The organism is Azospirillum sp. Sh1, assembly GCF_008365135.1.
In the GTDB taxonomy this organism is placed as follows: Bacteria; Pseudomonadota; Alphaproteobacteria; order Azospirillales; family Azospirillaceae; genus Azospirillum; species Azospirillum oryzae.
In genome coordinates this window covers 1-111,083 of record NZ_VTTK01000012.1, presented here as the reverse complement: position 1 = coordinate 111,083, position 111,083 = coordinate 1, and the positions used below count along the sequence as shown (strand labels likewise).

111 protein-coding genes and 2 tRNA genes (1 of these 113 running past the window's edge) are annotated in these 111,083 nt (G+C 68.2%); 57 read left to right on the top strand and 56 right to left on the bottom strand.

Features of this window, described 5'->3' with window-relative positions; genetic code table 11:
* Positions 1-192: the end of a TerC family protein gene (locus tag FZ029_RS14600; RefSeq protein ID WP_149197797.1), read on the top strand. It extends 528 nt beyond the left edge of the window; only the last 192 of its 720 coding nucleotides appear in the window; its start codon lies off the left edge, out of view; its stop codon occupies positions 190-192.
* A 38-nt stretch (positions 193-230) separates the two neighbouring features.
* Here FZ029_RS14600 and FZ029_RS14595 read toward each other — a convergent pair whose 3' ends face one another.
* Positions 231-641: a CBS domain-containing protein gene (locus FZ029_RS14595; protein WP_246457667.1), complete on the bottom strand. Its 411-nt coding sequence runs from the start codon at positions 639-641 to the stop codon at positions 231-233.
* A 121-nt stretch (positions 642-762) separates the two neighbouring features.
* The gene (locus FZ029_RS14590; RefSeq protein WP_149269870.1) at positions 763-1,989 is read right to left on the bottom strand and encodes a YbfB/YjiJ family MFS transporter; all 1,227 of its coding nucleotides are present in this window, start codon (positions 1,987-1,989) and stop codon (positions 763-765) included.
* Positions 1,990-2,182: 193 nt separating this feature from the next.
* Here FZ029_RS14590 and FZ029_RS14585 point away from each other — a divergent pair, with 193 nt between their 5' ends.
* The 5 genes from FZ029_RS14585 (at position 2,183) to FZ029_RS14565 (ending at position 6,735) form a co-directional block, all read left to right on the top strand.
* Positions 2,183-3,127 carry a LysR family transcriptional regulator gene (locus FZ029_RS14585; protein WP_149269869.1) on the top strand — a complete coding sequence of 315 codons (945 nt, stop codon included), beginning with the start codon at positions 2,183-2,185 and terminating at the stop codon, positions 3,125-3,127.
* An 85-nt stretch (positions 3,128-3,212) separates the two neighbouring features.
* Positions 3,213-3,545, top strand: coding sequence for a ferredoxin FdxA (gene fdxA, locus FZ029_RS14580; RefSeq protein WP_085090756.1), 333 nt, complete (start codon positions 3,213-3,215; stop codon positions 3,543-3,545).
* 351 nt (positions 3,546-3,896) lie between these two features.
* Positions 3,897-4,397 (top strand): CarD family transcriptional regulator, encoded by a 501-nt coding sequence (locus FZ029_RS14575; protein WP_014248912.1) that lies wholly within the window; start codon positions 3,897-3,899, stop codon positions 4,395-4,397.
* A gap of 189 nt (positions 4,398-4,586) precedes the next feature.
* On the top strand, positions 4,587-5,555 hold the full coding sequence (locus FZ029_RS14570; RefSeq protein WP_149269868.1) for a hypothetical protein: 969 nt from the start codon (positions 4,587-4,589) through the stop codon (positions 5,553-5,555).
* 283 nt (positions 5,556-5,838) lie between these two features.
* A complete protein-coding gene (locus tag FZ029_RS14565) occupies positions 5,839-6,735 on the top strand; it encodes an RNA polymerase factor sigma-32 (protein ID WP_149269867.1) in 897 nt (298 codons plus the stop codon).
* A gap of 154 nt (positions 6,736-6,889) precedes the next feature.
* Here the strand turns inward: FZ029_RS14565 and purH are convergent, their stop codons facing one another.
* The 4 genes from purH to FZ029_RS14545 all read right to left on the bottom strand — a co-directional run bounded on the left by purH (position 6,890) and on the right by FZ029_RS14545 (position 12,107).
* Entirely contained in the window at positions 6,890-8,494 is a 1,605-nt protein-coding gene (purH, locus tag FZ029_RS14560) for a bifunctional phosphoribosylaminoimidazolecarboxamide formyltransferase/IMP cyclohydrolase (RefSeq protein WP_149269866.1), read from the bottom strand.
* Between the two features lie 274 nt (positions 8,495-8,768).
* Positions 8,769-10,421 carry a heparinase II/III family protein gene (locus tag FZ029_RS14555; RefSeq protein WP_149269865.1) on the bottom strand — a complete coding sequence of 551 codons (1,653 nt, stop codon included), beginning with the start codon at positions 10,419-10,421 and terminating at the stop codon, positions 8,769-8,771.
* Positions 10,422-10,586: 165 nt separating this feature from the next.
* Positions 10,587-11,882, bottom strand: coding sequence for a transcription antitermination factor NusB (locus tag FZ029_RS14550; protein ID WP_149197791.1), 1,296 nt, complete (start codon positions 11,880-11,882; stop codon positions 10,587-10,589).
* A 150-nt stretch (positions 11,883-12,032) separates the two neighbouring features.
* Positions 12,033-12,107 (bottom strand) — tRNA-Gly (locus FZ029_RS14545).
* Between the two features lie 188 nt (positions 12,108-12,295).
* Between FZ029_RS14545 and FZ029_RS14540 the strand changes: the two genes are divergently transcribed.
* The 4 genes from FZ029_RS14540 to FZ029_RS14525 all read left to right on the top strand — a co-directional run bounded on the left by FZ029_RS14540 (position 12,296) and on the right by FZ029_RS14525 (position 16,717).
* Positions 12,296-13,087, top strand: a complete 792-nt coding sequence (locus FZ029_RS14540; protein ID WP_149269864.1) for an enoyl-CoA hydratase-related protein — start codon at positions 12,296-12,298, stop codon at positions 13,085-13,087.
* Positions 13,088-13,208: 121 nt separating this feature from the next.
* Positions 13,209-14,675 carry a DHA2 family efflux MFS transporter permease subunit gene (locus FZ029_RS14535; RefSeq protein WP_149269863.1) on the top strand — a complete coding sequence of 489 codons (1,467 nt, stop codon included), beginning with the start codon at positions 13,209-13,211 and terminating at the stop codon, positions 14,673-14,675.
* Between the two features lie 256 nt (positions 14,676-14,931).
* The gene (locus FZ029_RS14530) at positions 14,932-15,822 is read left to right on the top strand and encodes a LysR family transcriptional regulator (RefSeq protein ID WP_149198585.1); all 891 of its coding nucleotides are present in this window, start codon (positions 14,932-14,934) and stop codon (positions 15,820-15,822) included.
* Between the two features lie 682 nt (positions 15,823-16,504).
* A complete protein-coding gene (locus FZ029_RS14525) occupies positions 16,505-16,717 on the top strand; it encodes a hypothetical protein (RefSeq protein WP_149269862.1) in 213 nt (70 codons plus the stop codon).
* Positions 16,718-16,848: 131 nt separating this feature from the next.
* Here FZ029_RS14525 and FZ029_RS14520 read toward each other — a convergent pair whose 3' ends face one another.
* Positions 16,849-17,028, bottom strand: coding sequence for a hypothetical protein (locus FZ029_RS14520; RefSeq protein ID WP_149269861.1), 180 nt, complete (start codon positions 17,026-17,028; stop codon positions 16,849-16,851).
* Positions 17,029-17,350: 322 nt separating this feature from the next.
* On the bottom strand, positions 17,351-18,118 hold the full coding sequence (locus tag FZ029_RS14515) for a sulfotransferase (RefSeq protein WP_149269860.1): 768 nt from the start codon (positions 18,116-18,118) through the stop codon (positions 17,351-17,353).
* A gap of 533 nt (positions 18,119-18,651) precedes the next feature.
* Between FZ029_RS14515 and FZ029_RS33015 the strand changes: the two genes are divergently transcribed.
* Both FZ029_RS33015 and FZ029_RS33010 read left to right on the top strand, forming a co-directional pair.
* A complete protein-coding gene (locus FZ029_RS33015; RefSeq protein WP_188051943.1) occupies positions 18,652-20,601 on the top strand; it encodes a hypothetical protein in 1,950 nt (649 codons plus the stop codon).
* Positions 20,598-22,649, top strand: a complete 2,052-nt coding sequence (locus FZ029_RS33010; protein WP_188051942.1) for a hypothetical protein — start codon at positions 20,598-20,600, stop codon at positions 22,647-22,649. The genes FZ029_RS33015 and FZ029_RS33010 overlap by 4 nt, the downstream gene beginning before the upstream one ends.
* A gap of 10 nt (positions 22,650-22,659) precedes the next feature.
* Here the strand turns inward: FZ029_RS33010 and FZ029_RS14500 are convergent, their stop codons facing one another.
* The 3 genes from FZ029_RS14500 to FZ029_RS14490 form a co-directional block, all read right to left on the bottom strand.
* A complete protein-coding gene (locus FZ029_RS14500) occupies positions 22,660-24,399 on the bottom strand; it encodes a hypothetical protein (protein WP_211104155.1) in 1,740 nt (579 codons plus the stop codon).
* A gap of 57 nt (positions 24,400-24,456) precedes the next feature.
* Positions 24,457-25,068, bottom strand: a complete 612-nt coding sequence (locus FZ029_RS14495) for a Hint domain-containing protein (RefSeq protein WP_149269858.1) — start codon at positions 25,066-25,068, stop codon at positions 24,457-24,459.
* 136 nt (positions 25,069-25,204) lie between these two features.
* Positions 25,205-25,402 carry a hypothetical protein gene (locus tag FZ029_RS14490; protein WP_149269857.1) on the bottom strand — a complete coding sequence of 66 codons (198 nt, stop codon included), beginning with the start codon at positions 25,400-25,402 and terminating at the stop codon, positions 25,205-25,207.
* Positions 25,403-25,542: 140 nt separating this feature from the next.
* Here FZ029_RS14490 and FZ029_RS14485 point away from each other — a divergent pair, with 140 nt between their 5' ends.
* The 4 genes from FZ029_RS14485 to FZ029_RS14470 all read left to right on the top strand — a co-directional run bounded on the left by FZ029_RS14485 (position 25,543) and on the right by FZ029_RS14470 (position 28,872).
* Positions 25,543-25,812, top strand: a complete 270-nt coding sequence (locus FZ029_RS14485; protein ID WP_149197782.1) for a ribbon-helix-helix domain-containing protein — start codon at positions 25,543-25,545, stop codon at positions 25,810-25,812.
* 175 nt (positions 25,813-25,987) lie between these two features.
* The gene (locus FZ029_RS14480) at positions 25,988-26,644 is read left to right on the top strand and encodes a hemolysin III family protein (protein ID WP_149269856.1); all 657 of its coding nucleotides are present in this window, start codon (positions 25,988-25,990) and stop codon (positions 26,642-26,644) included.
* A gap of 151 nt (positions 26,645-26,795) precedes the next feature.
* Complete coding sequence (locus tag FZ029_RS14475) at positions 26,796-28,271, top strand: lysozyme inhibitor LprI family protein (protein ID WP_247892308.1); 1,476 nt, start codon at positions 26,796-26,798, stop codon at positions 28,269-28,271.
* Positions 28,272-28,413: 142 nt separating this feature from the next.
* Positions 28,414-28,872 (top strand): MarR family transcriptional regulator, encoded by a 459-nt coding sequence (locus FZ029_RS14470; RefSeq protein WP_109075192.1) that lies wholly within the window; start codon positions 28,414-28,416, stop codon positions 28,870-28,872.
* A gap of 163 nt (positions 28,873-29,035) precedes the next feature.
* Here FZ029_RS14470 and FZ029_RS14465 read toward each other — a convergent pair whose 3' ends face one another.
* Positions 29,036-30,025 carry a D-glycerate dehydrogenase gene (locus FZ029_RS14465; RefSeq protein ID WP_149197779.1) on the bottom strand — a complete coding sequence of 330 codons (990 nt, stop codon included), beginning with the start codon at positions 30,023-30,025 and terminating at the stop codon, positions 29,036-29,038.
* A gap of 272 nt (positions 30,026-30,297) precedes the next feature.
* Between FZ029_RS14465 and FZ029_RS14460 the strand changes: the two genes are divergently transcribed.
* The 4 genes from FZ029_RS14460 (at position 30,298) to FZ029_RS14445 (ending at position 34,860) form a co-directional block, all read left to right on the top strand.
* The gene (locus FZ029_RS14460) at positions 30,298-30,843 is read left to right on the top strand and encodes an SH3 domain-containing protein (RefSeq protein WP_188051941.1); all 546 of its coding nucleotides are present in this window, start codon (positions 30,298-30,300) and stop codon (positions 30,841-30,843) included.
* A 135-nt stretch (positions 30,844-30,978) separates the two neighbouring features.
* Positions 30,979-32,343 carry a protease gene (locus FZ029_RS14455; RefSeq protein ID WP_149269854.1) on the top strand — a complete coding sequence of 455 codons (1,365 nt, stop codon included), beginning with the start codon at positions 30,979-30,981 and terminating at the stop codon, positions 32,341-32,343.
* Between the two features lie 35 nt (positions 32,344-32,378).
* Positions 32,379-33,563: an MFS transporter gene (locus tag FZ029_RS14450; RefSeq protein WP_149269853.1), complete on the top strand. Its 1,185-nt coding sequence runs from the start codon at positions 32,379-32,381 to the stop codon at positions 33,561-33,563.
* Between the two features lie 61 nt (positions 33,564-33,624).
* Positions 33,625-34,860, top strand: a complete 1,236-nt coding sequence (locus FZ029_RS14445) for an argininosuccinate synthase (RefSeq protein WP_109075188.1) — start codon at positions 33,625-33,627, stop codon at positions 34,858-34,860.
* A 65-nt stretch (positions 34,861-34,925) separates the two neighbouring features.
* Here the strand turns inward: FZ029_RS14445 and FZ029_RS14440 are convergent, their stop codons facing one another.
* Positions 34,926-36,965 (bottom strand): elongation factor G, encoded by a 2,040-nt coding sequence (locus FZ029_RS14440; RefSeq protein WP_149269852.1) that lies wholly within the window; start codon positions 36,963-36,965, stop codon positions 34,926-34,928.
* Positions 36,966-37,584: 619 nt separating this feature from the next.
* Here FZ029_RS14440 and FZ029_RS14435 point away from each other — a divergent pair.
* From FZ029_RS14435 to FZ029_RS14425, 3 genes are all read left to right on the top strand, one after another.
* The gene (locus FZ029_RS14435; protein ID WP_149269851.1) at positions 37,585-38,067 is read left to right on the top strand and encodes a cache domain-containing protein; all 483 of its coding nucleotides are present in this window, start codon (positions 37,585-37,587) and stop codon (positions 38,065-38,067) included.
* A 65-nt stretch (positions 38,068-38,132) separates the two neighbouring features.
* The gene (locus FZ029_RS14430; protein WP_149269917.1) at positions 38,133-39,845 is read left to right on the top strand and encodes a HAMP domain-containing methyl-accepting chemotaxis protein; all 1,713 of its coding nucleotides are present in this window, start codon (positions 38,133-38,135) and stop codon (positions 39,843-39,845) included.
* A gap of 219 nt (positions 39,846-40,064) precedes the next feature.
* Positions 40,065-40,532 carry a Dps family protein gene (locus tag FZ029_RS14425; protein ID WP_149269850.1) on the top strand — a complete coding sequence of 156 codons (468 nt, stop codon included), beginning with the start codon at positions 40,065-40,067 and terminating at the stop codon, positions 40,530-40,532.
* 111 nt (positions 40,533-40,643) lie between these two features.
* Here FZ029_RS14425 and FZ029_RS14420 read toward each other — a convergent pair whose 3' ends face one another.
* From FZ029_RS14420 to FZ029_RS33005, 3 genes are all read right to left on the bottom strand, one after another.
* Positions 40,644-42,311 (bottom strand): sensor histidine kinase, encoded by a 1,668-nt coding sequence (locus FZ029_RS14420; RefSeq protein ID WP_149269849.1) that lies wholly within the window; start codon positions 42,309-42,311, stop codon positions 40,644-40,646.
* A 327-nt stretch (positions 42,312-42,638) separates the two neighbouring features.
* Complete coding sequence (locus tag FZ029_RS14415; RefSeq protein ID WP_149197773.1) at positions 42,639-42,857, bottom strand: hypothetical protein; 219 nt, start codon at positions 42,855-42,857, stop codon at positions 42,639-42,641.
* Between the two features lie 137 nt (positions 42,858-42,994).
* Positions 42,995-43,165, bottom strand: a complete 171-nt coding sequence (locus FZ029_RS33005) for a hypothetical protein (RefSeq protein WP_188051940.1) — start codon at positions 43,163-43,165, stop codon at positions 42,995-42,997.
* A gap of 560 nt (positions 43,166-43,725) precedes the next feature.
* Here FZ029_RS33005 and FZ029_RS14410 point away from each other — a divergent pair.
* On the top strand, positions 43,726-43,977 hold the full coding sequence (locus tag FZ029_RS14410) for a hypothetical protein (protein ID WP_149197771.1): 252 nt from the start codon (positions 43,726-43,728) through the stop codon (positions 43,975-43,977).
* Between the two features lie 58 nt (positions 43,978-44,035).
* Here FZ029_RS14410 and FZ029_RS14405 read toward each other — a convergent pair whose 3' ends face one another.
* Both FZ029_RS14405 and FZ029_RS14400 read right to left on the bottom strand, forming a co-directional pair.
* On the bottom strand, positions 44,036-44,806 hold the full coding sequence (locus FZ029_RS14405) for a hypothetical protein (RefSeq protein WP_149269848.1): 771 nt from the start codon (positions 44,804-44,806) through the stop codon (positions 44,036-44,038).
* 39 nt (positions 44,807-44,845) lie between these two features.
* Positions 44,846-45,988 (bottom strand): Do family serine endopeptidase, encoded by a 1,143-nt coding sequence (locus tag FZ029_RS14400; protein WP_149269847.1) that lies wholly within the window; start codon positions 45,986-45,988, stop codon positions 44,846-44,848.
* Positions 45,989-46,233: 245 nt separating this feature from the next.
* On the opposite strand from FZ029_RS14400, the gene FZ029_RS33000 reads away from it, so the two are divergent.
* The 6 genes from FZ029_RS33000 to FZ029_RS14370 all read left to right on the top strand — a co-directional run bounded on the left by FZ029_RS33000 (position 46,234) and on the right by FZ029_RS14370 (position 51,716).
* Positions 46,234-47,196: a hypothetical protein gene (locus FZ029_RS33000; protein WP_188051939.1), complete on the top strand. Its 963-nt coding sequence runs from the start codon at positions 46,234-46,236 to the stop codon at positions 47,194-47,196.
* A gap of 6 nt (positions 47,197-47,202) precedes the next feature.
* On the top strand, positions 47,203-48,477 hold the full coding sequence (locus FZ029_RS14390; RefSeq protein WP_149269846.1) for a pentapeptide repeat-containing protein: 1,275 nt from the start codon (positions 47,203-47,205) through the stop codon (positions 48,475-48,477).
* Positions 48,478-48,744: 267 nt separating this feature from the next.
* Positions 48,745-49,026 (top strand): integration host factor subunit beta, encoded by a 282-nt coding sequence (gene ihfB / locus FZ029_RS14385; RefSeq protein WP_085090428.1) that lies wholly within the window; start codon positions 48,745-48,747, stop codon positions 49,024-49,026.
* Between the two features lie 61 nt (positions 49,027-49,087).
* The gene (locus FZ029_RS14380) at positions 49,088-49,489 is read left to right on the top strand and encodes a lipopolysaccharide assembly protein LapA domain-containing protein (protein ID WP_149269845.1); all 402 of its coding nucleotides are present in this window, start codon (positions 49,088-49,090) and stop codon (positions 49,487-49,489) included.
* Positions 49,490-49,572: 83 nt separating this feature from the next.
* Positions 49,573-50,532, top strand: coding sequence for an ornithine cyclodeaminase family protein (locus FZ029_RS14375; RefSeq protein WP_149269844.1), 960 nt, complete (start codon positions 49,573-49,575; stop codon positions 50,530-50,532).
* A gap of 239 nt (positions 50,533-50,771) precedes the next feature.
* Entirely contained in the window at positions 50,772-51,716 is a 945-nt protein-coding gene (locus FZ029_RS14370; protein ID WP_246457640.1) for a DMT family transporter, read from the top strand.
* On the opposite strand, the gene FZ029_RS14365 is transcribed toward FZ029_RS14370, so the two are convergent.
* Positions 51,713-52,153: a YkvA family protein gene (locus tag FZ029_RS14365; RefSeq protein ID WP_149269843.1), complete on the bottom strand. Its 441-nt coding sequence runs from the start codon at positions 52,151-52,153 to the stop codon at positions 51,713-51,715. The genes FZ029_RS14370 and FZ029_RS14365 overlap by 4 nt on opposite strands.
* A 194-nt stretch (positions 52,154-52,347) precedes the next feature.
* Here FZ029_RS14365 and FZ029_RS14360 point away from each other — a divergent pair, with 194 nt between their 5' ends.
* The gene (locus FZ029_RS14360; protein WP_085090432.1) at positions 52,348-53,109 is read left to right on the top strand and encodes an SDR family NAD(P)-dependent oxidoreductase; all 762 of its coding nucleotides are present in this window, start codon (positions 52,348-52,350) and stop codon (positions 53,107-53,109) included.
* Between the two features lie 53 nt (positions 53,110-53,162).
* On the opposite strand, the gene FZ029_RS14355 is transcribed toward FZ029_RS14360, so the two are convergent.
* Entirely contained in the window at positions 53,163-53,360 is a 198-nt protein-coding gene (locus FZ029_RS14355; protein ID WP_149197762.1) for a hypothetical protein, read from the bottom strand.
* A gap of 322 nt (positions 53,361-53,682) precedes the next feature.
* On the opposite strand from FZ029_RS14355, the gene FZ029_RS14350 reads away from it, so the two are divergent.
* A complete protein-coding gene (locus FZ029_RS14350; protein ID WP_149269842.1) occupies positions 53,683-54,231 on the top strand; it encodes an NAD(P)H-dependent oxidoreductase in 549 nt (182 codons plus the stop codon).
* 71 nt (positions 54,232-54,302) lie between these two features.
* Here FZ029_RS14350 and FZ029_RS14345 read toward each other — a convergent pair whose 3' ends face one another.
* Positions 54,303-55,505 (bottom strand): aspartate transaminase, encoded by a 1,203-nt coding sequence (locus tag FZ029_RS14345; protein ID WP_109155111.1) that lies wholly within the window; start codon positions 55,503-55,505, stop codon positions 54,303-54,305.
* A 382-nt stretch (positions 55,506-55,887) separates the two neighbouring features.
* Here FZ029_RS14345 and FZ029_RS14340 point away from each other — a divergent pair, with 382 nt between their 5' ends.
* Positions 55,888-56,325, top strand: coding sequence for a cytochrome c (locus tag FZ029_RS14340; RefSeq protein ID WP_149269841.1), 438 nt, complete (start codon positions 55,888-55,890; stop codon positions 56,323-56,325).
* Between the two features lie 59 nt (positions 56,326-56,384).
* On the opposite strand, the gene FZ029_RS14335 is transcribed toward FZ029_RS14340, so the two are convergent.
* Positions 56,385-57,083, bottom strand: coding sequence for a cytochrome b/b6 domain-containing protein (locus FZ029_RS14335; RefSeq protein ID WP_149269840.1), 699 nt, complete (start codon positions 57,081-57,083; stop codon positions 56,385-56,387).
* A 240-nt stretch (positions 57,084-57,323) separates the two neighbouring features.
* Here FZ029_RS14335 and FZ029_RS14330 point away from each other — a divergent pair, with 240 nt between their 5' ends.
* Together FZ029_RS14330 and FZ029_RS14325 are read left to right on the top strand one after the other, a co-directional pair.
* Positions 57,324-57,560, top strand: a complete 237-nt coding sequence (locus tag FZ029_RS14330; protein WP_014248961.1) for a DUF4170 domain-containing protein — start codon at positions 57,324-57,326, stop codon at positions 57,558-57,560.
* 76 nt (positions 57,561-57,636) lie between these two features.
* Positions 57,637-58,203 (top strand): metallophosphoesterase family protein, encoded by a 567-nt coding sequence (locus FZ029_RS14325; RefSeq protein WP_149269839.1) that lies wholly within the window; start codon positions 57,637-57,639, stop codon positions 58,201-58,203.
* Here FZ029_RS14325 and FZ029_RS14320 read toward each other — a convergent pair.
* The 6 genes from FZ029_RS14320 to FZ029_RS14295 all read right to left on the bottom strand — a co-directional run bounded on the left by FZ029_RS14320 (position 58,189) and on the right by FZ029_RS14295 (position 64,305).
* Positions 58,189-60,594, bottom strand: coding sequence for an EAL domain-containing protein (locus FZ029_RS14320; RefSeq protein ID WP_149269838.1), 2,406 nt, complete (start codon positions 60,592-60,594; stop codon positions 58,189-58,191). The two genes, FZ029_RS14325 and FZ029_RS14320, sit on opposite strands and share 15 nt — an antisense overlap.
* Before the next feature lie 232 nt (positions 60,595-60,826).
* Entirely contained in the window at positions 60,827-61,633 is an 807-nt protein-coding gene (locus FZ029_RS14315; protein WP_247892307.1) for a hypothetical protein, read from the bottom strand.
* Between the two features lie 45 nt (positions 61,634-61,678).
* Entirely contained in the window at positions 61,679-61,963 is a 285-nt protein-coding gene (locus FZ029_RS14310) for a hypothetical protein (protein ID WP_247892306.1), read from the bottom strand.
* Entirely contained in the window at positions 61,956-63,515 is a 1,560-nt protein-coding gene (locus FZ029_RS14305; protein ID WP_149269836.1) for a portal protein, read from the bottom strand. Before FZ029_RS14305 ends, FZ029_RS14310 begins: the two co-directional genes overlap by 8 nt.
* Positions 63,494-63,892, bottom strand: coding sequence for a hypothetical protein (locus FZ029_RS14300; protein WP_149269835.1), 399 nt, complete (start codon positions 63,890-63,892; stop codon positions 63,494-63,496). Before FZ029_RS14300 ends, FZ029_RS14305 begins: the two co-directional genes overlap by 22 nt.
* Entirely contained in the window at positions 63,889-64,305 is a 417-nt protein-coding gene (locus tag FZ029_RS14295) for a hypothetical protein (protein ID WP_149269834.1), read from the bottom strand. The genes FZ029_RS14300 and FZ029_RS14295 overlap by 4 nt, the downstream gene beginning before the upstream one ends.
* A 161-nt stretch (positions 64,306-64,466) precedes the next feature.
* On the opposite strand from FZ029_RS14295, the gene FZ029_RS14290 reads away from it, so the two are divergent.
* Both FZ029_RS14290 and FZ029_RS14285 read left to right on the top strand, forming a co-directional pair.
* Positions 64,467-65,099 (top strand): helix-turn-helix transcriptional regulator, encoded by a 633-nt coding sequence (locus tag FZ029_RS14290; RefSeq protein ID WP_042701266.1) that lies wholly within the window; start codon positions 64,467-64,469, stop codon positions 65,097-65,099.
* A gap of 216 nt (positions 65,100-65,315) precedes the next feature.
* Positions 65,316-65,621: a hypothetical protein gene (locus FZ029_RS14285; RefSeq protein ID WP_149269833.1), complete on the top strand. Its 306-nt coding sequence runs from the start codon at positions 65,316-65,318 to the stop codon at positions 65,619-65,621.
* On the opposite strand, the gene FZ029_RS14280 is transcribed toward FZ029_RS14285, so the two are convergent.
* Entirely contained in the window at positions 65,597-66,445 is an 849-nt protein-coding gene (locus FZ029_RS14280; RefSeq protein WP_149269832.1) for a branched-chain amino acid aminotransferase, read from the bottom strand. The genes FZ029_RS14285 and FZ029_RS14280 overlap by 25 nt on opposite strands.
* Positions 66,446-66,676: 231 nt before the next feature.
* On the opposite strand from FZ029_RS14280, the gene FZ029_RS14275 reads away from it, so the two are divergent.
* The gene (locus FZ029_RS14275; RefSeq protein WP_149269831.1) at positions 66,677-66,874 is read left to right on the top strand and encodes a hypothetical protein; all 198 of its coding nucleotides are present in this window, start codon (positions 66,677-66,679) and stop codon (positions 66,872-66,874) included.
* A 90-nt stretch (positions 66,875-66,964) separates the two neighbouring features.
* Here FZ029_RS14275 and FZ029_RS14270 read toward each other — a convergent pair whose 3' ends face one another.
* The 8 genes from FZ029_RS14270 to FZ029_RS14235 form a co-directional block, all read right to left on the bottom strand.
* Complete coding sequence (locus FZ029_RS14270; protein ID WP_085090448.1) at positions 66,965-67,741, bottom strand: succinate dehydrogenase iron-sulfur subunit; 777 nt, start codon at positions 67,739-67,741, stop codon at positions 66,965-66,967.
* Positions 67,742-67,767: 26 nt separating this feature from the next.
* Positions 67,768-69,552, bottom strand: a complete 1,785-nt coding sequence (gene sdhA, locus FZ029_RS14265; protein ID WP_149197750.1) for a succinate dehydrogenase flavoprotein subunit — start codon at positions 69,550-69,552, stop codon at positions 67,768-67,770.
* Positions 69,553-69,557: 5 nt separating this feature from the next.
* On the bottom strand, positions 69,558-69,953 hold the full coding sequence (sdhD, locus tag FZ029_RS14260) for a succinate dehydrogenase, hydrophobic membrane anchor protein (RefSeq protein WP_149197749.1): 396 nt from the start codon (positions 69,951-69,953) through the stop codon (positions 69,558-69,560).
* Positions 69,954-69,964: 11 nt separating this feature from the next.
* Positions 69,965-70,354, bottom strand: a complete 390-nt coding sequence (gene sdhC, locus FZ029_RS14255) for a succinate dehydrogenase, cytochrome b556 subunit (RefSeq protein WP_098738833.1) — start codon at positions 70,352-70,354, stop codon at positions 69,965-69,967.
* A 277-nt stretch (positions 70,355-70,631) separates the two neighbouring features.
* Positions 70,632-70,895: a hypothetical protein gene (locus FZ029_RS14250; protein ID WP_014248979.1), complete on the bottom strand. Its 264-nt coding sequence runs from the start codon at positions 70,893-70,895 to the stop codon at positions 70,632-70,634.
* Positions 70,896-70,982: 87 nt separating this feature from the next.
* The gene (locus tag FZ029_RS14245) at positions 70,983-71,870 is read right to left on the bottom strand and encodes a methyltransferase domain-containing protein (protein ID WP_247892313.1); all 888 of its coding nucleotides are present in this window, start codon (positions 71,868-71,870) and stop codon (positions 70,983-70,985) included.
* A gap of 37 nt (positions 71,871-71,907) precedes the next feature.
* Positions 71,908-73,077: a 23S rRNA (adenine(2503)-C(2))-methyltransferase RlmN gene (gene rlmN / locus FZ029_RS14240; RefSeq protein WP_149269829.1), complete on the bottom strand. Its 1,170-nt coding sequence runs from the start codon at positions 73,075-73,077 to the stop codon at positions 71,908-71,910.
* A 78-nt stretch (positions 73,078-73,155) separates the two neighbouring features.
* Positions 73,156-73,710: an invasion associated locus B family protein gene (locus FZ029_RS14235; protein WP_149269828.1), complete on the bottom strand. Its 555-nt coding sequence runs from the start codon at positions 73,708-73,710 to the stop codon at positions 73,156-73,158.
* Between the two features lie 262 nt (positions 73,711-73,972).
* On the opposite strand from FZ029_RS14235, the gene FZ029_RS14230 reads away from it, so the two are divergent.
* From FZ029_RS14230 to FZ029_RS14215, 4 genes are all read left to right on the top strand, one after another.
* Entirely contained in the window at positions 73,973-74,347 is a 375-nt protein-coding gene (locus tag FZ029_RS14230; protein WP_085090454.1) for a response regulator, read from the top strand.
* Positions 74,348-74,486: 139 nt separating this feature from the next.
* Positions 74,487-74,759, top strand: coding sequence for a DUF1272 domain-containing protein (locus tag FZ029_RS14225; RefSeq protein WP_149269827.1), 273 nt, complete (start codon positions 74,487-74,489; stop codon positions 74,757-74,759).
* A 187-nt stretch (positions 74,760-74,946) separates the two neighbouring features.
* Positions 74,947-76,128, top strand: a complete 1,182-nt coding sequence (locus FZ029_RS14220; protein WP_149269826.1) for a M20 aminoacylase family protein — start codon at positions 74,947-74,949, stop codon at positions 76,126-76,128.
* 7 nt (positions 76,129-76,135) lie between these two features.
* Positions 76,136-76,603 carry a protease complex subunit PrcB family protein gene (locus FZ029_RS14215; RefSeq protein WP_109152094.1) on the top strand — a complete coding sequence of 156 codons (468 nt, stop codon included), beginning with the start codon at positions 76,136-76,138 and terminating at the stop codon, positions 76,601-76,603.
* 45 nt (positions 76,604-76,648) lie between these two features.
* Here the strand turns inward: FZ029_RS14215 and FZ029_RS14210 are convergent, their stop codons facing one another.
* The gene (locus tag FZ029_RS14210) at positions 76,649-78,394 is read right to left on the bottom strand and encodes a GGDEF domain-containing phosphodiesterase (RefSeq protein ID WP_149269825.1); all 1,746 of its coding nucleotides are present in this window, start codon (positions 78,392-78,394) and stop codon (positions 76,649-76,651) included.
* Positions 78,395-78,902: 508 nt separating this feature from the next.
* On the opposite strand from FZ029_RS14210, the gene FZ029_RS14205 reads away from it, so the two are divergent.
* The 3 genes from FZ029_RS14205 to FZ029_RS14195 all read left to right on the top strand — a co-directional run bounded on the left by FZ029_RS14205 (position 78,903) and on the right by FZ029_RS14195 (position 82,049).
* A complete protein-coding gene (locus tag FZ029_RS14205; RefSeq protein ID WP_149269824.1) occupies positions 78,903-79,742 on the top strand; it encodes a universal stress protein in 840 nt (279 codons plus the stop codon).
* A gap of 449 nt (positions 79,743-80,191) precedes the next feature.
* Positions 80,192-81,112, top strand: coding sequence for a replication protein RepA (locus FZ029_RS14200; RefSeq protein ID WP_085090460.1), 921 nt, complete (start codon positions 80,192-80,194; stop codon positions 81,110-81,112).
* Positions 81,113-81,278: 166 nt separating this feature from the next.
* Positions 81,279-82,049 carry a sulfite exporter TauE/SafE family protein gene (locus FZ029_RS14195; protein ID WP_149269823.1) on the top strand — a complete coding sequence of 257 codons (771 nt, stop codon included), beginning with the start codon at positions 81,279-81,281 and terminating at the stop codon, positions 82,047-82,049.
* A gap of 36 nt (positions 82,050-82,085) precedes the next feature.
* On the opposite strand, the gene FZ029_RS14190 is transcribed toward FZ029_RS14195, so the two are convergent.
* Entirely contained in the window at positions 82,086-82,985 is a 900-nt protein-coding gene (locus FZ029_RS14190) for a methyltransferase domain-containing protein (protein ID WP_149269822.1), read from the bottom strand.
* Positions 82,986-83,092: 107 nt separating this feature from the next.
* On the opposite strand from FZ029_RS14190, the gene FZ029_RS14185 reads away from it, so the two are divergent.
* The 4 genes from FZ029_RS14185 (at position 83,093) to FZ029_RS14170 (ending at position 85,355) form a co-directional block, all read left to right on the top strand.
* Positions 83,093-83,359, top strand: a complete 267-nt coding sequence (locus tag FZ029_RS14185; protein ID WP_149197738.1) for a flagellar biosynthetic protein FliQ — start codon at positions 83,093-83,095, stop codon at positions 83,357-83,359.
* A gap of 14 nt (positions 83,360-83,373) precedes the next feature.
* Entirely contained in the window at positions 83,374-84,129 is a 756-nt protein-coding gene (locus FZ029_RS14180) for a ComF family protein (RefSeq protein WP_149197737.1), read from the top strand.
* A 117-nt stretch (positions 84,130-84,246) separates the two neighbouring features.
* Positions 84,247-84,510 (top strand): glutaredoxin 3, encoded by a 264-nt coding sequence (grxC, locus tag FZ029_RS14175; protein WP_149197736.1) that lies wholly within the window; start codon positions 84,247-84,249, stop codon positions 84,508-84,510.
* Complete coding sequence (locus tag FZ029_RS14170) at positions 84,507-85,355, top strand: carbon-nitrogen hydrolase family protein (protein WP_149269821.1); 849 nt, start codon at positions 84,507-84,509, stop codon at positions 85,353-85,355. Before grxC ends, FZ029_RS14170 begins: the two co-directional genes overlap by 4 nt.
* Before the next feature lie 19 nt (positions 85,356-85,374).
* Here FZ029_RS14170 and FZ029_RS14165 read toward each other — a convergent pair whose 3' ends face one another.
* The 5 genes from FZ029_RS14165 to FZ029_RS14145 all read right to left on the bottom strand — a co-directional run bounded on the left by FZ029_RS14165 (position 85,375) and on the right by FZ029_RS14145 (position 90,992).
* A complete protein-coding gene (locus tag FZ029_RS14165) occupies positions 85,375-85,854 on the bottom strand; it encodes a DNA polymerase III (RefSeq protein ID WP_149269820.1) in 480 nt (159 codons plus the stop codon).
* A gap of 10 nt (positions 85,855-85,864) precedes the next feature.
* Positions 85,865-87,748 (bottom strand): DUF294 nucleotidyltransferase-like domain-containing protein, encoded by a 1,884-nt coding sequence (locus FZ029_RS14160; protein WP_149269819.1) that lies wholly within the window; start codon positions 87,746-87,748, stop codon positions 85,865-85,867.
* Between the two features lie 283 nt (positions 87,749-88,031).
* The gene (locus tag FZ029_RS14155) at positions 88,032-89,747 is read right to left on the bottom strand and encodes a cation acetate symporter (protein WP_149197732.1); all 1,716 of its coding nucleotides are present in this window, start codon (positions 89,745-89,747) and stop codon (positions 88,032-88,034) included.
* A complete protein-coding gene (locus FZ029_RS14150; RefSeq protein ID WP_149269818.1) occupies positions 89,747-90,049 on the bottom strand; it encodes a DUF485 domain-containing protein in 303 nt (100 codons plus the stop codon). The genes FZ029_RS14155 and FZ029_RS14150 overlap by 1 nt, the downstream gene beginning before the upstream one ends.
* Positions 90,050-90,404: 355 nt before the next feature.
* Positions 90,405-90,992 (bottom strand): DUF1178 family protein, encoded by a 588-nt coding sequence (locus tag FZ029_RS14145; protein WP_149269817.1) that lies wholly within the window; start codon positions 90,990-90,992, stop codon positions 90,405-90,407.
* Positions 90,993-91,193: 201 nt separating this feature from the next.
* Here FZ029_RS14145 and FZ029_RS14140 point away from each other — a divergent pair, with 201 nt between their 5' ends.
* Positions 91,194-91,754, top strand: a complete 561-nt coding sequence (locus tag FZ029_RS14140; protein ID WP_149269816.1) for a class I SAM-dependent methyltransferase — start codon at positions 91,194-91,196, stop codon at positions 91,752-91,754.
* Positions 91,755-91,777: 23 nt separating this feature from the next.
* Here FZ029_RS14140 and FZ029_RS14135 read toward each other — a convergent pair whose 3' ends face one another.
* Positions 91,778-92,362 (bottom strand): RNA methyltransferase, encoded by a 585-nt coding sequence (locus tag FZ029_RS14135; protein WP_149269815.1) that lies wholly within the window; start codon positions 92,360-92,362, stop codon positions 91,778-91,780.
* 79 nt (positions 92,363-92,441) lie between these two features.
* Here FZ029_RS14135 and FZ029_RS14130 point away from each other — a divergent pair, with 79 nt between their 5' ends.
* The 3 genes from FZ029_RS14130 (at position 92,442) to FZ029_RS14120 (ending at position 95,870) form a co-directional block, all read left to right on the top strand.
* On the top strand, positions 92,442-93,575 hold the full coding sequence (locus FZ029_RS14130; RefSeq protein ID WP_149269814.1) for an asparaginase: 1,134 nt from the start codon (positions 92,442-92,444) through the stop codon (positions 93,573-93,575).
* A 61-nt stretch (positions 93,576-93,636) separates the two neighbouring features.
* Entirely contained in the window at positions 93,637-94,554 is a 918-nt protein-coding gene (locus tag FZ029_RS14125; RefSeq protein ID WP_149269813.1) for an AraC family transcriptional regulator, read from the top strand.
* A gap of 89 nt (positions 94,555-94,643) precedes the next feature.
* Complete coding sequence (locus tag FZ029_RS14120; RefSeq protein ID WP_149269812.1) at positions 94,644-95,870, top strand: class I SAM-dependent methyltransferase; 1,227 nt, start codon at positions 94,644-94,646, stop codon at positions 95,868-95,870.
* A 245-nt stretch (positions 95,871-96,115) separates the two neighbouring features.
* On the opposite strand, the gene FZ029_RS14115 is transcribed toward FZ029_RS14120, so the two are convergent.
* The 3 genes from FZ029_RS14115 to FZ029_RS33945 all read right to left on the bottom strand — a co-directional run bounded on the left by FZ029_RS14115 (position 96,116) and on the right by FZ029_RS33945 (position 100,660).
* On the bottom strand, positions 96,116-97,498 hold the full coding sequence (locus tag FZ029_RS14115; RefSeq protein ID WP_149269811.1) for an aspartate aminotransferase family protein: 1,383 nt from the start codon (positions 97,496-97,498) through the stop codon (positions 96,116-96,118).
* A gap of 164 nt (positions 97,499-97,662) precedes the next feature.
* The gene (gene clpB, locus FZ029_RS14110; protein WP_149269810.1) at positions 97,663-100,266 is read right to left on the bottom strand and encodes an ATP-dependent chaperone ClpB; all 2,604 of its coding nucleotides are present in this window, start codon (positions 100,264-100,266) and stop codon (positions 97,663-97,665) included.
* Positions 100,267-100,537: 271 nt separating this feature from the next.
* Complete coding sequence (locus FZ029_RS33945; RefSeq protein WP_281497141.1) at positions 100,538-100,660, bottom strand: hypothetical protein; 123 nt, start codon at positions 100,658-100,660, stop codon at positions 100,538-100,540.
* Here FZ029_RS33945 and FZ029_RS14105 point away from each other — a divergent pair.
* Positions 100,659-101,135, top strand: a complete 477-nt coding sequence (locus tag FZ029_RS14105) for an NUDIX domain-containing protein (RefSeq protein ID WP_247892305.1) — start codon at positions 100,659-100,661, stop codon at positions 101,133-101,135. The two genes, FZ029_RS33945 and FZ029_RS14105, sit on opposite strands and share 2 nt — an antisense overlap.
* Positions 101,136-101,262: 127 nt before the next feature.
* Complete coding sequence (locus FZ029_RS14100; RefSeq protein WP_149269808.1) at positions 101,263-102,027, top strand: MOSC domain-containing protein; 765 nt, start codon at positions 101,263-101,265, stop codon at positions 102,025-102,027.
* Between the two features lie 24 nt (positions 102,028-102,051).
* Here the strand turns inward: FZ029_RS14100 and FZ029_RS14095 are convergent, their stop codons facing one another.
* Positions 102,052-102,486, bottom strand: a complete 435-nt coding sequence (locus FZ029_RS14095) for a DUF4167 domain-containing protein (protein ID WP_149269807.1) — start codon at positions 102,484-102,486, stop codon at positions 102,052-102,054.
* Positions 102,487-102,769: 283 nt separating this feature from the next.
* On the bottom strand, positions 102,770-103,618 hold the full coding sequence (gene prmC / locus FZ029_RS14090) for a peptide chain release factor N(5)-glutamine methyltransferase (protein WP_149269806.1): 849 nt from the start codon (positions 103,616-103,618) through the stop codon (positions 102,770-102,772).
* A gap of 113 nt (positions 103,619-103,731) precedes the next feature.
* Between prmC and FZ029_RS14085 the strand changes: the two genes are divergently transcribed.
* Positions 103,732-104,130, top strand: a complete 399-nt coding sequence (locus FZ029_RS14085; protein ID WP_149269805.1) for a DUF559 domain-containing protein — start codon at positions 103,732-103,734, stop codon at positions 104,128-104,130.
* Between the two features lie 4 nt (positions 104,131-104,134).
* Here FZ029_RS14085 and prfA read toward each other — a convergent pair whose 3' ends face one another.
* The 4 genes from prfA to FZ029_RS14065 all read right to left on the bottom strand — a co-directional run bounded on the left by prfA (position 104,135) and on the right by FZ029_RS14065 (position 109,135).
* Complete coding sequence (gene prfA, locus FZ029_RS14080; RefSeq protein ID WP_149269804.1) at positions 104,135-105,220, bottom strand: peptide chain release factor 1; 1,086 nt, start codon at positions 105,218-105,220, stop codon at positions 104,135-104,137.
* Complete coding sequence (gene hemA, locus FZ029_RS14075; RefSeq protein ID WP_149269803.1) at positions 105,195-106,526, bottom strand: glutamyl-tRNA reductase; 1,332 nt, start codon at positions 106,524-106,526, stop codon at positions 105,195-105,197. Before hemA ends, prfA begins: the two co-directional genes overlap by 26 nt.
* 37 nt (positions 106,527-106,563) lie before the next feature.
* On the bottom strand, positions 106,564-107,733 hold the full coding sequence (gene ispG / locus FZ029_RS14070) for a flavodoxin-dependent (E)-4-hydroxy-3-methylbut-2-enyl-diphosphate synthase (protein WP_149269802.1): 1,170 nt from the start codon (positions 107,731-107,733) through the stop codon (positions 106,564-106,566).
* Between the two features lie 208 nt (positions 107,734-107,941).
* Positions 107,942-109,135, bottom strand: coding sequence for a helix-turn-helix domain-containing protein (locus FZ029_RS14065; protein ID WP_149269801.1), 1,194 nt, complete (start codon positions 109,133-109,135; stop codon positions 107,942-107,944).
* Positions 109,136-109,421: 286 nt separating this feature from the next.
* Here FZ029_RS14065 and FZ029_RS14060 point away from each other — a divergent pair, with 286 nt between their 5' ends.
* Positions 109,422-109,910: a hypothetical protein gene (locus FZ029_RS14060; RefSeq protein WP_149269800.1), complete on the top strand. Its 489-nt coding sequence runs from the start codon at positions 109,422-109,424 to the stop codon at positions 109,908-109,910.
* A 41-nt stretch (positions 109,911-109,951) separates the two neighbouring features.
* Here FZ029_RS14060 and FZ029_RS14055 read toward each other — a convergent pair whose 3' ends face one another.
* Positions 109,952-110,863, bottom strand: a complete 912-nt coding sequence (locus FZ029_RS14055) for an NAD(P)/FAD-dependent oxidoreductase (RefSeq protein ID WP_149269799.1) — start codon at positions 110,861-110,863, stop codon at positions 109,952-109,954.
* Between the two features lie 143 nt (positions 110,864-111,006).
* A tRNA-Met gene (locus FZ029_RS14050) sits at positions 111,007-111,083 on the bottom strand.

Below are 111,083 nucleotides of genomic sequence, written 5' to 3'. Positions count from 1 at the left end.
GACTTCGTCAACCGTCACACCACGGTGAAGATGCTGGCGCTGTCCTTCCTGCTGCTGGTCGGCGTGGCGCTGGTGGCGGACGGCCTCGGCTTCCACATTCCCAAGGGCTACCTGTACTTCGCCATCGCCTTCTCCGCCCTGGTGGAGGCGCTGAACCTGATGGCCCGGCGCAAGCAGAGCCCAGGACACTGACGGCAAAGAGGGGCGCCCTTCGCGGCGCCCCTTTTCCCTCACGCCTCGGCGCGTTCGGCCATCAGATGTTCGTAGGCGACCTTGAACAGGTCGCGGATCGACACGATGCCGACCGCGCGCTTGCCCTGGGTGATGGGCAGGTGGCGGTAATGCTTGTCGTGCATCAGCTTCAGCGCGTCGACCGCATCGGCGTCGGGCGGCAGGCTGTCGGGGTTGCGGGTCATCACCGCGCCGACCTCCACCGCCGACGGATCGAGATCCTTGGACAGCACCTTGTTGTTCAGGTCGCGCTCGGTGACGATGCCGATCAGGGCGCCGTGATCGACCACCAGAACCGCGCCGATGTTCTTTTCGGCCATCATCTTCGACACGGTGGCAACGGAGGTATCCTCCGGCACCAGGATCAGCTCCTGCGACTTCACGACGTCCGGAACCAGCTTGCGTTTCATGACTTCCCCGAGGATCTGGTTGTTGTGGACCAGACTGTAGCCAAAGCTGACGATCGGGGAGAACAACGGCATCGCAGCAGAAGCGGCGCCGATTGTCGCAGGCAGACCTTACGAATACTTACTAAGCTTTTGGGGCCGAAGCATTGGGCGTCGCCATCGCCGATCCCGCCGATGCCCGCCGCCCGGCGATCACCATGCCCAGCACCAGCAGCAGCGTGCCCAGCACCACCGCGGCGGCGGCGCCCAGCAGCGCGGCGTTGAAGCTGCCGGTGCGCGTCACCACCAGCCCGGCCGGCAGCGGCCCGATGATCTGCCCCAGCCCATAGGCGGCGGTCAGCGCCCCGACCACCCGTGCCGACGCTCCACCCGACAGCTGGCGCCCCAGCGCGAAGGCCTGCGACACGATCCCGACGAAGGTGCCGCCGAACAGCAGGGCCGAGACCACCGACGCGGTGGGCGATCCGGTCATCGGCAGCAGGATGGCCACCGTCTGCGTCAGATGCGCCAGGATCAGCGACCACCAGCTGTTGGTGCGCCGGGCGACCGCCGCCCAGAACACCCCGGCGCCCATCGCCCCGATGCCGACGACCATCCAGGCGGCCTCGCCCACCGCGGCGGTGCCGGGATCGGTCTTCAGGATCGACACCAGGAAGGTGGCCGACACGATGTAGCCGCCGCCCTCCAGGAAATAGGCGAGCGTCAGCAGCAGCAGCGGCGCCGACAGCCCGCCCGCCCGCGCCGGGACTGCCCCCTCCGCCTTGACGGCCGCCACGTGGCTCTGCGGCGCCGGATCGCGCACCCAGAGGCCGGGCATCAGCCCCAGCAGGGCGCAGATCGCCCCCAGCGCCAGCCAGTCCCCGTCCCAGCCCAGCCGCCCGCCGAACAGCGCGACGAACAGCCCGGACGCGGCGATGCCCACCCCGATCCCGGTGTAGAGCCAGCCGGCCAGCCGCTCCCCGCCGCCGCGGGACAGCGTGTCAAGCACCATGGCGATGCCCAGGATGAAGATGCCGGCGCTCGACACCCCCGACAGGAAGCGCAGGACCAGCCAGACCGGCATCGCCTGCCCGGCGTCCCCCAGATCGAGCCCCATCGCCGCGGTGGTGGCGACGCTGACCAGCAGCGACAGCCGGAACACGGCGGTCCGCGTGGCGCCGTGCGGCACCAGACCGGCACCCAGCGCCCCGACGAAATAGCCCAGATAGTTCAGCGAGGCGAGCAGACCCGCCCCGTCGGCCCTCAGCCCGGTGGCCTCCTGCATCGCCGGCAGGATCGGGGTGAAGGCGAAGCGCGCGACACCCATTGCGATGGCGAGCCCGATCAGGCCGCCAACCAACACCCGAACCATGATCCACGCCCTCTCGGTGTTCGGCCGGCTCGTTGAAACAGAAACCGTTCGGAAAAACGAACCGTTCGGCCGGCCGATTGATTTGTGGGTCATCATGGCCGCGGCACTGCCCTCATTTCCAATGAATTGTTCTGATGATAAGCTCCACTTTCAGTGATGGGTGCCATGCATTGGCGGTTGGGGAGATGTTGCCATGGATCTGGCCGGTTTGCGGGTGGTGAAGGCGGTGGCCGACACCGGCAGCGTCAGCCGGGCGGCGGAGGCGCTGAACTGCGTGCAGTCCAACGTCACCGCGCGGATCAAGCGGCTGGAGGAGGATTTGGGCGTCGACCTGTTCCTGCGCCTCAGCCGCGGGATGGAGCCGACGCCGGCCGGCCGGGTGCTCAGCGGCTATGCCGACCGGGTGCTGCGGCTGGTCGCCCAGGCCCGCGACGCGGTGGCGGAGGCGGCCGGGCGCGGCGGACGGTTGGCGGTGGGCAGCATGGAATCGACCGCCGCGGTGCGGTTGCCGCCGATCCTGGCCCGTTTCCACCGCGACCATCCCGACGTGGAGCTGACCATCACCCCCGGCCCGACCGAGACCCTGCTGGGCGATGTGCTGGCCGGACGGCTCGACGGCGCCTTCGTCGGCGGCGAGGTGGCGCATCCCGACCTGACCGCCCGGCGCATCTTCGACGAGGAGCTGGTGCTGGCCGAACCGACCGCCGGGCTGACCACCGACAGCGCGCGCCGCACCCTGATCGCCTTCGGCCGGGCCTGCGCCTATCGCGGCCGGGCGGAGATGGCGATGCGGGAGGCCGGGCGCGTGCCCTTCCGCGTCATGGAGTTCGGGGCGCTGGACGCCATCCTGGGCTGCGTCGGCGCCGGCATGGGGGTGACGGTCATCCCACGCTCGGTCGTGGAGCGCGATCCCTGGCGCGAGCTGCTGGTCGCCCGGCCGCTGCCGCAAGCGCTGGGCCGCATGCCCACGCAGTTCGTGCGCCGCACCGACGCCATCGAGACCGCCAGCCTGCGCGCCTTCCTGGACGCCTTCTCCGGGGACACCGCTTCCGTTGCCCATTCGAAAGAGGTCGCCACGGGTGCGACAGGGTCGCCCACATCACGCGCAGGGTTGAACGGCTCATCTGCGGCATGCTAGGCAGGCGCGGGTTGGCCATCCGGCCCGGTGCCATGCGCGTGCCCAGTCCGCCGGCACCGCCGGCCGGAACAGCGGAGAAGAGATCATGCCCTACGTCGTCACCGACGGCTGCATCAAGTGCAAGTACACCGACTGCGTCGAAGTCTGCCCCGTGGATTGCTTCTACGAGGGTGAGAACATGCTGGTCATCCACCCTGACGAGTGCATCGACTGCGGCGTGTGCGAGCCGGAATGCCCGGCCGAAGCGATCGTCCCCGATACCGACGACCGCGCGACCAAGTGGCTGGAGATGAACCGCGACTATTCCGGACAGTGGCCGAACATCACCCGCAAGAAGGACGCGCCGCCCGACGCCGACGAGTTCAAGGGCGTCGACGGCAAGTTCGAGAAGTACTTCTCTCCGAAGGCGGGCGGCTGAGGCCGGACCAGCGGATGCGGCCCGGCTATTCCGAGTCGGGCTGCATCACCGATTGAGCCCGCCGATGTTGCTATGCAAAATCGACGGGGCGGCCATGGCCGGGCGATGGACGATTTCCGCCCGGTAGATTGCGCGTTCCCTTTGTAACTCGGGCGTAACATCGCTATAATGCGCGACCGGAGCCGGCCTCCGCGCCATTGCCGGTTTTCCCTACGTTCCAGGACCTGTGGCTTTTGTGATCGTCGTGGATGGGTCCCATCCCCACGGCGCCATAACTGTCCGGGGTCCTTTTTCGTCCCTTCCACCGGGGCGGCAAAATGGCGTGATCGCGAGAAGTGAGAGCCAATCCACATGTCGAACAAGCTTGACTTCGAAGCCGGTGACTTCGTCGTTTATCCGGCTCATGGCGTCGGTCGGGTCGAAGGGATCGAGACCCACAGCATTGCCGGACTCGAGGTTCAACTCTACGCGATCACGTTCGAGAAAGAGCGCATGACGCTCAAGGTTCCGGTCACCAAGGCCCGCAACGCCGGCCTGCGCCGCCTGTCTTCCAAGGACCGCATCAAGGTCGCGCTGGAGACCCTGCAGGGCCGGTCGCGCGTCCGCCGCACGATGTGGAGCCGCCGCGCCCAGGAGTATGAGGCCAAGATCAACTCCGGCGATCCGGTGTCGATCGCCGAGGTGGTGCGCGACCTGTACCGCGGTGCCGACCAGTCCGACCAGTCCTACAGCGAGCGCCAGATCTATCAGGCCGCCCTGGAGCGTCTGGCCCGCGAACTGGCCGCCGTCGAGAAGATCGACGAAACCAAGGCGACGGAGCGTCTGGAATCGGTGCTGTCCAAGGCTGCCTGAGTCCAGGGCCTGGGTTCCAGGCTCCTCCTATACGTCCGTGACACGAACGGGCGCGCGGCTGCTACGTCACGCCGCGCGCCCGTCTCGTTTTTCGCCTTTGTTTCCGTGGCATGACACGCCTAAACTCCCGCCGCCTTCCGGCAGACGCCGCCGGAACGACTTCGCGAACGACGTCGAAGGGAATCCAGTTTGGGTCTGCCGCCGCGCCTTGCCCTTCCCAACCGTCAGGCCAACCGACATGCCGCGAGCATCGTCGGCGCCGTCGAGGACGGCAGCCGCTTTGCCTCGCTCGGCCGGCCGCGCCGCGTCTGGGCCATCGGCGCCATCCATGCGCAACCCGACCGGCTGGATTTGATCCATCACGCCATCGGCCAGCGATTCCGCCCCGGCGACCGGCTGGTCTATCTCGGCAACATGATCGGCTTCGGCGACCGCGTGGTGGAGACCATCGACCGGCTGCTGGCCTTCCGCATCGCCCTGCTGGCGATGCCGGGCATGATCGCGTCGGACATCGTCTATCTGCGCGGCCAGCAGGAGGAGATGTGGCAGAAGTTGCTGCAACTCCATTTCGCTCCCGATCCCCGCACCGTGCTGGACTGGATGCTGCGCCAGGGCGTGGCGCCGACGCTGGCCGCCTATGGCGGCAACCTGGATGCCGGGATGGCGGGGGCGCGCGGCGGTGCGGTGATGCTGGGCCGCTGGACGCGCGAGTTGCGGCAGGCGGTGGCCGCGCGGCCGGGGCATGAACAGCTGTTCAACGCCCTGCGCCGTGCCGCCTACACCGGCGGGCCTGCGAATGAGGGGGCCGCGAATGACGGGGCACCCGATGGGACCTCGGACGGTGCCGACTGGACCGGCAACAGCCGGGGCGGCGGAAGCCTGCTGCTGGTCAGTTCCGGCATCGATCCCCGGCGCCCGCTGACCGGCCAGGGCGACGCCTTCTGGTGGGGCAGCGCCGGCTTCGCCCGGCTGGAGCAGCCCTATGGCGGCTTCAATCGCTTGGTGCGCGGCTATGATCCCGGCTGGACGCCGGAAAGCCCCGGCGTGGATGTCGGGCCGGTGACGGTGACGCTCGACGGCGGCTGCGGCCGCGGCGGCCACCTCGTTTGCGCCTGTTTCGATTCTTTCGGCGAAATGCTGGACCTTTTCCAAGCGTGACCCATCCTTAGGTCCAGCCTGACCTTTCAGCCCGTCCGCCCCCTTCCCTGGTACAGGTCCGGCAATCCTTCCGGCAGCCATCCCATAGGCCGCCGGCAAAAATCCTCCGTCTCTTGTGATCCGCTCCCCCTACACCTGCGTATGATTCCGCAACAGGGCGCGCTCATGCTTGTTGTCTAACCCGACGGCATCGGCCGGGGGCAGGCGGCAAAGCGGCGAAGACCCGATAGTACGGGGATATGCGAAGGAACACGATGCCGCCCAGACGGGAAGGAAGGGACGGATGGCATACATCGACGATCCGGAGACTCAGCGTGCAAATCTGAGCTTCATCAAGGCATCCATGCGCGAACCGTTGCTGTCGCGCGACCATGAATTCGAACTCGCCCGAAAATGGCGTGAGGGCCATGACGAACGGGCGCTGCATCAGCTGGTCCGGGCCTATACCCGTCTGGTGGTGGCGACCGCGTCGCGCTTCCGCAATTACGGTCTGCCGATGGGCGATCTCGTCCAGGAAGGCAATGTCGGCCTGATGCAGGCGGCCAGCCGGTTCGAGCCCGACCGCGAGGTGCGTTTCTCCACCTACGCCGCCTGGTGGATCCGCTCGGCCATGCAGGACTACATCCTGCGCAACTGGTCGATCGTGCGGACCGGCACCACCGCCGCGCAGAAATCCCTGTTCTTCAACCTGCGCCGCCTGCGCGCCAAGATCGACAGCGCCACCCAGAACGGCAGCGGCGCGCGCCTGACCAAGGAAGGCCGCGAGTGGATCGCCGGCGAACTGCAGGTCGAGGTGTCGGAGGTCGAAGCGATGGAGATGCGCCTGTCCGGCTCCGACCAGTCGCTGAACACGCCGGTGGCCGACGGCTCCGACGACGATTGGCAGGATTTCCTGGCCGACCAGCGCCCCTCGCCCGAGGACGTGGTGATCGGCATGCGCGATGCCAGCACCCGCTCGCAATGGCTGGCGGAAGCGCTGGGCGAACTGAGCCCGCGCGAACGCACCATCATCCGCGAACGCCGCCTGCGCGAGGAAGGCGCCACGCTGGAGGAACTCGGTCGCGAACTGGGCGTCAGCAAGGAGCGCGTGCGCCAGTTGGAGCATCGGGCGCTGCTGAAGCTGCGGCAGTCGATGCTGAAGCGGGTCGAGGATTCCGACGACCTGCTGGCGGAGGCGTGAAGTTCCAGCGTCGATTGCCCCCTCCCCATCCCTCCCCCGCTTCGCGGGAGAGGGGGCAGGAGCTTTGCAGGAGTGCAGCGGAGTTCCCTCTCCCGCGATAGCGGGGGAGGGTTAGGGAGGGGGCAAAACCAAGCGCCCCCACCCCTTCACCCCCTCAATGCCGGAAGTGCCGCATTCCGGTCAGCACCATCGCCAGACCCTTCTCGTCCGCGGCGGCGATCACGTCGGCGTCGCGGATCGAACCGCCGGGCTGGATCACCGCGGTCACACCCGCCTCCGCCGCAGCCAGCAGGCCGTCGGCGAACGGGAAGAAGGCGTCCGACGCAACCACCGAGCCCTTGGTCAGCGGCTCCGACAGGCCGGCGGCCTTGGCGGCTTCGGCCGACTTGATGGCAGCGATGCGGGCAGAGTCGACGCGGCTCATCTGGCCGGCGCCGACACCCACCGTGGCGCCGTTCTTGGCATAGACGATGGCGTTCGACTTGACGTGCTTGGCGACGCGGAAGGCGAACAGCAGGTCGGCCAGTTCCTGCTCGGTCGGCGCGCGCTTGGTGACGACCTTCAGCTCGGCCGGATTGACACGGCCGCTGTCGCGGTTCTGCAGCAGGAAGCCGCCCGACAGCTGCTTGATCATCATGCCGGGCTCGGCCGGGTTCGGCACGTCCTTGGTCAGCAGCACGCGCAGGTTCTTCTTGGTCGCCAGCAGCGCGCGGGCGGCCTCGTCGGCGTCGGGGGCGATCACCACCTCGGCGAACAGCTTGGAGATTTCCTCGGCCGTCTCGGCGTCCAGGCTGCGGTTGACGGCGATGATGCCGCCGAAGGCGCTGACCGGATCGCACAGCAGGGCCGACTTGTAAGCTTCCAGCAGGTTCGCACCCTGGGCCACGCCGCAGGGGTTGGCGTGCTTGATGATGGCGACGGCCGGCTGCTCGAACTCCGCCACCAGCTCAAAGGCGGCGTCGGTGTCGTTCAGGTTGTTGTAGGACAGCTCCTTGCCCTGCAGCTGCACGGCGGTGGCGACGCCCGGACGCTTTTCGCCGGTGACGTAGAAGGCCGCCTGCTGATGCGGGTTCTCGCCATAGCGCAGGGTCTGGGCCAGCGATCCCGACAGGGTGGTGCGCGGCGGGAAGGTCTCGCCCAGTTGGCCGGCCAGCCAGGTGGAGATGGCGGCGTCGTAGGCGGCGGTGCGGGCATAGGCGCGCTGCGCCAGCTTGCGGCGCAGGGCCAGCGTGACGCAGCCGTCATGGGTCGCCAGCTCGTCCATCACCGCCTCGTAATCGGACGGTTCGGTGACGATGGCGACGAAGTCGTGGTTCTTGGCGGCGGCGCGGATCATCGCCGGCCCGCCGATGTCGATGTTCTCGACGCAGTCGTCATAGGCCGCGCCCTTGGCGACCGTCGCCTCGAACGGGTAGAGGTTGACGACCACCAGGTCGATGCCGGGGATGTCGTGCTGGGTCATCGCGTCGGCATGGATGTCGCGGCGGGCCAGGATGCCGCCATGGACGCGCGGGTGCAGCGTCTTGACGCGGCCGTCCATGATCTCCGGGAAGCCGGTGTGGTCGGAGACCTCCTTGACCGGGACGCCGGCCTCGGCCAGACGCTGGGCCGAGCCGCCGGTCGACAGGATCTCGACGCCACGGGCGGCGAGCGCCTTGCCCAGTTCAACCAGACCGGCCTTGTCGGACACGGAGATCAGGGCGCGGGTGATGCGGACCTTGTCGGGGGCGGGGGCGTGGTTGGCTTTGGGCGGGCTCATGGCGTCATCCTGATCGCTGCGGGTGGTGCGTTGGGCCGCAGGCAACCGGGGAGACCCGGACAAGCACGGAAGAAGAAAAGCACGGACGGCCACGGAAATGCCGCTCGGCTGTGCTTATCCGCGTCCGCCCGCCCGCACATTGCCGGTCCGGACGGACATGGATAAGCACGGCGAGACGAGTCCCGTGGTCGCCCGTGCCCCAAATCCCGTGTTCATCCGTGTTTCCACGCCCCTTCCGAAAGGAATAGGCCCGGCCACCGCGGATGGGCGCGATTTACGCCGCCTTGCGCTCGCGGCGCAAGGCCCATTTCACCGTCAGCCCTTCGGGGCCGCATTGTCCCTGCATCATGATCTGCCGGCTGCGGCGCGGCTCGTCCCCGCTGCCGAGATAGACGCTCTCCGCCACCTCCAGCACGGCGCCGGTCACCCGCATGCGCCAGGCATTGCCGCTGGGCAGGCGCAGAAGCACCTGATCGTTGCCCTGCACCGGCACCACCTGGACATTGGGATGCAGGTGGAAGCGGATGGCGTAGGGCTGCGGCTGCGGCGTGGCGCCGATCACCGGCTCCAGCGTGTCCTCGCCGCGCAGGTCCTCGCCATTGTCGGCCAGATAGACGCGGCGGCGGTGCAGAAGGCCGAAGCCCTTGCTGTAGCCGTTGTGGCTGGCGACCACCAGCATGGCGCCGTCGGATTCCTGCCGCTCGCAGCTGACATTCGTCGGCCGGCGGCCCAGCCCGCCCTTCTCCAGCACTTCCGAGGAGTTGGTGTCGGCCACCACCATGGTCGAATGGGCGGACGTCCCGGCCAGCGCCGCGCGCCAGGGACCGCGATGGGACGGATGGCTGCCGCAATTGACGATCAGCCGCTCCTTGTTGACGGAGACCTCCATCGACAGGGTGCCGGCATGGGCGGTGCGGTCCAGTCCGGCCGGCGGCGGCGCACCGGTGTCGAGCAGCACCAGCGTGCGCCCGGCGAGCAGCCGCTCGAATCCGGTGTGCGGCGCGCTTTTCAGCGGACGGCCGCGGGCGTCGGCCTGGGCCAGCACCGTGTCGATCAGCGCCGGCTCCTCCTCCCGCCCACCATTGAACAGGGCGAGCCCGCCGTCGACATGGCGGAAGAAGCGCAGGGCCGGGGTCATGCGGTCGATGGCGTGCTGGAGGGTTTCCGGCACCTCCTCCTTCGCCACGCGCAGCACGGCGCGCATGTCGATCAGGTCGCGCAGAACCCGCATCTGGATCGACGGGTTGCGCTCCACATGGCCGCCGTCGGGCAGGATCTGGCGCGGCAACTCCTTGTCGAGCAGGCGCAGCGCCTCCCGCGCCGCCTTGTCCTGGTCGGGCAGGCAATAGCCGCCATAGAGCAGACCCTTGATCGCGCCGATCAGCCGTTCGCCGTCCAGCTTTGCCGGCGCCACCCGCAGCAGGTGGCGAAGCTGGCGGGCCATGCTCTCGAAAACCCGCGCGCGGAACTCGTCATCGGCGGACGCGCAATAGAAGTCGTGCAGACCGATCCAACTGGCCAGCCGCACGCCCAGCACGTCGGGCGCCCAGCTCTGCGCGTGCCAGCCGCCATTCTGGTCCAGCCACGACCATACCAGCACCCGCGCCCGGCGCCGCGCGGTGTCGCCGCCGACCGCCCGCAGGTCGCGCAGCCACTCGAATCCATGGGCGGCGCGCAGCCAGCCGATGCTGGCGCCCTGGGGCCGCCAGTTGGGGGCCCCGTTGGGATCGACCATGATCGGCTGCCCGGCGAAGTTCATCCGTCCGGCCAGCATGGCGTTGCCGTTGTCGGTGTCGCCCGGCCAGGGATCGGGCGGGATCACCGCCAGCGCCCCCGGCGCCTTGCCGCCCAGCATCAGGGCGTAGAGGGGATTCCCATAGGCAAGGCGCGCCATGCCGCTGCGAAACCGTCCGTTCCCGTCGCCCATCTGCGCCGACTCCTTCAGGACCGCGAGCGGCGTCGGCGGCCGGCGGAGGGTGATGATGCGGTGCGGGAGAACGCGGACGGAAGCATGGGTCGTGTCGTATCAATTCGCCGCCCGCACCGCAAGACGGGCCTGGGATTTATCCCGCGGTGCGGACCGCATAAAGCTTCAGTCCAAACGACGGCGCAGCCGCGCCACGAAGAAGCCGTCGATCCCGCCGAGGTCGGCCAGCATGCCCGGAAGGCTGCGGACCTCCCCCACCTCGTTGATCGGCTCGGACAGGCCGCCGAGTTCGTCGGCGGTCACAGGCCAACGCTCCACCCGCCTGTCCTGTTCCAACAGACGGGCGACCTGCGCCTCCCCCTCCTCCGGCTGGATCGAGCAGGTGCAGTAGATCAGCGTGCCGCCGGGCTTCACCAGCTCGACCGAGCGGGCGAGCAGCCGCGACTGGGCGCGGGCCAGCTTGGCGATGTCGTCCGGCGTCTTGACCCGCAGGATGTCGGGATGGCGCCGGATCGCACCGGTCGCCGAGCAGGGCGCGTCGAGCAGCACGGCATCGGCCGGCTCCTCCGGCTCCCAGGTGGCGGCGTCGGCGGCCAGCACCTCGGCCTCCAGCCGCAGGCGCTTCAGGTTCTCGGTCACCCGCTCCAGCCGGCGGGCCGAGCGGTCGATGGCGGTGACCTGCGCGCCCTGCACCACCAGCTGCGCCGTCTTGCCGCCGGGGGCGGCGCACAGGTCGAACACCCGCTTGGCCCGAAGATCGCCGAACAGCTTGGCCGGCAGCGAGGCGGCGAGATCCTGGATCCACCATTCGCCCTCGTCGAAGCCGGGAAGCTCGATCACCGATCCGCCGGGCGGGCGGCGCAGCGAGCCGGTCGGCAGCAGGGTGGCGCCCAGCCGCTCCGCCCAGCCCTCCGGGTCGGACTTCACCGTGATGTCCAGCGGCGCTTCGTGCAGGTGCGCCTCGACGATGCCGCGGGTGCGGGCGGTGCCGTAGGCGGAGCGCCAGGACAGCCACAGCCAGTCCGGCGTGTTCAGCCGCCCGGCATCCTGCCGCGCCGCCATCTCCGCCCCCTCGCGCCCGATGCGGCGCAGGACGGCATTGATCAGCCCCTTGTAGGGAGCGGCGTTGCGCGCGGCGGCCAGTTCGACCGCGGTGTCGACCGCGGCATGGGCGGGGGTGTTCAGGAACACCAGCTGCGCCGTGCCCAGCCGCAGCATGTCGTGGATGGCCGCCTTGGGCAGACCCGGCTTGGCGAGGCTGGCCTGGATCATCTCGTCGATCTGGCCCAGCCGGCGCAGGACGGTGGCGACCAGCAGGCGGACGAAGCCGCGGTCGCGCGGCTGCAGCGCCGCCAGTTCGGGATGCGCGTCGAACGCGTCGTCGAAGGGAACGGACTTGCGCAGCACGTCGCGCAGCAAGTCGAGCGCAACGCCGCGGGCGGCGAGGGAAGTGTCGGTCATGACTATGGATCTAGCGCGCCGGACGGCCAGTGTCGATAAGGGATGCCCGGTGTTTCCAAGCTATGGAGCGCGAAAATGCAGGGCCGGAAAAAGCGAAGGGCCGGTGCGTTGCCGCCCGGCCCTTAGGTCTTCGCTTTTCTACCGGAGAACTGGAGCGGGCGAAGGGATTCGAACCCTCGACCCCAACCTTGGCAAGGTTGTGCTCTACCCCTGAGCTACGCCCGCGCTCCCGTCGTCCGGGAGCCGCTTTCTACGGAAACACGGCCTCCGCCGCAAGAGGAAAATTCACCCTCCTCTCACTTTTTTCGCAACGGCCTTCCACGCCCCTGCTGCGCTGCGGCACCGGGCGCCTTGCGTCCCGGCGGGGGCGCGCTATGGTACGCAACCATACGGCAACGGATGGAGAGTGCGGCATGGCCGGCACCATCACTCTGACCCGCGATGGAGCGGTCGCGACCCTGACGCTGTCCAACCCGGACAAGCTGAACGCCTTCGACAAGCCGATGTGGCACGCCCTGATCGGCCACCTGACCGCGCTTGAAGCCGACGAGGGAACCCGCGTCGTGGTGATGCGCGGCGGCCCCGGCGCCAACGGCTCCCGCACTTTCTCCCCCGGCGCCGACATCTCGGAGTTCGAGAGCGAGCGCAACAGCCCGGAACAGGGCGCCAGCTACGGCGACCTGATGGACGAGGGGCTGGACGGCCTGCGTGCCTTGCGCCACCCGGTTCTGGCCGCCATCGACGGTCCCTGCTGCGGCATCGGGCTGGCGGTGGCGCTGGCCTGCGACCTCAGGGTCTGCTCGGAGAGCAGCCGCTTCGGCGTGCCGGTCAGCCGGCTCGGCATCTCGATGGGACCGACGGAGCTGAAGCTGGTCGCCGACGTCGCCGGCGGCCCGGCGGCGCTGGAGATCCTGCTGGAAGGCCGCGTCTTCGGTGCGGCGGAGGCCAAGGACAAGAACCTCGTCAACCGCGTCGTCGCGGACGAAGGCTTCAAGGCGGAGATCGCCGCCACGATCCAGCGCATCGCCGCCGGCGCGCCGTTGGCCGCCACCCTGCACAAGCGCTATGTCCGCCGCCTGTCCGACCCGGCGCCGCTGACCGACGCCGAGATCGCCGAATGCTACCGCTGCTTCGGCACGCAAGACTTCCGCGAGGGCTACCGCGCCTTCCTGGAGAAGCGGAAGCCGGTGTTCACAGGGCACTGATCCCTCGTTGATCCGTAGGGCAGAGCGCGCTTACGCATGGCAGGGCTTTCGCATGTGCGATGGTCAATGCGGCGGAACGTCTCACATTCGTAGGGTTCCGCTCCCTGCCTGACGGTCCGTCATGTCGCGCGTCACCCCGCTGATCATCGCCTGCGCCCTGTTCATGGAGAATCTCGACTCGACGGTGATCGCCACCGCGCTGCCGGGAATCGCGCAGTCGATGGGCGAGGATCCGCTGCGGCTCAGTCTGGCGATGACCTCCTACATGCTGGCGCTGGCGGTGTTCCTGCCGGTCAGCGGCTGGGCGGCCGACCGATACGGCGCGCGCACCGTCTTCGCCAGCGCCATTGCCGTCTTCATGGCGGGGTCCATCGCCTGCGGCCTGTCGAACGGGCTGGCGGAGCTGGTGGCCGCCCGCATCCTCCAGGGCATCGGCGGCGCGATGATGGTCCCGGTCGGCCGGCTGATCCTGCTGCGCACCGTTCCCAAGGACCAGTTGGTGACGGCGATGGCGCGGATGACCCTGCCGGCGCTGATCGGGCCGGCGCTTGGGCCGCTGGTGGGCGGCGCGATCACCACCTATGCCTCCTGGCGCTGGATCTTCTTCATCAACGTGCCGATCGGGCTGGTCGGGATCGCGCTGGTGCTGGCGCTGATCCCCAACCTGAAGGAGGAGCAGCGCGACCCCTTCGACTCCCGCGGTTTCCTGTGGAGCGCCATCGCGCTGGCCGCCTTCATGTTCGGCTTCGAGAATGTCGGGCGCGACCTGCTGCCGGCCACCGCGGTGGCCATCCTGCTGGCGGTGGCGCTGCTGGCGACGCTGGCCTATCTGCGCCACGCCCGCCGGGTGGTGCGGCCGGTGCTGGACCCGTCGCTGTTCCGGCTGCCGACCTACCGCGCCTCGGTGCTGGGCGGCACGCTGTTCCGCATCGGCAACGGCGCGGTGCCCTTCCTGATGCCGGTGATGCTGCAGATCGGCTTCGGCCTGACCGCCTTCGAGTCGGGGGCGCTTACCTTCGCAGGAGCGGCGGGAGCGCTGACCATGAAGGCGCTGGCCGGCCCGATCCTGCGGCGCTTCGGCTTCCGTCTGGTGCTGACCCTCAATTCGCTGGTCAGCGGCGCGATCCTGGCCAGCTACGGCGCCTTCCGCCCCGACACGCCGCATCTGGTGATCCTGGGCGCGCTGCTGGTGGGCGGCTTCTTCCGGTCGCTGCAGTTCACCGGCATGAACACGCTGAGCTACGCCGAGGTGCCGCAGCCGATGACCAGCCGCGCCAACACGCTGGCCAGCGTGATGCAGCAGCTGTCGCTGAGCCTGGGCGTCGCCGTCGGCGCCACCGCGCTGCACCTGACCACCCAGTGGAGCGGCGGTGCCCTGACCCCCGCCACCTTCGTTCCCGCCTTCCTGACGGTGGGGCTGATGGCCTGCGCCTCCAGCCTGCCCTTCTGGCGCTTGGCCGCCGATGCCGGTGACGAGATCAGCGGGCATATCGGCAGCCCTCGCCCGGAAACACACCCGGAAACGCAGCATGACGCCGCCCGCAGCGCGACGGTCAAGGCCGCCGCCCTGACCGACGCCGCGGATTAGCAAAGACGGGGGCGAAGTGCCGCCCTCCCGTTTCCGAGCATCGGAAACACCCCTATCCATTATACGGATATGCCCGGATCGCTGTGACTTCGGATGAGAATAATTCCGGCGATCATGATTAATTTTCGTGCGAGTCGCTTTTACTAGCGCGTGCGTTCCGGGCGCGTTCCCGCTATAAACATGCATGGCGGCCATGCGCCGTCCTCAAGATAAACGGGAGGCTCCGGGCGGCTGCGCATCGGGGCGGGACAGCATGATGGATTGGGACAAGCTGCGGGTATTCCACGCGGTGGCCGAAGCCGGCAGCTTCACGCATGCCGGCGAGACGTTGAACCTCAGCCAGTCGGCGGTCAGCCGCCAGATCAGCGCGCTCGAGGAAAGCCTGGGCGTTCCGCTGTTTCACCGCCACGCCCGCGGGCTGATCCTGACCGAACAGGGCGAGTTGCTTCACCGCACCGCCCGCGACGTGTTCGCCAAACTGTCGATGACCGAGGCGATGCTGACCGAAAGCCGGGAGCATCCCAAGGGACCGCTGCGGGTGACGACGACCGTCGCCTTCGGATCGACCTGGCTGACGCCGCGCATCAACGAATTCATGTCGATCTACCCCGACATCCAGCTGACGCTGCTGATCGACGACGACGAGCTGGACCTGGCGATGCGCGAGGCGGACATCGCCATCCGCATGAACACGCCGCGCCAGCCGGACCTGATCCAGCGGCACCTGATGTCGATCCGCTTCCACCTCTATGCCAGCCAGAGCTACCTGAAGAAAAGGGGCACGCCCAAGACGGCGGCCGAGTTGGACAATCACGACCTGATCACCTATCCGCCCGACGTGCGGGCGCCGATTCCGAACGTCAACTGGATCATGGAGGTGGGCGACCCTTCGCCCAACCGGAAGCCGATCCTGCAGGTCAACAGCGTCTACGCCATCTATCGCGCGGTGGAGAGCGGGCTTGGCATCGGCGCGCTGCCCGACTTCCTGGTCGACAGCTTCTCCAAGGACGTGACCCGGATCCTGCCGGACGTCGACGGGCCGAAGGTCGACGCCTATTTCGTCTATGCCGAAGAATTGCGCCATTCCAAGCGCATCGCGGTCTTCCGCGACTTCCTGGTTAAAAAAGTGGCAGAAACTCCGTTCTGACCCCAAACATTTTCAGTGATCTGTTAAGAGAATTGCCGAAATCGACAGCGCCGCGCCGACTATCCGGGGCGGCGCTGTCGATTTCGGCATTTTTATTAGCCTTCTAAGCGTCTTTTGAAGCCATGCGTGTCTTGCATGGTAGATTTATACATTTATGCCTGGAAAGTTGGCAGCAGAATGGTCAAATTTTGACCGTTGGATGTTGCGACGCAGCATCCGATGTTTCGTCCCGGAGGTCTCCCCTCCGGGGTTGGGTCCTCGGACCCAGCGTCTCCCAGACGTGAAGCCTCCCTGTTCAACTCGCCGCTAATCCAATGGGTTAGCGGCGGTTTTTTTATGTGGGCAGGGGTTGGGGCCACACCGGGGGCTCAGGATTGCTTGGCTTGGTGAACTGGTTCTCCTCGGCGCGATCGGCAGACCCGGCATTCATCCACCTGCAGATCATGACACCACTTGCCGATGGACCGGCCCCTTGCCGGCGTCGTCGAACAGTCCGCGGTGCCAGGAGGCTCGCCCCCCAGCAACCGGCAGCGGCAGAACCACAGCGCGCGCCCACCGCGAAATCACCGCGGCGACGCCGGCTGATTCAATCGGCTGGCCGAGTTTATGGAAGTGTGAGGCGGGTTTGACCGCTCCTGCACCGTCAGCTACGCTCCGTCGATCATTGGCGGGGACAAATTCCGTGGCCGACTTGATGGAAGCCCTCTGGGACATCCTGCTCGAGAACCGCCTTCTCCGGTGGTTCTTCATCGGCCTTCTGATTGGATTGGTCCTGATCGGCTACATGATCTGGTCCGGCTCCGATATGGATGCTGCGGATGCCCTGATGGGGATCGTCGCCAGCGGCATCCTCGTGTTTGGATTGCGTCTCCTTCTTTGGTTCTTTAACCATTGAGGTTCTACGGACAGATCATCACCGGTCGCGCCAGGAAGCGCGTTCGAACCGAGGGCGACGCGCTGAATGCCGCCGGCTGGCTCAACCGGTTGGCAGAGTTCATGGAACTCCGACACACCCCATCTTGACCTTCACGCCTCGTCGTACCCCTGCTCTCGCGTCTGCCCTTCGCGGTCGTTGGCCTTCTCCGAGGCGGGCCGCCTTACGCCGTTCCCATTCGGCTCCTTCTCCGAGCGGATCGGCGGCACGTCTGGTGCCTGCTTGTTGACCTCACCCTGCACAGGCTGATCTTCGGCTGGCTTGTCACTCATAACGCTCTCCGATGTCGGTTGCCGGACTCCAACAGCCGCTATCCGAATTCATCTCCGCCCGCGCCATCCCGGCCGCGGGCTTTTTCATGCCCGAACCGGAGGCCCCCATGGCCGCGTGGCGGCGGCGTCGCCCGCCGTGTAAACCACGGCTACCGACGGCTCGTCGACGTCGCCTGCTGCGGGCGACTTCAAGGCGACCGCCAGTACGGTCCAAATCGGGACGCTGGAACTTCAACTCGAAGGAATGCGACGGACCTGACGATCGTCGTCAAGCCGGCATTGCTGCAGTCTCCGCTGGCAGTTCGCTGGTGGCGACGGTGACCTATCCCAGGTTTGGTTCATCAGACGGCGATTCTGACAGCCAGTGCGATAAGTCGGTTTCCAGCAGCCGGCCCAACGCCACCACCGAATCACTGTACTGGTCTACAAGCGCGTGGCGAAGCCGGGGAGGCAGGGAAGCAGAAGGCCCCTGAAACACAGGTCTGCGCAACACTTCATCCGGGATCGTGTCGTAGAAGCGACCGTCGACGCCGATATGTTTGCACAATTTCGATAGGAACGCTCTTGGTTCGGCCAGCATTTCTTCGAACAGCCCGATCATCAGCTGCTCTGCCGGGAATATGGACTGCCAACGCAGGATCGCCTCCGCATAAGCCCCACGGCGCCTCGAGCCGGCTGAGCGGAAATGATCGAGGAACCATTGTTCAGAGGCTTCCTCCACCGTCATTTCCGCGCGAAGCACGGCCATGCGCGCGGCGGACCAAGCCCGCTCGATGGGATTGCGCAGCACATAGAACAGACGAAGGTCCGGACACAGGCTGTAAAGCTCACGGATCGCATCGGGGGAAATGATCGCGTATGCGGGCGTTATCTCGCCGGTGCGGATGCTGGGCGCATGTACATCGGCGGTGTCGGTGGGGGCGGCGCGGAATTGGCTCAACCACCAGCTGACACCCATGTCCCGCCGGGCGTCCCAAAAGTGAATTTCCTTTCCAGCAGGGAAACGGATGTCCGGATGAGAAGACAAAGTTTCGTAAATCCAGGTCGTCCCGGATTTCTGCGCCCCAATTCCGATGAAATCCGGTCGCATTCTCCGCAATCCCGCTCATGTTCCGCCATTCGGCCAACGGTATAGAAAGGGTATCTGTCCTGTCAAACATGGTGGCGGCCCCGGGTTTCCTGCGGCAGTGGGCGTCGCTGACCGCAAATAGCGGGCCCGCAGGTGCGTCGGATCATCACCGGAATTTCCCGGGTGCGCTCAATGCGGAGAGAATGCTTGCCGTGTTGTTTGAACACGTGATAATGCATTTACTAACCGGTGTAGACGGTCAGCTTCTAAATCCTTTGTACGAATCTTGCCTCTAAATGCCAAGAAATAGAGACAAAAAATCAATTGTTACGGCGTGCTTTACCGATGACGCCGGCTGGCTGGTCATAGTTTTTGTCTCTAACGGCGCAGGTGCACTTTTCTTGGAGGATCTGTCCCTGCAAACGAGCCGGAGACAGTTCAACCACATTCATGCAGCGTCTCTCTCGATCAAGAATCACCCGTTCGCGCCCTTCGTATGCACGGTCCTACCACTTTTGCGGGAGGAGATCGACGCAGGATGGGCGGAGTTTCAGGTGCTGCACGGCGATGGCTGGACCGAAAAGGTCGAGATTCGGATCGACGGATCCTCGACGGCGGCGCGGTCGCCCACCGCCTTTTCGGAGGAAGCGCTGCGGCAGAGCATCGAGCATTTCCGTGAGATGGGACTGCCGTTCGCTCGCGCGCTCGCTTTCGGGCACGCCATGGCGATGGCTGCTCCCTCGGCCGGTCAGATGGTGCAGGTGGCGCGGCCGGACAACCGGGATGACGACTGCCGGGATGACGCCCGCCGGGATGACGCCCGCCGGGATGACGCCCGCCGGGATGACGCACGGGGCGAGGTGACGGGCGAAGAAATCGCCGCGGTGGTCGCTCCGTACTTCGATCCCACCTACTACCGGGCCACCTATCCCGATCTTGCTGCGATCGGCACCGGGACATCGGATTCCGCTCTGTTGCACCATTTCTGCCAGATCGGGTGGCGCGAGGGACGGAATCCAAGCCCGGCCTTCGACACCCTCTATTACGCGGCGGCGAACCCCGATGTGACGGGAGCCGGGATCAATCCCTTCTGGCACTACGTCGTCGCCGGCATGGCCGAGGGCCGGCGCGCCCGGCCGCATGACGGGCACCGGCGCGCCATCCTGCGGAGCCTTCCGCCGGTGCCGACGCGGCGCGAAGCCGCCGTTCCGAACGCCGTGACCCGCCTGCACCGCGAGCGCCTCGCCGAAGCGCTGGCCGCGCGATCGTGCATCCGCCCAGGTGCTCAGCGGCACGGACGCCGGGGTGTCGTCCTCTCCGTCAGCCACGACTGCTACATCCGCTCCTTCGGCGGCACGCAGATCGTGATCTCGGACGAGCAGGAGCGCTTCAACGCACAGGATTACATCTACATCCACATTTCCCCCGGCCTTCCTGTGCTGTCGATCGACCCGGAGGGTCCGGGCGCGGACCTGTTGGAGGTGGTGGTCGACGGCGTCCATGTCGGGACATCGAACCATGACGGCCTCGCCTGGGCTCTCGCAAAGTGCTTCGATGGCCGCGCTCTCGACCGCCTGTTCACGGTCCACTGCGCGCTGGGCCACCGGGTGGACGGGCTGGTCGCGCTGCAACGCGCGGTGAAATCGTCCCGCAACTGGTTCTGGGTGCATGATTTTTCCTCCCTCTGCGCCAATCACACCCTGCTGCGGAACGATGTCTCCTTCTGCGGTGCGCCGCCGCCCGACAGCACCGCCTGCGCCATCTGCATCCACGGCGGGGAGCGGAGCCGCCATCTCCGCAGCATGGAGCGGCTGTTCACCGAAATCCGCTTCCATGTGGTGGCGCCGTCGCCCAGCGCTCTGGACCTGTGGCGCCATGGGTCGTGGCTGCCGGCCCTGTCGACCGACGTGCTGGAGCATTGCCGGTTCGTCGAGAGCGGCTTGCGGCTGTCGGCCGGCGATGGCTCCGGCCTGGGGATGCCCGGAAATCCGGTGCGGATTGCCTTCGCCGGAAGCCCGACCTTCCACAAGGGCTGGGGCCTGTTCGAGGATCTGGTCGACGCATTGCGGGGCAGCTTCAGCTACCGGTTCCACCATTTCGCCGCACCCGGACTGCACCGCGGTCTGCCGGGCGTGGCGGAGGTCGCGGTAACCGTCACCGCCACCGACCGCCACGGCATGGCGGAGTCGCTGGCGGCCCATGCCATCGATCTGGTCCTGGTCCCGTCGGTCTGGCCGGAAACCTTTTCCTTCGTCACCCACGAGGCGTTGGCTGCGGGAGCCGACGTGGTGGCGCTGGAAGCCAGCGGCAACGTTGCCGCGACGGTGTCCCGGCTGGGGCGCGGCCATGTTTTCCACAGCGAAAGCGACCTTCTGGAATTCTTCACCAGCTTCGCAGCGGTGGAGCATGTGCGCGACCGCCTGCGGAAGGGGATCCCGGCCGGCACGCTCGACCATTGCGGAACGACGGCTGCGCTCGTCGAACGGACGGAGGCCAGGACTTGAGCGGCGTGCACTGTTTCACCAGCTTCACCTACAGCTACCTGTCGCGGGCGCGCGTGCTGGTGCAGACGCTGCGCCGCGTGCATCCGGATTGGACCATGTGGGCGCTGATCGTCGATGAGTTGCCGGACGGCGTGTCGGCGGCGGAGGCGCATGCCGGCTTCGACAAGGTGGTCTTCGCGCGCGATCTCGGTATCCCGCACTTCGACAGCTGGATCTTCGGCCACGACGTCGTGGAAGCCTGCACCGCGGTGAAGGGGCGCATGCTGGCGGAGATGCTCCGGCTCGGCTGCGAGACGGTGGTCTATCTCGACCCCGACATCGCGGTGTTCTCGTCGCTCGATGAGACGCTCGGCCGGCACGTCGACGGGGCGATCCTGCTGACGCCGCACCAGATCGACCCGAACGACACGCTGCCCGTCATCGCCGACAACGAACTGGGATCGCTGAAATACGGGACCTACAATCTCGGCTTCATCGCGGTACGCAACGTGGCGGAGGGGCGCCGCTTCGCCGAATGGTGGGCGGATATGCTGCACATCGCCTGCTACGACGACCCGGACAACGGGATTTTCACGGACCAGAAATGGTGCGACCTGGTGCCGGCCTTTTTCGATGGCGTGCGCATCCTGCGTGACCCGGGATGCAACGTCGCCAGTTGGAATCTCAGCCGGCGGCAGGTCGAGATCGGGCATGACGGCGGCATTCTCGTCAACGGCAGCCCGCTGAAGTTCTATCACTTCACCAAGATCAATTCCGTCGGCGACGTGATGACCGAACGCTATGCGGACGGCAACATTCACGTCCACGAACTCTGGCACTGGTACAAGCGGGCCATCGCCGCTCCCGCTGGCCCCAACATCCCGCGCGACTGGTGGGCCTATGGCCGCTTCGACAACGGCGTGCCGGTCTCGCGGGAGATGCGTCTCCTCTTCCGCGAGGACCCGTCGCTGGCGACGGCGTTCCCGACGCCCTTGCGCACGATGGGAAGCTGCTTCTTCGACTGGCTGGGCCGGGAGCGGCCGGAAATCCTGAAGAGCGGCGCCGTCGGCTTCGTGGTCCTGGGCATGCACCGCAGCGGCACCTCGGCGCTGGCCGGCTGGTTCGCCAAGCGCGGGGTCTGCCGCGGCGACCGCTTCATCGGCGCCGACGATGGCAATCCCGACGGCTACTGGGAGCATGAGGAACTCGTCACCATCAACGAACGGCTGCTCGCCGCGGCCGGCGGCGGCTGGGACACGGTCGACGTGGCCGTGCCCGAAAACAGTCAGGCCGCCGACGGAGCGCTGTCGAAGCGGGCACAGGCCTTCCTTTCGGATCTCGGCCGCGACCGGCGCCTCTGGTTCCTGAAGGATCCCCGCCTTTGCCGCACGCTGTCCTTCTGGATTCCGCGTCTGGAAGCCCTGCCGGCGCGCATCAAATACCTGCACGTCGTCCGCGATCCCTGGTCGGTGGCGCGATCGCTGGCGCGACGCGACGGGCTCTCCGCCGAGCACAGCCATCTGCTCTGGGCACTGCACAACCTGGAGGCGGAGCGGCAGACACGCGGGCGTCCGCGCGTGTGGCTGGAGTTCGACACCATGGTCGCCGGCGGCGACGAGGCCGTGCTCGCCGCCATCCAGGCCCAACTGCCGGACGGCGCGTTGGATGACCTCACGGTCGATCTGGAGCAGGACGCCATTCATGCCGACCGGGTTCGCTCGGCCGGGTCGCGTAGCGGAGCCGGCGACGACGGTCTGTTCGACGTCGGGCACCTGCATGGTCTCCTGACAGCTCTGCGCGAGGACGATGGCCGAATGTCCCTCATGGCGGAGATCGATGGATGCCGTGAGCGTCTCTTCCGCCAAATCCGCACATATCGCACGCTGCTGCTCGACCAGGAGCGCGAGGCGTTGCGGGCAAGGGCGGAAACGCTGGCCGCCAAATCGCAGGAGCGGCTGGACATGTGGCGTCAGACCGACGAGCAACTGCGGGCGATGACCGAGCAGCGCGACCGGGTTCTGCGCCTGCTGCAGGAGCGCGCGCCAAATCCCTTCGGCCGCTCGCGTTGAGGCGAGGCGATTATCGGTCAGCCGGCATGGTGGCCTGGAATTCCAGCAACGCGCCTTCCGCGGAGGATGCGGGCAGCAGCAGCCCGGCCCGTCCGTCGCGCAAGAGGCATCGATCGATGCCGAGACGGATCCGCATCGCGCCGTCGGCTAAGGCGTCAGCATCCTCCAGCGGCAGCGGACTCAGGGCTTCATCATTGCGATAGCCGGCCGGGATGCGGGTGGGCAGGCGGAGCACGACGTGCAATGGACCTTGCCCCGTCATGCTGTCCGATGGAACGGCAAAGCGCACCAGCCGGTGGCGGACGCAGATGAGGGAAGAGAAGACCGGGTTCGGTCCGACAACCTCCACCGTCATCCAACCGCCTTCCCGATCCAGCGCCTCCAGCATCACGCCATGACCGTCCATCGCCCCGTCGCCGACCGCAAAAGCCGCGCGAAAGCGGCACTGCACGGGCAAGGCAGCCCCGGCGGCGGGAGGATCGACACGGGCAACCTCGATGGGATCACCGGTCAGATGGGCACCGATCAGGACGCCACCGACGCTGCACCGCAGTTGCAGGGGCTTGGCGATGCGGGACAGATCGACGACGCCGTCGAAGACCAGGACGGAGCGTCCCTTGTCGATGGTCCCGCAGACCTCCCGCATCGGCCCGTCCGGCGGCGGGCTCGAACTGCCGTCGCTTTCCGTATCGGCCAGCCAGGGCGGGCGGCCGGTGGCGTCCTGCACCAACCTTCCGGAGCGAAAAAGCGGGTTGGCCCGCGTCCGCAAGCCGGCCCAGAGATCGAACACAGACCCGATATCGATCGCGACCGCGCCGACGGATTTGGCCCAGCAGCAGTAAACCTTGCCGAGAATTCCCGCGCCGACCAGGACGGGCACGCCCGGCCGACGCCGGACATGGTCGCTGATGAAGGCGCCGACCTCCAGATAGCGGGTGGGGAAATGCGGGTTGAGCAGACTCTGTTCCAGCTTTTCCGCCTGGGGAAGGTCGGAATAATGCATCTCCGGCGGTATCAGGAAGGGAGTGACCTTTGCGATGCCAAAGCGGTCGGCGACGATGCCGGCGACATCGCGCGAGGTGATCAGCACCACCTCGTCCAATCCACCGAGCAGCGTGTCGTAGAGGCCTTCCCGCTCCAGGTTGGTGTGGATGCCGGGAGAGGTGAGCGCCGTGCCATCGGCAAGATATCCGAATTCCCGCACATAGAGCGCGGCGGCCTTGAACGGATCGGTCCGGTCGGCGTCCGTCACGGTGTCCGGGTTGGGAAGCCCCAGGATATCGGCGGTGAGGCAAGCCATCCTGAGATCGGCCTGGATTTGCTGGACGGCGGCATCCGGAAAGAATGGATGACCGAACCACACCTTCATCATCTCGGAAACGGACAGCCAGTTGGTGTGGACCGGATACCCCATGATCCGGGCTTCACCGTCACCGAGCCGGATCAGGGAGAAGGGGCGCTTTTCCGAGATCGCCGAATGCAAAGCGTCGGCGACGTCGGGATATTTCAGGTAGCGCTGCATGCCGCCCACCCTGCGGGGCTTGTCCGGAAGTGGCGCGTTGTAGCAGAGCGGCCGGGGCGTCGCAAGCGACCGGCCCGACGGACCCGGCCCAACGGACCAAGCCGATCCCGCTCGGGCCATGGGGCGGGGCCTGATTCCAAGCTCACCCAACGGTCGGGCCGCATTGCCGATCCCCTGCGGAGACGGACACATCACAGCCAAGGCGCCGATGCACAAAGGGCCGCCCATGGGACGGCCCCCTGTTCATGCCCGACAGCCCGCCGCACAAGCGAGCGTGGGTTGGCCTCAAGCCACTTCGACCACTTCGATCTGCCCGGCGCGCTCGTTCAACTTGGTGCGGATCCGCTCCAGCGCATCCACGGGGATGTCGATCTTCACGCAGGGCTCCTGAACGCGCGGATCGTCTCCCGGATACAGCGCCTCATATTCGGCGGCATTGTCGTAGGCCTGGCGGTTGTCCGCTTCGAGATAGGTCTCGACCGGCAGCCCCTCGGCATACATGCCGTCATGGCTGTCGAGTTCGATGTGGAAATATTCGATCTCCTCCATCGCATCGACTTGCCGAACCGACGAACCGTTGATCAGCAGGCGGGCCGAGACACCATACTGGCCGATCAGCAGGGCATGACCGGGGGAGATGTAGAGGTCGCGGGCGGGCAATCCTTGGGCGATGGCGCCGCGGGCGATCCTGACCGGCAGGTGAATCTTGCGCAGATGCTCGGTGTCGAAGGACGCCCCCGCCAGCAGGCGCCGGCCGATCCAGCGGATCGAACGGAACTCGCCGGTCATCGACGACTGGATCAGATCGCCGATCTTCAGGCTTTCGACAGGCACGTCGCCAGACATGGAGCGGACATAGGTGCCGCGAAGGATGCAGGTCGGAGCAGGAAGGGTCATTTTAGGAGATGCCCAATGTCGTTTTGAGGAGTTCTCCACCAGCCGTGCGGAGGTTTCCGATGTCCGGCGCGGCGATGGTGCACTCCGAAAAGGTTACTCCTTTAAGCAATCCGCGGGGCGGCGAAGTTGTGCGGATTTACGACTGCCGGTGACCAATTGTCTCAGATGCGCCGGTGGACGACTGCGGCATTTCGTCCGGTTCCTGCTCCTCCAGCGCCGCCCGCGCAAGGGCGAGGATATTGTCCAGCCGGATGACCAGTTCATTCTCGCACAGGGCTGAACGTGCTGATGCGGCTTCGTTTATGATCGCCCGCAAGGCGTCGCTTCGTGTCATGTCGACCTCCGATCTCGTGGTACCGCCTGTCCCTTCGACAGAACTCCACCCGGCAGCCCCCATTCCCTGTGAAAAACTTCACAGCACGCATCCCGCCGTTTCGCATACCCATTTATGCATCAGCAACGGAGGGCTCTCCCATGCACATGCGCAACATCAGGGTGAACGGCAAGCGGACCAGCATGAAGCTGATGCCGGTGGAGTGGGAGTCGCTCGAGGAAATCTGCGCCCGCGAGAACATGACGATGAGCGAACTGGTGTCGAAGATCGATGCCGAGCGTCAGGACTGCGACAATCTCACCGGCTGCGTCCGCGTCTATGCGCTGTGCTATTTCCGCAAGGCCGCCAGCCTGTCGGAGCCGATGCCCCGCCACCGCGCGCCGACGGCCGTTGCCTTCGCGGCGGAATAACCAGCCGGCCCATCCCGCATAAAATCTATCCCGCATAAGCGGTTCGCCGAAGCACCGGCCGCCGGGGTCCGACCATCGGACAGGACCCGTGGCGTCGCCGCGGCCGGCACACCATGTTCGACGCAGGCGCCGTTCCTGCGGACGCCCTCCTTGCGTCGACCAAGATGGTGTGCCGATGCCGGATGCCGACCAGTTTCCCATCTACAGCGCCGCCGAGCGGCGGGCGGATGCGGCCGTCCACGCAATCGGGGTGACGGCGGGTATCGCCGGCTTCGTCTGGCTGCTGAATGCGGGCGTGTTCTCCGGCGCGGTTCCGGTCCGCACGGCATTGGCGCTGGTCATCTACGGTTTGGGGCTGGTGGGAATGCTGACGGCGTCGGCCGCCTACAACCTCGCCCCGCCCGGCTTGGGCAAGGCGCTGCTGCGGCGGGTCGACCACGCCATGATCTTCGTGATGATCGCCGGCACCTACACGCCCTTCACGCTTGGGCTGGGCCAGGGGATTGGCCAAGGGATCTGGCTGGGCGGCGCCGTGTGGGGCGGAGCCGCCTTCGGCGCGGCGCTGAAGCTGCGCTTTCCGGGCCGCTTCAACCGGCTGGGGCTGGCGCTCTATCTCGGGCTCGGCTGGGCGGTCGTCACCGCGCTGGAGCCGTTGGGGACGGCATTATCGGCCCCCGCCCTGTGGCTGCTGATCGCCGGCGGGCTGGTCTACACCATCGGCGTCGTCTTCCACCTGATGGAGCGGATGCCCTACAACAACGCGGTCTGGCACCTGATGGTGCTGGCCGCCGCCAGTTGCCACTTCGCCGCGATCACAATGGCGTTTCTCTGACAGGCTTTTCTCTGAAATGCCGGGGCCGCATGGGACAAGCGGCTGCCGATTCCGTATCTTCCGCGGATCACCATCCAAGGGAGACATGATGGGCCGGGCAGTGATGGGCCAGAGAGACAACGGAAGCCGATCGATCGGCCGTGCGACGCTCGTGGGAGCCGCGCTGGCACTCTCGGTCACGGTTGCAGTCGGCACCGCGCGGGCCGAGCCGTCCTTCGATTGCAAGGCGGCCGCTACGCCGGTTGAAAAGGCGATCTGCGCCGATCCCAAATTGGCCGATGCCGACCGCGAGATCGCCGACGCCTACAAAACCCTGCAGGATCTGTCGGGCACCGCCGACCGCGAGCGGCTGCGCACGGAGCAGCGGGCATGGCTGGCCCAGCGCAACCAGTGTGCGGCGGCCCCCTCCCCCGTCGCCTGCCTCGGTCCGGTGCTGGACGCCCGGCGGACGGCCCTGTCCGAGTCGGCGCCCAAGGCGGTCGCCGCGCTGACCGCCATCGTCGACGGCATCGCCACCGACCCGGCCGGCGCCGCCAAGCGGCTGGCCGAGATCCGCGGCGGGCCGGGCAAGGGGTGGAGCGCCTATCTGCTGCGCTTCGGCCCCTCCCCCGACCGCGCCAGGGCCGAGGCGCTGCTGCGCGAGGCCATCGCGGGCATCGACGATTCCTATGCCCGTGAAACCGCGTCGGGTGTCGACCTCGCCACCGACGAAGGCTTCCTCACCGCGCTCCGCGTCGTCAGCGACGATGTGGAGATGGCCTGGCCCTGTTCGGTGATGGAAAAGCGGGGGGCGGCGGCCTGGAAGGCGATGGAGCCGCTGTACGGCAGCAATCGCGACAATTTCGGCGCCTATCCCGCCTGCCCCGACGGCAACGCCCTGCTCGCCTCCCCGGACTGGAAGGCGGTGGACGACCTGTTCGCGCCGATGCTGGAGGCGGCCTCCAACCGCACCGGCACCATCCGCTTCGCGACCTACCGCCAGATGGGCGTCGACCGCATGAAGTCGGCGGTCGATCCGCGCCTGTTCGTCGCCGACGCGCCGCAACTGGCCGCACTGCTCAAGGATGCCGCCGGCTGGTCCAACCCGCGTTGGGTCGCGCCCGGCTGGGGCGACCGCCTGCGCAAGGCGGTGGACGCGGCGGTATCGGCCTGGACGCCGCAGATCGCCGACCGCTACGGCATGGCCAAGCCGGAGGCCCGCCGGGTGGCCGAGGCGGTGGCCGCGCAGGGGCTGAGCGGCAGCGTCGGCCTGATCACCGACAATCTGGAACTCCAGAAGGACACCCGCCTCCCCGACTGGCTGCGCGGCAGCTGGAGCTGGAACGGCGGCGGGTCCGAGGACACGCCCTTCACCGGTCCCGCCGGAAAGGCGCGCATCGACGAGACCTCCATCTGCGTCGGCAGCGAGTGCGGCGGCTATGACGTCGCCGGCCAGGGAGAGGACGCCCCCTTCGATCCCAAGGAGGTGCCGAAGGACGTCAAGCCCGCCCCGAATGCCGCCCGCCAAGCGGTCAGCCTTGCCCCGGTGTCGGCCGGCTCCAGCCTGACCATCGTCCCGCTCGCCGGCGGCAATCTGCTGGTCACCGGTACGGCCAAGCCGGTGGTTCTGAAGCGCGAGGGGAAATAGACCGGCTCCGGTGCCGGCCCTTCTCTCCCCGGGGAACGCGAAAGTCTCGAACGCGAAAGTCTTGCCTGCATCGTTCGGGTAGGCGACACTTCGCGGCGCGTGCTGCGGTTGCGGAACCGGGCGCGGCTTTCCGGGGGGAGGCATGGCACGGAACCTCAAGGCGCTCGGGTTGTGGCGCACCGCGCTGGTCGCCAGCGTCCGCAAGGACGCGCCGGACCTGTCGGCGCGGCAGCTGGCGATCCTTCTCCAGGTCTATCTGACCGACCCGCCGCACACGGTGCGCGGTCTGGCATCCCTGCTGAACATTTCGAAGCCGGCGGTGACCCGCGCGCTCGACCGCCTGTCGGTTCTGGGCTTCGTCAAGCGCAAGCGCGATGCGGAGGACAAGCGCAACGTGCTGGTCCAGCGCACCGTGAAGGGCAGCGTCTATCTGTCCGATTTCGCCGAGCTGGTGATCGCCGCCGGCGCCGTCGCGCCGGAGGACATGGCCCGCATCCAGGCCGACGAGGAACTGGCCGCCGCCGCCAAGGCAAGGCTGGAGGCGGCGTTGCAGGACGTGCCGACGCGGGAGGCCGCCGCACTGGAAGCCTCCGCATCCTGAGCGGCCCCAGGTCAGCCCATGACAACTGGCACGTCTTCGCCTGAGCCGTCGCCCCCGCGAAGGCGGGGATCCAGGCACTCCATCAAGGGAACCAAAGGGCAAGCTGGTTTCCCGCCTTCGCGGGAATGACGACCGATAAGGCGCCGCTTGCCCCTTTCCCCCCTTACAGCAGCGCTTCGAGTACGCGGTCGGGCGGAGCGTGGCCGTCGGTGAAGGTCTTGATGTTGATCACCACCTTCTCGCCCATGTCGATGCGGCCCTCGATGGTGGCGGAGCCCATGTGCGGCAGCAGGACGACATTGTCCAGCCGCAGGAGCTTCGGGTTGACCGCCGGCTCATGCTCGAACACGTCCAGGCCGGCGCCGGCGATCTCGCCCTTCGACAGCATGCGGGTCAGCGCCACCTCGTCGATCACCTCCCCGCGCGAGGTGTTGACGATGTAGCAGTGCGGGCGCAGCAGCTTCAGCCGGCGTTCCGACAGCAGGTGATAGGTGGCCGGCGTGTGCGGGCAGTTGATCGACACGATGTCCATCCGCGCCAGCATCTGGTCCAGGCTGGACCAGTAGGTCGCCTCCAGCTCCTGCTCCAGCTCCGGATGGACGCGGCGGCGGTTGTGGTAGTGGATCGACATGCCGAAGGCGCGCGCCCGCTTGGCCAGCGCCGAACCGATGCGGCCCATGCCCAGGATGCCCAGCCGCTTGCCGCTGATGCGGTGGCCCAGCATGGTGGTCGGCCCCCAGCCGGTCCATTGGCCGGAGCGGACCAGCCGCTCGCCCTCCGCCACGCGGCGCGCGGTGGCGAGCAGCAGCGCCATGGTCATGTCCGCGGTGTCCTCGGTCAGGACTCCGGGGGTGTTGGTGACGACGATGCCGCGCTCGCGCGCCGCCTTCAGGTCGATGTGGTCGACGCCGGTGCCGAAGGAGGCGATCAGCCGCAGCTGCGGTCCGGCGGCTTCGATCAGCGCGCGGTCGATGCGGTCGGTGACGGTGGGCACCAGCACCTCGGCGACGTTCATCGCATCCTGCATCTGTGCCGGGGTGAGCGGCACGTCGTCCGGATTGAGCCGGGTGTCGAACAGCTCCATCATCCGCGTCTCGATGACGTCCGGCAGCTTGCGGGTGACGACAACGAGCGGCTTCTTCTTGTCGGTCATCGGTGCTGGTCCTCCCTTGCCCCGGCCCGCCCGCATTGGGGTCCTTGCTAGGCTGCTCCGGTCCATGGTTGCCATACCAAGCGGTCGTGGGACTGTCCAGAAGTCCGTCGCGAAAGCCCGACCTGCGGCGGGGAGATTGCAGCCTTGGACCGGGGTGGCGGACCGGGGTGGCGGACCGGGGTGGCGGACCGGGGTGGCGGCGCTTGCCCTATCGAACGGGTGGTCTCTATAGTGCGGCCCGGTTTTTCCCCCTCGTCAGCTCCGGTGCCGCCATGCCTGTCCGCCGCTCCGTCCTCGCCTCCCTGGCCCTGATCCTGGGGTTGGGCATGGGGCTTGTCGCGGGCGGCGCAATTCCGGGCACGGGCGCGGCGTTCGCCGCGGAGAGCAAGGATCCGACCCATGCGTCGGGCCTGCCGATCCCCCGTTTCGTCACCGTGCGCGTCGGCGAGGTGAACCTGCGCTCCGGCCCCAACGGCAGCTATCCCATCGAATGGGTCTTCAAGCGCAAGGACATGCCGGTGGAGATCATCCAGGAATTCGATACCTGGCGCCGCATCCGCGACTGGGAGGGGGCGGAAGGCTGGGTTCACCAGAGCGCGCTGTCCGGCCGCCGCGGCATCCTGATCGTCGGCCAGACCCGCGCGATCTTTGAGTCGCCGCGCGGCGACAGCGCGGTGGTGGCGCGGGCGGAGCCCGGCGTCGTCGGGTCGCTGAAGAAGTGCCGCGACGAGTGGTGCGAGGTCGATGTGAAGGGTTATCGCGGCTGGATGAAGCGCACCGATTTCTGGGGCACCTATCCCGGCGAGAAGATCGAATAGCGGACCGCATCGTTCGGTAATCATCGCGTCGGCGGGCCGGCATCCGGCACCGATACCAGCGTTGACAGCAACCGGTTGCAGGATCACCAGTCGGGAGATGCACAGTTCCGTGCTTCTCCCGATTCCGGCGATGCGATGCTGAAGCTTGCGTTTCTGCTGATCGGCCCTCGGGCCTTCCGGTCCCACTGGTATGTGATCGCCGTGCTCGGCCTGCTGTCGATGGGGTTGGGGCTGGCGCTGGCACTGAATGCGTCCGTCGGACTGACCCAGGTCATCTACAGCTTCCTGGGACTGGTCTTCACGGCGGCCGGCGCCGTAAGCCTGCTGATGGCCCTCTCCGCCTCCTTGGGGGCAAACCGGCGCTTCGCTCTGGCGCGGTCGGTGCTGGCGATCCTTGCCGGCGGATTGCTGCTGGCCTCGCCGCTGTTGAACGGCTGGGCGCTGGCATTGCCTCTCGCCATCGTTCTGGCGCTCGACGGGGCGAACCGGGCGGCTGCCGCAGCGGTGTTCCGCGTGCGGAACTGGCGGTTCCTGATCCTCTGCGGGCTGGCGGAACTGGCGCTGGCGGCGATGATGATGACGGAATGGCCGCTGCCCTCCGACCGCAACACGCCTCTGTGCATCGGACTGTTCATCGGCCTGTCGGGCTGGCTTCTGCTGCGGCTGGGGGTATTGCTGCGCAACCTGGAGGACGAGGCGGCAATCCTCAACCTGCCGATCTTTTCCGGCCGCGGCTGGTACGACAACGCCCCCGTTCTGGTGGGCGACAGCCCGGAGCCGGCCGGTCGTCACGATCGGCCGCTCGTGGTGCGGGTGTGGACCCCGGTCGCCTCCGCCACCGCGCCGCTGGACAGGCGGCTGGTGATCGACCGCTACATCGCCGCCATCGACCGCAACGGGGTGGTATCCACCGGCCACTCCGCATTGGAGTTGGCGCCCGACCTGTATATCAGCCACTATCCGGCCAACGAGATCGACCAGTCCGGCGTCAGCTTCGTGACCGCGTTGCGCAGCGGCGCCGAGAACGACGTGCCCGGCCGCTTCCTGCCGTCCTACCAGGAAGAGATCGCCGACTGGTGCCCCGCCGATTCGACCGTGGAGCTGTGGACCTACGATCGCTGGCGTCTGCGGGCCTTCTGGGCCGGATACCGGCAGGACAGCACCTACAACCTCTCCAACCGGAACTGTTCGGTCGTCGTCGCCGCGGCGTTGGACGCGACGCTGGAAGGCGCCTTGGGCAGCCGCTTCCCCTGGGTGCGTCTGCTGCGCCTGCTGATGGATCCCGATATCTGGGTCGCCTCCCTGATCCGCAGCCGTGCCGATGCGATGAGTTGGACGCCGGGTTTCGTGTTGGATTACGCGGCGGCGCTGGCCCGCGTCGTCGACCGCCCCGACCGGTCCTGGCGCCACGGCCTCGGCGACTTTCTCGGCCAACTGCGCGGCACCGCCCGTCCGCCGGAAGGCGGCATGGAAGGCCGGCCGGATACGCAGCTGTCATGACCGATACCCATCACCTTATTGAAGAAGGAGCAGGCATGACATCGGAGCCGACAGCGGATGACGGCGGCCTGCTGTCGCGCGCCGCGGTGATCGCCACGGCGATGATGTTCGGGCTGACCTACAGCCTGAGCGCCGCCCTGATCGCGCTGGACCTGTCGCGGCAGAACCTGAGCGACCTGACCATCGGCGCCAACGCGGCGATGCATGCGCTGGGCGTGCTGGCGATGGCGGTGCTGCTGCCACGGATCGTGGCGCGGCTGGGCATCCGCCGGCTGGTGATCCTGGCGCTGGCGGGGGCGGCGGTTCTGCTGGCCCTGTTCCCCGCCACCCCGATCTGGATCTGGTTTCCCCTGCGCATCCTGCTGGGGGCCGCGTCGGAAACCCTGTTCGTCCTGTCGGAGACCTGGACCAACAGCCTGAGCACCGAAGCCACCCGCGCCCGCGCCATGGCGGTCTACACCGCGGCGCTGTCCTCCGGCTTCGCGCTGGGACCGCTGATGCTGTCGCTGCTGGGCTCCGGCGGGGCGCTGCCCTATCTGGCCGGCGCCGGTGTCGCCGCCGCCGCCGCGCTGCTGGTCGCCTCCCCCCGCATCCGCGCGCCGGAGTTCGAGCGGCCGTCGCGCGAGGGGCCGTTGCACTTCATCCGGCTGGCTCCGGTCGCCATCGGCGCCATCGTGCTGAACGCCGCCATCGAGACCGCCGGCCTGTCCTTCCTGGCGATCTACGCCACCAAGCTCGGCTGGTCGGAGACCGGAGCGACCAGCCTGATGTCCTGCATGATGATCGGCGCCATCCTGCTGCAGCTTCCCATCGGCTGGCTGGGCGACAAGATGGACCGGCTGACCCTGGTGATCGCGCTGGCGGTCTGCGCCGCGCTGGGGGCGCTGGTCTGGCCGGTCGCGCTGATGAGCGAGATCGCGACCTACGTGCTGCTGTTCGTCTGGGGCGGCGCCTTCGTCGGCGTCTACACCATCATGCTGGCCATCGTCGGCAGCCGGTTCCAGGGATCCGAACTGGTGGGGATCTATGCCGCCATGGGGCTGATGTGGGGCGTCGGCGCGCTGGCCGGGCCGGTGCTGGCCGGGGCGGCGATGGAGCTGACCCGGCATGGGCTGGCCTTCTTCGCCGCTGGCGCCTGTCTGGCCTTCGCCGCGTCGGCGCTGCGCCATAGGACGGCGGAAGGCCGCCCGGATGGCACCCAATCGGGCACGGGGGCTTGAAGGCGGGCGGGAAAGGCCGTACGGTCGCCACCTTACCTTTCTCTACTGCAAGAGCAGTCCAATGAGCGGCGCGTCCGGCAAACAGATCAAGAAAGTGGTGCTCGCCTATTCGGGCGGCCTCGACACCTCGGTCATCCTGAAGTGGCTGCAGGAAACCTATTCCTGCGAGGTGGTGACCTTCACCGCCGACCTCGGCCAGGGCGAGGAGTTGGAGCCCGCCCGCAAGAAGGCCGAGCTTCTGGGCATCAAGCCGGAAAACATCTTCATCGACGACCTGCGCGAGGAATTCGTGCGGGACTTCGTCTTCCCGATGTTCCGCGCCAACACGCTCTACGAGGGCACCTACCTGCTCGGCACCTCGATCGCCCGGCCGCTGATCGCCAAGCGCCAGATCGAGATCGCCAACATGGTCGGCGCCGATGCCGTCGCCCATGGCGCCACCGGCAAGGGCAACGATCAGGTCCGTTTCGAGCTGGGCTATTACGCCCTGCGGCCGGACATCACGGTCATCGCGCCGTGGCGCGAATGGACCCTGAACAGCCGCACCACGCTGCTGGACTACGCCGAGAAGAACCAGATTCCGATCGCGAAGGACAAGCGCGGCGAGGCCCCCTACTCCACCGACGCCAACCTCCTGCACATCTCCTACGAGGGCAAGGCGCTGGAGGACCCGTGGGTCGAGCCGGACGAGGACATGTACACCCGCTCCGTCGCCCCGGAGAAGGCGCCGGACACCCCGACCTACATCGAGGTGGAGTTCAAGAACGGTGATGCGGTCGCCATCGACGGCAAGGCGCTGTCCCCGGCGGCCCTGCTGACCGAGCTGAACCGGCTGGGCGGCGAGAACGGCATCGGCCGCCTCGATCTGGTCGAGAACCGCTATGTCGGCATGAAGTCGCGCGGCGTCTACGAGACCCCGGGCGGCAGCATCCTGCTGGTGGCGCATCGCGCCATGGAGAGCATCACCCTCGACCGCGGTGCCGGGCACCTGAAGGACGAGCTGATGCCGCGCTACGCCGAGCTGATCTATTGCGGCTATTGGTGGAGCCCGGAGCGTCTGGCCATCCAGGCGCTGATCGACCAGACCCAGTCGCTGGTCAACGGCACCGTCCGTCTGAAGCTGTTCAAGGGCAACGTCACGGTCGTCGGCCGCAAGTCGCCGAACTCGCTGTACCGCATGGACTATGTGACCTTCGAGCAGGACAGCGTCTACAACCAGAAGGACGCGGAAGGCTTCATCAAGCTGAACGCGCTCCGCCTGCGTCTGGGCGCCATGGCCAAGCAGAAGATCGGCTGATCCCATCAGCTGATCCAGGGACCGGCTCCACCGCCCGCCGGTCGGGCGGTGGAGCGTTCCTCCGTCTACTGTGCCGCCAGCATGTCGCGGCGGATTTCCACGGCACGGTCTGCCGCCTTGCCGACCACCTCCTGGAGCCGTTCGAACTCGGCGCTGTAGCTGCCGACGCCGAAGGTCAGCGACCGCAGCTCCACGATCAGATCCTGCATGTCGGCCTGCGGCATGCACGCCTTCACCTCGTCCCAGCCGGGCCAGCCGGGCCGCGCATCGAAGCCCAGAAGCTGGCCGCGCCGGCCGCTGACCAGGCGCTGCACCTTCGGCGTGAAGGTGCTGGGCACCGCGATGGTGACGGTCAGGATCGGTTCCAGCAGCACCGGCTCGCAGGTCGGCAGCGAGTCGGCCATCGCCTGCCGCGCCACCGTCTTGAACGCCATGTCGGAACTGTCGACGGCGTGGAACTGGCCGCCGGTCAGCGTCACCGCGAAATCCACCACCGGAAAGCCCAGCGGCCCGCGCACCGCCGCCTCGCGCACGCCGGCCTCCACCGCCGGGATATACTGGCGCGGCACCGCGCCGCCGACCACCGCATCCTCGAACTGGATGCCCGATCCGCGCGGCAGCGGCCGGACCTCGACATGGATGTCGGCGAATTGGCCGTGGCCGCCGGTCTGGCGCTTGAAGCGGGCGTGGTGGCTGGTGCCCTTGCGGATCGTTTCCTTGTAGGGAACCTGCGGCGGCTGGCCCTTCACCGCGACGTTGAAGCGGCTGCGCAGCCGGTCCATCGCCAGCTTCAGATGCACGTCGCCCTGGCCCCACAGCACCAGTTCGCCGGTCTCCGCCGACTGGTCGACCGTCAGGGAGGGGTCCTCCTCCCGCAGTTTCTGCAAAGCGGCGGACAGCTTGACCTCGTCGTTGCGGTTCTCGGCGCGGAGCGCCAGCCCATGCACCGGCGGTGCGGCGGCCGGCCAGTCGTCCGGCGGGCCGAGATTGGCCTTCTCGGTCAGCCGGTCGCCGGTCGCCGCCTTCTCCAGCCGGCCGAGCGCCACCAGATCGCCGGCGGCGGCCTGCGGCACCTTGGTCTGGTCGCGGCCGAACAGCTGGAAGATTCCGGACACCCGTTCGCCGCCCAGGGTCATGCCGTCGGTGACGGTGCCGCGCCAGACGCGGGCGAGGCTGAGCTTCCCGGCATGGGAGCCCATCATCGTCTTCACCACCTGCGCCGCCACCGCCGTATCGGCCGGGATGTCGATGCGGGCGGCCGTGATGGAAACCTCCGGTCCCTCGTGCCGCAGGGCCTTCAGCAGGCGGCGGATGCCGTTGTCGTTCTCTGCCGATCCGAAAAAGACCGGCACGATCAAATCGTCGGCCAGTTCGTGCGCCAGCGTCTCGTACAGTTCGGCGCTGTCGGGGGCCATGTCCTCCAGCAGCTTTTCCAGCAGGCCGTCGTCGAAATCGGCAGCCGATTCCAGCATCGCCTGCCGCGCCTCCGCCTCCCAGTCGCGGGCGCTGTCCGGCAGGGCCACCAGATCGGACGGCTTGTGCGGGTTGAAGCGCCAGGCGCGTTCGCTGACAAGATCGACCAGCCCGGTGATCTGGCCGTTCTCGCGCAGCGGCACTTCGCGCAGCACCAGCTTGCGGGCCGAGACCTCCTGATAGGCGGCGACGACGTCCCGCACGCGCAGGTCGCCCAGCGAGTCGATCTTGTTGATGAACAGCAGATGCGGGATGCGGTGGTCGTCCAGCATCTTGAACAGCGGGGCCAGCAGCACCGCCTTCTCCGGCGCGGCCTCCGCCACCACGACGGCGATGTCGGCGGCCATCAGCGCCGCCTGCGCCTCCCCCGTCAACTCCACCGAGCCGGGGCAGTCCAGGATCGACCAGCGTTCCCCCAGGTAATCGAAGGAGGCGACGTTCAGCTCGGTGCTCATCGACCGGGCCTTCGCCTCCGGCGAGTTGTCGCCCACGGCATTGCCGTCGCGCACGCTGCCCTTGCGGGTGACGGCCCCGGCGGCGAACAGCAGGCTTTCCAGCAGCGTCGTCTTGCCGGCGAGATAGGGGCCGACCAGCGCCGCGCAGCGCGCCGTCCGGATTTGCGTATGCGGCATTCACACCTCCCGTCGAAGCTTCGGGCTGTCGTGACCGGGGACGGGGCCTGGGCCGGAGATGGGCCGCCGGCGCCGGCCGCCGGGGCGGCCCGTTCGCGTGTGGCTCTTCAGACAAGTCCGTTTGAAAATGGCACTTCCGGAAGACGGGCACGTCCGGATCGGGGGGCGGCGGACACGTGGCGGAAACGCGCATCGGGTCCGGGGCCGGCGGAGCGCCCGCATCGGACCTCCGATGCTCCACCCGAACGGCGCGGCTGTCGATGGAAAAAAGGGGCGGCAAACCGTCACGCGCGAAGCGGCCGTGCGGCCAATGCGTCGATTGGCCGCATCGGACGGCGCCCGGCCCATTCGCCCGCCTCCAACGGCGCGAACCAACCGTCTAAGGCTTTCAAACTGAACGGAATACCTCCTGCAGCTGCGGCATGCGACAAATCGTTCGTGATATTGCTATGTTGCAACGCAATATGAGCGCGTCGAAATGTGGCGGACAAACGCATGAAACCTTCTGCTAGTAGCCTCCGGTGATAATGGCCGCGCGATCAAGGCGATAACGGCCGGATAACAATCGATGGGGCGCCCGGCGTCCGCCGACCGCCCCCACTGCTTGGGGAAAGAGCACATGCGCTTGTGGTTTCGTTTGCTGGCGGTCGCCCTGATTGCCGTCGCGACTGCCGTTTCCGTCCCTCTGTCCACCCCCGCCGTCGCCCAGGAGGCCAAGCCGACGCAGGAGGATGCGAAGTCGATCACCCTGAAGGCCGCCGACCTGATCGCCGCCCAGGGCCTGGACGAGGCCGCCAAGGCCTTCAACGCCGAAGGCCCGTTCAAGCACGGCGAGATCTACGTCAACGTCATCGACTTCGCCGGCGTCTGGAAGGTCTATCCGCCGCGCCCGGCCGGCGTCGGCCAGAGCGTCATCAACGTCAAGGATCCGGATGGCCGCTTCATCGTCCAGGACGTGCTGGCCGTCGCCAAGGAGAAGGACGAGGGCTGGGTCGAGTATCGCTGGCTGAACCCCGCCAGCAACAAGATCGAACCGAAGATCACCTACGTGAAGCGCGTGCCCGGCCAGGATCTGGTCGCCTATGTCGGCATCTACAAGTGACGGCTGCCGCGTGAGGCGGTGACCGGCAGGTGGAGCCGTTGGGGGTGGAACTGTTGGGGGTGAGCATGAACGGCGGTGTCTTTGCGCGTCTGTCGGGCCTGTCGGTGGCGGGCCGGGTCTTCGCGGCTCCCCTGATGGGGATCGTCCTGACGGTGGCGGCGCTGGCGCTGGCCGACCGCCAGTCGGAGCAGGCGCTGGGTGCCGTGGACGGCATCCACCGCGAGGCGGCGGAGCGGCTGGGCCGGATCGACCGGCTGGTCGCCATCGCCTATGTCATCCACAGCGACGTGTCGCGGCACCTGGCCTTGTCCGGCTCCGGCATCGAGGAGGCGAAGCTGCAGGCCATGCGCGACGCCATCGCCGCCAATTTGGGCAAGGCGCGCACCGCCATCGCGGAACTGCGCGCCATGCCGCTGGCCGAGTCGGAGCGGGCGATGCTGGACGAGGTGTCGGTGCGGATCGGCGCCTACGCCAAGGCGGTGGACGAGATGAACCAGATGGCGGCCATCGACCGCCTGATCGGCATCCCGATGATGGCCCACACCGACGACCAGTTCGCCGCCCTGACCGCCAAGGTGATGGAGACGCAGGAGGCCATCGGCCGCTCCACCGCCGCCGCCACCCAGGCCACCCGCGATGCCGCGGCCACCGCCCGCCGCGACTTCGCGCTGGTGATGGCCGGGCTGCTGGCGGCGATGATGGCGGCCGGTCTGCTGCTGGCGCGGTCGATCACCCGGCCGCTGCAGCGGCTGTCCAGCAACACGGCCGATCTGGCCGCCGGAAAGCTCGACACCGCGGTCGAGGGCGGCTGGATGCGCAACGAGATCGGCGCCATGGCCCGCGCGCTGGAGGTGTTCCAGACCAACGCCCGCGAAGTGGAGCGGCTGACCGCCGACCAGCAGCGCCAGAAGGCGGAGGCGGAGGCGGAAAAGCACCGCGCCATCCGGGAGCTGGCCGACCTGTTCGAGGCCCGCGTGGCCGAGGTGGTGCAGCAGGTGGGGGCCGGCGCCCATCAGGTGCGCAGCAACGCCGCCGGCATGCTGGAACGCGCCAACAGCGCCAACCGGCAGGCCGCCACCGTCGCCGCCGCCAGTGCCCAGGCGGGAAGCAGCGTCCAGACGGCTGCCGCCGCGACGGAAGAGATGTCGGCCTCCATCGCCGAGATCGGCGGTCAGGTCCGCCGCTCCTTCGACATGGTGCGCGGCGCCGTGCGGGCAGTGGAGGAAACCAACGCCCATGTCGTCGGCCTGTCCGACGCCGCCAACCGCATCGGCGAGATCGTCGGCCTCATCAACTCCATCGCCGCCCAGACCAATCTCCTGGCGCTGAACGCGACCATCGAGGCGGCGCGGGCGGGCGAGGCCGGCAAGGGCTTCGCCGTGGTCGCGAGCGAGGTGAAGAGCCTCGCCACCCAGACGGCCAAGGCGACCGAGGAGATCGGCACCCAGATCACCTCCATGCAGCAGGTGACCGGGGCCGCCGTCGCCGCCATCAAGGGGGTGGGCGAGACGGTGGTCGGCATCGACGAGATCGTCGGCTCCATCGCCGGCGCCATGGAACAGCAGGCTGCCGCGACGGAGGAGATCACCCGCAACGTGCAGGAGGCCGCCGCCGGCACCGCCGAGGTCTCGCAGACCATCGCGACGGTGTCGACCAGCGCCGGGGAGACCGGCACCGCGGCGGGCGAGGTCCTGCGCGCCGCGGAACTGCTGGACGGTCAGGCATCGACGCTGAACCGGGAAGTGACCCACTTCATCGGCCGGCTGCGGGCGGGCTGATGGGGCGGCCGGGAGGGGCGCGTTGGGCGGCACATACCCCGAGGTCTCGTCACCCATCCTCGGGGTTTGGGCGCGAAGTTTGGCCGCATCGGACTTGAAACGATCCGCCTGCGCCCAAGCTGTTGTCCCGGGACCGCGGGGCGGCGGCCGGTCACGGCCGCGCCGGAGCCGGGGCCAAGGCCGGGGTACGTTGCAGGACCCAACAAAAGGGATCGAAAAATGAAGATCGACATCGGGATCTCGGACGCAGACCGCAAATCCATTGCCGAAGGGCTGAACAAGGTTCTGGCCGACACCTTCGCGCTCTACATCAAGACCCATTCGTTCCACTGGAACGTCACCGGGCCGATGTTCAACACGCTCCACACCATGTTCATGACCCAGTACACGGAGCTGTGGACCGCGCTCGACGAGATCGCGGAGCGCATCCGCGCGCTGGGCTATCCGGCGCCGGGCAGCGTCTCGCAGTTCGCGCAGTTGGCCTCGATCAAGGAGGAGACTGGCGTTCCCAAGGCGAACGACATGATCCGCCAGCTGGTCGAAGGCCACGAGGCCGCCGCCCGCACCATCCGCAGCGTCTTCCCGCTGGCCGAACAGGGCAGCGACGAGCCGACCGCCGACCTGCTGACCCAGCGCCTGCAGATCCACGACAAGACCGCCTGGATGCTGCGCAGCATGCTGGAATAGTCGCGGGACCGGCCACAAGGCGCGGTTTGCGACGCAGGGTCAGGGCCTCCCCGTCCGGCAGGATGGGGAGGTCCTTTCCGTTTCCGGCGGACACTTCAGGCGGATGCTTCCCTAGGCCGCAGTCTTGGCGCGCTGGCGGGCCGGCTGTTCGGGAATGGTCAGGGTGAAGATGGTGCCGCCGTCGCGCTCGATCTTCAGCGTGGCGCCGGCCTGATGGGACAGCGCCTGCACCAGATTCAGGCCGAGCCCGCTGCTGGAACCGCCGCGACCGGGACGCTTGTGCTGGCTCGGCATGCCGGCGGGCAGTCCGACGCCATCGTCGCGCACGATCAGCCGCATGCCGGCCTCGTCGCGCTCCAGCATCACGCGCACGGTGCCGGGATGCCCGTGCGGGAAAGCATGCAGCAGGGCATTCGACACCAATTCGCTGGTGGCGATGGCGAGCGGCGTGGCGCGGTCGGCGTCGACGATCCAGTCCTGCGCCTCCAGTTCCAGCCGGGCGGCGGTCGGATTGTCGGAGCGGACCAGCCCGTCGCACATCTGGCGCAGCGCGTCGGCGAAGTTGATGTGCGCCGGCTCGTTGGAGCGGTGGAGCAGTTCGTGCAGCAGGCTCATGGTCTGGATGCGGCGCAGGCTCTCGTCGAAGCCGCGGCGGGCCTGTTCGTCGATCCTGGCCGCCTGCAGGCGCAGCAGGCTGCAGATGACCTGAAGGTTGTTCTTCACCCGGTGCTGCACCTCCTTCAGCAGGACCTCCTTGTCGGTCACCGCCGCTTCCAGCTGGGCGTTCGCGCGCTCCAGCTGGGCGGTACGCTGGTGGACATGCTCCTCCAGCGTGTCGTAGGCGTGCTGCAGGGCGTCCTCCGCCTCGCGCTCGCGCCGGGCACGCTGGATGGCGAGGGCGCCGATCACCGCGACCGTGGCGCAGGCCGCGGCGGCGAAGGCGGCGTAGATCCACAGCCGCTCGCTCCAGCGGTGCAGAACGCTGCCGGTGGCGATGGTCACCATGGCCGACAGGCCGGTGTCGCCCACCGGGCGGGTGACGACGATGTCGTCGGCATGGCTGGCGGTGTCATCACCGGCATTGCCGCCCATGATGCCGCCGTCCTCCGGTTCGCGCAGCAGCGGGGTGCCGTCCGGCTGCAGGATGGCGATGCTGTGGCCGTAGCCGACGTCGAGCGAGCGGTAGACGTCGCGGAAGGCCCGCGCGTCCAGCCCGGCCACCGCCCAGCCACGTGGCGTGCCGCCTGCCGCACCCGGCAGGGGTTGCGCCAGGGTGATGACCGAACGCCCCCCTGGTCTGCCCCCCATCCGCCCGATGCCGATGGCCATGCCGTCCGGCTTCAGTGCCGGCCGGGCGCCGCCTGATACCGCCTCGGGCAGGCTCGACAGCAGCAGCGCGCCCGACGGGTCACGGATCTCCAGCCCGACCACATGGGGGGCGCTGGCCGCCAGCAGGGCCATGCGGTCGCGCGTCGCCGCATCGTCGGGCAGCGGCGTCCCGGCCGGACCGGCCAGCGTCGCCGTCTGGGTCAGCAGCAGGTCGCCCGACTCGATCAGCCGGGCGGCATGCTCCGCCGCCAGCAGTCCGATGTTGCCGGCGACGCCGGTCGCCTGCCGGACCGCCTCGTCGCGATCACGCCAAGCGAAGACCGCCGACAGCCCGATGGTCAGCAGAACCGCGGCGGTGCAGGCAATCAGGACCAGCGCCGAACCGGGCAACCGGTAGAGCGGGGAGGGATGGGAACGCAGCGCGCGCAACGGCATCGTTTCGGAAACCATGTGGGGATACGGCCACTTCTTGCTTAGCCGGAAACGGTAACACCGCCCGGCGGGTGACGGTTCCGCCAAACGCTACCCGTGTTCAAGCGGCAGCAGCCACCACCTATTGTGGGGTGCCGACAAAGTCATCCCGCGTTGGTAGGGATAGGGCGACGCTTGGAGCGGCAAGGAGGGGTAGGTTTTATGCGGATCGACGGCATGGCCTCTCTCACCATCAGGCCGAACGGTGGAGGCATCGCCGCCAACCACGCCTTCGACGTCACGCCGGCCCAAGGGGTGACCGGATGGCCGGTGCTGTTTCCGAAGCGGGGTCGAGGGGGAGAGCGGTCAGGGGCGACGGTCGGACAACAGCCGCCGCCACAACGGCCGGCCCAGCAAGCGTGGCCTGTCTTCCGCGTTCTTGGCGTCAAGCCACTGGTCGGCCAATTCACGGACCTGCCAGTCACCGAGAAAACGGTCGCAGTCGATGGCGGTATAGAGTCGAACCCGCTCTTTACCCAGCCTTTCGAAATAGGCAAGCGTTCTTTGGCGGTCGATGTCTTCCATAGGCCCCAATGAAACGGAGATTGCAGAACGCCCAGTCCTGGCGGTCGCCGATCCATCGGATATTGGAAGAAGACTGTCACCCGCGCAACTGTCCGTTCGTCGCGTTCCCATCCCCCGGAAGGAGAATGGCCGTCCGCCTATCGCCGGTCGGAACCCGGTCGGCCGGTGTGGATGATGATGTCGGACAGTTGCACGCCGGCCTGTGCCGCCGCGCGTTCCAACGAAGCGCGGTCGGGCCAATAGAGCCGCCCGCCGACCTCCGTCAATGCCCCCTGGCGCCGGATCACCCACAAGCCGGTGAACGCCATTTCGATGATCCGTCCCAATTGCGCATCGGGCGGCGGCGCGGATGGCAGGCGAGTTGGTCCGTCCCTGTCCAAATCCCTGTTTCTGATCGTCATCTCTGGTCTTCCCTGTGCCGGCCTTTCGCCGCGGAGAATCCATGCACCCGCGGCAACGGCCGATCTCTGTTTCCCGAAAGCATGACGCTTCGGGACCGAAAGGATGTCCTAGACAAGCCACAAGGATTTTTCATCGGGAATCTTGCGACTCTTTGTAATCGCTCGTACACAATCGACGTGGTCTTACCACACAATTCGGTAACCATATTGGAATGAAGGAAATTTGAGCCCGCCGACATTGGTCGTTCTGGCCGCCGGTCCCCTGGCCTTCGCCGCCATCTTCCGCGATCTTGAAATACCGAATGGGGTGGAATGCTCCGGCTGGTTAGGGCGGATACCCCGAAATGGTCACAGCACCGGGCGGCGGCGCTCACCAAACATAAGCTTGACCGCCCAGCCTTGCCCGACGACGCGGCATCGGCGGCGGTCCCTCATGTTGCCGTGCCTATGTTTGAAGGAAGAGACCGATGAAGACCACCATGCGGACATTCACCACCGGGGCGACGGCGCTGCTGATCGGCGCGACGCTGCTCGGCGGCTGTTCGAACCTGAATCATCGCGAGAACCGCGCGCTGACCGGCGGCGCCATCGGTGCGGCCGGCGGTGCCGCCATCGGCGCCGTGACCGGCGGCAGCGCGATCTACGGCGGCCTGTTGGGCGGTGCCGCCGGCGCCGCGGTCGGCGCATTGACGGCGGATGAGGGCAAGCACCGCCGGTAAAAAAGCGGCCGGTGGGAGGAAATGGGGGCAGGACAGTCGATCCGGCCCCCTCCCCTTCCTATTCCTCCTCGTCGTCCTCGAACTGGTCGAGGCTCAGCGAACGGACTTCGGTGCTGGGGTTCGGCGCCGGTGGAGCGGGCGGCGGCATGTTGGCCGGCCGAGCCGCGGCCGGTCGGGCGGCGGCGCGGCCGGGCGGCATATGGGCGTTGGGCCCCTTCAGCGGACTGTTCAGCGTGCCGCGCGGGCCGATGCTGGGTTCGTCGCCGAAATCGGGCAGCGGCGGAATGCGGTCCATCACCCGGCGGATCAGGGCGGCGATGCGGTCGGCCTCGGCGCGCAGGGCCTGTCCCCGCTCCCCCTCATAGAGCGGGTCGTCGAGGAACTTGCGGATCTCCAGCACGCCGCGCAGTTCCACCCCGCACATCTCGTGGGTGCCGATGGGCAGCGCCTTCACCCGCGCGAAGCTGGCGAAGAAGCCGGCGCTGCCCTCCACGAACTGGACCACCATGCGGGCGTGCAGACGCTCCAGCGCGGTGGTCATGGGATCGATCAGATCCTCCATCTCCTCCGGCGCCGCATCCAGCCGCTCCTGCGTCAGGGCGGCCAGCGCGAAGAAGTCGCGAACCCGCCGGCTGAAGCGGCGGTAGCGGGCCAGCCCGCCGACCGACACCCGCTCGCGCGCCGTCTGCGCCAGCTCCGCCGACTGCTTCAGCATGGCGTCGAGCCGCATCAGCAGCGTCGCGATCTCGCGCTGCCGCTGGGCCGCGCTGCGGCCGGGGTTGGGCGCCGGCGGGGCGGCCGGGCGGCGGGGTGGGTTGGAACGCATCATGCCGGTACGGGGTGGCTCCTCGATGGTCGGCGGGTTCGGTCAGCGGGCGGTACGGACGGTGACGGACTTTTGCCCGCCCTCGCGCATCACCGTCAACTGCACCGGCGTGCCGACGCGCAGAAGGCCGATGCGGTTGCGGAAATCGGTGGCGCTGCGGATGGGACGTCCATCGACCGCGATCACCACGTCGCCGCTGCGCAAGCCGCCGCTGTCGGCCGGCGAACCGCGTTCGATCTTGGCGATCAGCGCGCCCTCGTCACCCTTCAGGCTCATGCTTTCCGCAAGGTCGGGCGTCAGGTCCTGGATGGCCACGCCCAGCCGGCCGCGCCGCACCTCGCCATATTCGCGCAGCTGTTCCATCACCGAACGGACGATGCTGACCGGCACGGCGAAGCCGATGCCGACAGACCCGCCGGCGGGGCCGATGATGGCGGTGTTGATGCCGATCAGCTCGCCCTGGAAATTGACCAGCGCGCCGCCGGAGTTGCCGGGATTGATCGAGGCGTCGGTCTGGATGAAGTCCTCGTACCCCTCGATCTTCAGCCCGCTGCGGCCCAGCGCCGAGACGATGCCCGAGGTCACCGTCTGCCCCAGCCCGAACGGGTTGCCGATGGCGACGACGAAGTCGCCGACCTGTGAGCGGTCCGAGTCGCCGAGCGGCAGCGCGGTCAGCCCCTCCGCCTTGATCTGCAGCAGGGCGATGTCGGTGGCGGCGTCGCGGCCGATCAGCTTGGCGCGCAGGCGGCGGCGGTCCTTCAGGGTGACGGCGATCTCCTGCGCGTTCTCCACCACATGGTTGTTGGTGACGACATAGCCGTTGCGGGCGTCGACGATCACGCCCGACCCGGCGCTGACCTGCGGACGGGACTGCGGCATTTGGTCCGGCAGGTTGAAGAAGCGGCGGAAGAAGGGGTCGCGCAGCAGCGGGTTTTCCGCCTGGGGCGCCTGGCTCAGCACCGAGATGTTCACGACGGCCGGCGTCACCTGCTCCAGCATCGGGGCGATGGTGCCGCCGCCGACCGCGCCCAGGGGAAGTGCCGCCGCCGCGGGCGAAGCGCCGAGGCCGATGGCGGAACCCAAGCGGCCCAGCGCCGAGTCGGCCGGTGCGACCAGCGCGCCGCCGGTCAGCGCCGCCAGTCCGACCGCCGCAGCAAACACCACCGGACGCACCGCCCTCTTCATGGTCATTTCCTTTCTTGCTGGGAATTTCTTGTCGCGATCGTCGCCAGATCGGGCTGATTTGGGACAAAAAAGAAGTCGGTTCAAGGTTGTCCACCTTCCGGCCGCCCTCCGGCCACTCCATTGCGGCGATGATAGCGCGGCGGCGGCGGAAACTCCCGGTAAAGAAATTGGGTGGTATAGGACAGGGTCGGCGCAGCCCCGGGACATGCCGGGGCGGCGCGGCTGTCGAAAACGGGTTGAGCGCTATGAGCGGCGGGTCACTGCTCGAACTGACCGAGCAAGAGTATCTGCAGATGGAGGAGGCCCTGTCGCAGACGGCGCGGGGGCGGGCCTTTCTGCGCATGCGCGACCGGCGCAGCCGCGTCGTCGCCTCCGACGAGTTCCACCGGCTGGTCGACAGGCTGGAAGGTCAGGTCGACCGGCTGAGCGGCACCTCGTCCAGCGCCTTCACCTCCTTCGTCCCCGGCGAGGACCCGCGCATCCAGCAGGAGCTGACCGCCATCACCCAAGTGGTGCGCGAGGCGCGCAGCGACATCGCCGCGCTGAAGGCGACCGACACCGGGTCCAACCGCATCGAGGCGGCTACCGGCGAGTTGGACGAGATCGTCGCCGCCACCGAACGCGCCACCACCGACATCCTGAACGCGACGGAGAAGATTCAGGAAATCACCATGTCGATCCCGCGCGACGACGACGATCTGGCCGAGCGGATCGACGCGATCGAGGCGTGGTGCATCGAGATCATGACCGCCTGCTCCTTCCAGGACATCACCGGCCAGCGCACCACCAAGGTCGTCAACACGCTGCGCTACATCGAAGAGCGCGTGAACACGATGATCGAGATCTGGGGCGTCGAGCGGCTGACGGCCGCCGACCCGCAGCATCACGCGCCGGGCGAGGTCGCCTCGCACCGCAAGCTGGGCGACACCCGCCCCGACGCCCATCTGTTGAACGGACCGCAGCTGGGCGGGCCGGAGGTCAGCCAGGACGCCATCGACGCGCTGTTCAACAGCGTGCCGGAGGTGGCGGAACGGGCGGAACCGCTGCCGGCCGACGTGGCGCCCTCCCCTCCTCCTCCGCCGCCTCCCCCTCCGCCGCCCCCCGTCGCGAAGCCGGCCCCGCCGCCCCCTCCGCCGCCCGCCGCCCCGGCCGGCGGCGACGGTGGCGGCGGGATCTCCCAGGCCGACATCGACGCCCTGTTCGCGTGACCGGCCATGGCGCAAGACGGCAAATCCCGCATCCGCCTGACCCAGGACCAGCTCGACCGCGTGTGCGAGCGCCATGTCCGTTTCGCCGAGGGACGCCCGAACGGCGCCCGCGCCAACCTGCCCTTCTTCGACCTGTCCGGCCTGTCGCTGGCCGGCCGCAACCTGACCGGCGCCCATCTGGCCGGCGCCATCCTGCGTGACGCCGACCTGCGCGGCGCGGTGCTGGACCATGCCGACCTCTATGGCGCCGACCTGCGCGGGGCCGACCTGTCGGAGGCGCGGCTGTTCCGCACCGACATGCGCGGCGCCAACGTCCGCGGCGCCCGGCTGGACGGCGCCACCATGGTGGAGGTCGACCTGCGCGACGGCAGCATGGTCAACCGCAACAGCGCGGGCGAGCTGAAGGTGGTGGGCTTCGACCCCGGCCCGGCCGACATGGCGTCGGCGAAACTGACCAACGCCGACATGGCGCGGGCCAAGCTGTCGGGCAGCTTTGCGCGGGCGGCCGATTTCACCAACACCCGGCTGGCCGGCGCCCGGCTGGACCGCACCGACCTGCGCGACGCCAATTTCTCCGGCGCCGACCTGCGCGGTGCCGACCTCAACGGTTCCGACCTGCGCGGCGCCATCCTCGACGGGGCCAGCCTGGATCAGGACGGGCTGGAACAGGCGATCCGCACCGACGAACAGGCCGCTGCCGCCCGGCAGACACCGCCCCAGGCTCCGGCGCCCGAGCCCGAACCCGAGGAGACGACGGCCATCGAGTTGCCGGCCCTGCCGGTCGACCAGCTGGACAGCATGCTCCGCCAGCACATGATCTGGCTGGGCACCAGCGGCAAGCAGGGCTGCCAGCTCGACCTGACCGGGCTGAACCTGGAGGGGGCCGACCTGACGGGCAAGATCCTGACGCTGGCCAAGGGCAGCGGCGCCCGGCTGCGCCACGCCCGGCTGAACGGCGCCCAATTGCAGGCCGCCCAGTTCGACGGCGCCGACCTGCGCTCCGCCGATCTCAGCCGCGCCGACCTGCGCGGGGTGAAGCTGGACCGCGCCATCCTGATCGACAGCCGGCTGGACGGCGCCAATCTCGGGATGCTGCTGGTCAGCGCCGGGGCCAAGGTGATGCGCGCGTCGCTGGTGCGGGCGCGGCTTGCCGGCGCCTCGCTGACTGAGACCAACCTGAAGGGCAGCGACCTGACCCTCGCCGACCTGACCGGCTGCGACCGCTCGTCGGCGGTGCTGGAGGGCGCCATCCTGGAGGGGACGCGGCTGGGCGGCGCCTGAGCCCGCATCGGGTTTTCTTTCGCGAAGCCGTTGATTGCTTTCAAATTTCCGTCACGATCCATGCCGGAGATTGCCGCGATCCCCTTCGGCCGGTTTGCGGAAATCAGGCGGCAATCCACTTCCACCGTCCGGAAAAACGATTGTGTCGTAACGGCTTAGCACGGCGGGTGGGGCTTGACGCCTCATGCGGCCGGTGGCACGCTGCTGTCCAAGCGAGGCGCGGCCCGACCATAAGCGCCCGCATCGAATGGGGGAACGTCAACGATCATGACCAAGTCGGAACTGATCCAACGGCTGGCGGAGCGGAACCCGCACCTGTACCAGCGCGACATCGAGAAGATCGTCGGCACCATCTTCGACGAGATCACCGAAGCGCTGGCGCGCGGCGACCGGGTGGAACTGCGCGGCTTCGGCGCCTTCTCCATCAAGAAGCGGGACGCGCGCACGGGTCGCAACCCCCGGACCGGAGAATCGGTTGACGTCGGCGAGAAATGCATTCCTTTCTTCAAGACCGGCAAGCAGCTTCGCGAGCGCCTGAACACGGAGTGAGCGCCGGCCCGGCAATTCTCCCTGCCGTATCTCTCGCCGTATCTCTCAAGGAACCTTCGCCTTGCGCCATATTTCCTGGATCGTCACCATTCCCGTGGCCCTCGTCGCGATCCTGTTCGCGATCTCCAACCGCGGGATCGTGACGCTGTCGCTGTGGCCGCTGCCCTTCACGCTCGCCACGCCGGTCTATCTGGCCACGCTGGTGGCGCTGGTGGTGGGCTTCCTGGCCGGCGGTTTCGTCGTCTGGAACAGCCAGCGCCGCCATCGCCGCCGCGCCCGCCGCGAGGGCAACCGCGTCCTGTATCTGGAGCGTGAACTGAAGGAGGCGCAGGCCCGCGCCGCCGCCGCCGAAAAGCGTCTGGCCGAGAGCACCCGCCCGGTTTCCGGCCCGGTCTCCGGCACGCTGCCCGGCTCCGCCCTGCCGGTCCCGGCCACCGAGAACAACGCGCCGACCGTCCACTAAGCGTCGCCAGTCGCAGGGCTCCCCTCCCCGTCCTTCTGCAGTCCGGGGGCAGGACAGGATGCCGGTCGGCGGAAGGGGGTTCCATGCGCACCGTCAGCGGCGCCGAGCTTCGATCCGTTCTGCACCACCGCATGCTGATCGAGCGCCTGCGGCAGACCTTCCGCGCTGGCGTGGAGTCCCCGCCGGCCCATCGGCACCGCGTCGAGACCTACGGCACCGGTGACGCCGCACTGCTGATCACCCCCGCCTGGGAGGTGAATCAGGCGATCGGGGTGCGGATCGACAGCGTCTTTCCCGACAATGCCGGCAGCGACCTGCCGCAGACCCAGGGCGTCTATCTGCTGGTCGACGGCAAGACCGGCGTGCCGCAGGTGCTGATGGACTCCTCCGCCGCGCTGGGCCGGCGCAGCGGCGCGGCATCCTCGGCGCTCGCCGCCTCCTATCTGGCAAGGCCGGATGCCGAACGGATGCTGGTGGTCGGCACCGGCCCCCTCGCCCTGGAACTGGTGGAGGCCTATACCGCGGTGCGGCCGATCCGCCATGTGCTGGTTTGGGGACGGGATCCGCAGAAGGCGCGCAAGCTCGCCGCCCGCTTCCATCGGCCGAAATTCCGCATCGAGGCGACCGCCGACCTGGAAGGGGCGGTGCGCGGCGCCGACATCGTCGCCTGCGCCACCACGGCGCGCGAGCCGCTGATCCGCGGCGACTGGCTGCAGCCCGGCCAGCATCTGGACCTGCTGGGCGGCGTGACGCCGGACATGCGCGAGGCCGACGACGACTGCATCCGCCGCGCCCGCGTCTTCGTCGACAGCCGCGACCGCACGCCGGCCGAGGCCGGGGACATCGCCCAGCCGGTGTCTTCCGGCGTGTTGAACCCCGACGACATCGCCGGCGACCTGTTCGAATTGGGCCGTGGTGAGCGGGCCGGCCGGCGCTTCTACGACCAGATCACCCTGTTCAAGGCGGTCGGCACCTCCCTCGCCGACCTGTGCGCCGCCCGTCTGGCGACCGAGATGGTGCTGCACAACGACTCGATCCGCTGAGTCGGCCCGATCAAACCCGCCCCAAACGGTTTCATATCGGTCGAGCCCACACGCGCCATAAGGGAGTATGCCGCGCTTCTTCCCGATATTTTACTTGCGTCCTTGTGATTTTCTCCAGAGGATCATCGCGGCCTCCGCACCGGCCGCCGGTGTTCCGAACGGCTTGATGTTTGCGCTAACGCCACAGGCAACGCGCTGGACCGGATCATCCGCCAACGGCTTGTCAGGGACGATTGATCGTGACCGTCACCTCCCCCATGGACGCCGGCCCGCGTCTGCGTGCACCGACCAACCAGCTTCTGGCCGGTGCCGGATACATGCTGCTGTCGGCGCTGCTGTTCGGGATCGGCAACACTGCCGTGCATTGGGCCGCGACGGTGATGGATCCGCTGGAGGTCGTGTTCTTCCGCAACCTGTTCAGCCTGATGTGGATGCTGCCCTGGGCACTGACGGCCGGGGCGCCGGCCTGCCGGGCGGTGCTGGCGGAACGGCGGCTCGGGCCCTATGTGACGCGGGCGCTGACCACGCTCTGCGCCATGAGCGCATGGTTCTACGCGATCTCCCGGATTCCGCTGCCGACCGCGACGGCGGTCAGCTTCGCCATCCCGCTGTTCGTCGCGGCTGGGGCGGCGCTGATCCTGCGGGAGCGGGTGCGGCCACGGCGCTGGGCCGCGATCTTCGTCGGTCTTGCCGGGGTGACCATCGTGCTGAGGCCGGGCGCGGCGCCCATCGATCTGGCCTTTCTGGCGCTGTTCGTCCATTGCGTCGCCGCCGCCGGCACCATCCTGCAGATGCGGCTGCTCAGCCGGCGGGACAATGCGATGGTGATCGTCACCTTCCTGGGGCTGCTGGTCACCCCCATGGCGCTGGTGCCGGCGCTGTTCGTCTGGACTTGGCCGAGTTGGAGCGTTCTGGGCGGGCTGGCGCTGCTCGGCGGCCTGCTGACGCTGGGCCAGTTGGCAATGACGAAGTCGCTGTCGCTGGCCGAATCCTCGGCGATGATGCCCTATGATTATGCCCGGCTGCCCTTCACCGCCGTCGTCGCCTGGATCGCCTTCGGCCAGACGATGGATCCATGGGGGTGGGTTGGCGCCCTGGTGATCGCCGGCTCCGCCCTCTACACCATGCACCGCGACGCTGCCGACGGACGCAAGACGGCGCTGGAGCAGGCGCGGCGCGCCTAGCCCGTCGTCCTCGCGTCGCCGGCACCGGTTTCGGCGCGCAGAACCTCCTTCGCCCGCCCCCAATGGGCCGGGGTCAGATTGGCGCGCACCGTCTGCACGGCGGCGGCGAGCACCGCGGCGTCATCGGTGAAGCCGGCAATCAGCAGCCAGTCGGGCATCGCATCCACCGGCAGCACGAAATAGGCCAGCGCCCCCAGCAGGATCGCCTTCGCCCGATAGGGAGTTGCCGGATCGGTCGCACAGAAATAGGCGGCCAGCAGGTCTTCCAGGAAAGGAATGCGGTGCAGGTTGGCGCGCAGCTTCTGCCAGAAACGGCGGCGGACCAGCCGTTCGTCACGCTCGACCCGGTCGGGATCGGGAACCGCCAGTGCGGTGCCGGTGCCGAGGGAGGGGCCAAGGGAAGGGCCGAGGGAGGGGACGGCGGACGGTGCTGTCATGGACGCTGAAACCCTTTCGGAAGACGGTCCCATTCGGAAAAATCGGCCGGCGGCATCTTCGTCGGCATGATGGCCCCCACCATACGGTGTGGTATGGTGCGCCGGCCATCTGGTAAACAACAAGTGCGATCGCATCCTGTTGGACACAAGGCCGGCGCCATGCGCGGACCGGTCGCAATTAAGGAGGAGATGCCATGAACATCCAGGGTCTGTCCGCCATCGTCACCGGCGGCGCCTCGGGCATGGGGGCGGCGACGGCGCGTCATCTGGCCGGTCTCGGCGCCAAGGTAACCGTGCTGGACGTCAACGAGGACGCAGTTCTGAAGACCGCGCACGAGATTGGCGGGCTGGGTCTGGTCTGCGACGTCACCGACGGCGCCTCCGCCGAGCGGGCGCTCGATCAGGCGCGCTCCGCCCACGGCCCGGCCCGCATCGCGGTCAACTGCGCCGGCATCGCCCCGGCCCAGCGCATCGTCGGCCGCGACGGCCCAATGCCGCTGGAGAATTTCCGCGCGGTGATCGAGGTCAACCTGATCGGCAGCTTCAACATCCTGCGGCTGGCTGCGGCCGACATGGCGAAGCTGGACCCGCTGGACAGCGGCGAGCGCGGCGTGATCGTCAACACCGCCTCCGTCGCCGCCTATGAGGGGCAGATCGGGCAGGCCGCCTATGCCGCGTCGAAGGGCGGCATCGTCGCCCTGACCATCTGCGCCGCCCGCGATCTGGCCCGTCACGGCATCCGCGTGATGACGGTGGCCCCCGGCCTGATCGGCACGCCGATGCTGCTGAACATGCCGCAGGAGGTTCAGGACAGCCTCGCCGCGACGGTTCCCTTCCCCAAGCGTTTCGGCAAGCCGGAGGAATACGCCCGCCTCGTCCAGCACATCCTGGAGAACGAGATGCTGAACGGCGACGTCATCCGCCTGGACGGCGCCATCCGCATGGCGCCGCAGTAAGGACGTCATTTCTGCCAGGGGCGGCTCCAATGCCGGGGCCGCTCCCGCGGCTTTCAGGCTTCGGCCATGGCGGCTTCGTCCGCCCGTTCCGCCTCGCCCAGCAGGTCGATCAGCAGAGTGGTGCAGTGCTGAAGCCGCTGGTCCGCGGTGGCCGTCGCCATGTCGCGGCCGGTCTGCTCCTGCCATTCCTGCAGCATCAGCGCCAGATGTTTACGGACGTGGTCTTCCCGGTCCAGTCGCCGCGTCGCCATGTTGCCTCCCCTATCTCCGATCCACCCACATATAAGGCCAAAATCGATGGACACGCCCGGTTGCGCGCACCATCCTTCGTGTACCCTCTAATTAGGTAGCCGTCCCCTCCGTCAACAGTCGGATCCCAAGATGGTCACAGCCGGACCGGACGCTCACATCGGGCCTGCCGTGTCGACAATTCGGCCATGACGGGTTGGAAAGCCGGGCCTGGACCGACCATGTCAGCGCCATCGGATCCAGTGCCGGGACAAGGGTGGGCGGCGGCCCCGCAGGAATACCCGGTGCTCCCCCCGGCGAAATCAGAAGAAAGGCAACCGCTTCATGACCGATGCAACGGTGCGTGCAAAACTGCTGGGCCTGCCCGGCAGCCTGCGCAGCAACTCAAACTCGCTGGCCGTGCTGCGCGGCTTGCAGGAAGCTCTGCCGGCCGGTGTCAGCATGGACATCCGCGACCTGCGCCTGCCGCTCTACGATCAGGACATCGACAATCCCGACGCCCCGGCGGAGGTCCATGCCCTGCGTCAGGCCATCGCGGAGGCCGACGGCGTCGTCATCGTAACGCCGGAATACAATTACGGCATGCCGGGTGTGCTGAAGAATGCGCTCGACTGGGCCTCGCGCCCCTATGGCAAGTCGGCGCTGATCGGCAAGCCGGTGCTGGTCATTTCCAACTCCCCCGCCTTCACCGGCGGCGTGCGGGCGCATCAGCAGGTGAACGACACGCTGCTGGCGCTTCCCGCCAGGCTGACGGCCGGCCCGCAGGTCGTCATCGGCGGTGTCGCCGACAAGATCAAGGACGGCAAGCTGGCCGACGAAGCGGTGCTGAAATTCTCGCTGGGCGCCATCGACCGGATGCTCGCCGCGAAGTAACGCACGACAAAGGAAAAGGGCCGGCACCCCATGGGATGCCGGCCCTTTTCCTTACTCGGTAGCCGCGACGATCAGCGCAGGTTGCCGCAGGCGCGCTGGATGCGCTTGCACGCCTCTTCCAGCGCTTCCGTCGAGGTCGCGTAGGAGATGCGGAAGTGCGGGGCGAGGCCGAAGGCAGAGCCCTGGACGACGGCGACGCCTTCCGACTCCAGCAGGTAGGTGACGAAATCCTCGTCGGTCTCGATCACCTTGCCGTCCGGGGTGGTCTTGCCGATCGTGCCTGCGCAGGACGGATAGACGTAGAAGGCGCCCTCCGGCTTCGGGCAGCTGATGCCGTTGGCCTGGTTCAGCATCGACACCACCAGGTCGCGGCGCTGGCGGAAGGCTTCGCCACGCTCCTTGATGAAGTCCTGCGGACCGTTCAGCGCCTCGACGGCGGCGGCCTGGGCGATGGAGGTCGGGTTGGAGGTCGACTGGCTCTGGATGACGCCGATGGCCTTGATCAGCTCCTTCGGGCCGCCGGCATAGCCGATGCGCCAGCCGGTCATCGCATAGGACTTCGACACGCCGTTGACGGTCAGGGTGCGGTCGTACAGCGACGGCTCGACCTGGGCCGGGGTGACGAACTCCAGGCCGTCATACAGCAGGTGTTCGTACATGTCGTCGGTCATCACCCAGACATGCGGATGCTTGACCAGCACGTCCGTCAGCGCCTTCATCTCGGCGCGGGTGTAGGCGGCGCCCGACGGGTTCGACGGCGAGTTCAGGATCAGCCACTTGGTCTTCGGCGTGATCGCCTTCTCCAGATCGGCGGGCTGCAGCTTGAAGCCCTGCTCGGCCGGGCAGGAGACGAAGACCGGCGTGCCTTCCGCCAGTTCCACCATGTCCGGATAGCTGACCCAGTAGGGGGCCGGGATGATGACCTCGTCGCCCTGGTTCAGCGTCGCCATCAGGGCGTTGTACAGGACCTGCTTGCCGCCGACGCCGACGGTGATCTGCTCCGGCGTGTACTTCAGGCCGTTCTCGCGCTCGAACTTGGCGCAGATCGCCTTCTTCAGGGCGGGGGTGCCGTCCACCGCGGTGTACTTGGTGTCACCGGCCTCGATCGCCTTGATGGCGGCGGCCTTGATGTTGTCGGGGGTATCGAAATCCGGCTCGCCGGCACCCAGGCCGATGACGTCGCGACCGGCCGCTTTCAGCTCGCGGGCTTTGTTGGTCACGGCGATGGTCGGCGACGGCTTGATGCGGGACAGGCGGGACGCGATGATCGACATGGCGATGGGCCCCCTCAGGGCTATGGAGACGGTGTGGCGGAGACGTCGTGCGACGCCTGCCCCTCCGGGTGGAAGGCGCGAGGCGGGACCTTACTTCCGCTCCACCCCGGTTGCAAGGCCGCTCGGCCGGTGAAAACCGCGGGGATCGGCGGTTTTTCCGCCCTGTGGCGGCGCCGTACCGGGCCACAGTCTTCGGCGTTCCCAACCATTCGAGGGTCGAGATGTCGCCACCGGCAAATCCCGAATCCAACCCATCGCAGCATTATTTCTTACAACACAAATGAACGCCGTGACGGTGCGGCATCGTCACCCCCACTTCACTTGACAGCTTCAGCATGGCGGTGTGTAACGTCTGGCGTGGGGGATAAAATTCAAAGAAGGGATGAGAACCGTGTTTTCCCGTATCGTGCTTGCGGCGTCGGCCGCGCTGATGCTGACCGGCGGCGCTGCTCTGGCCCAGGACGTGATCCAGACCCGCAAGGCCGGGTTCGAGGACTACAAGAAGGCGATGGGCGAGATCAAGGACGCGGTGGGCAAGGGCGACCTCGCCGCCATCGGCCCGGTCACCGACCGCATCGACGCCTTCGCCGCCAAGATCCCCACCCTGTTCCCGCCGGGTTCCGACAAGGGCAAGACGGCGGCCAAGGAATTGATCTGGGCCAACTTCCCGGATTTCACCGCCAAGGCGCATGACCTGCAGGCGTCCGCCAACGCGCTGAAGGTCGCCGCCGCTTCGGGCGACAAGGCCGCGACGGGCAAGGCGTTCGGCGCCATGGCCGACAGCTGCAAGGCCTGCCACCAGCGCTACCGCTCCGAATAAGCGGCTGGCCTGACGAAAGAAGCCCTTCCCCACGGCCGTGGGGAAGGGCTTTTTCCTGTTCAGCCGGCGGCGCGCAGCACCAGGAAGACCAACCCGGCGGTGGCAGCCAGAACCGCCAGGGCCAGCGCCGCCGGGGCGCGCCGCGGCTCCGTCGCCGCCAACCGCGCCGGCAGGATCTTGCGGCCGGTGACCATCGGGCGGATCAGATTGTCCCGCTTGACCAGCAGATAGAAGAACACCGCGACCACATGCAGTCCGACCAGCACGAAGATGCCGTTGGCGAGCAGCCGGTGCAGCGAACTCAGCAGCGCCACGGTGGCGCCGGAGACCAGCGGCACCAGCGGCCCGTCGACCAGGATATCGTCGCTGGTGAACAGCCCGCTGCCGGCCTGGACCAGCAGGACCAGCAGCAGAGCCACCACCATCAGCGCGCCCAGCGGGTTGTGGCCCAGGGTAAGGGCGGCCTCCCCGCCCGTCCGCGACCGCCTCAGATAGTCGCGGATGGCGCCCGGTCCCTTCACGAAGTGGGCGAAGCGCGCGGTCTGGCTGCCGACCACGCCCCAGACCAGCCGGAACAGCACGAGAATCAGAACTGTTTCACCCGCCAACATATGAACATCAAGCACACCAAGCTCGGCCGACAGAATCGCGACCGTCACCGCGGCGACCAGCGCCCAATGAAACAGACGGGTCGGCAGGTCCCAGATCCGCAGCTCGCGCCCGTGTTTCTCCCGAGTCGCGGTATGACCACTTGGCATCGCTCGATCCTCGCAGTGTTCGGCAGTGTCTTCGGCGTCCGTCATCTGCGGCAAATGGACGGATTCTTTGTGCTGATCCTGAAAACGCCGCGGTTCCGTGGTGGCAAAGGCCGGTGGACCTGTCAACAGGCTTGAAGCGCCGCCCGGACGGCGGATATGAGAATGCGACGCATCAGCCGGCCTGCCGGCGCAAAGACAGCCATAACTCCCCAATCACTCCCGGCTACAAGGACAAAGGTCATGCCCGACAAACAGCTCCTCCATCTCGTGTTCGGCGGCGAACTCGTGCGTCCGGATTCGGACCAGTTCGTCGATCCGTCGAAGCTGCACATCGTCGGCATCTTCCCGAGCTATGAGGACGCCTACAAGGCATGGCGCGGCGCCACCGGCCAGACCATCGACGACGCCCACACCCGCTATTACATCGTCCATCTGCACCGCTTCCTCGACCCGGCGGCGGACGACCACAAGCACTGAGCATGGGGCGGCCGGCGCGCCCAAAGCGGGATCCCGGTAAGGGAACAGCCCACGGCGCGCCGGCGTTGACCGGTCGATGACCGTATACTTCACCTCCGACACCCATTTCGGCCATGGCGGCGCCCGCGGCCGTTTCCGCCGCCCCTTCGAGTCCACCGCGGAGATGGACGCGGCGATGGAGGCGAACTGGAACGCCACCGTCGGCCCCGGCGACGAGGTCTGGCACCTCGGCGACTTCGCCCTGCACATGAAGCCCGACGCCATGGCCGCGCTGCTCGGCCGGCTGAACGGCACAAAGCACCTGATCGCCGGCAACAACGACGGCCCGGCGACGCTGGCGCTGTCCGGCTGGGCCAGCGTCGGGCATTACGCCGAACTGACGCTGGACGGCACCGATCTGGTGATGTGCCATTACGCCTTCCGCACCTGGAACGGCATGCACCGCCGGGCGCTGAACCTGCATGGCCACAGCCACGGCCAATTGAAGCCGCAGCCCCGGCAGATCGACGTCGGCGTCGATGTCTGGAATTTCCGTCCGGTCACGCTGGCCGAACTGACGGTCCCCCGCCCACGGCGGAAGACGATCCCGGCTTCTGGCCCGGCTTCTGGCCCGGCTTCAGGCGGCGCCTCAAGCAGCCCCTAGCGCCGCCTGCCGCAGCCGCTCCATCAACAGGCGGCAGGCGGCCTCGGCCGGCACCGGGCGGCCGGTCAGCCAGCCCTGGACCTGGGTGCAGTTGTGGTGGCGCAGGAAATTGGCCTGCTCCGTCTTCTCCACCCCCTCGGCGACCACATGCAGGCCCAGCATGTCGGCCATGGCGATGATGGTGGAAACGATGCCGGCGTCCTCGCGCTCGTTCGGCACGCCGTTGATGAAGGAGCGGTCGATCTTCAGCGTGGTGATCGGCAGCCGCTTCAGATAGCTCAAGGACGAATGGCCGGTGCCGAAATCGTCCACCGCCACCCGGATGCCCATCGCCTTCAGCGACGCAAGAACGCCCAGCGCATGGTCGATGTCCTGCATCACCGCGCCCTCGGTGATCTCCAGCTCGATCAGGCCGGGCGGCAGGCCGTGGCGGTCGATGATGCGCTGGAAATCCTCGGCGCTGCGGTTGCGCAGATGCTTGGGAGAGATGTTGACGGCGACCGGCACCGGCTCCATCCCCGCATCCAGCCATTCGCGCATCTGGCGGCAGGCCTCGTCCAGCACCCAGTCGCCCAGCGGCACGATGAAGCCGGTCTCCTCCGCCACCGGGATGAACTCGCCGGGCGGGATCATGGTTCCCCGCCCAGATCCCTCCCCTGCCCCCTCCCCCGGCTTCTCCCAGCGCAGCAGAGCCTCGAAGCCTTCCAGCGAGTAGTCGATCAGCGACACCTTGGGCTGGTAATGCAGGCGGAACTGCTTCAGCGCCAGCGCCGCCCGCAGATCGCCATCCAGCGCCAGCTGGCGCCGCGCCTGTTCGGCCAGTTCGGGACGGAAGAAGGCATGGCGGCGCCCACCCATCCGCTTGGCGGCATAGAGCGCCGTCTCGGCCGAGCGCAGAAGCGCCTGCGGGTCGTCGGCATCCCAACGTCCCTCGGCGGCCCCTTCCCCGGCGAGATCGGTCGGATAGACGGCGATGCCGACCGCCGGACGGACGTAATGCTCGCAGCCCGGCAGGGTGACCGGCGCGTCGAAGGCATCCAGGATGCGACCGGCGATCGCCGCCGCCTCGTCGGCATCGCGGATCTCCTCCAGCACGACGGCGAAGTCGTCGGTGCCGATGCGGCCGACCAGATCGGCGGCGCGCACCGAGGCGACGATCCGCCGTGCCACCTCCTGCAGCAGCGCGTCGCCGGCCTGATGGCCCAGCGTGTCGGTGATCAGCTTGAAGCGCGACAGGTCGAGGCACAGCACGGCGAAGGGGCGCCGGTAACGGCGGCTGCGCTCCACCGCCGCCTCCAGCAGCGATTCGATCATCGCGCGGTTGGGCAGGCCGGTCAGCCGGTCGCGGGTGGCCAGACGCATCAGCTCGCGCTCATGGCGCAGCCGTTCCGTCACGTCGGCCAGTGCACAGACGAAGCCACGCCGCCCCCGCACCACCAGCGGCGATACGCTGAGCGAGGCGTCGATCAGTTCGCCGCTTCCCGCGCGTTCGATCCCCAGCGCCTCCTCCCGCACCGGCCCCGGAACATCCGCCTCCGCCGCCATGCCGGCCAGCAGCGCATCGATCCGCGCGCGGTCGGCGGCGGCGAACAGCGCGGACAGCGGCCGGCCGCGCAGAGCCCCGGCAGGGTCCCCGGCAGGCACGCCGAACAGCGCCACCGCGGCGGGGTTGTACTCCTCGATCCGGCCGCAGGCGTCGACCAGCAGAATCGCCTCGCCGACATTGTTCATGATGCCGGCCAGCCGCTCGTCCCGCTCGATCAGGGCGATGGCGGCGCGGCGGAAGAACTCCATGGCGCGGGCCATCGCGCCGAATTCGTCGCGGCGGTCGCAGCCGGGAATGTCGATGTCGGTCCGCCCCTCCGTCAGCAGGCGCATGCGGTCGGACAGCGCTTCCAGGGGGCCGACGACATGTTGCGACAGGAAGCGCGACCCCGGCCAGCTCAGCACCAGCAAGGCCGCCAGGAACAGCAGGAATCCCGACGCCTCGATCAGGAAATCGCGGTCGAGGTCGCCGATGTCGCCGGCGGTGGCGATGGCCCAGCCCCAGGGCTCGAACCGTCCCTGCGCCGTCACTGCGCGGTCGATGGCCGGCCAGCCCGGCGGAATGACGCCGTCCGTGAAAATCCTGACATGAAAGGGCTTGGCGGACAGCGCCTGCAAGGCCGTCCTCGCGCGGTCGCGCGCCTCGTCGCCGGAGATCGCACCGGAGGACGCCGACCGTTCCAGATCATGCAGCAGCAGGCCCGCCGAATCGACCAGGGCGGCAGCGACCTGCCCCCGCTCGGCGATCATGCCCTGCCGCAGCAGGTAGAGCGCGGGAATCGCCGCCATCAGGCAGCCGATCAGGCCGATCCAGGTCAGCCAGCGAATCTTGCGGCGCAGCGTCATCGGGCCCGGCGTCGCTCTCTTGTCCGTTCGGTAAACGGACGGTTAGTCATGCAGAAGGGAAAGTGACGGCTTCGTTTCAGCCGTGCAATGCAATTTTTCTTCGCACGCGCAACAGATGCCTGTCCAACCCATACGAAGGTTGCATGCTGCGGCGCTTTGTCCCTGCACCGTCCTTCGGGTCGGCCGCCACTCGCCTTGCGCCGGCGGGGATGGCGGCCGACGACGGTTCAACTCAGCGCTGGCCGGGATAAAGGCGCTGGAACCCTTCGGTGACGCGGGCGATCACCGCCGGATCGCGATCCCGCCAATAGCGCGGGTCGCGCATCAGGGTTCGCAGTTCGGCCTCGCCCTCGCCGCCGGCCGGGCGGTTGCCCGCCATCGACAGGGCGGCGGGCTCGCTTCCGGTCATCATCGCATAGAGCGCCATGACACCTTCGTAGGTGGTCGCCAACCCCTCCACCGCGGCCGGCGGCAGGGTCTTTCCGGCCCAGGCCAGCAGTTGCCGCGACACCTCGCGCCAGCGCTCCTCTCCGCCGAACCGGGCGACCAGCCGCTCGACCTCGCGTTCGGCCTGGAACTCGGCGGCCATGGTCTGGATCAGCGGGATCATCCGCTCGGCGGCGAGATCGTAGAGAAGCTGCGCCTGGTTCGGGGTATAGCCGGCCTCATGCAGGCGGCCGTTGATGTCCGGATCGGGCTGGAACAGGCCATGGTCGCAGGCGATGCTGTAGCCGTCCGGCGTCTCCGGCGCGCCCAGCAGCCGGCGAAGCTGCGCCGGGTCGAGGTTGGCCGGATCGAAGGGGGCCGGATCGACTGGAGTGGGAGCGGCTTCGGAGGCCGGCCCGGATGCGCCGTCCGGCGGCGCCTGTCCCGACCGCCCCTGCGACGACAGGCGGCGTTCCAGCTCCAGATAGGATTTCAGCAGAGCCTCGACGCGCAGGGCGCCGGTCTTGGGATCGCGGAACTTCTCCGGAATCGGCAGCGGCGGAGCGCCATCGATCGCGGCTGCGGTTTCGGTCAGCAGAGTGTCGGCCATCATCAGCTCCTGCAGGGAAGGGAAAGAGGAGAGCGGCAGCCCCGCCGGTCAGCCCGCCCGCCCGCGCGCGACCAGCGCGAGGATGGTGGCGACCAGCTGGCGCTGTCCTTCGAGGTGGCGCAGCGCCGCTTCCGGCGCGTCGGGACCAAGCGCGCGGTCGAGCGTCATCGCCCGCAGCACCGCCAGAACCCGCAGGCCGTCACCCCCGGCGAAGCAGCGGGCGAAGCTGGGCGCCGGATCGGCGTCGGACGCGGCGCCAGGGTCCGGACCGGCGGAGGCCGGCGCCTCCAGCCAGTCCCAGCCGGCCTGTTCGCCGGTGGTTCGCTCAGCCATTGGAGGCTCCGGCATCGGACGTCGCGGCGAGGGATGCCGGCGGCGTGGCCGCAGGCGCGGCGGCCTCCGCCCGCATCAGCTTGGCCGGCACGCCGAAGGCCTCGCCAAGCCAATGGGCGGTCGCCGCCGCGTCCACCGTCGCTTCCGCCTCCGGCCCCAGCGCCTTGACGCTGTCCAGCCAGCGCAGCGCCGCCTGTACGTCGCGCTGGGCCTGCGCCTGGGCGAGCGGGGAGCGGTGCTGCAATTCCACCAGCCGGCCGTCAACGGTGATGTCCGGGATCTCGCCGCGCCGGCGCAGGATCGACACCGCCCGCAGCACAAGCGGCGTCATCAGCTCCGCCTGGAGACGGCCGTAGGTGGCGCCCAGCAGCCGGGCCATCTCGACCGAGCGTTCCAGCACCTCGGTCGCGGTCATCCGCGCCGACTCCACCGGCCCCAGACGGTCGACCAGCAGCGCGTGGCGGATGCGCCCGCGCAGATCGTCCAGAACCAGCTGCGACACGTCGAACCGGCCGGGGTTGGCCAGCGGCGTCAGCCCGGCCGATCCCACCGCCTTCGGGATGATGGTTCCGGGCACCAGCCGGATGGTGGTGGGGTTCAGCACCCCGTCATCGTCCGCCTGCCAGATGCCGGTGACGGCGATGGAGGCGTTCTTCAGCACCAGCTCCACCACCTTGTTGGCGGTCTTGATGTCGGGCAGCGCCTTCATCACCGGCGAGCGGCCATAGGTCTCGCCCGGCGCCTTCAGCCAGCGGAAATTGACGAACGGGGACTGGGCGAAGCGCCCCTGCGCCAGCCAGGACGGTTCGGCCAGCCCGCTGTCCAGCACCACGCCCCAGCGATAGGCCGCACCGTCGGGCAGCACCGCCTCGACCAGGGGAAAGCCGCTGTCGGGATCCTCGGCGGCTCGGCCGCGCAGTTCGTCGGGCAGGTCGGCGCCGGGGAAGCGCTGGAGGATCTGCGCCAGCGTCGCCTCGCTGCGGCGGAAGGTGGCGTCGAGCCGGCCGTCCGGCCCCTCCTCCAGCACCGCTTCGGCCAGCGGAACGGCGGTGAAGCGCAGGCTCGACGGCGCGCCGGGGGCGGCCTCCTCCATCAGCAGGCTGGCGGTGCCGACGGTGACGAGGTCGAGGAAGGTCTGGTGGATCTCCACCGCGAAGTTGGAGCGGTCGAAATGGGCCTGGACGATGCCGGCGGCGCGGTCGAGCAGCGGGGCGACACGGTCGCGTTCCGCCCCGGTCAGGGTGGGGCCGGGCTGGAAGCCGAACCAGCGCGACCAGGGCGGCGTCAGTTCCGACAGCAGGCTGGCCGCCAGCTGCTCCACCGCATCGGGCGCTGTGCCGTCGAACAGGCGGTCGACCCGGCGTTCGCCCGGCGTGCCGCCGCCGCGGAAGGGCCGGCCGTTGGGCAGCGCATGGTCGTAGCAGTCCTGCCAATGGCTTTCCCACACGCTGCGCCGTTCGCGGGCGGCACGGTAGCGCTCCAGCAGGACCTCGGGCTCCGACAGGTCACCTTTCCGGCGGGCGGGCGGTTTCACGGCTGCGGATGCGGGCATTCGCGGTTTCCTCCGGTCAGGTGGCGGTGCAGTTGCCAGGGGGTCAGCACCCGGCGGGCGCGCAGGCCGATCAGGCGCTTGACCGCCTCGACGCAGGTGAAGGGCCCCCAGGGGGCGGGGCCGGCCGGGCGGCGCAGCGGGGCGGCGTCCACCGTCAGCCCCTGGGCGCGGTACCAGCCTGGCAGGTCGAACCCGGCCGGCAGGTCCAGAACGGCCACGTCGGTGAAGCCGGCCAGCGGATCGACCGCCACCCAGCGCCGCCCGTCGGTCAACAACGCCAGACAGTGGCGGAATCCCGGCTTCAGCAGCCGCAGCCACCACAGCGGCGCCTCCCCGCGATAGACCACCCAGGCCGCCGTCCAGGGGGTGGCGGTCATCGGGCGATGCCCCGGACGATGCCCTTGTCGCGCAGGGCGGGAGCGATGGCGGCGAAGGCCTCGGTCCACAGGGAATGGGCGCGCTGTTCGCGGAAGCGCTCCGGCTCCGGCGCGCTCTGGCGGCGGCCGTAATGGACCAGCACATGCAGATGGTCGCGCATCAGCTTGCGCGTCCGGTACAGCCGGTCGACCACCCGCAGCACGTCCTGCGGTTCGCAGGGCCGCGCCACCTGCCCGCAGCCGGCGACGATCCGCGCCCCGGCCGCCTTGGCGTCATGCGCCTGCACCGCCCAGAACCACGCCTCTTCCGCGCCGGCAAAGGGTTCGCCGTCGACACTGTAAGGCTCCGCCTTCAAGGGCACGACCTGGGATAGGCGGGCGGCGGACAAAGCGGGGGCGGCCGGACTCAGCATGCTGGTCTCCTTGCGGCTTCGGATTTTTGAAAGAGCGGGCGCCGGGCCTGGGTTGTGGCCGCGCCGTCTGTTTGCGTTATGTTCCACCCAGCGCATGCGGTCAACAGGTTTATGAAAAAGTTCCTAGGGACGCTGTCGCGGCTTTATGAGATTATCGTCCCATGCTGAAACACACGGACATCTGGCGGGCCATCGACCGTCTTGCGGCGCAGCACGGGCTCTCCGCCTCCGGGCTGGCGCGGCGCGCCGGACTGGACCCGACCACCTTCAACAAGAGCAAGCGCACGACCAACGACGGCAAGCTGCGCTGGCCCTCGACGGAAAGCATCTCCAAGGTGCTGGACGCCACCGGCGCGTCGCTGTCGGAATTCGTGTCGCTGGTCGGCGACGGCGCCGGCACCACCCCGCTGCAGCGGGTTCCGGTGATCGGCTATGCCCAGGCCGGCTCGGCCGGCTATTTCGACGACGCCGGCTTCCCCGCCGGCAGCGGCTGGGACGAGCTGCTGTTCCCCAGCCTGGGCGATCCGCACGCCTACGCGCTGGAGATTTCCGGCGACAGCATGGAGCCGGTCTATCGCGACGGCGACACCATCATCGTCTCGCCCGCCGCGCAGATCCGCCGCAACGACCGCGTCGTCGTCCGCACCAAGGGCGGCGAGGTGATGGCCAAGCAGCTGATCCGAGAGACGGCGACCAAGATAGAACTGCTGTCGATCAACCGCGCCCACCCCGACCGCAGCATCCCACTGTCGGACGTCGCCTGGATGGCGCGGATCATCTGGGCGAGCCAGTGAAGTAAAGTTCGGCTTTGGGTGCCCCCTCCCCATCCCTCCCCCGCTGTCGCGGGAGAGGGGGTCGGATGCTTGCGGAGGTTATGTGAAGGACGGTGGCAGTTCCCTCTCCCGCGAAGCGGGGAGGGTAAGGGAGGGGGCAAATGCCTCTCCATACCCGATCCTTCCTAGGAAAATTTACCTTTACCGCTCGCCCCGGAAGGCGCTACCGTCCATTCCATGGACCGAGCCGCCCGCCTGGACAGCCTTCACCGCACCCATGACGGCCCGACACCGAAGCCCGAGCTTCGCACCGCCCTGCTCGGCGGCGCGGCCCGCGCCAACGCCGTCAAACGCGCCGCAACGCTCCGCCTGCACACGGACCTCGCGGCCGAAGCGCGCCTCGCCACCGCCCGGCGTCGCCGCGGACTGACCGCGACCGCCTGCCGGACCGATGCGTGGCTGGCCCGCCTGGCCGCCACGCTGGCCCATCACCGCGGGGCGGCGGTGGCGCTGCTCGATCAGCGGAAGGCGTATTCCCAATAGAGCGCCCGCGCCCGCTGGAAGATCGGACCCGCGGCGAGGCTGCGGTCCTCCACCCTGGTCACCGGCACGCATTTGGCGTGGTTGCCGGTCGAGAAGACCTCGTCGGCCTCCAGCACATCCCGAGGGGTCAGGGTGCATTCCTCCACCGTCACGCCGTCGTTGCGCAGCAGGGCGATGACGCGCTGACGGGTGATGCCGTTCAGGAAGCAGCCGTTCGGCACCGGGGTGCGCACCACGCCGTCCTTGGCGATGAAGATGTTGGAGGTGGCGAACTCCGCCACATTGCCGATGACGTCCAGCATGATGGCGTTCTGGAAGCCGCGCTTGCGCGCCTCCGTCAGCGCCATGCCGGCGTTGGGATAGAGGCAGGCGGCCTTGGCCTCGGTCGGGGCCATGGTCGGGATCGGGCGGCGGCGGGTGGAGATGCAGGCGGCGAAGCCGGTCGGCTGTGGCAGCGGGTCTTCGTAGATCGACAGGACGAAGCGCGTGCTCTCCGGCGCCGGGGCGACGAAACCGTCATCGGCGTAGAACATCGGGCGGATGTACAGTTCCGCCTCCTTCGGGAAGCGGCGGATGCCGTCCCAGCACAGCTCCTCGATTTCGCCGGCGGTGACCATCGGCTCCAGCCCCATCACCTGGGCGGAGCGGATGGCGCGGGCGCAATGCAGGTCGAGGTCGGGGGCCACGCCCTGGAAGGCGCGCGCGCCGTCGAAGACCGTCGAAGAGAGCCACAGCGTGTGGGACAGCGGTCCGACGATGGGGGGATTGCCCTCCATCCATTCGCCCTGGATCCAGCTCCACGCCTGGCCTGCCATGCCGCCCATGATTGGTCCTTCCCTAGAAAAGAAAATGTGTCCATTCGCTGGGCGCCGCCGGCCGGCACCGCCCATTCGTGGTTCGTCGTCGTTGGTGATCTCCCGAAGAGCATACCCCCTCGCCGCCGCCGGTCAACCGGTCCGCATGCAATCGTCCCGTGCGATGGAGCGGATTGCGGACTCGGCCGTTGATACAGGGGAGCGCACGAGCGCAAACGATCAACAGAGGGGAAGCACTCCATGCCGACCACCGCCCCCGGCCTCAGCGCCGCCCCACCCAACCCTTTCCCCGGCCCGCACGAGGATGTCCCGATCGTCGACCTGCCGGGCACCGACAATCCCGACCTACCCGATCCCGGCGGCCCCGGCACCACCGACGCCCCGGCACCCGGCAATGACCTGCCCCCGTCGCGGCCCACCGACCCCGACTTCGTCTGACCCCGCACAAACGAAAAAGGCGCCCCCGAAGGGGCGCCTTTTCCTTGTCGCGAACGCTTTTGGTCAGTGGAATACGACCGCTCTTCGCGGTCAGCGGCGCACGACCATCAGCTTCTTGATCTCGGCGATGGCCTTGGCGGGGTTCAGACCCTTCGGGCACGCCTTGGTGCAGTTCATGATGGTGTGGCAGCGATAGAGACGGAACGGGTCCTCGAGGTTGTCGAGGCGCTCGCCCGTCATTTCGTCGCGGCTGTCGGCGATCCAGCGATAGGCCTGGAGCAGGATCGACGGGCCGAGATAGCGGTCGCCGTTCCACCAGTAGCTGGGGCAGGAGGTGGAGCAGCAGAAGCACAGGATGCACTCGTAGAGGCCGTCCAGCTTGGCGCGGTCCTCCGGCGACTGCAGGCGCTCGCGGCTCGGGGCCGGCGACTGGGTCTGCAGCCACGGCTTGATCGAGGCGAGCTGGGCATAGATGTGCTTCAGGTCGGGGACCAGATCCTTCACCACCGGCATGTGCGGCAGCGGGTAGATCTTGACGTCGCCCGGAACCTCGTCGATCGCCTTCAGGCAGGCCAGCGTGTTCGTGCCGTCGATGTTCATCGCGCACGACCCGCAGATGCCCTCGCGGCAGGACCGGCGGAAGGTCAGGGTGCTGTCGACCTGGTTCTTGATGTAGATGATCGCGTCGAGGATCATCGGCCCGAACTTGTCGAGGTCGACCACGTAGGAGTCGACGCGCGGGTTCTGGCCGTCCTCCGGGTTCCAGCGGTAGATCTTGAAGGTCTTGGCCCGCTTGGCGCCGTTCGCGACGTTGACGGTCTTGCCGACGCCGACCTTGGAGTTGGCTGGCAGGTTGAATTCAACCATGGCTGATTTCCTTTATCCGGCGGGCCTTAGTACACGCGGGCCTTGGGCGGGAAGACCTCGACCTCGTCGGTCAGGGTGTACATGTGGACCGGGCGGTAATCGATCTTCGTCTCGCCGTTGTCCGCGACCCAGATGACGGTGTGCTTCATCCAGCCTTCGTCATCGCGGTTCGGATAGTCCTCGCGGGCATGCGCGCCGCGGCTTTCCGGACGGTTCTGGGCGGAATGCAGGGTGGCGACCGCCTGGCCCAGCAGATTGTCCAGTTCCAGCGCCTCGACCAGATCGGAGTTCCAGACCAGCGTACGGTCGGAGATCGCCATCTCGCCCTTCTTGGCATAGACGGCGTCGATCTTCTTCACGCCCTCGTCCAGGACCTCGCCGGTGCGGAAGACGGCGCAGTTGTTCTGCATCGTCCGCTGCATCTCCAGCCGCAGGTCGGCCGACTTGATCGTGCCCTTGGCGTTGCGGATGCGGTCGAACCGCTCCAGCGCCTTGTCGCAGCTGTCGGCCTTGACCGAGGTGGCCTTGCCCGGCTTGACGACCTCGGCGGCGCGGATGGCGGCCGCGCGGCCGAACACCACCAGATCGAGCAGCGAGTTGGAGCCCAGGCGGTTGGCGCCGTGGACAGACACGCAGGCCGCCTCGCCGATCGCCATCAGGCCCGGCACCACCTGATCGGGGTTCGAAGCCGTCGGCGACAGAACCTCGCAGTGAACGTTGGTCGGGATGCCGCCCATGTTGTAGTGGACGGTCGGCAGAACCGGGATCGGCTCCTTGGTCACATCCACGCCGGCGAAGATCTTGGCCGTCTCGGCGATGCCGGGCAGGCGCTGGTGGATGATCTCCGGCGGCAGGTGCTCAAGGTGCAGATGGATGTGGTCCTTGTGCTCGCCCACGCCGCGGCCTTCGCGGATCTCGATGGTCATCGAGCGGGACACGACGTCGCGCGACGCCAGATCCTTGGCCGACGGGGCATAGCGCTCCATGAAGCGCTCGCCGTTGGAGTTGGTCAGGTATCCGCCCTCGCCGCGCACGCCCTCGGTGATGAGGCAGCCGGAGCCGTAGATGCCGGTCGGGTGGAACTGCACGAACTCCATGTCCTGCAGGGGCAGGCCGGCGCGCAGGATCATGCCGCCGCCGTCGCCGGTGCAGGTGTGGGCCGAGGTCGCCGAGAAGTAGGCGCGGCCGTAGCCGCCGGTCGCCAGCACGACCATCTGGCCGCGGAAGCGGTGCAGCGTGCCGTCGTCCAGGTTCCAGGCCAGCACGCCCTTGCAGACGCCGTCCTCCATGATGAGGTCGAGCGCGAAGTATTCGACGAAGAACTCCGCCTCGTGCTTCAGCGACTGCTGGTAGAGGGTGTGCAGGATGGCGTGGCCGGTGCGGTCGGCGGCGGCGCAGGTCCGGTAGGCCTGGGTCTTGCCGTACTGCGCGGTCATGCCGCCGAAGGCGCGCTGGTAGATCTTGCCTTCCGGCGTGCGCGAGAAGGGCACGCCGTAGTGCTCCAGCTCGATGATCGCCGGGATGGCCTCGCGGCACATGTACTCGATGGCGTCCTGGTCGCCCAGCCAGTCCGACCCCTTCACGGTGTCGTACATGTGGTAGCGCCAGTCGTCCTCGCCCATGTTGCCGAGCGCGGCCGAGATGCCGCCCTGCGCCGCCACGGTGTGGGAGCGGGTCGGGAACACCTTGGTGATGCAGGCGGTCTTCAGGCCCTTTTCGGCCATGCCGAAGGTGGCGCGCAGACCGGCGCCGCCGGCGCCGACGACGACGACGTCATAGTTGTGGTCGATGATGTTGTAGGCGGTCGCCATGGTCGTCAGGCTCCGATGAAGATCTTCACGACGGCCAGCACGCAGGCCGCCGCCAGGGCGAAGGACAGGAACTTGACGCCGATGATCAGCGCCATCTTCTGCCATTCCACATGCACGTAGTCCTCGATGACCACCTGCAGCCCGGACTGGGCGTGGTGGAAGACGACCACGGCGGTGAGGACCATCATGACGGCCGAGAAGGGCGACTTCATCCAGGCGATGAACCCGGCGTGATCGGCGCCGAGATGGCCGATGACGCCGAAGACGAACCAGACGGTCAGCGGGACCAGGGCGATCGCGGTCAGACGCTGCGACCACCAATGTTCGGTGCCATGCTTGGCGGAACCCAGACCGCGCGCGACCTGAAGCGGCGAACGGAGGGTCTTGCTATTGGACGCCATGTCTTATCTCCTCACCACACGGCCAAGCCGACGATCCAGGTCAGCACGGTCAGCACCGCCGTCGCGCCGAGGACCACCTTGTTGTTGCGGTCGGCATCGGTCAGCTCGAACGACTTGCCGGCGTCCCAGACCAGATGGCGGATGCCGTTGCACAGGTGGTAGTACAGCGCCGCCGACCAGCCGAACATCAGCAGCAGGCCGAAGAACGACCCGATGAAGCCCTGCGCGCGTGCGAACGCCTCCGGACCGGCGGCGGCGGCGACCAGCCACCAGACCAGCAGGAGCGTGCCGACAGCCAGCCCGACGCCCGTGATGCGGTGCGTGATGGACATGACTGCGGTCAACGGGAGTTTGTAGACTTGAAGGTGCGGGGAGAGCGGCCGACCGCTGCCGTTTGCCATTGCGTCGTCCTCTGTTCGCGGCCGGACGCGGCGCAACATGACGATTGCCGCGGCGGCTGGGTGGTGCGTGCCCTTTTTAAGACGGCTGTCCCGTCCTATTGGTTGGCGCAATGAATTACGCTCCCGCAGCAGCCGAGTCAACGGCGGGGGGTGGCCGAAAGTGCTGGTGTGACGATTTTGGCGCAGCGCGGGAAGTGGCTGAAAAGAAACGGCCTTCGGGTTCCGTGGTATTACCAGCGAAAGAAGCCAGTCCGGGACCGCCGCGCTTGGCTCCCCGCTACTTGTCGAAGCGGCGCACGTTCTCGACCATCATCGAGTACATCTGCGTAATCAGTTCCGCGGGCCTAAGACGGCCGAACGGAATGTTGTCCTTGGCCCATTCGACCAGACCGGGCGGCGGCTTCACCGGCGCCACCTCGTACCCCGCCTTCTTCAGCGCGGCGGTCACGGCCTTCGCCTGCTTGGCGTAATCCTCGTTGAAGAAGGACTTGTCGGCGTCCTTGATCGCCTTGGCGATGATGTCCTCGATGGGGGCGGGCATGCCGATGCTGGAACCGGGTCTGTTTGGCGAAAGTGCCGACACCCTGTCATAGGCGGCGGGCATGGTGCAATCCGGTCGTGGCGCCGGTCAGGCCGGTTTCTCTCCCGCCTGAAGCCTGCCGAGGATCTCCTGATGATCGTGCAGGGCGTGGCGGAAGGGATGGCGCATATGGTCCGACATCCGCTCCATCGCTCTGGCATGAAAGCGATCCGGATCCCCGAGCAGGTCGGCCAGCGCGCGGATCTCGGCCATGCCATAGGCACAGCGCAGCGGCCTGGCACGCAGCAGGAAATGCATCGATCCGGCGGTTATCAGGCCGCGTCCATGACGGCGGGCGATCAGTTCCAGCGCCTTGCGGGTGTAGAAGAACACGTGCTGGCCGTTGTCCTCGCCGAAATAATACCAGCCCCGGTCCTGCCCGGCGTAGAGTTCGGTCGTCACGATCAGGATGTCCGGATCGAAGGCGAACAACGCCTCGGTATCGCGCGCCGGTTCGGGAAGATGCTCCAGCACCTCGAAGGCGGTGACGACGTCCGCCCGCTCCAGCCCGGCCAATTCGGCGGAATGGAACGGTACGTAGAAATTGGGCGTGTAGGGCTCGTGCAGGAAGACGTTCCAGCCGCGGTCCCGCATCATCCTGGCGAACAGCCCGTTGCCGCCGGCCCAGTCGAGGCAGAGGGCGTCAGCGCCGACACCGAGCATCGACAGGATCAGGTCCACCCGCATCGACAGATCCATGCTGCGGGCGACGATGCCGACATCGGTCAGCGGACGGGGGTCGGCATAGGCCTCGGCCAGCCAATAGGGCTGTTCCGTCTGCATCGATCCGCAGCCGGTGCATTGGAAGAAACCGGCCTGATGACGCCCCATCAGACGCAATTCGAACATCGGCGTGCTGTCGGCCCCGCACAGCCGGCAAGGCACCGGTGCCCGGATGCCTTGTCCGATCCCCCCCGCCTCGCCGTCCGTGACCATGGTCAAGCGCCCTTTCCCGGCGTCCCGCAAGCCGCCCTCACGACGCCAGCGCCGCGTCCTTCTCCGCGATGACGTTGGCGATGGCGGCGCGTTCGGCGGCGGTCAGGCGCAGGCTGGCGCTTTTCAGCTGGCCGCAGGCGGCCATGATGTCCTCGCCGCGCGGGGTGCGGACCGGGCTGGCATAGCCGGCATTGTTGACGATGTCGCCGAAGACCTGGATCGCCCGCGCGGTCGACCGCTCGTAGGGAGCGCCCGGCCATTCGTTGAAGGGGATCAGGTTGATCTTGGCCGGGATGCCTTCCAGCAGCTTCACCAGCGCCCGCGCATCGGCCGGCGTGTCGTTGATCCCCTTCAGCATCACATATTCGAAGGTGATGCGCCGGGCGTTGGACAGGCCGGGGTAATTGCGGCACGCCTCCATCAGATCCCGCAGCGGATATTTGCGGTTGATGGGCATGATGATGTCGCGCAGCTCGTCGGTCACCGCGTGCAGGCTGACCGCGAGGTTGACGTTCAGCTCCTCGCCGCAGCGCTCCATCATCGGCACGACGCCGGAGGTCGACAGGGTGATGCGCCGCTTGGAGATCGAGATGCCGTCGCCGTCCATCACGATCTTCAGCGCCTTGGCGACGTTGTCGTAATTGAACAGCGGTTCGCCCATGCCCATCATGACGATGTTCGACAGCATGCGCCCGTCGGGCGGCGCCGGCCATTCGCCCAGCATGTCGCGCGCCAGCATGACCTGCGCCACGATTTCCGCCGAATCCAGGTTGCGCACCAGACGCTGGGTGCCGGTGTGGCAGAATCGGCAGGTCAGCGTGCAGCCGACCTGCGAGGAGACGCAGAGCGTGCCGCGGTCCTCCTCGGGGATGTGGACGCTCTCCACCTCCTGCCCGTCGGGCATGCGCAGCAGCCACTTGCGAGTGCCGTCCGCCGACTTCAGATCCTTCACCACCGTCGGCCGCGCCACGATGTAGACGTCGGCCAGCTTTTCCCGCACCGGCTTGGCCAGCGTGGTCATCTCGGCGAAATCGGTGGAGCCGCGGTGGTAGATCCAGTGCCAGAGCTGGCGCGCCCGGAACTTTTCCAGGCCGATCGACAGCATCTCGGCTTCCAGCTCTTCGCGGGACAGGCCGACAAGGTTCTTGCGTCCGTCGGCATCGGTCGCCGGCGGAACGAAGGCGGAGGCATGATTGGAGGCGCTCATGGCCCCACTACATAGGGCCATGAGCGCGCGGAGTCAAAAGACTCGAGGGGGAAAAGACCGAGTAGATCGCTGCGGCGATCAGCGCTTCACGCCGCAGGCCTCGTTGATGGCGTCATAGGCCTGCCCGACGCCGGCCAGGCTGTAGGTGTCGGTCGTCTTGGTGCCACGGCCGGACACGCCCTTCACCACCATCTGCTTGCCGTCGCGCATCGCCGCGGTCACGGCGCGGTCGCCATCGGCATCGCGGGCCCAGCCGGTCTCGCCGTCGGTGAACAGCTTGAAGTCCTTGCCGTCGATGATGACCTCGGCCTCGCTGCCCTTCTTGAACGGATAGCCGACGATGACGCTGACGACGTCCAGGGCCTTTTCAGCCGGGCGGTGGGTGACCAGCGTATAGATGTCGCCGCGCTTCGCCTTCGGCTCCGTCTTCTTGGGCTGGCTGGAGATGTAGCAGACCTTCTGCCCCTTCTCCTCGAACACGAAAGCGTTCCAGTCCTTGAAGGTGCCGAGATGGCGCGGGTCGGCAGCGGCGGCCGAGCCGGCCGAGAGAAGCCCGGCGGCGAAAACGGTGGACAGGACAGAACCGGCAAAGGCGGCCCCGGCAATTCGGCGGACGGCGTTGGGAAGCAACATCGGTCTTGCGTCTGCTCGTTGTTGGTCCGTGGGGTGCGGGCGGACACTACCCCAAACGGACAACCCATTCCAAGGCCGGCGGACCGGAACCGGCCTGTTTCTCACAGCGCGGCATCCAAATGTCCGGAACTGGGCGCCGCGTGACACTTTGACACGCGGAATGGCTCCCGGACTATTGACTAGGACCTCTGGCTTATGCCGAAGTTCAGGCTATATCTGCGCGCGGCATCCAAATGACTGGAACTGGGCGACGGGAACTGGCATGGCCAAGCTGCTTGTGGTTGACGACGATCCGGTCACGCGCAACCTGATCCGTGCGATCCTGACGCGCGAGGGGCATGAGCTGACCCTGTGCGCCGGCGCAACGGAGGCCATCGGCATCCTGTATGTGCAGAAATTCGACCTTGTCCTGACCGACATCATCATGCCGGACCATGATGGATTCGAGGTGATCAAGGCCGCCCGCTCGCTGCGTCCGGAGATGCCGGTGGTCATCCTGTCGGCCATCGACGACAAGGTGCCGTCCCAGCTGACCTCCGCCGCCTTCGCCAAGCTGGGCGTGACCCGCGTCATCGCCAAGCCGGTCAACCCCAGCCTGCTGGCGTCCGAAGTCCTGGCGGCGCTCGTCGCGGGCTGAACCACCGTAGCGGTGGCCTCTGCCGACGAGAGCGCACCGCTTTGGCAAGATCTTCACGCCCGTCGGCATTCACGCCACTCACCAGCCGCCGAAAGTCCCGCTATCCTCCATGGCGCATCCCTGAACCGGAGACGACGCCATGCTCGACCTGCGCCCCAACTGCGAATGCTGCGACCGCGACCTGCCGCCCGAGGCGCCGGACGCCTATATCTGCTCCTTCGAATGCACCTTCTGCGCCGACTGCCGCGCCCGGCTGCCGGGGGAACGCTGCCCGAACTGCGGGGGCGAGCTGGTGCGGCGGCCGATCCGCCCGGCGTCGAAGCTGGCGGCCAACCCGCCGTCGACCACGCGGATCGTAAAGCCCGACGGCTGCGCCGGGCTGTTCCGCGACGGCGGAGCCGCAGCATTTTAAGTCCCGGAATTGCTGTTTGCTGTCGCTGGCGTTCGCCACACAAATCGGCCAGACTGGCGCCGCCACGTCCGGGAACCCGCGCCGATCTGGCCGGTTCCGGCCGAACGCCCCATCTTCCTTGCCTGCCCACCTTCTCCCGCCGGTTCCCCCGAACGCCATCCAGCCATTCCAACCAGACGTTAGAGACATGCCGATCAACAACCGCATCGCCGCCTTCCAGGACGACATGACCGCGTGGCGGCGCGATATCCATGCCCACCCGGAACTGGGGTTCGAGGAGGAACGCACCTCCGACATCGTCGCCGCGAAGCTGGCGGAATTCGGCATCACGGTGCATCGCGGCCTGGGCGGGACCGGGGTGGTCGGCACCCTGAAGGGACTCGGCACCGGCAGCGGCCGGACGATCGGCCTGCGCGCCGACATGGACGCGCTGCCGATGCCGGAAGCCAACGACTTCGACCATGCCTCGCGCCATGCCGGCAAGATGCACGCCTGCGGCCATGACGGCCACACGACGATGCTGCTGGGCGCCGCCCGTTACCTGGCGGAGACGCGCAACTTCGACGGCACCGTCCACTTCATCTTCCAGCCGGCCGAGGAAGGGCTGGGCGGTGCGAAGCGGATGATCGACGACGGGCTTTTCCGGCAGTTCGACTGCGAGCAGGTCTATGGCCTGCACAATTGGCCGGAGCTGCCGGCCGGCCAGATCGCCGTTCATCCCGGCCCGGTGATGGCCGCGGCCAACCAGTTCGAAATCCATGTGACCGGCCACGGCGCCCACGCCGCCATGCCCCACCGCGGCATCGACCCGGTGCTGGTGTCGGCCCACATCGTCACCGCGGCGCAGAGCCTGGTCAGCCGCGGCACCAACCCGGCCGACAGTGCCGTGGTGTCGATCACGGTGGTGGAGGCCGGGACCGCGGCCAACGTCATCCCCGACAGCGCGCGGATGCTCGGCACCATGCGCACCTTCACGGAAGAGAACCACCGCCGCATCCAGGAGCAGTTCGCCCGTCTCGTCTCCAGCATCGCCGAGGGGCTGGGCGCCAAGGCCGAACTGCGTTTCCGTCCCGGCTATCCCGCCACGGTGAACAGCGAGCCGGAAGCGCGCATCGCCGCAACGGCCGCGGCCAAGGTGGTGGGCGAGGAGAATGTGGTCTGGGCCCCCGACCCGACCATGGCGGCGGAGGATTTCGGCTATATGCTGAAGGAGCGGCCGGGCGCCTACATCTGGCTCGGCCATGGCGGCCATCGCGGGCCGTCCTGCCGCCTGCACAACCCGCATTACGACTTCAACGACGCGATCCTGACCACCGGCGCCAGCTATTGGGCGTCGCTGGTCGAGACGATCCTGCCGCGGAGCGCCTGACCGTCCCATGAAGATGCCGTTCCGTCTCCGCCTGATCCCGCTGCTGTTCACACCCGCGCTGCTTCTGGCTGCCTGCCAGGGCGGCAACGACCGTGCCGACGGCAATCTGCTGCCGGCCCAGGCGGAGGCCGGGACCGGCTGGCAAGGCGACCACAGCAGCGCCGCCGAACGCGCCTATGTCGTCGCCCGCGATTCCGGTGAATGGTCGGCGCTGTGGGCGCGGGTCGGCGAGCCGGCCCCATCCTCCCTGCCCGGCGGCCGGATGGCGGTGGCGGTCTTCCTGGGGCCGCGCGATACGGCCGGCTATGGCGTGGCCATCGACAGCGTGCAGCAGAAGGGTGCCGACCTGATCGTCGGCTATCACGAGAGCGTGCCGGGCCCGGCCCAGGCGGTGGCGCAGATGCGCACCAGCCCCTACGCCATCCGCCTGCTGCCCAGCGCGGCGGGTACGCCGAAGTTCGTCCGGGGGAAGTGAGCGGGGGAAATGAGGTCGGGGGGCGGCGGCGTCAGGCCGCCACCCTCACCGCGGCATCTGCCACGGCAATTCCCCGCCGACCAGCTTCCCCGCCTCTTCCGGCGGCAGCGGGCGGGCGAAGTGGTAGCCCTGGCCGTAGTCGCAGGCCAGCGCGCGCAGCAGGTTGGCGTCGGCGCTGGTCTCGATGCCCTCGGCGATCACGTCGAACCCCAGCAGGCGCGCCAGATCCATGATGATGCGGACGATGGCGCGGTTTTCCTCCGACTGGTGCATGGCCGAGACGAAGGAACGGTCGACCTTCAGGCTGTCGATCGGCAGCTTGTGCAGGTAGGACAGCGACGAATAGCCGGTGCCGAAATCGTCGATCGACAGCTTGATGCCCAGCGCCCGCAGGTCGCGCAGCAGGCGGATCGACTGTTCCGCCTTGTCCATCACGGCGCTTTCCGTCAGCTCCAGCTTGATCCAGGACGGCTCCACCCCGGTTTCGCGCAGAACCTCGCGCACGACTTGGACGAAGTTGGGGTCGGACAGCTGGTAGCTGGACAGGTTGACGCTCATGAACAGTGGGGCGGAACCGGGTTCGCGGCGGTCCTGCCACTCCGCGATCTGCCGGCAGGCCTGCCGCAGGACCCAGGTGCCGAGCGATACCACCAGACCGGTGCTCTCGGCGATCGGGATGAAGATGCCGGGGGGGATGTTGCCGCGTTCGGGATGGGTCCAGCGCATCAGCGCCTCGAACCCCGCAAGACCGCCGGTCACCATCTCCACGATCGGCTGGTAGGCGACCCACAGGTCGCTGCCGCTGTCCAGCGCACCGCGCAGATCGTGTTCCAGCCGCACCTGCTCGACCACATGGGAATGCATCGCCGGATCGAACCAGGCCTGCCGGCCGCCACCCTGTTCGCGGGCGCGGGCGGTGGCGATCTCGGCATCGCGCAGCACGTCGTCGGGGCGCTCGTGCGTCGGCATCGAGACGGCGACGCCGATACTGGCGGACAGGAACACGGTGCCGCCGGAGCTGGAGCGGGCGGAGCGCACCACCGCCGCCAGATCCTCGACGGCGCTTTCCAGCGCCGGCCGGTCGCAGACGCCGCCCGCCAGCATGGCGAAGGCATGGTCGCTGACGCGCGCGATCAGGTCGAAGGCGGCGGCCTGCGCCGCCATCCGCTGCGCCAGACCGTCCAGCAGCTCGTTGGCGAAGCCCTGCCCCATGCTGCTGCGGATTTCGGCGAAGCGGTCGATGTCCAGGATGACCAGCGTGAAGGGCTCGCCCATGTTGCGATAGTCCGCCATGTGCTTCAGCAGCATCAGGCGGTTGGCGAGCCCGGTCACCGGGTCGTAGTAGGCGAGGCGGAACAGGTCGTCCTGCACCTGCCGGCGCTCGGTCATGTCCTGCAGGATCACGAAATAGCCGGTGATGGTGCCGTCTTCGGCCCGGTGCGGCGCGTGCAGCCGCATCACGTAGCGCTGCTGGCCGTCCGCCTGGGTGATCCAGCCTTCGGTCTGCACCGTCTCGCCCGCCAGCGCACGTTCGGCGGCACCCTGCGTGTTGCGCAGGAGATCCTGCCCCAGAAGTTCGCCGATGGTGCCGCCGACCGCCTTGTCCAGCGTCGTCCCCATCATCTCCAGATAGGCGCGGTTGGCGTAGATGTGCCGCCGCCGCGGGTCCATCAACGCGACCTTCACCGTCATGGCGTCGAGAATCTGACGCAGGGCGTCAAGCCCCGGCGCACCGGAAGCGGCACCCGATAAAGCGTCGGCCAGCGCGGAGATTCGGGGATCTGGACTCATGGCGAGGATAGAGCGGGGTACTCATCAGGAAATCGATACCCAACACTTACGCGAAGTATCACCCACGCGTCAAAACCAAAGCTGCCATAGTGCAGCAGAGCTTGGACATTTCTACAGGCGATGCAACGGAGACACATGGGCATGATCATGGGCATATCATAGTATTCATTCAAGCCGAGGTTGCAGCGAAACACAGCACACAATCCGGGTTTTCTGTTCTGTGGAGAAAGAACGATGGAATTATCTCCGTTCTTTGTCACACCTCTTGCGGCCTGAGATTGCAAGCTTGACCGGAAGTCCGACCGACGGTCGTTTTTGTGCGGTGCAGGAACGCGGCGAGAACATGGCTGTGCCCTGGAAAGGAAAGGCGGCGGCCGGGCCGGTCGGATTTATACTGCCAATACAAGTGGGGCCAACGCGGCTGGGGATGTCGCCCCGATCGGCACCGCATGGTCGTACACCCCCCGACGATAACGGCAACGATCACAATTTGGGCAGGAATTACGCCATGGCTCTCAAGGACTTCCTGGTCGTCGTCGATGATACGCCCGCGTCCGCGGCACGTCTCGACCTTGCGGCGCGGCTTGCGACCCGGTGCGATGCGCATCTGACCGCGCTCTATGCCTTCACCGACATGGTGTTCCCCGGCTATATCGAAGCCGAAATCCCGCAGGAGCTGCGCGAAAGCCGCCGGCAGAGCCTCAAGGACCAGACGGACCGGATGGCGGCGGCCTTCGACGACGCCATGCGCCTCCATGGCCTGACCGACCGCTCAGAATGGCTGGTGCAGGAAGGCGATCCGACCATCACCGCCGCGGTGCGCGGCCGTTATGCCGACCTGATCGTGGTGGGCCAGCCCGATCCGGAGCGCGACCGCGACCAGCCCGTCGCCCAGCCGGCCGACCTTCTGTTCGAATGCGGCCGGCCGCTTCTGGTGGTCCCCTATGCCGGCCGCTTCGCCACCATCGGCGAGCGGGTCCTGGTCGGCTGGAACGGCAGCCGCGAGGCGGCGCGCGCCGTCGGCGACGCCCTGCCCCTGCTGACCACCGCCAAGCGCGTGGTGGTGATGGCCGCCAATCCGAAGCCCGGCCTGGACGGGCTGGGCGACGAGCCTTGCGCCGACATCGCCCGCCACCTGTCCCGCCACGGCTGCCGCGTGGAGGCCACCCATGTCGCCACCGACGTGGTCGAGCCCGGCGACACCCTGCTGAACATGGCCGCCGACGAAAGCTGCGACCTGCTGGTGATGGGCGCCTATGGCCGCTCCCGCTTCCGCGAACTGGTGCTGGGCGGCATGACCCGCTTCATGCTGCGGCACATGACGGTTCCGGTGCTGATGAGCCATTGAGGACGTTTCGGCTTCGAATGCCCCCTCCCTAACCCTCCCCCTCTTCGAGGGAGAGGGAACTGCCGCCGCTTCACAAACTCACCCTCTCCCGCCGAAGGCGGGGGAGGGAGGGACCCGCGGCGAAGCCGTGGGAGGGTGGGGGCATCAATTCCACGACTGTGGGGTTAAGCGACCGCCCCTTCCCCGAGTCCCTCCGCAACCACCGCGAGTCGCCCCTTGCGGGCCGTGGGGAAAAGCGACCGGCCCCCTTTTTCCACCCCGTCCCCCGTGGGGAAAAGCGCCGGAATCGTGGGGAAAAGCGGCGCGACTCGGGCTTTCCCCATGGGGATAAGCGGCGACTCAACTAATAAGTCTAACAACTAACCGTCGACTAGCACGGTCGCCTAACCCCACGTTGACTCCACCGCCCGCCGCTCACCAGGATGCCACAACATCCGGGTGAGGCTGCCATGGGCGACATACACAGGCTGGTGATCGAACATGGCCGGGACAAGGCGCGCGCCCTGGTCCGGCCGGAGGAGCGGACGCTGGTGGACATCGCCGCCGACATCCTGGCGGACGAGAACCAGCATCTCGGCATCACCTACAGCGGCTTCTGCCTGACCAGCCTGCCGCACAAGAAGCTGGCCGACGACGTGCCCTGGGAAAAGCGCGGCCATCAGGTGACGCTGCTGGTCGAACCGGGCCGGCTGAAGGTGAACGGCAAGATGAAGCTGTTCGGCGTGCCCTATGGCGCGCGGGCGCGCATGATCCTGATCTATCTGCAGACCCAGGCGGTGCGCACCGGCCGCCGCGAGGTCGAACTGGGCCGCTCCATGCGCGACTGGCTGACCCGGATGGGGATCAGCGTCGGCGGCGAGACCTTCCGCGGCTTCCGCGAGCAGTCGCTGCGCATTTCCGCCTGCACCTTGAAGTTCTTCTGGGACGGCGAGGACGCCGACGTGTTCGAGAAGGGCGGCATCGTCAAGCGCGGCCTGATCTTCCACGACGATCTCGGCGACGACCGCCAGGGCACGCTGTGGAACGATGTGGTGCAGTTGGACGAGACCTTCTTCCAGGCGCTGCGCGACCACCCGGTGCCGCTGCTGGAGGAGGCGGTGCGGCAGTTGAAGGACCGTTCGCTCAGCCTCGATCTCTATGTCTGGCTGGCCTACCGGCTGCATTCGCTGAGCCGGCCGCAACCGATCTCCTGGCCGTCGCTCTATGCCCAGTTCGGCGCCGGCTACGACCAGATGAAGCATTTCAAGCCGCGCTTCGTCCAGGCCCTGCAATATGCGCTGGCCGCCTATCCGGATGCGAAGGTCGAACCGGCCGACGACGGCGTCGTCCTCCACCCCAGCCGCCCGCCCATCGCCCGCCTGCTGGCATGAGGGGCGTGGGGTTAAGCGACCGACACGGGAAATGGGGTAGAACCATCCCCGGTCGCTTTCCCCCACACCCCCGAAAGCGCGCCTCCACCATTGACGCACGTCATTGGGCCGCCCTCCCCCTCCCCCTATGATCGCCGCCAAGTTCCCGAACCGGAGAGGCCTTGCCTTGGACGCGCTGTCGCTGCTGGACGCCGGACTGAATCAGTGCGCCGTGGTCATCGACCGCGACGGCGGGCTGTTGCTGGCCCTGCTGACCGCCGGGCTGGTCGGCGGCACCACCCATTGCACCGGCATGTGCGGTCCCTTCGTGCTGGCCCAGGTCTCGGCCCGGCTGGAGCGGGTGCCGCTGTCGGCGATGTCGGAGTTCCGGCGCCTGACCGGAGCCGCCGTGCTGCCCTACCATGCCGGCCGGGCGACGACCTATGCGCTGGTCGGCGCGCTGTCGGCCTCGGTCGCCGGCCATGTCGGGGCGCTGCCCGGCCTGCGCTGGCTGTCGGTGGCGCTGCTGGCGCTGGCGGCGCTGTTCTTCCTCGGCTATGCCGTGCGCAACGTCCTGTCCTGGCTGCCCAGGATGCCGTCCTTGGGCGGCAACGGGCTGCAGCGCTGGTGGGGCGACCGGGTGTCCCGGCTTGCCCGGCCGCTGTTCGGCAACCCGACCGGCTGGCGCGGCTATGGGCTGGGGGTGGCGCTGGGCTTCATTCCCTGCGGGATGCTCTATGGCGCCATCGCGGTGGCGGCGGCGAGCGGCAGCGCGCTGACCGGCGCGCTCGGCATGGCCGCCTTCGCGCTCGGCACGGTGCCGAGCCTGTTGGCGGTCGGGCTGGCCGGCCACATCGCCGGCCGCACCTGGCGGACCGCCGTCGCCCGCGTCGCCCCGGCGATCATGCTGGTGAACGCCGGGGTTTTGGGTTGGATGGCGTGGAAGCTGGTTGCGTAAACCGGGCCCCACGCCACCGCTCCCCCTTGCCACCGCTCAGTGGATACCGCCGCCCTTCAGCGCGTCGCCCAGCGGGATCTGTCCGCTGCCGGGCTTCAACGGCTGCTGCTGGCTTTCATGCGGCGACCAGCCGGCGAGATAGAGCACCTCGAAGGTCACCGGAATCCGCCCGTCCGGCTCGGCGTAAAGCCGGGCATAGCGCTGCGCCGCGTCGAACAGCATGGACCGGGTTGCCGGAACCTTGCGACGCGCCAGCACGGCGTTGGTCTCGCCCATGCCGCGCAGCTCGCGCATCAGGGCGAAGGCGTCGGAGTAGGTCACGGTGATGACGTCGCTGTCGACCACCGGCAGGGCGAAACCGGCGCGTTGCAGCAACCCGCCGGCATCCTTGATCTCGGCGAAGGGCGACACACGGGGGGAGACGCCGCCCGACACCTCCATCTCCGCCTCGAAGAGGCAGCGGCGCAGTTCGGCCAGCGTCTGGCCGCCGAGCATCGACGCGCAGAAGAACCCGTCCGGCTTCAGCGCCTGCCGGATCTGCACCAGGGCACCCGGCAGGTCGTTGACCCAGTGCAGGCTGAGATTGCTGACCACCAGATCGAAACTGCCGGGGGCGAAGGGCAGGAACTCCTCGTCAGCCGCGACGGCAGGGTTGCCCGGACCGCCGGCGGCGCGCGCGAAGTCCGGCGACAGGTCGCAGGCGACCAGCCGTTCGATCCCCTTGCGGCCTTTCAGGATGCGCCCCATCGCCCCGTCGTGGCAGCCGACGTCGAGCGCCAGCGGGAAGGGACGGATCACGTCCTCCAGCCGGTCGGCCAGGCGGTCGGCGATCTCCTCGAACAGGAAGGCGTGATCGGTGAATTCGGCGACGGCGCGGTCGCGGCGGCGGCGGACCAGCGCGCGGTCGAAGACGGTCATGCTGTCGGGGCTTGTCATGGCCGCACTATACCCCAGCCCGGCGGCACGACAACCGTGCTACACTCGCAGCCCAGATACCTTCTTCAATTCACCTTCGCCACGCCACCCCACGCACAGGCATTGGAATGGGCATCGACGAAGCAATCGCCGTCAGCCACGAAGCGCTGATGGTCATCCTGAAGATTTCGCTGCCGCCGCTGGGCATCACCGCCCTGCTGTCGGCCGGGCTGATGCTGTTCCAGAGTGCCACCAACATCAACGAGTCGTCGCTGCAGCAGGATGTGAAATTCTTCGCGACGCTGGTGATCCTGTTCGTCACCGGCCCGGCGATCTATCTGGCGCTGCGCGACTACACCGGCGTGATCTTCGAACGCATCGCCATGCTGCAGTGACCGGGGCGGCGGCGATGCAGCCATCCGCGATCCTGTCCGGACTGGGCCGCACCGCGGCCGGCGCGGCGACCCTGCTGCTCGACGCCCTGCTGCCGCCGCGCTGCCTCAGCTGCGGCGAGGCGGTGGACCGTCAGGGCGGCCTGTGCGCCGCCTGCTGGGTCAAGCTGAGCTTCATCGCCCCGCCGCTGTGCGCCTGCTGCGGACTCCCCTTCGAATACGAGGCGCAGGAGGGCACGCTGTGCGGCGCCTGCATGGCCTCCCCGCCCCCCTTCGCCCGCGCCCGCGCGGTCCTGGCCTATGACGACGGCAGCCGGCCGCTGGTGCTGGGCTTCAAGCATGGCGACCGCATCCATGCCGCCAAGGCCTACGGCGTCTGGCTTGCCCGCGCCGGTCGGGAGTTGCTGGAGGATGCCGACCGGCTGCTGCCGGTGCCGCTGCACCGCGCCCGCCTGTTCCATCGCCGCTACAACCAGGCGGCGCTGCTGGCGCAGGCGCTGTCGCGCCACTGCGGCGTTCCCGCCACTCCCGACCTGCTGCAACGCCGCCGATCCACTCCGACCCAGGGCGGGCTGGACCGCCAGGGGCGCCATCGCAACGTCAAGGGCGCCTTCCGCCTGCGGCCGGGACAGTCGGTGACTGGTCAGCGGCTGGTGATCGTCGACGACGTGATGACCACCGGGGCGACGCTGGCGGAATGCGCGCGGGTCCTGTTGCGCGCCGGGGCGGCCCGGGTCGACGTGCTGACGCTGGCGCGCGTGGTGCATCGCTGACGCCTGAAAAGGGGCGTGCCCGGCGACGCTGACCGGCGCTCACCGCGGGCTGCAACGTCTGGCGCCTCCCGCAGGTTGATCCTATAATTTCTACACCTGCAACAGGAGCCCAGTGGCATGGCCGACGTCGTCATCTACACCACGCCCTTCTGTCCCTACTGCATGCGGGCCAAGAGCCTGCTCGACGGCAAGGGCGTGAAATACGAGGAAATCGACCTCTACGCCCATCCGGGCCGCCGCAGCGAGATGATCGAGCGGTCGGAGGGCCGGACCACCGTCCCGCAGATCTTCATCGACGGGAAGCCGTATGGCGGCAGCGACGACATCCACGCGCTGGACCGCGCCGGCAAGCTCGACCCGCTGCTCGGCATCGCCGCATGAGCGACGGCGCGACTGGCATTCTCAAGGCTGCCTGCGTCCAGGTGAATGCGGGCACGGAGCTTGAGCCGAACCTGCGGGCGGCGGGCGATCTCGTCCGCCGCGCCCGCGACGCCGGGGCGGATTTCATCGCCCTGCCGGAGAATGTCGGCTGGATCGTCCAGGGCCGCGCCAAGACCATGGAGCGCGTCCGCACCGAGTCGGAGCATCCCGGCATCCCCTTTTTCGCCGATCTGGCGCGGGAGACCGGAGCCTGGATTCTCGGCGGCACCCTGCATGTCCTGCTCGACGACGGGCGCGCCGCCAACCGCAGCTACCTTTTCGATGCCGGGGGGCGGGTCGTCGCCTCCTACGACAAGATCCACATGTTCGACGTCACGCTGAAGGACGGCGAATCCTACCGCGAGTCGGCCACCTTCCAGCCGGGCGGGCGGGCGGTGGTGGCGGCCAGCCCCTGGGGCGGCATCGGCATGACGGTCTGCTACGACGTGCGCTTCGCCTATCTGTACCGGGCGCTGGCCCAGGCGGGGGCGTCGATCCTGACGGTGCCGGCCGCCTTCACCGTGCCGACCGGCCGCGCCCACTGGCACACGCTGCTGCGCGCCCGCGCCATCGAGACCGGCTGCTTCGTCGTCGCCCCGGCCCAGACCGGCAGCCACGACCAGGGCCGCCAGACCTACGGCCATTCCCTGCTGATCGCCCCCTGGGGCGAGGTGCTGGCCGACGCCGGCACCGATGTCGGCTTCATCACCGCCGACCTCGACCTCGACCGCGTGACGGAGGCCCGCGCCATGGTCCCGTCGCTGACCCACGATCGCGACGTCGCGGTGGAGCGCATCGGGTACTGATTTCCCGGTCTCCGGCCCCTCAGCGCCCGTCCTGCGTCAGCCGAAGCCACGCCATGGCGGCGGTCAGCGCGATGCCGAAGGCGTCGTCGGGCCGGACCGGCAGGTCGAGGTCGCGGATCATGCTGTCCAGCCGCAGATCGACCGCCTGTTTGGACATGCTGCGGATCTTTCGGGCGTAATAGAGGCTGGACACCTCCGTCCGCTCGTCCGACAGCGGCCGCCCGGTCAGGCGCTCCGCCATGGCGACGGAGAAGTCGAGATAATAGCCCACCAGCGGACGGTCGCCGATGAAGGCGTGCAGCAGGTCGCCGGCCTCGGCAAGGCCGGTGTCGCTGCCGGGATGGAGCAGCAGCGCGCTTCCGGTCAGGATGCGGGGGCCGCGGATGCGGATGGCGGCGAAGGCCAGAGGCGTTGCGGCCTCCGGATCGAAGCTGGTCGCCTCGCAATGGATCGCCACGCGTTCCCTGCGGTCGGTGTCGCCGTGATCGGGATGTCCCATCGTCGCCGCCTCAATGATTCAGGCGGAAATGGTGGGCGATCAGCTCCTTGAAGCTTTTCACCAGCGCCAGGCAGTCCTTGAACTGGTCGCGGTCCAACTTGCCCAGCCGGTCGGGGTGGACGAGGTTGTCGATCGCCAGTTCCGCCCCCTCCTCCCCTCCTTCGTTTTCTTCCGGCAAATCGACGCGCGCCTTCAGGCGGATGGTCGACAGGATGGCGAAGGCCTCCACCAGATCGGCGGCCATTTTGCGGTCCAGCGCCCCCAGTTCGGCCAGCACCTGGATGCGCTCCACCGTGTTGGTCTCCGCCCGGTGCTTTTCCAGCGCCAGCGCGCGCACGCCATGGACGATGGGGAAGATGCCGGCCTTCTTGATGTCGACCGGCTCCGCCCGGCGCCGTTCGAACAAGGATGCGAACAGGCCGCTCGGCGTGTCGAAGGACAGGGTCGGCCGGGCGAACTGGGTGAAGAACATCTGGTTGTCCTGCAGGCGGCTCAGCAGATAGTCCTTCGCCTCGGCCAGCAGGGTGGCGTCGCCGGCCACCGGAGCGGCGTCGTAGAAGATGGCGAGGTTCATCTGCGCCGACTCGTCGGGGCGGTGGACCCAGTTGAACAGCGCGTCCTTGTAGCCGGCGAGCGGCCGGGTCCACTCCGGGTTGGAGACCATGATGTTGCCGGGACAGGGCGGATAGCCGAACTCGACCAGATGGCGGGTGAAATCGGCGGCGATCCGCGGCAGATCGGGGCAGTCGAAGCCGTCGCGCAGGATCAGGCCGTTGTCCTGGTCGGTCTTCAGCAGTTGTTCGCCGCGCCCCTCGCTGCCCATCACGATCAGGCAGCTGTTGGCCAGAAGCTCCGGCGGGGCCAGCAGCTCGAACAGCTTGCGGAAGATGCGGCGGTTCAGCTCGGTCACCAGATCGGCGATGAAGGCGACCTTCACGCCGGTGGCGTGCAGGGTGCGGATCAGCTCGACGATGGAACGGCTGGCCCGGCGCAGGTCGGCGGGATCGGTGGCATGCTCCACCTGCAAGCCGATGACCTGGGAATGGTTGGACAGCACCGCCAGCAGGTCGCTTTGCCCCAACAGCCCGACGATGGCGCCATTTTCCGTCACCACGATGCGGCGCACCGCATGCTTGGTCATCAGCACCAGCGCGTTGAACAGCAGGTCGTCGCGGTCCAGCGTCAGCAGACCGTAGCGGGCGAGCGGCCCGACTGGGTCGGTCACCGGCCGGCCGTCCAGCACCACCAGATCGCGCAGGTCGGTGCCGGTCAGGATGCCGGTGGTGCCGCCCATGGCCCCATCCGCGCCGCGCACCAGCACGCTGCTGGCGCGGTTCTGCCTCATCGCCTCGGCCGCGTCGCGCAGGCTGGCGGCGGCGTCGACGAACAGCGGCGGGTGCAGATAGGCCTGCCGGATGCGCGCCATGGTCAGCGCCGCCATCTCGCGGTTGGAGCGCAAGGCGGCCAGATCACGCATGCGCTGGGCGAAATCGCCGAGAATGGCGGCGCCGAACGCCGGGTTCTCGGCGGCCAGCGCCTCCAGCGCCGCGCGCGGGATCAGGTGGCAGGCGCACTCCTCCGCCGCGACGAAGCGGCGGGCGCCGGTGATGCCGGCTCCGCCGCCCGCGGTGGCATACAGCGCCTGCAGGCCGAACCGGTCGCCCGGACCATGGACCGCCGCCACCTCGCCGCCGCGGCGTTCCTGCACGGCGCCGCGCAGCACGACATACAGCGCGTCGGCCGGTTCCTCCCGGCTGAGAATGACGGTGTCGCGGGGATAGAGCGCGATGTCGAGCGCGCCGGCCAGCGCCGCGCGCTGCCCCTCCGTCAGCAGGTCGAAGGGTGGACGCCCGAAATCGAAGTCCGGAGAAGCGGTCGGCATCGCATGCTGCACGGGCGGACTCCGTCGGGAGATGGCTGGGTCGGGAGATGGCTGGGTCGGGAGATGGCTGATCATGAAAAAAGCGCCCCCGGATCGGGTCCGGAGGCGCTTTTCAGGATACACCCGCCGGGCACGAGGCCGGAAGCGGGTGCGACATTTGGCGGCGTGGTTCGGTCACCGCCCGGTCTTGGTCCCCCGGGTTCAGGCTCGCCCGAGGGGGGAAGGGATGCGGTGCGAGACGCGATCCCTTCCTTCGCTCTTGCTTGGTGAGCGGTCTTGTTGGTGGGCCGTCTTGTTAGTGGGCGGAGGCACCCTCGGCACCCAGGCCGGTCTGCGACCGGATGTACTGGGCTTCGAAGTCCTTGCGCTCCTTCTGGGCCTGCGCGCTGTTGTCGGTGATCGAGAAGAACCAGATACCGACGAAGGACAGCGTGATGGAGAAGAGGCCAGGGTTGTCGTACGGGAAGATGGCGGCCGGGTTGCCCAGCACGGCCTTCCACACGGTCGGGCCCAGAACCAGCAGGACGATCGCCGAGATCAGGCCCAGGCCACCGCCCAGAACCGCACCGCGGGTGGTCATCTTGCCCCAGAACATCGACATCAGCAGGATCGGGAAGTTGGCCGAGGCGGCGATGACGAAGGCCAGACCGACCATGAAGGCGACGTTCTGGTTTTCGAAGGCGATGCCCAGCACGATCGACAGGATGCCGATGGCGACGGTGGTGATCTTCGACACGCGGATTTCGTCGGCCTCGTTGGCGCGGCCCTTGGCGAAGACCGAGGCGTAGAGGTCATGGGAGACCGCCGAGGCGCCGGCCAGCGTCAGACCGGCGACCACCGCCAGGATGGTGGCGAAGGCGACCGCCGAGATGAAGCCGTAGAACAGGTCGCCGCCGACGGCATGGGCGGTGTGAATGGCCGCCATGTTGGTGCCGCCGATGACGTTGGCGATCACCGCCTTGGCGCCGGCCGCCGGGGCCGCCGTCAGGAAGGGATAGGCGCCGGTGGCGTCGGGGGCCAGGATCATCAGGATGGCGCCGAAGCCGATGATGAAGGTCAGGATGTAGAAGTAGCCGATGAAGCCGGTGGCGTAGAAGACCGACTTGCGGGCTTCCTTGGCGTCGGCGACGGTGAAGAAGCGCATCAGGATGTGCGGCAGGCCGGCGGTGCCGAACATCAACGCCATGCCCAGCGAGATCGCCGAGACCGGATCGGTGACGAGCGCGCCCGGCGACATGATCGCCAGACCCTTCGGGTGGAGTTCGACGGCGGCCTTGAACATCGCCTCGGGGCTGAAGCCGAACTTGGCCAGGATCATGAAGGCCATGAAGGAGGCGCCGGACAGCAGCATCACCGCCTTGATGATCTGCACCCAGGTGGTCGCCAGCATGCCGCCGAAGGTGACGTAGCCGATCATCAGCACGCCGACGATGATGACGGCGACCAGATAGTCGAGGCCGAACAGCAGCTGGATCAGCTTGCCGGCGCCCACCATCTGGGCGATCAGGTAGAAGGTGACGGTCGCCAGCGAGCCGCAGGCCGACAGGGTGCGGATCGGCGTCTGCTGGAAGCGGTAGGAGGCGACGTCGGCGAAGGTGTATTTGCCGAGGTTGCGCAGCCGTTCAGCGATCAGGAACAGTACGATCGGCCAGCCGACCAGCCAACCCACCGAATAGATCAGCCCGTCGAAGCCCGACGCGTAGACCAGACCGGCAATGCCGAGGAAGGACGCGGCCGACATGTAGTCGCCGGCGATGGCGAGGCCGTTCTGGAAGCCGGTGATGCCGCCGCCGGCGGCGTAGAAGTCCTTGGCCGACTTGGTACGGCGGGCGGCCCAGAAGGTGATGCCCAGCGTGAGCAGCACGAAAATCAGGAACATGACGATGGCGGACCAGTTCGTCGCCTGCTTCTGCACGGCGCCGCCGATGGCGTCGGCATAGCCGTAGGCGGGAACCAGCACACCAGCCGCAGCGGCGGCGGCAGCGGTAAGACGGGTGGTGGCGGCGCGCATCACTTCGATTCCTCCAGGATCTGGCGGTTCAGCTCGTCGAACTCGCCATTGGCCCGATGCACGTAAATGCCGGTCAGGATGAAGGCGGACACGATGGTGAAGACGCCGACGGGAATGCCCCAGGTCGTGACGCCGGAGCCGATCGGCGTGCCCAGGAACGACTTCCCGAACGCCACCAGCAGGATGAAACCGAAATAAATGACCAGCATGGCAATCGACAAAGTCCAGGCAAAGGCGGACCGTTTCGCCACCAGCTCCTGGAACTTCGGATTGTTCACAATCCTTTGTGCGCTTTGATTCATGTGCGTCCCCTCATCGAGTGCCGGCGATTGCCCGGCTGTCCTTCAGACACCGTCTGCGGAACATTCCGGCATTTGCCGTCCGGGCGGTCGCGTCCGGGTTTCTTCCCGTAATTCGTACGCCCTTGACCTGCCCAATTGTTTGATACAGATCATTGTTTGACGCACCCCCTACCTTGGTCGATGGCGCGCCGCGCCGGCCAGGGACGATCGCCGGGAAACACAAGCCCCGGCAGCGCAGCGGCTGCATACGAGAAAGGCGCCCCCGTTACCGGGCGCGCCTTTCAAACAGTCAGTTTTTCAAATGGTTTCGTTCGGAATCAGTGGCGCCGCCGCATCCGGCACGGCCCCAGACTCCTCAGGAGTCGCTCCGAGGGATCCACGGAATGCGGTGAAATGTCACACCCTCCTCGTGCAGTTCGGCGACCTCGTCGTCCGACGCCTCGCCATAGATGCCGCGGGGGTCGGTCTCGCCGTAATGGATGCGCCGCGCCTCTTCGGCGAAGCGGTCGCCGACATAGTCGCAGTTCTTTTCCACGCTGCGCCGCACCTCGGTCAGCTGCCTCATCACCTCCGCCACCGCCTCGCGCTGGGCATCGTTCAGGCTGGGCGGCAGGGCGGCGACGACGTCGGCGGCGTTCGGCAGAGGGACGGGTGCGGGGATCGGCGCGGGAAGGGCCGCGGGCACGGCATTGGACGGGGCAGCCGGGACAGCGGACGGCGGGGCATTCGCCGCGACCGCTTCGGCCTGTTCGCGGGCGCGGTCGGCGGCCCTGGCGACGCCCTTGGCGATGCGCGGAGCCATCGGCGCCTTGCCGACGACGGTATCGCCGCAGATCGGGCAGGCGATCTGGTGCGCCGCCGCCTGTTCGTCATAGGCGGCACCGTTGCGGAACCACGCCTCGAACTGGTGGTCTGCCGAGCATCTCAACGCGAAGAGGATCATATCCCCACAAGCCCCAAACTGACCCGCATCAGGAAAGACAGGCCCCGGTACGCCGGTCCGGGTAGCGGCGCGACTCGGGAAGCGCCCTAATTCAGCACGGCCGGGCCGCGCCGTCAAACATCGGACGGGCCGGTCGCGCGTACCTCCTGTGATATCGTTCCCGCGGCCATCGAAAAGAAGTCTGGATAAGGAAAATCCTCCATGCCGACACCGCATCCGCAGTCGCCGCCCTCCGCCTGGGTGGAGCGATTCGCCCCGCTGGTGCGCGCGGACGGCCCGGTGCTCGACCTCGCCTGCGGCGGCGGGCGGCATCTGCGGCTGTTCCACCGGCGCGGCCACCCGGTGGTCGGGCTGGACCGCGACCTCGGCGGCGTCGCCGACCTGGAGGGCACCGCCGGCGTCACCCTGATCCAGGCCGATTTGGAAACCGGCGATCCGGCAGGCCGCCTCGGCCCCCTGCCCGCCGACGCCCGCTTCGCCGGGATCGTCGTCACCAACTACCTGCACCGCCCGCTCCTCCCCGCCCTGCTGGCGGCGTTGGAGCCGGGCGGCGTTCTGATCTACGAGACCTTCGCCGACGGAAACGCCCGCTTCGGCCGCCCCTCCTCCCCCGATTTCCTGCTGCGCCGGGGCGAGTTGCTGGAGGCCGTGCGGGGCAGGCTTCAGGTGGTGGCCTTCGAACAGGGCGAGGTGTCGGCACCCAAGCCCGCGGTGGTGCAGCGGATCTGCGCCGTCGCCGGGGACGATCCGCTGCCGCTCTGAGCCGTGCTCACTCGTCGCCGCCCTTACTCGTCGCTGTCGTCCGCAACCGGCTTCTGCTCTCCACGGATGCGGCGGCGGCGATCGGCGTTGCGCATGATCTGGCGGCCGTGCCGGTGCTGGGCCGGCGCCTCCAGCGGACCGCCGGGGCGGACCGGGCGCTCGGCGAAACGGCCGAGCGAGATCATGCGGTCATACATCACCAGCGCCCCGGCGACGCCGACATTGATGCAGAAGGACATCGGGATCTTCACCACATGGTCGCAGCGCGCCAGCAGGGCGGGCGACAGGCTGTCGCGCTCCGGCCCCAGCACATAGGCGGCGCGCGACGGGTGGCGGAAGCTCGGCAATTCCACCGCGTCGTAGGTCAGTTCCACCCCGACCAGCATGCAGTCCCTGGGCAGGGTGAAGTCGGCGACCCGCTCGTGGATATAGAGCGGCAGGTGCAGCGTGGCGCCCGAGGTGTCGACCAGCTTCGTCTCCCGCAGATCCGGTTCCGGATCGATGGCGAAGAAGAAGGAGGCGCCGAAGGCATGGGCGGTGCGCATCAGGTTGCCGACATTGCCCGGCTTGCTGATCCGCTCCACCCCAATTCCGAAATAGCCACGCATGACGAACCCGCTGCTCAAGGTAAGGATATGACCGGGCGGGAGCTTGCCGCCGCTGCCCGCCCGAGGCAAGCTTGCCGGCATGAGCCATGACCATACCCCCAAACACACCCACGGCCATTCCTCCTCCTGCTGCGGCGGCGATCACAACCACGGCCATGCGCATCATCAGCCGTCGGAAGGCCGCGCCGACCTCTCCGGCCCGGCGGAAAGCCCGATCGTCGTCGAGGTGACGCGCGGCAGCCTGGTGGAGTCGGTCCACCGCGCCCGCGCCTGCATCGTCGATGCTGGCGGCCATGTGCTGGCGCGCTGGGGCGACATCGACGCCCCCGTCTACCCGCGCTCCGCCATCAAGTCGCTGCAGGCGATCCCGCTGGTGGAAAGCGGCGCGCTCGACGCCTTCGGGCTGGGGGACGAGGAACTGGCGCTCGCCTGCTCCTCCCACAATGGCGAGGCCCGGCATACCGAACTGGCGCGCTCCTGGGCCGAACGGGTCGGGCTGACGCTGGACGATTACGAATGCGGCGCGCAGATCCCCTACGATCCCGCCACCGCCGAGGATCTGGTCCGCCGCGGCGAGGCGCCGACCGCCTTCCACAACAACTGCTCCGGCAAGCACAGCGGCTTCCTGACCACCGCCAAGCACAAGGGCGAACGGCTGAAGGGTTACGTCCGCTATGAACACCCGGTGCAGCAGCGCATCCTTGGCGTGATGGAGCAGATGACCGGCCAGGACCTGTTCGGCGCGCCCTGGGGCGTCGATGGCTGTTCCATCCCCACCATCGGCATGCCGCTGGGCGCCATCGCCTATGCCATGGCCCGCATCGCCGACCCGGTCGACCTGCCGGACGCGCGGGCCGAGGCGGTCACCCGCATCGCCAAGGCCTGGGGCAAGCACCCCTTCCTGATCGGCGGTACCGGCAGCTTCGACACCGCGCTGATGGAGGCAGCCGGCGGCGCCGTCCTGATCAAGGGCGGAGCGGAGGGTGTCGGCTGTGCCGTGATCCCGGAGCAGGGCATCGGCATCGCGCTGAAGATCGAGGACGGCGCCGCCCGCGCCCGCGAGGTGGCCCTGGCGGCCCTGGTCCGCTCGACCCGGGCGCTGACCGACGCCCAATGGGCGCGCGTGCCGGACCTGCTGACCGCGCCGCTGCTGAACCGCGCCGGCACGCGGGTGGGCGATGTGCGCTCGGCGACGGGCTGGCCGGCGGCTTAACTCCGCAAGCGCGATCAAGCGGCTGCCGGCTAGCATCGGCGGGACTGGAGGACGTCACGCCATGACCAACGACAGCATTTCCGCCGACGCAACGGCAGCTTGGCCCGTGCCGTGTTCCGCGGTTGCGGCAAAGCCCGGCACGAGGCTCGATTACGGCGACCGGATCGAACGGGTGGTGGCCTTTATCGCCATCCATCTGGACGAACCGCTCGACCTCGACCGGCTGGCGGAGGTCGCCTGCTTCTCGCCCTATCACTTCCACCGTGTCTACCGGGCCATCGCCGGCGAGACTGCGGCGGAAACCCTGCGCCGGCTGCGTCTGCACCGGGCGGCGGGCGATCTGGTGCGCGACAGCATCGCCATGCCGACCATCGCCCGGCGGGCGGGTTATGGCAGCGTCGAGGCCTTCACCCGCGCCTTCGGCCAAAGCTATGGCGTGACGCCGGCCGCCTACCGCAAGCGGGGTCGTCTCAATCCTCCAGTCCCGACCAGTTACCAAATGGAGGACAGCATGCACGAGGTCGAAATCCGCGATCTTCCCGCCTATCGCATCGTCGGGCTGCCGCACACCGGCCCCTACATGACCATAGGCGTCAGCTTCGACCGGCTCTTTGCCTGGGCATCCAAGCAGGGGCTGGCCGGTCCCGGCACCCGCAGCTTCGCCATCTATTACGACGACCCCGAATCGGTGAAGCCGGAGGAACTGCGCTCCTTCGCCGGGCTGATGCTGGACCTGGGTGTCGTGGAGGACGGGGCGATCCGCGTGGTGGACATTCCCGGCGGGCGTCATGCGGTGGTGCGGCACAGAGGACCCTATGCCGAACTGGGCGCGGTCTACCGCTGGCTCTACGGCGAATGGCTGCCCAACAGCGGCCATACACCCGGCAACGCCCCCTGCTACGAGGAATATCTCAACAACCCCCGCGCCTTGCCGCCGGCCGAGTGGCTGACCGAGATCTGCGTTCCGCTGGCGGACTGAGATCGGCCGAGTCCTCCGCCACCGAACGGCTGCGATTGGGCGGGCGCGGTGCTATGGTCGCCGCGCCCGTCCCTTATGAGCAGTCCCCCATGAGCATCGACGACCTGCGCGCCCAGTACGAAGCCTACCCCTACCCGGCGCGCAATCCGGCCGACGAGGCCGAACGGCTGATCACCGGCTCGCCCAGCCACCTGGACGAGCTGGTGCAGCATGTCTTCGGCGGCCGGATCGACCATGGCAAGCCGCTGCGCGTGCTGGTGGCCGGCGGCGGTACGGGGGACGGCACCATCATGCTGGCGCAGCAGATGGCCGACGCCGGCAATCCGGGGCGCATCACATACATCGACCTGTCCGACGCCAGCCGCGCCGTCGCCGAGGCGCGGGCCAGGGCGCGCGGCCTGACCAACATCGACTTCCGCCGTGGCTCCCTGCTTGAACTCGATGGAATGGGGCCGTTCGATTACATCGACTGCTGCGGCGTGCTGCACCATCTGGACGAGCCGTCGGCCGGTTTGCGCTCGCTGGCCGGAGCGCTGGCGCCCGGCGGCGGCATCGGCGTCATGGTCTACGCCCCCTATGGCCGCACCGGCGTCTATCCGATGCAGGAGGCGCTGCGCGGCATGACCGACGGGTTGCCGCCGGCCGAGAAGGTGGCGCTGGCCCGCCGGCTGATCCAGGCGCTGCCGCCGACCAACTGGCTGTTGAACAACCCGCACATCAGCGACCACCGGCTGGCCGACGCCAATCTCTACGACCTGCTGCTGCACAGCTGCGACCGCCCCTACAGCGTGCCGCAGTTGGCCGAACTGGCCGACAGCGCCGGGCTCGCCATCGCGACGCTGATCGACCCGCTGCGCTACGAGCCGTCGCTGTGGGTCAAGGACGCCCGCATCCTGAAGCGGCTGGCGGGGTTGAACATGCTGGAGCGCGCCGCCTGGACCGAGCGCATCACCGGCGCCTTCACCAAGCACATCGCCTATCTGCTGCGCCCGGCCGATCTCGCCGCCGCCCGCATCCAGCCGAACGAGCCCGACGTGGTGCCGGTCCTGCGCGACATCGACGGCAAGACCGTGGCGAAGGCGGTGCCGCCCGGCGGCAGCCTGGAATTCGACCTGATGGGCAGCGTCGTGGCGCTGCCCCTGCCCCGGCTGGCCGGCCCGATCCTGTCGCGGATCGACGGCAAGACCAGCCTGGGCGCCCTGCACGCCGCCATCGAACCGACGACGAAGGTCACCTGGGACCAGTTCCTGGCCCAGTTCCGCCAGCTGTTCGACGCGCTGGGCGGCCTGGGCAAGATGCATCTGCGGCGCCTCTGAGTCCCCTCTCCCGCCCTGGCTACGGGATGCACAAATCTCAGCGTCACGTAAGACGTTGGAACAAAGCAATTTTGTCGGTCATCATTCCCGCGAAGGCGGGAATCCAGGCACATCCGCCGCTGATCTGCGGAGTTTCCTGGATCCCCGCCTTCGCGGGGATGACGCAAAGTTCCTTTTATTCCAGACGCTTGGAAATACTTGGAATTGTGTGAATGCCCTCTCCCGGGACGGGAGAGGGCGCTATCTTACCCCCGCAGAACCGGCACCGCGCCGTCGAGCGCCTTGGTCAGGCGGTCGAAGGTCTCGTGGATCTCCGCCTCGGAGATCACCAGCGGCGGGCAGAGCGCGATGGAATCGCCCATGGCGCGGACGATCAGACCGTTGTCCTGGGCCAGACCATTGACCAGCGCGCCGGCGCGGCCGGGCGGGTCGAACGGGGCCTTGGTCGCCTTGTCGGCCACCAGTTCCAGCGCGCCGATCAGGCCGATGCCGCGGGCCTCGCCGACCAGCGGATGCCCGGCCAGCGCCTTCAGCCGCGACTGGAAGGCCGGGGCGACCGAGCGGACATGGCCGACGATGTCGCGTTCCTCGTAGATGTTCAGCGTCTCCAGCGCCACCGCCGCCGCCACCGGATGGGCGGAGTAGGTGTAGCCGTGGCCGAAGGTACCGATCTTCCGGCTCTCCTCGACGCAGGCGCGATAGATCGCGTCCGTCACCATGACGGCGGAGATCGGCAGATAGCCGGACGACAGCTGCTTGGCGCAGGTCAGGATGTCCGGCTGCATGCCCATGGTCTGGCTGCCCCAGAAATTGCCGGTGCGGCCGAAGCCGCAGATCACCTCGTCGGCGACCAGCAGGATGTCGTATTTCTTCAACACCGGCTGGATCTTGGCGAAATAGGTCGCCGGCGGCACCACGACGCCGCCGGCGCCCATCACCGGCTCGGCGAACATGGCGGCGACGGTGTCCGGCCCCTCGGCCAGGATCAGCGCCTCCAGCTGTTCGGCGAGGCGGGTGGCGAAGGCCTCCTCGCTCTCGCCCTCAAGCGCGTTGCGGTAGTGGTGCGGGCAGTCGCCGTGGATGATGCGGGCGATCGGCAGGTCGAAGTCGCGATGGTTGTTGGGCAGCCCGGTCAGGCTGGCGGTCGCCACCGTCACGCCGTGATAGGCGCGCTGGCGCGACAGGATCTTCTTCTTCTCGGGCCGGCCGAGTGCGTTGTTGTAGTACCAGATCAGCTTGATCGCGGTGTCGTTGGCTTCCGAGCCTGAATTGGCGAAGAAGACCTTGGACATCGGCACCGGCGCCAGCCCGATCAGCTTTTCCGCCAGATCGATGCCTGGTTCGTGCGACTTGTGGCCGAAGATGTGATAGGTGGACAGCTGCCGCATTTGCCTGGTCGCCGCCTGGACCAGCCGCTCCTCCCCCCAGCCGAGCGAGACGCACCACAGGCTGGCCATTCCCTCGATGTAATCCCGGCCGCCGTCGTCGAAGACGCGGATGCCTTCGCCGCGCTCGATGATCATCGGCCCCTGCGTCTCGTGGACATCCAGGTTGGTGTAGGGATGGAGGACGAAGGCCTTGTCGCGGCTGGCGGCGGAATTGCCGGCGGTGCTGACGGGAGCGGTCATGGAACTGGGCTTCCTGTTCGGGCGTTCGGGGGCACTGCCCGCCGTCCGCGAAGGATCGGCGGAAACTGTTCGATATGTTAAACAGTTCCGCCGATCATACGCACAGTTCAGCCACCCGACAAAGCCGCTTCGCAGTCATCGGTGCAATGCGGCCGGCACAGACGTCAGCCCTTGGCCACCAGCCCGCTCACCGGCTGGCCGTCGATGGTCAGGGAGCCGCCTTCCGCCCCGACCGCCACCGTCTGGCCGTCCTTGATGCGGCCTTCCAGGATCAGGGTCGCCATCGGGTTCTGCAGTTCGCGCTGGATCACCCGCTTCAGCGGACGGGCGCCGTACACCGGATCGTAGCCGGCCTCGGCCAGCCATTCGGTCGCGGCCTCGTCCACCGTCAGCGTGATCTCGCGGTCGGCGAGCATCTTGGTCAGGCGGCCGAGCTGGATCTTGACGATGCCGCCCATATGCCGGCGGTCGAGCCGGTGGAACAGCAGGATCTCGTCCAGGCGGTTCAGGAACTCCGGCCGGAAATGGGCCCGGACGGCCTCCATCACCTCGTCGCGCACGGCAGCGCTGTCCTCGCCCTCCGGCTGCTCGGCCAGCGCCTGCGAGCCGAGGTTGGAGGTCATGATGATGACGACGTTGCGGAAATCGACTGTGCGGCCCTGCCCGTCGGTCAGCCGGCCGTCGTCCAGCACCTGCAGCAGCACGTTGAAGACGTCGGGGTGGGCCTTCTCCACCTCGTCGAACAGCACGACCTGATAGGGCCGGCGGCGCACCGCCTCGGTCAGCGCCCCGCCCTCCTCATAGCCGACATAGCCCGGAGGCGCGCCGATCATGCGGGCGACGGAGTGCTTTTCCATGTATTCCGACATGTCGAGCCGGACCATCGCCGTCTCGTCGTCGAACAGGAACTCGGCCAGCGCCTTGGTCAGTTCGGTCTTGCCGACGCCGGTGGGACCGAGGAACAGGAAGGAGCCGATCGGACGGTTCGGGTCCTGCAACCCGGCCCGCGCCCGGCGCACGGCGTTGGACACGGCGACGATGGCCTCGTCCTGGCCGATCACCCGGCCGCGCAGCTTCTCCTCCATCGCCAGCAGCTTCTCGCGCTCGCCGGCCAGCATCTTGTCGACCGGCACGCCGGTCCAGCGGCTGACCACCGCGGCGATGTCGCTGTCGCGGACCTCCTCGTTCAGCATGCGGCTGCTGGCATGCTCCTCGGCATCCTTCAAGGCCTTCTCCAGGCCCGGAATGACGCCATAGGCCAGCTCGCCCGCGCGGCCCCAGTTGCCGTCACGCTGCGAAGTCTCCAGTTCGGTGCGGGCCTTCTCCAGATCCTCCTTGATCTTCTGCGCGCCCTGCAGCTGGTCCTTCTCGGCCTGCCACTTGGCGGTCAGCTCGGCCGATTCCTGCTCCAGGTCGGACAGCTCGCGCTCCAGGTTGGTCAAGCGGTCGCGCGACGCGGCATCCTGCTCGCGCTTCAACGCCTCACGCTCGATCTTCAGCTGGATGATGCGGCGGTCCAGCTCGTCGATTGCCTCCGGCTTGCTGTCCACCGCCATGCGCAGGCGGCTCGCCGCCTCGTCGATCAGGTCGATGGCCTTGTCGGGCAGGAAGCGGTCGGTGATGTAGCGGTTGGACAGGGTCGCCGCCGAGACGATGGCGCTGTCGGTGATGCGCACGCCATGGTGGACCTCATAGCGCTCCTTCAGGCCGCGCAGGATGGAGATGGTATCCTCCACCGTCGGCTCCGACACGAAGACCGGCTGGAAGCGCCGGGCCAGCGCCGCGTCCTTCTCGATGTATTTGCGGAACTCGTCCAGCGTGGTGGCGCCGACGCAATGCAGCTCGCCGCGCGCCAGCGCCGGTTTCAGCATGTTGGAGGCGTCCATCGCGCCGTCGGACTTGCCGGCGCCGACCAGCGTGTGCAGCTCGTCGATGAAGACGACGATCTCGCCGGCCGCCGCCTGGATCTCCGACAAAACCGCCTTCAGCCGCTCCTCGAACTCGCCGCGGTACTTGGCGCCGGCCACCAGCGCGCCGAGGTCGAGCGACAGCAGCTGCTTGTTCTTCAGGCCTTCCGGCACGTCGCCCTTGACGATGCGCTGGGCCAGCCCCTCGACGATGGCGGTCTTGCCGACGCCGGGCTCACCGATCAGCACGGGGTTGTTCTTGGTGCGGCGGGCCAGGACCTGGATGGTGCGGCGGATTTCCTCGTCGCGGCCGATGACGGGATCGAGCTTGCCGTCGCGCGCCGCGGCGGTCAGGTCGCGGGCGTACTTCTTCAGCGCGTCATAGCCCTGCTCGGCGCTGGCGCTGTCGGCGGTGCGGCCCTTGCGGATGTCGTTGATGGCGGTGTTCAGCGCCTGCGGCGTCACGCCGGCCGACTTCAGCGCCTTGCCCGACGGGGTGCCGTCGGCCATGGCCAGCGCCAGCAGGATGCGTTCGGCGGTGACGAAGCTGTCGCCGGCCTTCTCGGCCACCTTCTCCGCCTGTTCGAAGACACGGGAGAGTTCGGGCGTCAGATAGAGCTGACCGGCGCCGCTGCCCTCCACCTTCGGCAGCTTGTCCAGTTCGGCGTCGACCGCCGACAGGGCCGCCTTGGGGTCGCCGCCCGCCGCACGGATCAGGTTGGCGGCAAGGCCTTCCTTGTCGTCCAGCAGCGTCTTCAGCAGATGTTCCGGGGTCAGGCGCTGATGCCCGCGGCGCACGGCCAGGGTCTGCGCAGACTGAATGAACCCGCGGCTACGCTCGGTGTATTGCTCGAAATCCATGATGCTCCCCTTCTCCTGTCGACCGTCCGCGAGGCAGCCCAGTCGACTCGATCCACGCAACTGTGCGATCCGCAAGGATGCTGCCGAAGATGTAGGCAGGGCAAAGGGCCATGCAAGACCATCTGCACAGAAAGGTTATCGCTGGAGAAACGCTGCCACGGCCCTCTCCGCCGGACCGGCTAGGACCGGGGAAAAGGGGTAGCTCCCGCCCCGCCGATTGCCCCCTACACGGCACGCGCCCGGCCCGGCTAGACTTCCGCCCGCCCGCCGTTCACGGGTCCTTCCGGATTTCCATCATGACCGACTTGGCCGCCTCCAGCACCAGCACGCGCACCGCCGCCCCCACCACGAAACCGTCGCCGGTTCCCGCCCACCACGCCATGCCACGGACCATGACGGCCCGCCTGCTCCGTCTCGCCTGGACGCTGCGCGGGGTCTGGCACCGGATCGCCCGGCCGCTGACCATGGGGGTGCGGGCGATCATCATCGACGACTCGGACCCGGCCGCCCCCTGTGTTCTGCTGATCCGCCACAGCTACGTCGATGGCTGGCACCTGCCGGGCGGCGGCGTCGGCCGCGGGGAGACGCTGGTCGACGCCATGCGGCGCGAGGTGCGGGAAGAGGTCGGGTTGATCGCCGACCGCCCCGCTCAGCCTTTCGGCATCTACGCCCGCTTCCGCAACGGCGCGAGCGACCATGTGGCAGTCTATGTCGTGCGCGGCTGGAGCGGCGGCCCCAAGGCGGACGGGGTCGAGATCGTCGAGACCCGGTTCTTCCCGCTCGACCGGCTGCCGGCCGGGCTGTCGCCGGCCACCGGCCGGCGGCTGGAGGAATTTCTCGGGCGCCGCCCGGTCGCCGAACGCTGGTAAAGGCACCAGATTAGGGGGTGGAGCGGGCAGTTCGGGCGATCCGGCCTGCCATACCCCAGCCGCAGCGTGAGAAACAGGCACCGCATCGGTTGACAGGGACGCTCCAGCCCTTTCATTGTGCAGTGCAATGAACGCCACACTGACCGCCATCCGCCGCTATCCCGTCAAGGGCATGAGCGGCCAGGACCTTCCCGCCACCGACCTGACCGCCGGCCAGGCGATCCCGCTCGACCGCCGTTACGGCCTGCTGCACGGCCCGGCGGCGCTGGATACCGAGACGGAGGGCTGGCGCCTGCCGTCGGACTTCTTCACGTTGGACCGCACCGAAAAGCTGGCGGCGCTGCAGACCGAGTTCGACGAGGCGACGCGGGCGCTGATCATCCGCCGCGGCGGACGGCAGGTTTCGCGCGGCCGGCTGGACCAGCCGATGGGCCGCACGCTGCTGGAACAGTTCTTCGCCGCCTATCTGGCCGGCATCGTCCCCGGCATGCCCCGTCTGATCGAGGCGCAGCACGGTGCCTTCGGCAACAGCGAGGAACCGTCGGTCACGCTGCTGAACCTCGCCAGCCTGCGCGATCTGGAAGAGCGGATCGCCAAGCAGCCGGTCGATCCCCGGCGCATGCGGGCCAACCTGCTGGTGGACGGCATCGATCCCTGGGCGGAACGCGGCTGGATCGGTCGGACTCTGACCGTGGGGCCTGCGACGCTGGAGGTGGTGGAGGCGCTGGACTGCACGCCCGGCAACGACGTGAACCCGGACAGCGGCATCGCCGACCTCAGCCTGCCGAACATCCTGGAACGCGGCTATGGCCACAGCCAGATCCTGCTGCGCACCCGGGTGATCGCCGGCGGCCGGATCGCGCTGGGCGATCCGGTCACTCCGCTCGAATAAACCTCAGTCTAAAAACCACAGGCCTCAGGCGTTGACGGCCGCCCGTTCCTCGCCGTCGGTCTCGTCCTCGCCGCCCTGGTCGTCGTCGTCGCCGGCATGCGAGGCGCTCTGCGACTGATGACCATGCCCGTTGCCGGGCTGGCCGCCGCGCTGGCGGTTTTCCGATTCCTGGATCTGATTGATGATGCGGAGATAGTGCTCCGCATGCTGCAGGTAGTTTTCCGCCTGCACGCGGTCGCCGGACGACATCGCATCGCGGGCCAGCGCCTGATATTTTTCCTGCACCTGCCACGCATTGCCGCGGATGCGGACGTCGGGGCCGTTGCTGTCGAAGGTCTGATGACGCAGCGGAACGTTCTGGCGCCGGCCGGCACCGCCGCCACCACCACCGCCGCCGCTGCCCCCGCCGCCGCTGTTGCCACGACCACGCGAACGCCTGGAGTTCGGTCCCTGTCTCATTCGGCTCTTAAGGCCCCATGCAAGAGAAGTGCAGTCCCCGGAACGCTCCGGCGGCCATCCGGCCTTCCGGCCCGGCCACCGAGCCCGCCATGGACGATTTCCATGGGTCGCTCACGGGGTTCAAACGACGCGTCCGCATCGCGTGCGGCAGGCCATGGCGGTCAGCGCTCGGCAGAAAACCATCCGAGATTCTTGCTCCGCAGGCCGTAGGTTCGCGGTCGTGTACCGCACACTACCCGCCAAAGCCTGCCGATCCAACCGTTTTTTTGGATAAGCGGCCGACTCACGGCCCCTTTCGTGCCCTGACGCAACGCTTTACCCCACCAAGGTCACACAGGATCGCGGTCTGCCCGAGCCCCTGCGCCTCGACCAGCGCCGCCACGTCCTCCGCCTGGCCCTGCCCGACCTCGAAGGCGGCCAGCCCTCCCGGCACCAGCAGGCGCGGCAGTTCGGCCGCGAGGATGCGGTAAGGCTCCAGCCCGTCCGGGCCGCCGTCCAGCGCACGGAGCGGGTCGTGCTCCCGCACCTCCGGTTCCAGCGCGGCGATGTCGGCGCTGGGGATGTAGGGTGGGTTGGACACCACGATATCGAAACGATCCTCGATCCCCTTGGCCCAATCGCCGGTCTGGAAGCGGGCGCGCGCCGCCAGCCCGTTGCGCTCGGCATTCCCGGCCGCCGCTTCCACCGCCAGCGGGCTGAGATCGACGCCGAGACCGGTGGCGTTCGGCAGTTCCGACAGCAGCGCCAGCAGGATGCAACCCGTTCCGGTTCCGAAATCGATGAGCTTTAGATTGGCCCTTCGGTCGGGGATGGCGGCGAGCACCGCCTCCACCACGGTCTCGGTGTCCGGCCTGGGTTCCAGCGTGTCGGGGTTGAGGGCGAGGTCGATGGTCCAGAACTCCCGGTGCCCCAGGATGCGCCCCACCGGCTCCCGCGCTGCACGACGCTCGACCAGCGCCAGGGCGCGGGCGGCATCGTTGTCGGGGATGGTCTGTTCCGCCTTCGTAACGAAGTCGGTGCGGGTGAGGGTCAGCGCATGTTCGAGCAGGTAGCGGGCGTCGAGTTCCGGTGTATCGACGCCAGCCTCGCGCAGCCGCGCCTCGGCTTGGGCGCGCAGGGTGCGGAGGTTCATGGATGCGACCTTTCAACACCTTCCTCAACCAGACATACGCATTCAAACTTGCGCCAAGTTCCCTCTCCCGCGAAGCGGGGGAGGGTTAGGGAGGGGGCATACGCCGACACAACATGCCACGTGCCAAGAAAACCGCGCTCACCCAGGCACGCGGCATGCGGCGGGTTCCCACCGATGCCGAACGCAGGCTCTGGAGCTTGCTTCGCCGTCGCCAAATCCGCGGATGGTATTTCCGGCGCCAGCATCCTATTCCCCCTTACATCGCTGACTTCGCCTGTCTCGAAGCGCGTCTGGTTATCGAGGTCGATGGCGGACAGCATAACGGGTCCTCTTACGATGCCGCACGTGACCGGCGGATGATGGCCGCCGGCTGGCGGGTGATGCGTTTTTGGAACACCGATGTGCTCAGCAATCCCGAGGGAGTGGCGCGCATGATCTGGGAGGTGCTCGGCCCCCTCCCCGACCCTCCCCCGCCTTCGGCGGGAGAGGGAGATTTGGGTGACACCACCTGAAGCCTCACCCCAACTCCGCCAGACGTGCCGCCTCGTCCTCGGACACCAGCGCGTCGACCAGTTCGTCCAGCGCTTCGCCGGCCATCACCTTGTCGATCTTGTAGAGCGTCAGGTTGATGCGATGGTCGGTCACCCGGCCTTGCGGGAAATTGTAGGTGCGGATGCGTTCCGAACGGTCGCCGCTGCCGACCTGGTTCTTGCGGTCGGCGGCGCGGACGGCGTCCTTGGCGGCGCGTTCCATGTCGTACAGCCGGGAGCGCAGCACCTTCAGCGCCTTGGCCTTGTTCTTGTGCTGCGACTTCTCGTCCTGTTGGCTCACCACCAGCCCGGTCGGCAGGTGGGTGATGCGCACGGCGCTGTCGGTGGTGTTGACCGACTGGCCGCCGGGACCGGAGGAGCGGAAGACGTCGATCCGCAGATCCTTCTCGTCGATGTGGATGTCGACCTCCTCCGCCTCGGGCAGCACGGCGACGGTGGCGGCGGAGGTATGGATGCGGCCCTGCGCCTCGGTCGCCGGCACGCGCTGGACGCGGTGGACGCCGGACTCGAACTTCAACCGGGCGAACACGCCGCGGCCGGTGATGTTGGCGGTGGCCTCCTTGTAGCCGCCGATGCCGGTCTCGCTGACGTCCATCGCCTCGAAGCGCCAGCCACGCAGGCCGGCATAGCGGCGGTACATCTCGAACAGCTCGGCGGCGAACAGGGCGGCCTCGTCGCCGCCGGTGCCGGCGCGCACCTCCAGGATGGCGTTCTTCTCGTCCGCCTCGTCCTTCGGCAGAAGCGAGATCTGCACCTTGCGCTCCAGTTCCGGAATGCGCTTGGTCAGGACGTGGAATTCCTCCTCGGCCATCGCCTTCATCTCGGGGTCGGCGGAGGCATCTCCCATCATCGCCGATATCATCTCCGCCAGATCGGCGGCCTCGGCGCGGCCCTTCTTCAGCTCCGCGATGGCCTCGGCGATCGGGGTGAGGTCGGCATATTCCTTGGACAGCCGGGCGAAGTCGCCGGACTCGGTCAGGCCGGCCGCAAGCGTGTCGCGCAGCTCGTCGTACCGGGCCATCACCTTATCGAACTTCTCGTCCAGGCTCACGTCGCTCGTCCTTATCCCGTTCAGTCTCTTCCAGTGCCGCCCCGGTCAGCCTGTCCAACCCAAACAGGCGGAACATCAGCCGCTCGGCCGCAGCCCGTTCGGCCAGCCCCTCGCCGCTGCCGTCGGCGGCCAGCGCCCGCAGCGCCTCCGACGGGGCGTGCAGCAGCCGGTTGACCAGCAGCCGCGTCGCCGACGCCGCGTCCAGATCGGCATGCCCGGCCAGCAGGCGCCGCCGCTCCGCCTCGAAATGGGTGCGGAGCGCGGCCACGGCAGGCACCGCGGCACGTTCCGCACGGTCGCGGGCGAAGGCGGCCACCGCCTCGTCCACGATCATCCAGGCCGCCTGGGTCGCCGCCTCGCGCCCGACCCGGCCCTGCAGCGCCACCCGCTCCAGATCGGCCAGATCATAGACGAAGGCGCCGTCCATGCCCGCCACAGCCGGATCGACGTCGGCCGGAATGGCGGCATCGACCACGAAGACCGGCCGGCGGCGGCGGCGTTTCAGCACCGCCTCCATCATCGGGGCGGTCAGGATATAGCGCCCAAGACCGGCCGCGGTCACCAGGATATCGGCGCCGGTCATCGCCGCCTCCAGATCGGCCCAGGGGGCGAAGTGCCCGTCGAGCCGCCGCGCCGCCGCTTCCGCCCGCCGGTCCACCGGCGCTGCGACGGTCAGCCGCGGCAACCCGGCCTCGCGCAGCCCCTCCAGCACCAGGGCGCCCATGTCGCCCAAGCCGACCAGCAGGGCGCCGCAACGCCTGATGTCGCCGTGCAGGTCGCGCGCCACCTGGATGGCGGCGGCGGCCAGCGAGGTGGCGCCCTCCGCGATCGGCGTCTCGCTGCGCACCCGTTTGGCGGCGGCATAGGCGGCCTGCAGCACCGCCTCCAGTTCCGGCCCGGTCATCCCGGCGCCGGCGGCGCCGCGGTGGGCGGCCTTCAACTGGCCCAGGATATGCGGCTCTCCAACGATCTGGCTGTCGAGCGAGCAGGCCACCGCGAACAGGTGGCGCACCGCGTCGATGCCGGTGCGGGTGTAGAGCTGCGGCGCCAGATCGGATGTCGCCAGCCCGGCACGGTCGGCCATCGCCTCGGCAATCGCCAGCGCCGCCTCGTTCGGGCGCTCGTGGACCGCCTGCACCTCCACCCGGTCGCAGGTGCTGAGCCACACCGCCTGCCCCACGCCCGCGGCGCGCAGCCGGTCCAGCATGCCCGCCACTTCCGCCTCGTCGGTGGACAGGCGGTCGCGGACGACGCCGGAACAGGTCCGGTGGCTGGCGCCGATGACGAGGTAGGAGGTGGTGGTCACGCCTAGGGTCGCTGTCCCTGCCCGAATTCCGGGCAGCTTACTCCGCGGCGGGGGCCACGTCTCGCTTGGTTTCTCGGGCGGTTTCGGCTTCGGCGGCTTCCGCCGCGGCCTTCGCCGCCTCGATCTCCGCCGCCTTCCTCTCGACCAGCCCGACCAGATGCTGGACGATGTCCTGATCCTTCAGCCGGTGGTCGGTGACGCCGGACAGATAGACCTGATGGGTGTTGTTGCCGCCGCCGGTCAGGCCGATGTCGGTCTCCCGTGCCTCGCCCGGGCCGTTCACGACGCAGCCGATCACCGACAGGGTCAGCGGCGTGGTGATGTGGGCCAGTTTCTGCTCCAGCAACTCCACCGTCTTGATGACGTTGAAGTTCTGCCGGGCGCAGCTGGGGCAGGAGATCACGGTGACGCCGCGGCGGCGCAGGCCCAGCGACTTGAGGATGTCGTAACCGACCAGAACCTCTTCCGCCGGGTCGGCCGACAGCGAGACGCGCAGCGTATCGCCGATGCCCGACCACAGCAGCATGCCCAGCCCGATCGACGACTTCACCGTCCCGGCGCGCAGGCCGCCCGCCTCGGTGATGCCGATGTGCAGCGGGTAGTCGCAGGCCTCCGCCAGCCCCTGGTAGGCGGCGACGGCCAGGAAGGCGTCCGACGCCTTCACCGAGATCTTGAACTCGCGGAAATCGTTGTCTTCCAGGATCTTCGCGTGGTTCAGCGCGCTTTCGACCATCGCTTCTGGGCAGGGCTCGCCGTATTTCTCCAGCAGGTCCTGCTCCAGCGATCCGGCATTGACGCCGATGCGCATCGAACAGCCATGATCCTTGGCCGCCTTCACCACCTCGCGCACCCGCTCGGCCGAGCCGATGTTGCCGGGGTTGATGCGCAGGCAGGCGGCGCCGCTCTCCGCCGCCTCGATGGCGCGCTTGTAGTGGAAATGGATGTCGGCGACGATCGGCACCTTCACCTGCCGCACGATGTCCTTCAGGGCCAGCGCCGACTCGCGGTCGGGGCAGGAGACGCGGACGATGTCCGCCCCCACCCGCTCGGCCGCCTGGATCTGCTCCACCGTCGCCTTCACGTCGGTGGTCGGCGTGTTGGTCATGGTCTGGACCGAAATCGGCGCGTCCCCGCCGACCAACACGTTGCCGACGCGAATCTGGCGCGATTTGCGGCGAAGGATCTGGCGGTAGGCGCGCACGGTCATCTCAGGTCAGCCTCTGGACAGCGAAATGCAATACCGGATGCCGCATCCTAGCGCAGCCGGCGTCAGGCCAGAAGTGCGCTCCGGCGCCCGGGATTCAAGGCCCCGGATTTAAGGCCCCGGATTTAAGGCCCCGGATTTAAGGGAGGACGGTGGTGGGGCGCCACCAATGCATGGCTGGTGCCCCCAAACCGGCGCCCCGAACGGTATGTCAGCGCCGCACCACCCCGTGGGCGTCGATGGTGACGTCGCGCAGAACCTGCCCGACGGACCCCAGCGGCGGGCTTTCGCCGCCGTCGGCCATCACCACCAGCCCGCCGGCATTGCCGGTGCGGATCTTCACGTTGGGCTTGTCGGGAACGCGGAAGGTGTCGCCCGGCTTCAGGACGCGGGTGAAGACGATGTCGCCGCCGTCGCGCACCTGCAGCCAGCTGTCCTGCGTCGCCTTCAGGATCAGCTTCGCATTGGTGTTCAGCGTGCCGTAGACCTTGCCGTTGGCCGGCACCGTCGCCGTCGGGGCAGCGGGCGCGGCCGGAGGCGCCGTCGCGGCGTTCAGCGGCGTCGGGTCCTGCGGCGAGGCCTCGTCGTCGTCCTCCGCCGGCGGGGCCGGTACATTGACGATGCCCTGCCCCGCGGTTGCCGCAGCGGGCGCGGACGCGGTCGGAGATTTCGCGGCAGGCTGCCCCGGCGGCAGCGCCGCGGACGGCGCCGAGGCGACGGCCTGCGGATTGCCGGCGGTTGGGGAAGCGGCGGACGAGGACGGCGCGACGGGAGCGGTGCCGGCGGACGGCGGAACCGCAGCGGGAGGGACCGGTGTCGACGAAGACGGAGCGGATGCGATGACCGGCGTGGGCGCCGCGGGGTCGGCTGCCGGCTGACCCGGCGCGGCGGCGGACTGGTCCGGGGCCTGTTCCGCCGGCTTGGCCGGCACGCCGTCCAGCAGCGAGACCAAGCGGTCCGGCAAGACCGGCACGAGATCGGCCACCGACCGGTCGGTGGCCGACAGATAGTACCAGCCGCCATAGACGATGCCGGCCAGCACCAGCGTGCCGAGCAGCAGAGTTCCGCCGGAGGCGCGCCCTTCGGCCGCCGGTGTCGGCAGATACAGTTCCTGCCGGCGGACGGTGCCGGCCGCCTCCTCCTTGTAGCGGGTGACGACCATGTCCGGGTCCAGCCCCAGGCATTCGGCGTAGGAGCGCAGGAAGCCGATGGCATAGGTGCTGCCCGGCAGTTCCTGGTACCGACCTTCCTCGATCGCCAGCAGGTAAGGATAGCGGATGCGCAGCATCGTCGCGACGTCGCGCAGGTCGTAACCGTGCGCCATGCGCGTCGCGCGCAGAGTCTCGGAGACGGAGGGACCGGACGGAGCCGGATCGAAATCGTCGAAAACCTTGCGCTTGGCCATGGGCTCGCCATCTGCTCGCAACTTGCCCGCACACCCAAAAAGCATGCAAAGCGGGGGCATCCGTGTGGATGCAACTGGCGAAATGGGTACGACATGCCGCCCCCATGGCGCAACCGCAATGACCGCGGGGCCTGGGGTGCGGGTCGTGACAAACGGCGCAGTCCCATCGGCGCAGGTCGCCACCCGGCCGGAATGATGTCAGCCTTGGCTGATGTCGGCGATGGATCGGGTGCGCCCGCCCGGACATCGCTGCCTTCAAGCCTGCAACTCCACCGGGAGGCGCAAGATGAAACGAGCAATCGCGGCGGCATTCCTGCTCGCAGCTCTTCTGCCGGCATCCTCTGGCAACGCGACCGATCTTCACCGGTTCTGGGAGCAGACCTGCGGGGACTGCCACCGTCATGCCGGCCCCTTCGCCCGACGGTCGCTGACCGTGACCGATGGAAAGCTCCAGGGCGTCCATCACAAGGACGATCTGCTGGTCTTCCTGCACAACCACCATCTGCCGGAAAACCTCGTTCAGCCGATGTACGAGATGTTGCTCGCCCAAGCCAGCACGGCACCGCGTTTTCAGGAGCGGTGCGGGCGCTGCCACGAGTCCGCCGCCGATCTGGTCCGGGAGTCGCTGGTGGTCCGCGACGGCGTGCTGCAAGGGCGGGAAAGCGGCCGGCCGGTTGCCCAGTTCCTTCCCCGCCATGCCAAGCTGGGCCTGACGCCGGAGGAGGTCATCTTCTTCACCGACCTGCTGACCCGCGTCGAACGGGAGGTTCATTGACCGACGAGTCAGGTCGGCGTCCGCCCGACCCGGCCGGCCATTCAGTCCCGATTCCGCAGAACGTTGTGGATGGCGGTAGCGGCCATGGCGGCCTCCCCCATGGCTACGGCGATCTGGTTCAGCGTTGAAACGACATCGCCGGCGGCATAAAAGCCAGGAATGGAACTGCACTGGTGCCGGTCGACGACGAGGCGGCCGTCCTCATTCATGGCGGCACCGAGCCTCTCCGCCAAACCCGAACGGGCGGTGATGCCGAGGGCGGAATAGAGCGTGTCGAAGTCGAGGATGCGGCCGTTCTCTAGGGTCAGGCGGGTGCTCATGTCCTCGCCGGCGGCGACGGCAGTTACCGGCTCTTCGATCACCATGATGCCGGCGGCATCCAGTTCGCCCCGCTCCTCCATCGGTAGGACCATCGGCTCGCCGAGCGTTAGCAGGGTGACATAGGGGCTGTAGGTGCGGATGAAACGGGCTTCGCCGACCGCTTGAGCGCCGTGCCCCAGAACGGCGATGCGCCTGTCGATCACTTCATACCCATCGCAGATCGGACAGACGCGGATCAGGCCGCGCTGCATCGCCTCATGGAGATGGGACATCGGTGGCTGGCCATCGATCACGCCGGTGGCGAGCAGCACGGAAGCGGTGTCGATCTCTCTACCATCGCCCAAGCCGGCACGGAAGCCGCGACCGCCCGGCAGCCGCTCCAGCGTCGCAACCGACCCCGCCTCGATGCAGGCACCGTAGCTTTCGGCCTGGGCGCGGATGCGGGCCAACAGGTCGGTGCCGCGGATGCCGCCGGTGAACCCGGCAAGATTGTGGGAGTTCGGAATCCAGGCGCAGCGACTCTTCGCCTCGTCCACGACCAGGGCCTTTCGGCGATAGCGCGCGAGGTAGATGGCGGCGGTCAGCCCGGCGGGACCACCGCCGACGATCAGGCAATCGAGCATCGACGGCATCACGGTCCTTGTCCTGGACGGGGCCGGCAAGTGGCACCCGTGTTTCTAGACAAGCGGATCAGCCGGACATCACGCCCCCCGGCCAGAAAAATGCGGACAGCAAAAAGCCCGCGCTCCGGACGGAGGCGGGCTTTTTTCTGATTTGGTTGCGGGGGCAGGATTTGAACCTGCGGCCTTCAGGTTATGAGCCTGACGAGCTACCGGGCTGCTCCACCCCGCG

Coding starts and splice junctions, on each gene's coding strand:
- FZ029_RS33000 (WP_188051939.1), top strand. CDS start 46,234: ATGAGCGGCGGGTCACTGCTCGAACTGACCGAGCAAGAGTATCTGCAG.
- FZ029_RS14280 (WP_149269832.1), bottom strand. CDS start 66,445: ATGGGCGGCATGGCAGGCCAGGCGTGGAGCTGGATCCAGGGCGAATGG.
- FZ029_RS14290 (WP_042701266.1), top strand. CDS start 64,467: ATGCTGAAACACACGGACATCTGGCGGGCCATCGACCGTCTTGCGGCG.
- ihfB (WP_085090428.1), top strand. CDS start 48,745: ATGACCAAGTCGGAACTGATCCAACGGCTGGCGGAGCGGAACCCGCAC.
- FZ029_RS14100 (WP_149269808.1), top strand. CDS start 101,263: ATGAACGCCACACTGACCGCCATCCGCCGCTATCCCGTCAAGGGCATG.
- FZ029_RS14540 (WP_149269864.1), top strand. CDS start 12,296: ATGGCCGGCACCATCACTCTGACCCGCGATGGAGCGGTCGCGACCCTG.
- FZ029_RS14140 (WP_149269816.1), top strand. CDS start 91,194: ATGCCGACACCGCATCCGCAGTCGCCGCCCTCCGCCTGGGTGGAGCGA.
- FZ029_RS14185 (WP_149197738.1), top strand. CDS start 83,093: ATGGGCATCGACGAAGCAATCGCCGTCAGCCACGAAGCGCTGATGGTC.
- prmC (WP_149269806.1), bottom strand. CDS start 103,618: ATGAACCTCCGCACCCTGCGCGCCCAAGCCGAGGCGCGGCTGCGCGAG.
- FZ029_RS14315 (WP_247892307.1), bottom strand. CDS start 61,633: ATGATGGCCGACACTCTGCTGACCGAAACCGCAGCCGCGATCGATGGC.
- FZ029_RS14480 (WP_149269856.1), top strand. CDS start 25,988: ATGCCGGATGCCGACCAGTTTCCCATCTACAGCGCCGCCGAGCGGCGG.
- FZ029_RS14215 (WP_109152094.1), top strand. CDS start 76,136: ATGAAGATGCCGTTCCGTCTCCGCCTGATCCCGCTGCTGTTCACACCC.
- FZ029_RS14555 (WP_149269865.1), bottom strand. CDS start 10,421: ATGGGCGACGGGAACGGACGGTTTCGCAGCGGCATGGCGCGCCTTGCC.
- FZ029_RS14345 (WP_109155111.1), bottom strand. CDS start 55,505: ATGTCGATCATCGCGTCCCGCCTGTCCCGCATCAAGCCGTCGCCGACC.
- FZ029_RS14300 (WP_149269835.1), bottom strand. CDS start 63,892: ATGACCGCCACCCCCTGGACGGCGGCCTGGGTGGTCTATCGCGGGGAG.
- FZ029_RS14405 (WP_149269848.1), bottom strand. CDS start 44,806: ATGATGCGTTCCAACCCACCCCGCCGCCCGGCCGCCCCGCCGGCGCCC.
- FZ029_RS14225 (WP_149269827.1), top strand. CDS start 74,487: ATGCTCGACCTGCGCCCCAACTGCGAATGCTGCGACCGCGACCTGCCG.
- FZ029_RS14085 (WP_149269805.1), top strand. CDS start 103,732: ATGCCACGTGCCAAGAAAACCGCGCTCACCCAGGCACGCGGCATGCGG.
- FZ029_RS14420 (WP_149269849.1), bottom strand. CDS start 42,311: ATGGTTTCCGAAACGATGCCGTTGCGCGCGCTGCGTTCCCATCCCTCC.
- FZ029_RS33945 (WP_281497141.1), bottom strand. CDS start 100,660: ATGGTCCGTGGCATGGCGTGGTGGGCGGGAACCGGCGACGGTTTCGTG.
- FZ029_RS14295 (WP_149269834.1), bottom strand. CDS start 64,305: ATGCTGAGTCCGGCCGCCCCCGCTTTGTCCGCCGCCCGCCTATCCCAG.
- FZ029_RS14190 (WP_149269822.1), bottom strand. CDS start 82,985: ATGACAAGCCCCGACAGCATGACCGTCTTCGACCGCGCGCTGGTCCGC.
- FZ029_RS14445 (WP_109075188.1), top strand. CDS start 33,625: ATGAGCGGCGCGTCCGGCAAACAGATCAAGAAAGTGGTGCTCGCCTAT.
- FZ029_RS14205 (WP_149269824.1), top strand. CDS start 78,903: ATGGCTCTCAAGGACTTCCTGGTCGTCGTCGATGATACGCCCGCGTCC.
- FZ029_RS14515 (WP_149269860.1), bottom strand. CDS start 18,118: ATGCGACCGGATTTCATCGGAATTGGGGCGCAGAAATCCGGGACGACC.
- sdhD (WP_149197749.1), bottom strand. CDS start 69,953: ATGGCGTCCAATAGCAAGACCCTCCGTTCGCCGCTTCAGGTCGCGCGC.
- FZ029_RS14125 (WP_149269813.1), top strand. CDS start 93,637: ATGACCAACGACAGCATTTCCGCCGACGCAACGGCAGCTTGGCCCGTG.
- FZ029_RS14495 (WP_149269858.1), bottom strand. CDS start 25,068: ATGACCCTTCCTGCTCCGACCTGCATCCTTCGCGGCACCTATGTCCGC.
- FZ029_RS14165 (WP_149269820.1), bottom strand. CDS start 85,854: ATGGGACATCCCGATCACGGCGACACCGACCGCAGGGAACGCGTGGCG.
- FZ029_RS14245 (WP_247892313.1), bottom strand. CDS start 71,870: ATGGTCACGGACGGCGAGGCGGGGGGGATCGGACAAGGCATCCGGGCA.
- FZ029_RS14455 (WP_149269854.1), top strand. CDS start 30,979: ATGCTGAAGCTTGCGTTTCTGCTGATCGGCCCTCGGGCCTTCCGGTCC.
- FZ029_RS14390 (WP_149269846.1), top strand. CDS start 47,203: ATGGCGCAAGACGGCAAATCCCGCATCCGCCTGACCCAGGACCAGCTC.
- FZ029_RS14520 (WP_149269861.1), bottom strand. CDS start 17,028: ATGAGTGACAAGCCAGCCGAAGATCAGCCTGTGCAGGGTGAGGTCAAC.
- FZ029_RS14360 (WP_085090432.1), top strand. CDS start 52,348: ATGAACATCCAGGGTCTGTCCGCCATCGTCACCGGCGGCGCCTCGGGC.
- rlmN (WP_149269829.1), bottom strand. CDS start 73,077: ATGAGCGCCTCCAATCATGCCTCCGCCTTCGTTCCGCCGGCGACCGAT.
- FZ029_RS14375 (WP_149269844.1), top strand. CDS start 49,573: ATGCGCACCGTCAGCGGCGCCGAGCTTCGATCCGTTCTGCACCACCGC.
- FZ029_RS14275 (WP_149269831.1), top strand. CDS start 66,677: ATGCCGACCACCGCCCCCGGCCTCAGCGCCGCCCCACCCAACCCTTTC.
- FZ029_RS14490 (WP_149269857.1), bottom strand. CDS start 25,402: ATGACACGAAGCGACGCCTTGCGGGCGATCATAAACGAAGCCGCATCA.
- ispG (WP_149269802.1), bottom strand. CDS start 107,733: ATGACCGTGCGCGCCTACCGCCAGATCCTTCGCCGCAAATCGCGCCAG.
- FZ029_RS14135 (WP_149269815.1), bottom strand. CDS start 92,362: ATGCGTGGCTATTTCGGAATTGGGGTGGAGCGGATCAGCAAGCCGGGC.
- purH (WP_149269866.1), bottom strand. CDS start 8,494: ATGAGCCCGCCCAAAGCCAACCACGCCCCCGCCCCCGACAAGGTCCGC.
- FZ029_RS14415 (WP_149197773.1), bottom strand. CDS start 42,857: ATGGAAGACATCGACCGCCAAAGAACGCTTGCCTATTTCGAAAGGCTG.
- FZ029_RS14325 (WP_149269839.1), top strand. CDS start 57,637: ATGACCGTATACTTCACCTCCGACACCCATTTCGGCCATGGCGGCGCC.
- FZ029_RS14590 (WP_149269870.1), bottom strand. CDS start 1,989: ATGGTTCGGGTGTTGGTTGGCGGCCTGATCGGGCTCGCCATCGCAATG.
- FZ029_RS14355 (WP_149197762.1), bottom strand. CDS start 53,360: ATGGCGACGCGGCGACTGGACCGGGAAGACCACGTCCGTAAACATCTG.
- fdxA (WP_085090756.1), top strand. CDS start 3,213: ATGCCCTACGTCGTCACCGACGGCTGCATCAAGTGCAAGTACACCGAC.
- FZ029_RS14105 (WP_247892305.1), top strand. CDS start 100,659: ATGACGGCCCGCCTGCTCCGTCTCGCCTGGACGCTGCGCGGGGTCTGG.
- FZ029_RS14500 (WP_211104155.1), bottom strand. CDS start 24,399: ATGGGCGGCCCTTTGTGCATCGGCGCCTTGGCTGTGATGTGTCCGTCT.
- FZ029_RS14200 (WP_085090460.1), top strand. CDS start 80,192: ATGGGCGACATACACAGGCTGGTGATCGAACATGGCCGGGACAAGGCG.
- FZ029_RS14210 (WP_149269825.1), bottom strand. CDS start 78,394: ATGAGTCCAGATCCCCGAATCTCCGCGCTGGCCGACGCTTTATCGGGT.
- FZ029_RS14565 (WP_149269867.1), top strand. CDS start 5,839: ATGGCATACATCGACGATCCGGAGACTCAGCGTGCAAATCTGAGCTTC.
- FZ029_RS14250 (WP_014248979.1), bottom strand. CDS start 70,895: ATGCCCGCCCCCATCGAGGACATCATCGCCAAGGCGATCAAGGACGCC.
- FZ029_RS14130 (WP_149269814.1), top strand. CDS start 92,442: ATGAGCCATGACCATACCCCCAAACACACCCACGGCCATTCCTCCTCC.
- FZ029_RS14335 (WP_149269840.1), bottom strand. CDS start 57,083: ATGCCAAGTGGTCATACCGCGACTCGGGAGAAACACGGGCGCGAGCTG.
- FZ029_RS14180 (WP_149197737.1), top strand. CDS start 83,374: ATGCAGCCATCCGCGATCCTGTCCGGACTGGGCCGCACCGCGGCCGGC.
- FZ029_RS14330 (WP_014248961.1), top strand. CDS start 57,324: ATGCCCGACAAACAGCTCCTCCATCTCGTGTTCGGCGGCGAACTCGTG.
- FZ029_RS14095 (WP_149269807.1), bottom strand. CDS start 102,486: ATGAGACAGGGACCGAACTCCAGGCGTTCGCGTGGTCGTGGCAACAGC.
- FZ029_RS14320 (WP_149269838.1), bottom strand. CDS start 60,594: ATGACGCTGCGCCGCAAGATTCGCTGGCTGACCTGGATCGGCCTGATC.
- sdhA (WP_149197750.1), bottom strand. CDS start 69,552: ATGGCGACCGCCTACAACATCATCGACCACAACTATGACGTCGTCGTC.
- FZ029_RS14305 (WP_149269836.1), bottom strand. CDS start 63,515: ATGCCCGCATCCGCAGCCGTGAAACCGCCCGCCCGCCGGAAAGGTGAC.
- FZ029_RS14425 (WP_149269850.1), top strand. CDS start 40,065: ATGAAGATCGACATCGGGATCTCGGACGCAGACCGCAAATCCATTGCC.
- FZ029_RS14535 (WP_149269863.1), top strand. CDS start 13,209: ATGTCGCGCGTCACCCCGCTGATCATCGCCTGCGCCCTGTTCATGGAG.
- FZ029_RS14230 (WP_085090454.1), top strand. CDS start 73,973: ATGGCCAAGCTGCTTGTGGTTGACGACGATCCGGTCACGCGCAACCTG.
- FZ029_RS14470 (WP_109075192.1), top strand. CDS start 28,414: ATGGCACGGAACCTCAAGGCGCTCGGGTTGTGGCGCACCGCGCTGGTC.
- FZ029_RS14055 (WP_149269799.1), bottom strand. CDS start 110,863: ATGCCGTCGATGCTCGATTGCCTGATCGTCGGCGGTGGTCCCGCCGGG.
- grxC (WP_149197736.1), top strand. CDS start 84,247: ATGGCCGACGTCGTCATCTACACCACGCCCTTCTGTCCCTACTGCATG.
- FZ029_RS14170 (WP_149269821.1), top strand. CDS start 84,507: ATGAGCGACGGCGCGACTGGCATTCTCAAGGCTGCCTGCGTCCAGGTG.
- FZ029_RS14585 (WP_149269869.1), top strand. CDS start 2,183: ATGGATCTGGCCGGTTTGCGGGTGGTGAAGGCGGTGGCCGACACCGGC.
- FZ029_RS14430 (WP_149269917.1), top strand. CDS start 38,133: ATGAACGGCGGTGTCTTTGCGCGTCTGTCGGGCCTGTCGGTGGCGGGC.
- FZ029_RS14575 (WP_014248912.1), top strand. CDS start 3,897: ATGTCGAACAAGCTTGACTTCGAAGCCGGTGACTTCGTCGTTTATCCG.
- FZ029_RS14150 (WP_149269818.1), bottom strand. CDS start 90,049: ATGAATCAAAGCGCACAAAGGATTGTGAACAATCCGAAGTTCCAGGAG.
- FZ029_RS14220 (WP_149269826.1), top strand. CDS start 74,947: ATGCCGATCAACAACCGCATCGCCGCCTTCCAGGACGACATGACCGCG.
- FZ029_RS14285 (WP_149269833.1), top strand. CDS start 65,316: ATGGACCGAGCCGCCCGCCTGGACAGCCTTCACCGCACCCATGACGGC.
- FZ029_RS14365 (WP_149269843.1), bottom strand. CDS start 52,153: ATGACAGCACCGTCCGCCGTCCCCTCCCTCGGCCCTTCCCTTGGCCCC.
- FZ029_RS14340 (WP_149269841.1), top strand. CDS start 55,888: ATGAGAACCGTGTTTTCCCGTATCGTGCTTGCGGCGTCGGCCGCGCTG.
- FZ029_RS14465 (WP_149197779.1), bottom strand. CDS start 30,025: ATGACCGACAAGAAGAAGCCGCTCGTTGTCGTCACCCGCAAGCTGCCG.
- FZ029_RS14060 (WP_149269800.1), top strand. CDS start 109,422: ATGAAACGAGCAATCGCGGCGGCATTCCTGCTCGCAGCTCTTCTGCCG.
- clpB (WP_149269810.1), bottom strand. CDS start 100,266: ATGGATTTCGAGCAATACACCGAGCGTAGCCGCGGGTTCATTCAGTCT.
- FZ029_RS14400 (WP_149269847.1), bottom strand. CDS start 45,988: ATGAAGAGGGCGGTGCGTCCGGTGGTGTTTGCTGCGGCGGTCGGACTG.
- FZ029_RS14550 (WP_149197791.1), bottom strand. CDS start 11,882: ATGACCGACACTTCCCTCGCCGCCCGCGGCGTTGCGCTCGACTTGCTG.
- FZ029_RS14450 (WP_149269853.1), top strand. CDS start 32,379: ATGACATCGGAGCCGACAGCGGATGACGGCGGCCTGCTGTCGCGCGCC.
- FZ029_RS14460 (WP_188051941.1), top strand. CDS start 30,298: ATGCCTGTCCGCCGCTCCGTCCTCGCCTCCCTGGCCCTGATCCTGGGG.
- FZ029_RS14145 (WP_149269817.1), bottom strand. CDS start 90,992: ATGATCCTCTTCGCGTTGAGATGCTCGGCAGACCACCAGTTCGAGGCG.
- FZ029_RS14065 (WP_149269801.1), bottom strand. CDS start 109,135: ATGGCCAAGCGCAAGGTTTTCGACGATTTCGATCCGGCTCCGTCCGGT.
- FZ029_RS14155 (WP_149197732.1), bottom strand. CDS start 89,747: ATGCGCGCCGCCACCACCCGTCTTACCGCTGCCGCCGCCGCTGCGGCT.
- FZ029_RS14530 (WP_149198585.1), top strand. CDS start 14,932: ATGGATTGGGACAAGCTGCGGGTATTCCACGCGGTGGCCGAAGCCGGC.
- sdhC (WP_098738833.1), bottom strand. CDS start 70,354: ATGGCAAACGGCAGCGGTCGGCCGCTCTCCCCGCACCTTCAAGTCTAC.
- FZ029_RS14440 (WP_149269852.1), bottom strand. CDS start 36,965: ATGCCGCATACGCAAATCCGGACGGCGCGCTGCGCGGCGCTGGTCGGC.
- FZ029_RS14120 (WP_149269812.1), top strand. CDS start 94,644: ATGAGCATCGACGACCTGCGCGCCCAGTACGAAGCCTACCCCTACCCG.
- FZ029_RS14310 (WP_247892306.1), bottom strand. CDS start 61,963: ATGGCTGAGCGAACCACCGGCGAACAGGCCGGCTGGGACTGGCTGGAG.
- FZ029_RS14270 (WP_085090448.1), bottom strand. CDS start 67,741: ATGGTTGAATTCAACCTGCCAGCCAACTCCAAGGTCGGCGTCGGCAAG.
- FZ029_RS14350 (WP_149269842.1), top strand. CDS start 53,683: ATGACCGATGCAACGGTGCGTGCAAAACTGCTGGGCCTGCCCGGCAGC.
- FZ029_RS14595 (WP_246457667.1), bottom strand. CDS start 641: ATGAAACGCAAGCTGGTTCCGGACGTCGTGAAGTCGCAGGAGCTGATC.
- FZ029_RS14435 (WP_149269851.1), top strand. CDS start 37,585: ATGCGCTTGTGGTTTCGTTTGCTGGCGGTCGCCCTGATTGCCGTCGCG.
- FZ029_RS14115 (WP_149269811.1), bottom strand. CDS start 97,498: ATGACCGCTCCCGTCAGCACCGCCGGCAATTCCGCCGCCAGCCGCGAC.
- FZ029_RS14235 (WP_149269828.1), bottom strand. CDS start 73,710: ATGTTGCTTCCCAACGCCGTCCGCCGAATTGCCGGGGCCGCCTTTGCC.
- FZ029_RS14485 (WP_149197782.1), top strand. CDS start 25,543: ATGCACATGCGCAACATCAGGGTGAACGGCAAGCGGACCAGCATGAAG.
- FZ029_RS14410 (WP_149197771.1), top strand. CDS start 43,726: ATGAAGACCACCATGCGGACATTCACCACCGGGGCGACGGCGCTGCTG.
- FZ029_RS33005 (WP_188051940.1), bottom strand. CDS start 43,165: ATGGCGTTCACCGGCTTGTGGGTGATCCGGCGCCAGGGGGCATTGACG.